The following is a 115343-nucleotide window of genomic DNA, read 5'->3' as shown; positions in this document are numbered from 1 at the left end:
ATTAGAGAAAATTCAGCAATGATTCTACTAATACTATTTTTAGAAAAATAATAAAGTTTCTATTAAATTGATTTTTTTCTCCTATTGATCAAGGATCTACCTAGTTGATTCACAATAGTATGCTAGTGATCAAAAGACCACTTCTTTTATATTAAAGTGGTCTCTTGTTTTAAATACATTAATAAGTTGACTCGTAATTTCTATACGTCTTTCCTTTCCATAAAGTGACTAGAGCAATGATTAATCCAATAATAGAAAAGGACAAAATGACTAATTGGATATCAATTCCTTTAGACACGAGTAAAGTGACAGTGGCATAAGCCAACGGGTCAAAGCCGTTCATCGCTAAGAAAACAATACTCATCACTCTTCCCATAATCCTTGGATCTGTATCTTCTTGTGCTGAAGTGAAGAATGGAATAGAAACAAATGTCATCGTAAATCCAATAAAGAAAGCTAAAGCTGTCAATATATACAAATTGGGAATTTGGCTAAATGCTATCGCAACAATGAGTGTTGCAATTAGACCAACAATAGAAGTGAACCCCCTACGGCGTATTTTAACCATTCCGATAATAGCAGTACTAACTAGCATCCCCACTCCTAATGCTGATTCAATGTAACTAAGATTGATTGGTGAACCTCCGTACGTCTCTACTAAGATGGGAATCGCAATAGAAATCGCACCAAAGGCAAAGAAATTTAACGTGATTAAAATAAGAATGCCTGTAATCAAAAATTTGCTCGCTTTGACATAAGAAAACCCTTCGATCAAATCTTTCAGTGGTGTTTTTTTGACTGTATTGTCTACTGGACCTTCTTTTAAGAATGGTGGAAACATAAAGAAAGCAGACAACAGAACAATAATAGCTGAAACTAAATAACCTGTTGTTACGCCAGCGAACTCCATGATACTCCCAGAAATAATTGGACCAACAATAAAACCAATTTGACCTAACCCCTGAATGATTGCGTTCGCTTGTTTGATCTGTTGTACTTGTACCAACTTGGGAATTAACGAGGTTCCGGCTGGTCCAGAAAAAGCATCTAGTGTTCCAAAAAAGAACCCCAAAATAAGCAAATAAACAAATGTTAATTGACCGGCATTGTTTAGTAAAAAAATGAGTACGAGTAAAACACCTTGAATGGTACTCGTAGTGAACATAATGGTCGTCTTCTTATATTTATCAGCAAGTACTCCACCAAATGCCATCATAACTACTCTAGGTACAGTAATGGCAATGAGAATCATGCCTAGTGAACTAGCAGACCCTAAATCTGAAATTACAAACCAAGTAGTTGTCATGAAAAACATACTAAATCCAATAATCGCCAAAAAGCTACCTATAAATAAGAAAATAAAAGGTGTGTTTCTCATTAAAGAATATCGTTGTTCCATTCATACCCTGCCTCTCTCCTTCTATCTACACCCAATCATAGAAGATAACGTAACGTGAGATGCAAGCTTTTTCTAATAGAAAATACTTTTTTATAGATGATTGTGGTTTAAAAGGGTAAGAAAAGAAGGCAAGAGAGATATTTGTTGCAAACTAATACTTGATAAAGCCTTCTAAGTTGAGTTAGAAGGCTTGTTTTCATTACCAAGAATTTGAGAGGGTACGTTATTGATGAGTAAACTACATCAACCTAATCCTCCTTTCAACCAAGCACGAGGCCGGTGCATGCCAACCGGGATTTGAATTAAGCTCGTTTTCCCTTTAGAAGCGAGTTCATAGAGTTGATCGCATTGACTGACAGAATAACCCAATAGTGGATGCCCTCCCAAATCTAAGGCAGACGCATGCAAGAGTAATCGTTGTGTTAGTAGGCCTGCCTCCATCTGTTGAATACGGTATCCTCGGTAACCCAATGAATCTTTGTAATGGCTTTTATCCCCTATTACATGCATACAAAGCGGCACTTGATATAAATTAACATTAGGCATCACTAAGCCCGAATGTAAAAACGGGCGATAATCACCTTCTTTCAATAGACGAAGCATATGATTTTCATTGTCATAAGCATAAGCCCCGTTCGGTATCCCCTCCACATTGTATAGGCTGCCGTATAAAGTTACACGCGCAGCAACATGGCCGTCGGTATCATCAAGATCGTGATGATAAGTGAAGGAACATGTCTCCTTTAGCAAGGTTGCTAGAGTCGTTTGCCTTATTTCCCCCATCATAAAGTCTACATCTGGAGAAAACCGCTTCTTACAAATCGATGAGAAATCATATGAATAGTTTTGTGTATTTGGCAAGGTTATATCAGTACCAGAAGTGAATGTTTCACCCTGGCACCTTACCTTTCTAAAAGACACTGTTGAATCGAACATGGCAGCTTCATTGAGCTTTCTAAGTAACGGATAGTCCATAGTCTTTGACAGGTTATGAGGTAGGTGACCTAATTGCGCTATTTCGGCGCACAATGTAGGGGAGGACACCATTTCTTTAGTCGTTTGGTCGATGGCTTTAGTTGATATCGGAATGACTGCGTACACACTTTCGTCTTCTTCAGCTAGACCTAGTAAATGATTCATTGCTCCGTCTAAAAACTGATAGCAAACTTTCGTATTGTAATCTAATTGATCTGCTATTTCTAATAATTGTCCAATGAGCACCCCAGTATCTAGTCCCTGTAATCGATAGGAAAAATGATTGTATTTATAAAAATTTTTCCAAAAGAAGGTTGAAATAAAAACAGTGCAAAAACAATCTTCAATCACTGTCCCCAAACTTTTGGAAACGAATGTATCAAAATTTCCCTCCCGTAACAAAATGAGGCGGTGATGAGCAACATCATAATGGTAGATGCCTGTTTTAGCATCTTCAAGTTTCATATATACATATATTTCATTAGGATAAAGCGCCCCACCGGAGGGGACAAATCTCCGCAATGATTGAGTGTCATGAGGGAGCCGGACATATTGAGTTATTCCATAGGTATACCATAGCAAATGCCCAATCTCCTTCAATGTAGGCATTAGATTTTGGTGAAGGGTTGAAGGTACATTAGCGTTTAACGGAATAGCTGGTAACCCACGGTACAATTTATACGGAAGGGGGGCCCCTTCCCAATCGACCTGCCAATCGGGTGGAGCAAGTTTCTCTGTATCAAAGTGGAGATTTTGTATAAATGTATCTAACTCCAATTCTTTCATCCTCCTCTCCTTCCATTACGGAAACGGGTGAGGAAGTGGGTTCAGCTCTTCATACGATAAGTGCTTCTTCCTATACCCTAGCTGCTTTGGCACCTTTAGTACTCTATCTAATCCTTTCACCCGTGTCAGGTGATGACCAAATGTCATTGGCAACATCCCAGGAATAATGACCTTCACACAATACAATCCATTCTCTTGAATAATTGGTGTTGTTTGGTCAACGACAATCACTTCTAGATTATTTTCACGGAACGTCTGAAGAACTTCGTGAAGGTCATCTTTCAAATCGTTGTATACTGGTGGCTTCTTGAATTCTTCAGCAAATGTACGTAATGGCCCTTGATTATTCAAAATAAACGTTAGGTATTCTTCCGCCTCGGGTAGACCGTACAACATGCCATGATCCTCCATTGTTCTTACTTTAAACGGATCTTCAAGCATCTCCTCGTATTTTTGCCTATTTGTTGCTAATTTCTCATCATGAACAAACATCATGCCCGCTAGCTCATAGATGGCACTTTTAACAGCCCTTACTGGGTCCATATGAGCACCTGCAGCACAAATAATATTTATACCTGTTTCTCTTCTATTTTTTGCTACTGCCCACACACTTGGGATACCATGTTCCATCGTTGAATTGTAAAAATGAAGGTCGTACCCTGCCACCTCACGTACCCGATCAACCATCAATTGCAATTCCTTGTCATCTGCAGAACTTAAATCAAGACGTGGCAATGGCATTTTCGCATACCAAGTGAGTAAAAAGGAATCTCGCTCAACGACTTCCATTACTCCATGAAAAATAGCTTCCTCCAGGCTACCTCCGATTGCACATCCGTTTGAAGTCTCATAAACAAAACCTTCCCCACAACCTAAACTGTAATAAGCAAGTAATTCTGGGACAAGAATAGATCTTTCTTGTAAGAATGAATAACCCCAAACCCAATTCATTGGTTTATTAGGTTCGAATGATTGATACGGAAAATGAGGATTCTCATAATACTCAGGTGAGTGTAAACCAACAGTTGAAGGGTTTAAGGCTTGATCCATAACATCTAGATAACTTCCTCGTACAACCCTTCTTTTTCCCCTAGGCTCGATACCGCAATACCGCTCTAAGCCTTCCAAAATAGCTGTTAACTCGCTCATTCGATAAGAGTTAGATCTTCCAGCCACTCCCTCGCTTGCACCAAACAGTGGCATATTCATAAGAACATCAGCAAAAGGAAGTGTCCAATCCTGTATTTTTCCATTGATTACCCCCGTCCGATGATCGTAATAATCTCTTAATAGCACGGTTTCTAATTCTTCAATTGAACGACTGCGATAACCAGCACCTTGAATTTTCGGACTAGATTGCAACTTAATTTCTGCTAATTCCGCTGAATCTTCTGGAATGTCTCCACATATTGGGCACATTGGATCAAAGGAAAAATGATGAGATGAATGCATGAACGTTTTAAGATTTGTAATGAACAGTTGATTTTCTAAATGATTGATCTCTCCTTGAAGAATATAATCCACTTCTGTACATAATAAAGTTGTCATTTGCCAAAGTCCCGTTCGTGATGCCCATGCGTCTTGCGGGCGACTTTCTCCTGATAATTTATAATAAAGCCCCCACATTTCTTTAGAATCTGTACCTCCTATGATGCGCCTTACATCGGCGCAACGTGAACATCCCCGTTTTCCCGGTTGTACAAATGGACCAATAATTCCCTCACCAAAAGAAACAAAGCCACGGAGCCATGGAATATTTTCCTTTCTGAATTTTTCTTCTGCTTGTTGATGAACGGAGGGCTGCCAATTATCATGCAATACGAGCGCCAATGTTGTATCTTCAGGGAAATCCGTTAATAGATCTTGCCGCGCGACTGTATAATTACTAGACAATTGCCTATAGACAAAATCGGCCAGTTTACCATTACCGACGATGACAATCATTAGCGTACCTCCTTACAAATCTGTACACCATAAACTCCAGCTAACTCTTTTCTTAAAAATGGTTCAAAAGAAAGATCGTAAACAACGATCTCTTTATGGCCCTCATTTAATTTGTAAACAGCAGATTGTAATAACTCCTTTTTTGTCAAATGCTCACATGAAGGAATGTTTAGTTTTGCCTCTTTCCCTCTTATACCATAATGAGAGTTTATTTCCCCCTCATGGAACGTTGCCTCATTTTGTACATTCGATACTGCTTTTTGCAAAGCGTGACTTAGTGCCAGTGTGATATTTAAACCAGAACTACTATATTTAAAACCATTTGACTCTATGCATATAACAGGAAAGCCTAATATTTCATTTCCCATACGGATAGTGGGTGGACCATTTAAGGTGGTCAGTGACTGTAAATAATATCTACAACTACGATCCTCTATCCTCTCAAGATTTACTGGTAACAGCGATTGTTGCTGGTCAACTGGAAGACCTCGCCTTTCCTCTTCCAAATACGCTTGTAGTCCACGACAAACCGCTTCTGCAAGGGATTCACCAGCACCAATGCCCATAAATCCACTTATTCTACCTCTCACTATTTGTGAAACATACATCTCCAGTCCAGTAAGCCCTGCTTCCCTTCTTGCTTCTTCATGTGTTAGACCCGAGCATAAAGCCTTCTTCAAAAGAGTAGCCGGTCCTTTTGCCAATGGATTTACTGCTTGAACATAACATTGTGAAAGCGGAAGCTGTGTTAAGTCCTTTTCCTCCCAAATATGAAGAATCCCTGTTTCTTTAGCAGTTAATAAACTAAAATATTCTAACAGTCTGTTTGTGTTGGGCTGTTCCGTATTCTCTCTCAGAAGTCGGGTGTTTAAATCATCAACAAGTTCAGGTTTAAATGTAAGATTTTCAACTAATGGATGTGAATAGTAAGAAATCCATTCACCTTGCAAACTTTCAAGATTTAGCAAATAGAATTGATTGTTTTCTTTCTTATCCATTGCTCCTGTCACCTGCTTAAAAAACTCAAAAACAATAATATTCGCCAATAAAGCACCTGCGGTCGAAGAATAAGGCTGTTGCTTACGTTCTTGTTCCAATATTGCCTCATGCATTCGACGCCATGCAGATTCCCAGCATCCCTCTGTTTCTGAATCAACTACAGGCCCTGCCATTCCCACCTGCTTTAGATATAAAGCAGGAAGGAAGGCTTTCTTTTCTTCTTTACAAACCTGATTAATCTCCTTCACTTCGTCTATATCTCCATTTTGGGAAACATATAATATCCAATCAAATGATTGTACTACTTCTCTCCAATTCTTACTGTAAGGAATTTCCTCCACTTTCACGGTAGGATCATCCTTTTTGGCATGATTCACTATTTCATTAATCCGCTTATGGTCTGTTGGGACTGCTTCTGTCATCATCACATGAAAGGTTGGTAGCCCTGATTCCAACAATGCAGATGTCAGCGAAATGAATAGAGAACCAGATCCCATCACTAATACCTTTGCGTGGCGATACCTTTGAAAACGATACGCACCTGAATCAACAAAACTCTCAATGAATTCAATTTGTGAAGCGTATTTTTCTAGAACACTTGCTGGTAATTGGTGTGATTGATCTTGACTCGTATCTCTAACATAACCTTTCGTCAGTAAAGCCTCACCAATTTCATATACTCTGTTTCGATAGGGAGTGGTCAAACCCGCAGTGAGTTCTTCCAAAGTATGATTTCCATTAAACATAGGGATCAGCTTTTCAATCCATTGATAAATAGTGCCTCCATCCATCCAAAATGAACTGGCGTTATTCCTAAAATAGACGCCTCCCTTTGGGTCTGGTAGATAAAATGTATCATTCTTCACTTTGAGACGTGAGGTTGCTTTCAATTTCGTCATGTAGCCCCTCCTTCGATCTGAGCATTCATTAAATATTCCTTATAATTTATGTATTTGTATTTGTCCATTATGAATAACGAAAAAGAAGCCCCTAACATAGGGACTTCTAGAGTGTTTACACACGCTTCATTATTCATTTTGTGACGAGAGAACGAAGGTAACTTACACTGACACTTGCCTTTAAAAAAGGAATTGTTAAATAAAGAACCCGAAGCAACCAAAACAACCAAAACAGCCTGCACATCTAAAACCGCCACAACCACCACAGCGAAAACCACCACAACCTCCGCAACCACCACAGCCGCCACAGCGACGCATATCATTAAATTGAACTGGTACTGGTGCTTGATATTGAATAGGTGTTAATTCACCCACCTGATATTGATCCATTCCAAGTGATTGAAGTTCATTTTGAAAATTTTGCATTTTTTCTTCCCCTTTTTAGGTTTAGTCCGTAGAAAGAGAGTCTAAAACCGCTCTCTGTAACAAACTATGATGTTTTTAGGTAGTTGTTACTGATGTAAAAGCCCATTTGGCAAAGAACATTAGATTTGTTTTTTTCATACCTTATAGAAATACAAAAGGAGGTGGTTCCCATTTATTTAGATTTCTTATCAAAGTTTGGTGTTGGAGGAGCGCACCCGGGTGGTTTTGAACTAACAAAGGCGCTTCTTATGAATGAAGAATTAGACGCTATGTCGGAAATTTTAGATGTAGGCTGCGGAACTGGCCAAACAGCCGCCTTTTTGGCTGCTCAGTCAGGGGCAAACGTAACTGGGGTTGATATTAATCCTATTATGGTGGAAAAAGCAACCCATAGAATGAAGGAAGCTAAACTTCCAGTACGTATTTTCCAAGGTTCTATCGAGGCACTCCCACTTGAAGATGAGAAATTTGATTTAATTATGTGCGAATCAGTCCTTACTTTTGTCAATCAACCGAAAGCGCTTAAAGAGATTTTTCGTTTATTGAAAAAAGGGGGGCGGTTTATTTCTAATGAGTTTACTGCCAATGTCTCACCCCCTCCATGGATAGCAGATGAAATCAATCGATTCTATGGGATCAACTCTGTCCTCACCGAAGCAGAATGGCAGCGTTTATTTGAAGGGGCAGGATTTACGAACATTCGCGTAAGTGGTCAAAATCAGTCGATGCTCCAATACAATCCCAACCCTGATTTTCTTTATTCAAAGCACATTGAACCAGAGCTTTATACCGTAATGAACGAACATTTTAACCTATTATTGAAATATAATGAGCTATTGGGCTACCGGATATTTGCATGTGGAAAATAAACAATTATTATCTACCCACCCGTGATATACATGATCTCATTGTTAATAGGAGTTCCAACGGGTGGCTACTCCTTTTTTGAATATAGATTGTATATATATAGGTGCTAAAGCATATTACATATGTTAGGATTATTTAAATAAACTAAAGGAATGGGACCAATGAAAAAAGCAGTTCTTATAGCCTCCTAAAATCAGAATATATTTTAGGAGGCATTAAAAGATGAAATTCACTAAAATCGACATAAATAATTGGGAACGTAAAGAGGTTTTCAATCATTTCTTAAACCAACAAACTAGCTTTAGTATCACTAATAACATTGATATTACTGAGCTATACCAATTTACTAAAGAAAAAGGATATCAATTTTATCCTGCTTTTATTTTTTTAATCACACAAGTTGTCAATACCAATAAACATTTTAGAATGAATGTTACTGCTAAAGGTGAGTTAGGGTACTGGAACAGAGTGATTCCTATGTATACGATTTTTGACAAGGAGTCAGCGTTATTTTCCGCTATTTTCACCGATATCGATGAAGGCTTTGAAAGGTTCCACATGGATTATGTGACCGATACTGAGTTATATACTGGTACAGGAAAATTGTTTCCTAAAGCACCCGTACCTGAAAATGTCGTTAATATATCTATGATTCCATGGACTACTTTCACTGGATTTAACTTAAATATAAATACAAATCCAAATTACCTCCTGCCAATAGTTACTGCGGGTAAATTTTTCAATAAGAATGAAAATATTTATTTACCACTTTCACTACAGGTTCATCATGCTGTCTGTGACGGTTATCACACCGCTCTTTTTATGGACACATTTCAGCGCCTTGTTCGAAATCCTAAACAAATGCTTAAGTGAATGAGAAATAACCCACCGACTACATAAATTTAGTCGGTGTTTTTTTAGTAAAGGTCATACCTAAAATTATTCCACAAATAGAGCTAGATTTTCTAATGTTGAATGTAAACCGATATCATGATCTGCCTTGTTTATTCCTTTAGGGACATTTTCACATATAATGGTGACTTTTGTCCCTTTTGCAAGAGGTTCAAATAGCCATGTCTGTTTCATTTCACCAGTGAATTCCGGCGATTCTGAGTCAAATATTACTAGTTGTATTATCTTTTTATCAGGAACTAATTCTAAAAATTTCCCTTGATACACATCACTGTTCTCAGTTGTTTTTCCATATGAGGGTTGGTTTCCTTCATAGAAGAGTGTCATTTTGTAAGTTCCCTCTTCCCGCGGATCAAAATCTTCAACATAACCTGACATTCCTTTAGGTGGGAGCCATGATACTAAAGCTTTCGGATGGAGAAATGCTTCATAAATCGTGTGTGATTCTGCCATGATCACTCTTGAAGCTGTATCTGTTCTATTTTCCATAACAAAACCTCCTTCGGTCTATCATTTCTATGCAATAAATGTTGATATCACAAATAACCTTAAAGTTCTACTATTTCTTCTACGGAAGCATAGATTACTCCTTCCTCAGCTAAGCTGACCTATTTGATAATAATGACGATGTTGATAGATGGATTTCTTCGATTGCTTTCACCTTGGTTGGACCGATTCACGCGGGGTGTACAAGTGCACAGGCAAAATCATTTGTTGTCACTGTCGGAATAATACCTAGTTGCGGGTGGAATTCGTTCCGCTACCTTTAGAGTACTCTCTAAAAATCTTCGAAAAGTATGTTGGGGCACTTAATCCTTGTCTTTTTGTTCAAACCACCTTAATCCCATTGCAAATAAAAAAACGCCGTTTAAAAATAGCGGCGTTTTTTCGTTTTATTGATAAATATGAACAAATGGTTCAGCTTCGTTTGCGTTTCGGACGATTAATGATTCTGGTCCGTTAACTGATGTGACGCTTACTTGGACAGAGATATATTCTGGAAACATACTAACAACTTTGCTTGTTACATATTGGGTGAATCCGATACTTTCTGACTTACCGTAAAATTGTATAGGTATATCTATATTTAGCTGTTGCAATTGATCACCAATATAGAAACCTTTTCCAATGACACCGTTAAAATTAGGGAAATATTTTTCAACATCTTGCTTGAAATTCAAGAAATTCGTATAGTCTTCACGATACTTCTCTTCGGCTGTATTAGATGGGAATAAAATATAGTCTTCCTTTACATCTTCCCAACCACTTAGCTGGTTACTCCCCTCAGCGGCATGCGCATAGGCGAAGAAGTTTCCTGGGACGACAGACGTTCTTTCCGATTGTTCAAATAGGGCAATGGTAATCGGTACGTTCTCAAGCCCTTCTTGTTGTCTTAATCTCTTTATAATTTCCTCAGCCATCTTTTTGCCTTCTGCTTCTACTTTACTATGAGAAATATCTTCTTCATACGTGGCACCGTAGGCTTCTTTTTGATAATAATGGACGGAATTAAGTGCCAAACCAATGACGACACCGCCAAGCTTCACCTTATTATCGCCATCTTTTACAAGATAGTTATGTTCTAAAATATGGGCTAAATAAAGAGGTGCACGGGCGTTTCTTTCTTCTTTAGTCCCTTTCCCATCATCAACAGGGTTTAGACCGAGATTCTCTTCCTCCGTCATATCTTTTTCTTCTAATTGTTCTTTCGTATATTGGCGACTTAACCATGATGAAATCGTGGTTTTATCAAGGTATTGTCCTTCTTGGAAGAAGAACTTTTCCGTATCAAAATGGTTCTGAGCCACTCTCATTAAACCTGTTTCGAATTCATTAATATCATATTTTGTATTCACATTATTAACGACTAAACCGCGTGACTCACTTGGCTTAAAAGGTAGGATTGTCCGATAGTACGAATCGGATATTTTAAAGTTTGGTATGATCGCCTGTTCTTCTTCGCTGCTCTCATTTTCATTTTGCACAACCTCTTCTTGCTGGTTAAAACTAGGTGCACAACCGGCGAGTAAAAGAACGAATGACAGCGACACTGCCATGAGTTTTTTCACGATTTTCACCTCTTACGAATTTAATTCCTCAATCAATTTTTCCTCGTCCCAAATAGTAATGCCTAATTCCTGAGCTTTGGTTAATTTCGAGCCTGCGTCTTCTCCGGCAATGACTAAATCTGTTTTCTTACTTACACTGCCAGAGACCTTGCCTCCTAGAGCTTCAATTTTTTCCTTGGCTTCATTTCTAGCAAGCTGTTCTAATTTACCCGTTAACACAATGGTTTTACCAGCAAAAACAGAATCAGATTCCGCTATATTTACAGGTTTTGGTCCCTTATAAGTCAGATTCACTCCAACATCTTGTAACTCTTGAATGAGAGATGTTACTTCTTCTTGTTCAAAATATGTGACGAGTGCATCAGCCATCTTATCGCCTATTTCATTAATGCTAATAAAATCCTCCATGGTTGCCTGCTGGATTTTGCCCATCTCTCCAAATGTTTGCGCAAGTGTTTTTGCCGCTTTCGCCCCCACATGACGGATCCCTAGTCCGAATAATAATTTTTCTAAAGAATTATCCTTAGAGACTTCAATGGCCTTTAGCAAGTTGTTAACAGATTTTTCGCCCATTCTCTCTAATTGAATAAGCTGTTCATACGTAAGATGATAAATATCTGCCACATCTTCAATTAACTTTTCTGCAAATAATTGGCTAATTACTTTTTCCCCTAGCCCGTCAATATTCATCGCATTTCGTGAGACAAAATGTATAAGCCCCTCTCTTATTTGCGCAGGACATTTCGGATTAATACAACGAAGTGCGACTTCTTCCTCTAAACGCACAAGTTCACTTTCACATGCCGGGCAATGAGTTGGCATATGAAAATCAACTTCTTCTCCCGTTCTTCTTTCAGGTAATACATTGACAACTTCAGGGATGATGTCGCCTGCTTTCTTAATCACAACGTAATCACCTAGCTTAATATCCTTCTCACGAATAAGGTCTTCATTATGAAGGGATGCACGTTGCACGGTAGTACCTGCAACTCTAACAGGTTCAAGTAATGCTGTTGGCGTCACAACACCGGTGCGACCGATACTTAATTCAATATCTCTTAACTGCGTGACTACCTCTTCAGCAGGAAACTTATAAGCAATCGCCCATCTCGGACTCTTTGCTGTTGTCCCGAGTTCATCCTGTTGGTCATATGAATCGACTTTAATAACGATTCCATCAATATCATACGATAAGTCTGGTCGGTTTTCTGTCCATTTCTCGATATATTGAATGACCTCATCTATATTTTTACACTTCTGGCGCTCTTTGTTCGTTTTAAACCCCTGAGAGTCAAGAAAGTCCAGACCTTCACTATGAGAACGAATACCCGTTTTCCCCTCGTCAGCCATAGCATAAACGAATATATCTAAATTTCTTGATGCAGCGATTTTTGGATCTAATTGCCTAAGTGAACCCGCAGCAGCATTTCGAGGGTTCGCAAAGGGTTCCTCACCTCGTTCTTCTTTTCCTTTATTTAAACTTAAGAACGATTTTCTAGGCATGAACGCCTCTCCGCGTACTTCAAAGGTTACCGTTTCCTTTACCCGCAGAGGAATGGAACGAATGGTGCGAAGGTTAACGGTAATGTTTTCACCAATGGAGCCATCTCCACGCGTTGCTCCGATTGCAAACAATCCATCTTCATAGCGAAGAGAGACAGCCAGTCCATCAATTTTTAACTCGCAGACATATGAGATATTCTCACCCACTGCCTGGCGAACACGACGGTCAAAATCCCTTAAGTCTTGCTCATTAAATGCATTGGCTAAACTGAGCATCGGCGTGCGATGTTCAACTTTTTCAAACATATCTAATACTTGCCCACCGACCCGATGCGTTGGGGAATCTTCTGTTTTCAACTCTGGATGTTGCTCTTCAAGTGCAATTAGCTCATGAAGAAGCTGGTCATATTCTGCATCAGGCACAGATGGTTGATCAAGTACATGATATTCATAATTATATTGATTAAGGAGATTTTGCAAATCCTTGACCCTTTGTTCTACCTTCTTTTCCTCCAAGACGTTCAACCCTTTCCTTTAACCTTTCGAAATCGGGGCAAATTTAGCAAGTAATCTTTTAATACCTACTGGCTTTGGAAAAGCAATATCAAGCTCCATTCCATCACCTTCACCTTTGACACTTACAACTGTTCCAGTACCCCATTTACCATGCACAGCTTTATCTCCAACTATCCAATTCATACCGCTACCACCTGTATTTTGTACAGCTGGGCGAACAACCGCTTTACGAGCAGGTTGCATACGATTTCCTGAAGAACTATTAAACGTGGACTGACCTCGATTAAGGGGTTTTGCTTTTGGCTCTAATCCTTCTAATAAATCAGCCGGAATTTCCTGAATAAATCTGGACGGTGGGTTCATGTTTGTACGGCCAAATAGTGTACGCATTTGCGCATTTGTTATAAATAACTGCTCTTCTGCTCTCGTAATCCCTACATAAGCAAGGCGACGTTCCTCTTCCATTTCTGCTTCTTCCATTAATGAACGGCTATGAGGGAATACACCTTCCTCCATACCCATTAAAAAGACAACTGGAAATTCTAATCCCTTTGCAGAGTGAAGCGTCATTAATACAACTGCATCCGCTTTCTCACCGTCATCATCCAATTTATCAATATCGGCAACAAGCGCCAAATCTGTTAAGAAGGCAACAAGTGTTTTATCTTCGGACGCATCTTCAAAATTCTTCGTTACAGATAGAAACTCATCTAAGTTTTCCAAACGACTTTGAGACTCGATCGATTTCTCCGCTTTTAACATGTCACGATAGCCTGACTTGTCCAACAGTTCCTCTACCAATTCTGTCACAGATAAGTATTCTTGCATTTGTGTATAATTCTTTACTAAATCACGAAACTCTATAGCAGATTTTGTGATTTTTGGGCTTAAGCCAATTAATTCGATGGATTCGAGTGCTTCAAACATTGTCATATCATGCATGGTTGCAAAATTAGCAATCTTATCAACTGATCCAGAACCAATCCCTCTTTTAGGCACATTAATCACTCGCTGTAGACTAATATCATCATCAGGGTTGGCAATTAATCGTAAATAAGCCAATACATCTTTAATTTCTTTACGATCATAGAACTTAATTCCGCCAACAATCGCATATTCAATATTCGACTTTAATAGCATTTCCTCCATAACCCTGGATTGGGCATTTGTGCGATATAGAATAGCAAAATCGGCAAGCTTACGATTCTGACTTTGCGCTAATTCTTTTATTTTACTTACGACAAATTGTCCTTCGCCTTGCTCACTATCTGCACGGTAATACTGAATTTTATTTCCTTCAGGATTTTCCGTCCATAAGTTTTTCGCTTTACGATTCATGTTTTTATCAATGACACCGTTAGCTGCGTTTAAAATTCTTTGTGTGGATCGATAGTTTTGTTCTAGCAAAATGACTTGTGCTTGCGCATAATCTTTTTCAAAGGATAAGATATTGGCAATATCTGCCCCGCGCCATCTATAAATAGATTGATCCGAGTCTCCAACCACACATATATTTTGGAAACGATTCGCTAATAATTTTACTAGCATGTATTGCGCTCTATTCGTATCTTGATATTCATCCACATGAATATACTGGAATTTACGTTGATAGTATTCTAATACCTCAGGGACGCGATTAAATAATTGAATCGTCTTCATAATAAGATCATCAAAGTCTAATGCATGATTCTTTCGCAGACGTTTTTGATAATCTGTATACACATCACTTGTCACTTGGGAGAAATAATCACCGGCAGTCTTGGCGAATTCCTCTGGTTCAATTAGTTCATTTTTTGCAGAACTAATCGTCCCTAAAATTGCTCTAGGATCGAACTTTTTCGGATCTAAATTCCGCTCTTTTAAGATATTCTTAATAACAGATTGCTGATCAGTAGAATCTAATATTGTGAAGTTACGATTGAACCCAATCCGATCAATATCACGACGTAATATTCTCACACACATAGAGTGAAAAGTAGAAATCCAGATTTCTTCAGCCACACCGCCCATCATCGCACGAATACGATCTCTCATTTCTCTTGCGGCCTTATTCGTAAACGTGATTGCTAAAATATTATATGGATTCACGCCCTTCTCTACCATTAAATAAGCAATGCGATGGGTAAGTACACGCGTCTTACCACTTCCTGCTCCAGCCATAATAAGCAAAGGTCCATCTGTTGCCTTTACAGCCTGTTGCTGCTCCTTATTCAAACCATTTAATAATTTATTAGATAAATATTGCATTCCTTTTCTTCACCACCATACAAACATTTGTTCTATTTTTAGTCTATCTTGATTAATTTGGTTAATCAAGATTTATTGTTTCACAGCTTCTACTGTTTTTAATGCGATTTTAATATCATCATAAATGACATTTCCAACGACAACTACATCTGCATAAGCGCCCATTTCTCTTGCTTGTTCCACAGAGGTAATCCCGCCACCATAAAATAATATTGTTTCTTCTAATGTTCGACTTACTTCTTTCACTATTTCTACATTGCCGTAAGTACCGCTATATTCCAGATAAAAAATCGGTAAATGAAACATTTTTTCCGCCATCATTGCATAGGCTTTGACGTCTTCAATCGTTAAATTCGTATCCGCACTCGTTAATTGAGCGACTTTACAATCTTCATTTAGCACGCAATATCCTTGCATAAGAATCTCGTCCCAATTCATGATCTCGCCAAATTCCTTAACTGCTTGATGGTGCATTCCATTAATCCATTTGGAATCTTTACTATTTAAAACCGTCGGGATAAAAAACAAATCATACCCAGGTGTAATCGACTCAATTGTGGAAACCTCTAACACACATGGAACTGTATATCTACGAACACGCCCCATAAGATCAAGCACCCGCTCAAGCGTAATGCCATCTGTCCCCCCAATAATAATCGCGTCCGTGCCAGACTCGCACACTTTCTCTAAATCTTCATCAGATATATATTTATTAGGGTCGAGCTTAAACGCATGGTGCCACGCGCGAACATCATACATACATAGTTCCTCCATTCTATCTTTCCATTCAATCATTATATCATTTGAGGAGCATTTCAAAAAGGAAACCGCTAATGAAGTAAGAATGGATTTATTTGGCTAAATTAACATCATTGCAGACATTGCCATTCACCATGTAAATGATTCATTCGGTTTCGGATGCAAACTCTGTTTTGGCTAATCAGATTTTCTCTTGGATTCAGGTTTCTGACGCGGTTCTCATTTATTCCAATCAGATTTCCAGTTGGGACCGGGTTTCTGAGCCGTTTCTCTTCTATTCCAACCAGATTTCTCCTTGGGTTCAGGTTTCTGACTCGCTTCTCACCTAATCTAATCAAATTTCACCATGGTTCCAAGTTTCTGACGCGGTTCTTCTCTAATCCAATCAAATTTCCTCTTGGTGTCCAGTTTCTGACTCGCTTCTCACCTATTCCAACCAAATTTCCTCTTGGTATCCGGTTTCTGACTCGCTTCTCCTCTAATCCAATCAAATTTCCTCATAAAGTCCAGTTTCTGACTCGCTTCTCCTCTAATCCAATCAAATTTCCTCATAAAGTCCAGTTTCTGAGACGCTTCTCCCTTAATCCAATCAAATTTCCTCATGAAGTCCAGTTTCTGACTCACTTTCTCTCTTATTTCAATCGCGCTTTTTCTACTAGTACCTAAATCTCCGTTCCAAAACAAAAAAAACCGTGGGTGCTGATTCCCTCGGTTCGGTCGTTTCCATTGCTGTGGTTTCTATTATTTTTCTGTTGTTTCTTCTTCTTTAATTCTTTCTAATGCCATTTCGTAGGCATCGTTTCCGTAGTTTAGGCAACGTTTCACACGCGAGATTGTTGCAGTACTTGCACCTGTTTCTGTTTCAATCTTATGATAAGTTTTTCCTTCTCTAAGCATACGAGCTACTTCTAGTCTTTGCGCTAATGATTGGATCTCGTTCACAGTACATAAGTCATCAAAAAATCGATAACATTCGTCTAAATCATTTAGTGATAATACCGCCTGAAATAATTGATCTAATTCTTGTCCTCTTAGTTTATTAATTTGCATAATATTTACCCCTTTTTCATTTTTTAGTTAATTGTTACCGACTGATTGATTCCTGGCTCTTGTGGAATGACATTCACCCATGTTTTCCCCGGAGCAAGTGGTTGTTCTTTTCCATCGATTACTGGATAAATTCTTCCTTCTTTATTCACCCAGTTCACTTCAGACATCATACCTCTTTGAATAAGATAACCTTTACCCCCTGAAGTCAAATCAATGTCATGTCGACCTTCTCCATCTATCACTGTATGCTTCGCTTCTATGATTAAAATATTGCTTAATAACACAGGGTCACCTGTGTCATAGTCTGTTGTCCATTCACCATCTGAAGATCTTTTGTATGCTTTCGTTGTTTCATCATAATCATATGTGACATCAAAACGTTCATCTTTTCCATAACTCACTGCAATCTCTCCCGCCACAGAGCCACTCAGTTTATCCGCTTCTTCGTCAGTTAAATGAGCAAAAGCAGCTGGTGCCCCGTCCAGCTCATAATTCTTTTCCTTAGCCCCTTGTTCAATATGCGCAAAAGAAATATATGAATTATGAGGTGCCTGGCGATCGCTCACACGTTCAAAAAGTGTGCCGTCATAGTATAAGCCATTCAAATGATCCACATATTCATCAGCAAGCATCTTCTTTGCCTCTGGACTATTTCCATGAGCAATATAAAGACTATTAAACCCTTTCGCCAGTTCAATATAATATTCTCTGGCACTGCGTACTGGCCCAACTCTATCCGGTTGCTCACTTTGAAAAATAGCAAGGAATCGCGTGACTTCACCTTCAGCCAGTAATTCATAAACAATATCCGCTTGAGTCAATCCTGATTGTGGTCTTGCTTTCGGATGATTGTTAATCATAACTGCTATAGCACGCTGATTCCCATTTCCCTCTTGAGCTATGCCTGTGAGTGGATAAACTGTCTTTTCTTCAGGCGAATCCATACTTTCTTCACCTTGATTATCCACACCATTTAACTCTTCGTTTGCTGGATCCTCAACTGTTTCATTCTTGCTGCATCCTGTCACCAAAAGTATTGCTACGAGAGACGTAGTCACCCATTTGTTCAGCATGATGCACCCCTTATCACTATATGATTACCCTCTTTTACATTTTAACGCATCATAGTTGGAAAGAGTACAGTTTTATTCATGACATCATACATTCCTCGCTGTGTAACCCTGATATAAGGGAGATGAGTGGAGGAAAAAAATAATAATGTATAAATTGGATCGGCAAAACGATAACCTCTTTCCCGCAAATAGGCTAATAAGGTTCTTTCTTCTTCAATCAAATCTTCCACTCTTTTATTCGACATGATTCCCTTTAATTTAAGTGGGATTTCTGTAACAATGTTCCCTTGCTCAGAAATAACAATTCCACCACCTATTTCTTTCATATGATTAAAAGCATTCATCATGTCTTTCTTGCTTTTACCGATTAAGATAATATCACCGGTATTAGAATAAGAACTTGCTAAACCATCTAGCTCCTTAGCAAACCCTTTAATCACCGTATTTACACGCCACTTGCCTTTGCGGTCAATTAACATGAAGAAACACTCGTCATGCTCCCTACTTAGCTCATCGCCGGAAATATCAATGGCTAATGAGTAAGGCTTTGTGATAACAGCGCTCTCCATTTTAATACCGAACGGCATCGAAAATTGCATATCATGAGATGTAAGCTCCCAGTTCATTTCTAGCGGTTCAAATCCATACTCTTCCCATGGCATATTATCTTCAAATGGTGTATTTTCACCATCTTTCCTTATCCACTTACCTTTTGCTAACACACTAACAGGCGTTGGGTTACTTTCATTCTCTAGGAAATTGATATTAGCCACTCTACCTGTAGCGATATTTCCATGCAGATGTTGGATGTTATAATACTTAGCTACGTTAATTGTACCCATATTATACGCATCTATTGTCGGTACCCCTTTTTCAAGGGCAATTCGGATCATCTGATCAATAATCCCTTGATCGGAAAAGGATGAAGAAGAGCCATCTGTCGTAAAAATGAATGATTCATAATGATCAATGCCCAATTCATGCATTTCATCCAATAACTGCGGTAAATCAGGTCGAATTGATGAATAGCGCAACGATACAGTATATCCTTGCATCAAACGATTCATAATCTCTTGTCCGTTAATCGCTTCATGGTCGCAATCAGCCCCGAGCAGCATTAACTTTGCTAAAGTCTTTTCTGACGCCCCAGGAAAATGACCTTCGATTTGCTTTCTCATTCTTTTCGCTTCTTGCATCCAATGGAGCATTAAATCATCACCGTCGAGTAACTTTGGCCAGCCAGTTAACTCTCCACCTTGTAATACTGCATCATGCTCTAACCAAGATTTAATATTACCATGCGAAAATGTTGTCTCTTCATTTTGAATTTCTGTTTGCGCATCAAATCGGCACCACCAATACATCGTTGAAGGAATATTTCTCATTTCCTTCAAAAATGAAAACGCTTTCTTTTTCTCTAATTGTAATGCTAGCACCATATTATCATTAATCAAAGTGGTCGTGCCAAATTGCGCTGCATAACGAGCAAAGGAAAGGGGATTATATAACTGAAATGGATGTGCATGTGGTTCAATATATCCTGGAACAAGCGTCATTCCATTACAATCAACAATTTCACAGCCTTCTAACTTGTCAGGAAGCTTTTCACCGACATAAACAATACGATCACCGAGAATCCAGATATTCGCATGTACCCATTTTTTAATTGCTTGATTTAAGTAACGAGCATTTTTCAGTAACATCGTTGGTGCAATACGCCCATCTAGAACAGATACATGTTCACGTAGATGTTTGTTTTTCCAACGGTATCGCTGTTCTAGCACTCTGTTTCCTCCTTTTATGGTAACTACAATTATCTATTTTTATTTTTCGTTTACGATAATGAAGCAGCATTCATGTTGCCTATTATCATAACATATATAACTTTTTAACGCAGTAAAGAATAACAAATATTTGTTAATTTTTTGTGAAGGAGGTCCTTTTATGAATGTTAAGCCCAATATTGGTATCATTCAGGCATTAATCCGTATTACTTGTGGATTAACCATTATTGCTTGGAGTGCCACAAAGCTCGTTAAAAAACCTTGGAGTGATCGCTTTCTCATTCTTATTTCACTTGGTGCAATGAAGGTTGCAGAAGGTATTGTCCGCTATTGTCCTATCATTGCCTTATTTGAAAAAGGGAAAGAGAATATAAAAGATTCTGACCACCAGTTTAAACCACCTATGGATTTTTTAAAAGAACAAAAGTTATTAAAGGATACTGATTTTGAATGAAAAATATGCCCCCTTATTTTTTTGGGGGGCATTTTCATTTTCCCTATCTATTTTTCTATAGTCGAATGTGCTATCGCCTTATAGCCAATATCCCTGCGGTAAAAGACTTCTTCTGTTGTTAGATACGTTAGCGCATCATACACTTGCTTTTGTGCAGATACTAAGTCATTTGCTTTGCTACCAACAAGTAAGACTCGACCGCCATTTGTTGTGAATGCACCTTGGGCATTTTTCGCCGTTCCTGCATGGAAGACAAATGCTTCTTCTGCTACTTTTTCGATTCCTTTTAGTTCGGCACCACTCTCATATGCTTCCGGATAACCATTGGCTGCGACCACAACCCCAAGCATTGCCTCCTCATCCCATTCAATCACTGGTTTACCTCCAGCAATTACTTCTAACATGACATGGGATAAGTCTGACTTCATTCTAGGTAAAATGACTTGTGTTTCCGGATCACCAAAGCGGGCATTGAATTCAATCACCTTTGGCCCTTGTTCTGTCGCGATAAGTCCCGCATAGAGAACGCCACAAAAACTGCGATTCTCTTTAACTAATGCTTCTGCAGCTGGAATTAAAATCGTTTCAATCGCTGTTTCAACCGTCTCCTTGCTGATATGTGGAACAGGTGAATAAGCACCCATTCCTCCTGTGTTTGGTCCTTTATCTCCATCGAAAGCGCGTTTATGGTCTTGAGCAATTTCTAAGGGGATAACTGTCTCTCCATTAACAAAAGCCATTAATGAAAATTCTTCACCAGCTAAAAATTCTTCAATAACGACTGTAGCAGAAGCTTCTCCAAATTTTTCTCCAACTAACATATCCGCTAACGCTGCTAATGCTTCATCTTCTGTCATCGCAACAACGACGCCTTTTCCAGCAGCTAATCCATCCGCTTTAATAACAATTGGCGCTCCTTGTTCTTTCACATAAGCACTTGCAGCCTCATACTGATCAAACACTTCATAGCTTCCTGTTGGAATGGCATATTTCTTCATGAGCTCTTTTGCAAAGGATTTACTTCCTTCAATTTCAGCCGCTCGACTTTTCGGTCCAAAAACAGTAAGTCCAGCTCCCTCCATCTTATCAGCCAAACCTTCAAGTAAAGGAACTTCAGGTCCAATAACTGTTAATTCAACATGATTATCGAGCGCAAAAGCAATCAGTTCTTCTTGTTCGTTCTCGGAAATATCAATAATCGTTGCTACATCTTCCATTCCTGGATTTCCTGGTGCAACAAACACTGTTTCCACTTGGCTGCTTTCACTTAACTTTCTACTGATGGCATGCTCACGTCCGCCTCTACCGATTACTAATACGTTCATTTCATGTTCTCCCCCAGTTTAATGTTTGAAATGTCTCACACCAGTGAATACCATTGCCAGGCCATACTCATTTGCTTTTTCAATCGATTCCTGATCTTTAATCGAACCACCGGGTTGAATAATAGCCGTAATACCAGCTTTAGCTGCTGCTTCAACTGTATCATTCATTGGGAAAAAGGCATCGGATGCCATTGTTGCTCCTTCAACTGCTTTTCCTGCTTGCTCGATCGCAATTTTCGCAGAGCCGACACGATTCATTTGGCCTGCACCAATACCTAATGTTTGGTCGCTATTATTGACAACAATCGCATTCGACTTCACATGCTTCACTACTTTCCAGCCAAGTTTGAGTGATTGCCACTCTTCCTCCGTTGGTTCTCTTGTTGTCGCCACAGTAATATTCGCTTCTTCAAGACCATAAGTATCGTAATCTTGCGCTAATAAACCGCCTTCAATAGAAGTTAGACGTTTTTCCGTCTTTTTGTTTCCTTCAAAAGGAATAGTTAATAGTCTTAAATTCTTCTTCCCTTGTAAAATCTCAAGTGCTTCCGCTGAAAAAGAAGGCGCTATAATGATTTCTAGAAAGATTTCATGAAGTTTCGTTGCTGTTTGTGCATTTACTTCACGGTTAAGGGCAATAATCCCCCCAAAAATAGACACAGGATCAGCTGCAAAAGCTTTAGAGAAAGCATCATAAATATCTGTGCCAATACCGACACCACATGGGTTCATATGTTTTACTGCAACAGCAGCTGGTCCGTCAAACTCTTTAACAATTTGTAACGCTGCATCAGCATCATTAATATTATTGTAAGACAGCTCTTTGCCATGTAGCTGTGTAGCGTTAGCAATCGAAAAGACCGACCCTAATGGTTTGCGATAAAAGGAAGCTTTTTGATGAGGGTTTTCTCCATAACGTAATGCTTGTTTTAATTCATACGTAACTGTCAACTTTTCTGGCTGCTCTTCTTCTGCTAATTCTGTCATATATTCAGCTATCATTGCATCATAAGCAGCTGTATGACGGAATACTTTTGCTGCTAGCTTGCGTTTGGTTGCAGCATCTACAATGTCATTTTCTTTTAATTGTGTAATGACTGTTTCGTAATCAATGGGATCTACAACAACTGTCACATGTGCGTGGTTTTTAGCAGAGGCACGTAACATCGCAGGACCACCGATATCAATATTTTCAATTGCATCCTCCACTGTCACATCTGGCTTAGCAATGGTCTGTTGGAAAGGATAGAGATTCACACATACCACTTGAATCGGATTAATCTGATGTTTTTCTAACTGTGCTTGATGAGATGAATCATCGAACTTAGCTAGTAATCCACCATGGATAAGCGGATTTAATGTTTTTACTCTTCCTTCTAAAATTTCAGGAAATCCTGTAACATCACTTACACCGATTACCGGAACCCCAGCTTCAGCTATTGCTTTTTTTGTTCCACCTGTTGAAACAATTTCAAACCCTAATTCGTGAAGTTCTTTCGCAAATGCTGCTACACCATTTTTATCTGATACACTAATAAGCGCACGTTTTTTCATCGTCCATTTTCCTCCCTGTAAGATGTTCCTCTTAGGCGTTTTCGTTTAAAAGCTTTTGTAATACTTCTGGATAAAATTGATGCTCTACTTTATGAATTCGATTCTGCAATGCTTCTTTCGTATCACCTGGTAGGATGGCTACCTTTCTTTGATCAATAATAGGACCCGTATCCATCCCTTCGTCTACATAATGAATGGTTACACCTGTTTGTTTCACCTCTGCAGAAAGCGCTTGTCCAATAGCATCTTTACCAGGGAATGCTGGTAAATAAGAAGGATGGATATTTACAATTCTTCCGCCATATTCACGTAAAAGAACATCCCCAATAAGACGCATATAACCTGCAAGAACAATAAAATCTATGTTTGCATTCTCTAATTCTACTAATATTTGTTCTTCATATGCTGTTTTACTCGTAAAATCTTTCGCACGAAAAGCAAAGGTTGGAACCCCTTCATTTACAGCACGTTGAATACAGTAAGACTCTGGCTTATCACTTACCAGTAGTTTAATGTCTACCTGCAATTCATCGTTTTTAAAGGCATCAACAATCGCTTGAAAATTTGTTCCACTGCCAGATGCAAAAATGGCGATATTTTTCATGATAACCTCCGTCTAATTAAAGGATTGAAATCCCCTCTTGCTGTGTAACTTTACCAATCACACTTGCTTTTTCACCAATCTTATTAAAGTGATTGACTACTTTTTCAGCATCCTTAACAGAAACAATTGCCACCATTCCGATGCCCATATTAAATATATTGTACATATCCTTACGCTCAAGCTTACCTACTTCTTCCATCAGCTTGAAAATCGGCTGAATCTCCCAACTACCCTCGATTAATTCAGCTCCTAAGCCTTGAGGTAACACTCTAGGGATATTCTCGATAAATCCGCCACCCGTAATATGAGCGAAGCCTTTTACATCAAATTGCTTTAATGCCGATAACACTGATTTCACATAGATTCGCGTTGGTTTTAGGAGTTCTTCACCTAACGTGCTCCCTAGTTCCTCTCTAAACTCTTGCAATGAGAGTTTCGCATCCTCTAAAAATATCTTCCGTACGAGAGAATAACCATTGCTATGGATTCCGTTCGATGCAAGGCCGATTAAAACATCACCCTCTTGAATATTTGAACCATCGATTAAATCACTCTTTTCACATGCACCGACAGAAAATCCCGCTAAATCATACTCTTCTTCACTGTACATTCCAGGCATTTCCGCTGTTTCTCCACCAACAAGCGCACAACCTGCTTGTTCACAACCGTCAGCTATCCCTTTGACAATGGCTTCTATCTTTTCTGGCTCAGCCTTCCCACAAGCAATATAATCTAAGAAGTAAAGAGGTTCTGCACCTTGAACAACGATATCATTGACACACATAGCAACTGCATCAATCCCAATTGTGTCATGCTGATTCATCATAAAAGCTAGCATCAGCTTTGTTCCGACACCATCTGTCCCTGATACAAGCACAGGTTCTTTTAAGCCAAGTGATGACAAATCAAACATGCCTCCAAAACCGCCAAGACCACCAATTACACCTGGTCTCATCGTTTTCTCCACATGCTTCTTCATACGGTTCACTGCTTCGTAACCCGCTTCAATATCTACGCCAGCTTGTTTATAAGCATTCGCCATTCCTATCCACCTCACCAATTTATTAACAGGTATTCTTTCAATCTAGCATCATACGCCAAGTATTCGCACCAAAACGTATTGTTAATTTCTAAGAATAAAAGTAGCAAACCATGTTGCTACTTTATTATTTATACTTTTTCGTACGGATGTAGCGTGCTTGGATAGATCTCCGTTGGATACTTCCCTGTGAAGCAAGCTAAGCAAAGACCTCTTGTCTCGCCTTCTTCTTCTCTTCCAATGGCATCGATCATCCCTTTTGGACTTAAAAAAGTAAGTGTATCAGCACCAATAATTTCGCGAATATCTTCTACAGAACGATCAGAAGCAATTAATTCTTCTTTTGTTGAAGTATCAATGCCATAGAAGCATGGGTTTTTGATCGGTGGCGAGCTGATGATTACATGTACTTCAGTCGCGCCTGCTTCTTTTAACATCGTCACAATACGGCGGCTCGTTGTTCCACGTACAATGGAGTCATCCACCATGACAACTCGTTTCCCTTCAACAACACCTCTTACAGGTGATAGCTTCATCTTCACTCCTTGTTCCCGCAATGACTGTGATGGTTGGATAAATGTCCGACCAACATACTTATTCTTAATGAGACCCATCTCATAAGGAATCCCTGTTGCTTCAGCATAACCAATGGCTACGGAAATACTTGAATCAGGTACACCAGTTACGACATCTGCCTCAATCGGAACTTCTACTGCAAGCTGCTTCCCTAAATTTTTTCGCGCTGTATGGACATTGATGCCATTAATATTGCTATCTGGTCGGGAGAAATACACATATTCCATCGCACACATAGATATATTTGAAGCCATTGCGAACATTTCAGAACGGAACCCATTATCATCAATGACTAATAACTCTCCAGGTAATACATCACGAACAAACTCAGCTCCGACAATATCGAAAGCACATGTTTCGGAAGCAATTACATAAGCATCCCCAATTTTGCCTAGAGATAGAGGACGGAGACCATTCGGATCAACCGCAACCATCATTTCATTTTCAGTCATAATTAAGAAAGCATAAGCGCCTTTTACCATGGACAAGGCATTCTTCACACGCTCTTTATGAGAAGATACACCGCCTCGTTTAATTAAATGAGCTAATACCTCGGTATCTGAACTCGTTTGAAAAATACTTCCCTGTGCTTCTAGTTGATATTTAAGGGCTGTAGCATTCGTTAAATTTCCATTGTGACATAGAGCTAGACCACCATTTTGTGATTGGAATAAAAGTGGTTGCACATTCTCATAGCCCCCGCCACCTGCAGTAGCGTACCTGACATGACCAATTGCTGAAGTTCCTTTTAGTTCTTGAATAGCATCTTGAGAGAAAACCTCAGTGACGAGGCCCTCTCCTTTTACACCCTTCAACTTATCTCCATCTGTTACAACAATACCTGTACCTTCTTGACCACGATGCTGAAGGCTATGCAATCCGTAATAAGTAATCTGTGCTGCTTCCGGATGACCCCAAATACCAAAGACACCACATTCCTCATTTAAACCTTTTATTTCTGCAAGCATGCTGGTATAGCTCCCTTCCACGCCTTATTTAGCACTTCTGTTTGCTCTTTGATTACAAGTTCGTCGTTTACAGTAATTTCAAGTGCTTGCTCATTTGTTACTTCACCAATGAGTGTAGCATTTGTTAATTGTTCAAATGCTTCTTTGTTCTCCTTCTTCACACTTAGAAGGAATCTAGATTGAGATTCACTGAACAATTGTGTTGTCGCTTCACCAGTTAACTTAAGTTTTGCACCTAATTGATTCGCAAATAAACTCTCAGCTACTGCCACTGCTAACCCACCTTCTGCAAGATCATGTGCAGATGATAGTAACCCTTGGTGAATAGCTATTAAGACTTTTTCTTGATTGGCTGCTTCTACTGTTAAATCGATTGCTGGTGCTTGCCCGAAGATTTTTTTGTAGCTTAGCTTCTGTAGTTCACTGCCACCAAATTCCGCTCTCGTATCACCTAATAAATAAATCAGGTCGCCTGCTTGTTTGAAGTCTTGTGTTGTCACATGCTCAATATCCTCCACTAGACCAACCATCCCGATAACTGGCGTAGGATAAATCGCTGTGCCGTTTGTTTCGTTATATAATGAAACATTACCACCAATGACCGGCGTATTTAATGTACGACAAGCTTCACTGATGCCATCAGCAGATTTTTGAATTTGCCAGAAGATTTCTGGCTTTTCCGGATTACCGAAGTTTAAGTTGTCCGTAATTGCTAACGGCGCGCCACCAGAACAAACGATATTACGTGCTGCTTCAGCTACAGCTATTTTTCCGCCTACTTCAGGATCTAAATACATATAGCGTGAATTACAATCCGTAGTCATCGCTAGTCCTTTTTTCGTTCCACGGATACGGATAACTGCGGCATCAGACCCTGGAGCTACGACTGTATTGGTTCTTACCATATAATCATATTGGTCATATACCCACTCTTTACTAGCGATCGTTGGTTGTTGTAATAATGACAGTAGAGTTCCTCCATGATCATCAACTGCGGGAATATCATTTTCCATCGCCTGGAATTCACGGTAATAAGCTGGTTCTTTGGAAGGCTTATGGTATACAGGTGCTTCTTCTGCTAGTGCATCTGTTGGTACATCTGCCACTACTTCGCCTTTATGAATCAAACGTAGTTGTTTATCATCAGTCACACGGCCGATTGCCACTGCTTCTAAATCATATTTGGAGAAAAGGTCAACAATTTCTTGCTCTCTTCCTTTCGTCACTACAATTAACATTCTTTCTTGTGACTCCGATAACATCATTTCATAAGCAGTCATTCCTGTTTCGCGTTGTGGAACTAAGTCTAGGTTCATTTCTATCCCTGAACCAGCTTTACTTGCCATCTCTGCAGATGAACTCGTTAATCCTGCCGCGCCCATATCTTGAATCCCTACTAATGCGTCAGATTTTACAAGTTCAAGGCATGCTTCTAATAGCAACTTCTCCATAAATGGATCACCTACTTGAACAGCCGGACGATTCTCCTCTGATTGATCCGTTAATTCTTCAGAAGCAAAAGTAGCACCGTGAATGCCATCGCGACCAGTTTTGGCTCCCACATACATGACTGTGTTACCTACCCCATGCGCTTGCCCTTTTTTAATATCTTTATGATCAATTAAGCCGACACACATCGCATTAACAAGTGGATTCCCTTCATAGGAAGCGTCAAATTGCACTTCTCCACCGACTGTTGGAATGCCTATGCAATTACCATATCCAGCAATCCCCGCTACTACTTCTTCAAAAAGGTAGCGAACACGAGGAGTATCCAATTCTCCAAAGCGTAAAGAGTTGAGGAGTGCAACAGGTCTTGCGCCCATCGAGAATACATCGCGGATAATACCGCCCACACCCGTTGCTGCCCCCTGATAAGGTTCGATCGCAGATGGGTGATTATGGCTTTCAATCTTGAATACAACAGCCTGTTCATCTCCTATATCAACAATTCCGGCACCTTCTCCTGGACCTTGCAACACATGCTCGCCTTTTGTAGGGAACTTACTTAATACAGGCTTAGAGTTTTTGTAGCTACAATGTTCTGACCACATAACAGAGAAAAGTCCGATTTCAGTATAGTTAGGTAGGCGACCTAAAATCTTTTCAACCATTGCAAATTCGTCATCTGACAAACCCATTTCCTTATAGACTTGTTGTTCTTTTAGTTGTTCTGGACTTGGTTCAAGCATTAACGACATGTGATTCCCTCCATTGTTTCACAATTGATTGAAAAACTTTTAACCCATCAGCGCCACCTATTAGCTCATCTACCGCTCTCTCAGGGTGGGGCATCATGCCAAGCACATTGCCCGCTTTATTCGTAATACCAGCAATATTACTTAAGCTACCATTCGGGTTGGCATCATGGTAAGTAAAAACAATTTGATTGTTTTCTTTTAAACTAGCAAGTGTCACTTCATCACAATAGTAGTTTCCTTCACCATGAGCTACTGGTATGGTAATCACTTCATCTTGTTCATATCCTTGCGAGAACATTGTTTGATTGTTTTCGACTTTTAATTGAACTGGACGACAAATGAATTTTAAGCTTTCATTTCTTCTCATCGCCCCTGGCAGTAAGCCTGCTTCTAGTAAAATTTGAAAACCGTTGCAGACGCCTAATACCGGTTTCCCTGCCTCAGCCGCTTTAATCACTTCCTTCATCACGTGACTAAATCGTGCAATGGCTCCACTTCGCAAATAATCACCGTATGAAAATCCTCCCGGTAATAGAATGCCATCAAAACCATCTAAGCTTTTTTCATCGTGCCAAACATATTCCACATCACAGCCCAGCTCATCTTTTACTGCATGATACATGTCAATATCACAGTTCGATCCTGGAAAAACAATCACAGCAAACTTCACTGAGCAACAGCCTCCTCGATTTCAAAACGATAATCTTCAATCACGACATTCGCAAGTAATCTTTCACACATTTCTTTTACTACTTCTTCAACAGGACGCTCTGACTTTTCAATCGAAAGCTCCAAGTATTTTCCGATGCGCACATCTGACACTTCGTTGTAATTCATGGAATGCAAGGAGTGCTTAACAGCATTTCCTTGTGGATCTAATACGCTCTCTCTTAATGTGACGAACACCTTTACTTTATACATGAAGTTTTCCTCCCAGTCTGGATAAAATATTTTCATAAGCATCTGTTAAATTGCCAAGGTCGCGACGAAAAACATCTTTGTCGAGCTTTTCATTCGTTTTTAAATCCCAAAAGCGGCATGTATCAGGTGAAATTTCATCTGCTAACAGAATAGCACCTGATGCATCCTTACCGAATTCCAATTTAAAATCGACGAGGCGGATGCCCAACTCTTTAAAAAATTGTGATAATACTTCATTTACTTTCAATGCTTTTTCTTTTAAAAATGCGACTTCTTCTTCGGTTGCTAAATCCATGATTTCTATATGGTCCTCTGTTAATAATGGATCACCTAAATCATCGTCCTTATAATAAAATTCGACAATTGGTCTTGTTAATGGTTTTCCTTCTTCCACGCCAAGCCTTTTTGCAAAGCTGCCTGCTGAAGTATTTCTCACAACAGTTTCTAATGGAATGATGTCCACTTTCTTTACAAGTTGCTCATTCGGAGAAATTTGCTTCACAAAATGAGAATCAATACCAAGCTCCTTTAGTTTTGAAAATAGCAAGCTAGTAATCTCATTATTTAAACGGCCCTTGCCGTCAATACTTGCTTTCTTCTCTCCATTAAAAGCAGTAGCAGCATCTTTGTATTCTAGCCAAACGATAGATGCATCATCTGTGTTGTAAACCCTTTTTGCTTTTCCTTCATAAACAAGTGAACCTTTTTGCATGACTTGCGCCTCCCAATCATGAAAATTAGCAATATTCTTACTAGGTGAAATGAATGGGGAGAGGAGGAAAAACTTCTTCTCCCCATTATTTTTTATAAACCTAAACGATTAAAGATCGTATCTACATGCTTCAAATGGTGATGATAATCGAAGCAATCATCTATCTCTTCTTTTGTTAAAAGGGAAGTGATCTTTTCATCTTGATCAATTAAGCTGCGGAATGGTACTTGTTTTTCCCATGATTCCATTGCTTTTGGTTGAACAGTATCATACGCTTCTTCACGCACAAGGCCTTTATCAATCAATGCGAGCAATACACGTTGAGAATAAATAAGCCCTAACGTACGATCCATATTTCGTTTCATATTCTCAGGATATACCGTTAAGTTCTTCACAATATTGCCAAAGCGGTTAAGCATATAATTCAATGCAATCGTTGCATCTGGTAAAATCACGCGCTCCGCTGAAGAGTGAGAAATATCACGCTCATGCCACAATGACACATTTTCATACGCGGTCATCATATAACCACGAATGACTCTTGCCATCCCTGTCATATTCTCTGATCCAATCGGATTACGCTTATGAGGCATGGCTGAAGAACCTTTTTGTCCTTTTGCAAAGAATTCTTCCACTTCACGTGTTTCACTCTTTTGCAGGCCCCGTATCTCTGTGGCAAACTTCTCGATGGACGTAGCAATTAATGCAATCGTGCTCATATAATGTGCATGACGATCACGTTGTAGTGTTTGTGTAGAAATAGGTGCTGGCTGAATACCAAGCTTTTCACAAACATATTGTTCAACAAATGGATCGATGTTCGCATACGTACCGACAGCGCCGGAAATTTTACCGAACTCAACGCCAGCAGCCGCCTCTTTAAAGCGTGCCAAGTTACGTTTCATCTCTTCATACCATAATGCCATTTTCAAACCAAAAGTAGTCGGCTCCGCATGCACACCATGTGTACGTCCCATCATTACTGTGTTTTTATGCTCTTGTGCTTTTACTTTAAGAATTTCTACAAAACGCTCGAGGTCTTTTAGTAAGATATCATTTGCTTGCTTTACTATATATGAAAGTGCAGTATCGACAACATCTGTAGAAGTAAGGCCATAATGGACCCATTTACGTTCTTCACCGAGTGTTTCGGAAACGGCACGTGTAAAGGCAACGACATCATGTCTTGTTTCTTCTTCTATTTCTTTAATTCGCTCAATGTCAAATGAAGCTTTTTCACGGATTTTAGCTACATCCTCTTTAGGAATATCTCCAAGCTCAGCCCAGGCTTCGCAAGCAAGAATCTCCACTTCCAACCAAGCTTGGAAACGGTTCTGTTCTGTCCAAATAGCTCCCATCTCTGGGCGAGTATAACGATCAATCATGATTTATCCTCCGATCTTTTCTGCAGCAATTTGCCATATGTCACTTTGTTCTACTTCACGTAAAGCTTCCTCTACATTGTCGCGAAGCAATGTCACATGACCCATTTTTCGTTTAAACTTCGCTTCTGCTTTCCCGTATAAATGAACCTTCCAATCCGTTACCGTAGGAATGGACCGAATAAGAGGTTCAACATGCTCTCCTAATATATTGACCATTACAGCTGGTTTTAGTAATTCTGTATTTGCTAATGGCCAATTACAAACTGCACGAATATGCTGTTCGAATTGTGAAGTTTCACATGCTTCAATAGAGTAGTGACCAGAATTATGCGGCCTTGGGGCTAGTTCGTTAATATAGATCTCATCATTTTCTCCAAGGAACATTTCCACCGCAAGTGTACCAACTAGCTCAAAATCATCGGCAATTTTTTTCGCCTCTTCTAAGGCCGTTTGAGAAGCTAATTTGGAAATTCTCGCCGGTACAATCGTTTGATGTAGAATATTATCTTTATGAACATTTTCCCCAACTGGCAAGAAAGCTGTTTCACCATTGGGATTCCTGAAAACAATCACTGAGATTTCTTTTTGAAAAGGAATGAACTTCTCTAAGACGCATGCACCATGATTTAATAATTCTTTCGCCTTTTCTATGTCAGCTTCGTTATGAATTACATATTGTCCCTTGCCATCGTATCCACCTCTTGCTGTTTTTAAAACAGCAGGAAAGCCAAGCGCTTCTATATTAGCATAAATATCTTCCGTTGCGTGAATCTCTGCGTACGGGGCAACAGTCGCACCTGCTTTTGTGATCGCTACCTTCTCTTTTATACGATCCTGTGTCTGTGATAATACATGTGAACCTTGAGGCACATAAGCATTCTCACAAAGCCAATCAAGCGCCTCAGCACTAATATTTTCAAATTCATATGTCACAATATCACTTATAGATGCTAATTGTTTTATTGCATTCATATCATCATAAGCTGAAACAATCTTCACATCAGCCACTTGACCACATGGGGAATCTTCCGTGGGATCCAGTACAGCTATGCGAAAACCATTCGCTTTGGCCGATAATGCCATCATGCGACCTAGCTGCCCTCCACCAATTATGCCGATTGTTTGACCAGGTAGTATGGTTTGTTTAGACAAGATCATCACTACTTTCTAACACTTGTTGTTTTGTTCTTTCTCGCCTATCTTCTAACCGTTTAGCAATTTCCTCATCAAAGGCGCTTAAGATTTGTCCTGCCAGTAACCCTGCATTTGTTGCCCCTGCTTTACCAATAGCAACTGTAGCAACTGGGACACCGCCAGGCATTTGTACAATGGATAATAAGGAATCTATCCCGTTTAACGCTTTAGATTGAACTGGGACACCAATGACTGGTAGCGTTGTTTTAGCGGCTACCATGCCAGGTAAGTGTGCGGCACCCCCTGCTCCTGCAATAATGACTTTGATTCCTTTAGCTCTTGCATTTTCTGCATAATCAAACATCAAATCAGGCGTTCTATGTGCAGATACGACTTTTTTTTCATAACCGACTTCAAGCTCATCTAAAATGTCACAAGTATGTTTCATCGTTTCCCAATCTGATGTACTACCCATGATGACGGCAACTTCGATTTTCATCCTTCTCCTCCATTCCTTTTTGTCCAAAAAATGAAAAAGCCCAGATAGAATCCTCGCTCTAATCTAAGAGAGAAAGATTCTGTCTGAGCCATTCATTCATAAATTGAAATGTTATGAATTTAGAGACACTAGTCCCTTGGACAAACAAGAAGCTTTCCCTCATAGTCCGAGTATTTACGGTTCCCGGGTAGAGACTCATGGGCCATATTCCCATTATTATATGAGGGGTTAAAATGTTGTTAGGTTTTCTTTCAATTTCATCTTAACAACTTCCGAATTGTCCGTCAATGATAATCTCGAACGATTAAAGAAGTCAGAAAATTAATGTTCGTGTTTTGCTACAAAAGTTGTCCTTCAAAGACTATTTTTTGCCCTGCAGGTTCATATTCTGTCTTCCCATTTTTCTTCATTTCTTTAAAGTACGGTTTTTCCATTCTTCTTATTGGAAAATACCCTTCTTGCTTCATGCGATCTAAGCATTGATCAATGGTTTCATTTTCCAACACTTCAAATTTCTTTTTCTTTTGACTCACTTAAATAACTTACCTTTCTTAACAGATTTAACCCAGAAGCCACCATATATCGTTTTTGGTTCATAAGCAATGATGAAGGCCTTCGGATCAAGTGTTTTAATCGTATCATACAGCTTTAATTCATACTTTCTTGGAGTTAAGATTTGCAGTGCCATACGGTCCCCTTCAAGCCCATTCGCAGCCCAAGACGTTACACCATATCCTTTGGCCCGTAAATCCTTTGGCAAATCTTTATCATACTCCTTCGTTATTACATTAACAGTAATATAGCCAAGTGCAAGCTTTTCTTCAATTTTCATCCCAACAATGACGCCTATACCATACCCGACTGCATAGGCGATAATGTTCTGTATCTGGTCTAAATTATCTAACACTAAGCCTAAACCAATGACATAAATAACAATTTCAATCATACTAATAAATGCTGCCTGGTAACGCTGCCCTTTTAATGTTAATATCATACGAATCGTAAAAAAGGACACATACACAATATTAATAACCAAAATAATCGTTACCATTACAAGGCCATTCTCTAACATTTTAACACTCCTATCTCACTTCAAACCTTCTTATTACCTTTATACCCAAACTTTCAAGGTTAAATGACTACTTTCCTGTTCGATTCCCCAAATTTCCTAAATTAAACGCTTGAAACAATGTACCATCTACATAAAAAAGAATACTCTGTTATACAGGATGTATGCCTAATGATCGGAAAAGAGGTGGAGAGAGATGGTCTTTTGGTATCCATTTTACGCACATCATGCAAATTTCCAAACTGAAGGCGAAGGGGTTCGTGAAAGTGAGAGACTGGCATTACTAGGCGGCGCTCTCTCTGCAATTGGGAGCATAATCGTTGTCATTGGTCTTTTTGATCAACTAGAAGAAGATGAAGAAGGCATAACTGAATCGGAAAGTGAAGGAATACTTAGTTTAGAGTCATTTAGGTTAGCCTTACTTGGAAGTATTATTGTAGCTGCCGGAGAAAGTATCGGAACAGCATCCATTATAAAAGGGATTAGAGAAGATGAAATTATCTCTCGCGAAGAAGCAAGGGAAAAGAATATAGCAAAAACCAATATGACAAATATACAAACACAACTCCAATATATGCAAGAAGAGTTGAACCAACTAAAGAACATTACATCAACCCTACAACAAGAAAACTATCTAATGCGGACAGAATTATATCACTTTTATCGGTATTTACAGATTAAATAGAAAAAGCTTGTAATCTTATAGAGACCTAGTAAATAACCACAAAAAAAGAGCACATAAATGATGTGCTCTTTTATCTTGCCCGGCAACGTCCTACTCTCACAAGGGGACAGCCCCTAACTACCATCGGCGCTGAGAAGCTTAACTTCCGTGTTCGGTATGGGAACGGGTGTGACCTTCTCGCTATCGCCACCGGACTATGAAATTGTAAGGGAATCGCTCCCTCAAAACTAGGTAATGTTGAAGAAGATATTTATGAGTAATCGCCTGAATGCGTTGCTGATGCGACTACTTACGTAGTGCTGTCTAGCTGCGGCGGCTAGGAGCTCGAGGTCATAAGCCAAATTTGTCATGAGGTTAAAGGACAACCTCCTGTCAAATTCGTCTTATGCTTGTCGCTCCTGGACGAGCCGCCTTCGCATTTCGTTTTTGGTTAAGTCCTCGATCGATTAGTATTAGTCAGCTACATGTGTCGCCACACTTCCACCTCTAACCTATCAACCTGATCATCTTTCAGGGATCTTACTAGCTTGCGCTATGGGAAATCTCATCTCGAGGGGGGCTTCATGCTTAGATGCTTTCAGCACTTATCCCTTCCGCACATAGCTACCCAGCGATGCCTTTGGCAAGACAACTGGTACACCAGCGGTGCGTCCATCCCGGTCCTCTCGTACTAAGGACAGCTCCTCTCAAATTTCCTGCGCCCACGACGGATAGGGACCGAACTGTCTCACGACGTTCTGAACCCAGCTCGCGTACCGCTTTAATGGGCGAACAGCCCAACCCTTGGGACCGACTACAGCCCCAGGATGCGATGAGCCGACATCGAGGTGCCAAACCTCCCCGTCGATGTGGACTCTTGGGGGAGATAAGCCTGTTATCCCCGGGGTAGCTTTTATCCGTTGAGCGATGGCCCTTCCATGCGGAACCACCGGATCACTAAGCCCGACTTTCGTCCCTGCTCGACTTGTAGGTCTCGCAGTCAAGCTCCCTTGTGCCTTTACACTCTACGAATGATTTCCAACCATTCTGAGGGAACCTTTGGGCGCCTCCGTTACTCTTTAGGAGGCGACCGCCCCAGTCAAACTGCCCACCTGACACTGTCTCCCATCCCGATAAGGGATGTGGGTTAGAATTTCAATACAGCCAGGGTAGTATCCCACCGACGCCTCCACCGAAGCTAGCGCTCCGGCTTCTAAGGCTCCTACCTATCCTGTACAAGCTGTACCAAAATTCAATATCAGGCTACAGTAAAGCTCCACGGGGTCTTTCCGTCCTGTCGCGGGTAACCTGCATCTTCACAGGTACTATAATTTCACCGAGTCTCTCGTTGAGACAGTGCCCAGATCGTTACGCCTTTCGTGCGGGTCGGAACTTACCCGACAAGGAATTTCGCTACCTTAGGACCGTTATAGTTACGGCCGCCGTTTACTGGGGCTTCGATTCAAAGCTTCGCGTGAGCTAACCTCTCCTCTTAACCTTCCAGCACCGGGCAGGCGTCAGCCCCTATACTTCGCCTTGCGGCTTCGCAGAGACCTGTGTTTTTGCTAAACAGTCGCCTGGGCCTATTCACTGCGGCTCATCAAGGCTTTAACACCCTAATGAGCACCCCTTCTCCCGAAGTTACGGGGTCATTTTGCCGAGTTCCTTAACGAGAGTTCTCTCGCTCACCTTAGGATTCTCTCCTCGCCTACCTGTGTCGGTTTGCGGTACGGGCACCTTATTCCTCGCTAGAGGCTTTTCTTGGCAGTGTGGAATCAAGAACTTCGGTACTAAATTTCCCTCGCTATCACAGCTCAAGGTATGTGACCATGGGATTTGCCTCATGGTCCCTCTAACTGCTTAGACGCACATCCAATAGTGCGCTTACCCTATCCTCCTGCGTCCCCCCATCACTCAAACAGAATACGGTGGTACAGGAATATCAACCTGTTGTCCATCGCCTACGCTTTTCAGCCTCGGCTTAGGTCCCGACTAACCCTGAGCGGACGAGCCTTCCTCAGGAAACCTTAGGCATTCGGTGGATGGGATTCTCACCCATCTTTCGCTACTCATACCGGCATTCTCACTTCTAAGCGCTCCACCAGTCCTTACGGTCTAGCTTCAACGCCCTTAGAACGCTCTCCTACCACTGAACATCAACGATGTTCAATCCACAGCTTCGGTGATACGTTTAGCCCCGGTACATTTTCGGCGCGGAGTCACTCGACCAGTGAGCTATTACGCACTCTTTAAATGGTGGCTGCTTCTAAGCCAACATCCTGGTTGTCTAAGCAACTCCACATCCTTTTCCACTTAACGTATACTTTGGGACCTTAGCTGGTGGTCTGGGCTGTTTCCCTCTTGACTACGGATCTTATCACTCGCAGTCTGACTCCCATGGATAAATCTTTGGCATTCGGAGTTTGTCTGAATTCGGTAACCCGATGAGGGCCCCTAGTCCAAACAGTGCTCTACCTCCAAGATTCTTACGCATGAGGCTAGCCCTAAAGCTATTTCGGAGAGAACCAGCTATCTCCAAGTTCGATTGGAATTTCTCCGCTACCCACACCTCATCCCCGCACTTTTCAACGTACGTGGGTTCGGGCCTCCATCCAGTGTTACCTGGACTTCACCCTGGACATGGGTAGATCACCTGGTTTCGGGTCTACGACCACATACTCATTCGCCCTATTCAGACTCGCTTTCGCTACGGCTCCGTCTGTCCAACTTAACCTCGCATGTAATCGTAACTCGCCGGTTCATTCTACAAAAGGCACGCTATCACCCATTAACGGGCTCTAACTACTTGTAGGCACACGGTTTCAGGATCTCTTTCACTCCCCTTCCGGGGTGCTTTTCACCTTTCCCTCACGGTACTGGTTCACTATCGGTCACTAGGGAGTATTTAGCCTTGGGAGATGGTCCTCCCTGCTTCCGACGGGATTTCTCGTGTCCCGCCGTACTCAGGATCCACTCTGGAGGGAACGAAGTTTCAACTACAGGGCTTTTACCTCCTATGGCGGGCCTTTCCAGACCTCTTCGTCTATCTCGTTCCTTTGTAACTCCGTATAGAATGTCCTACAACCCCAAGAGGCAAGCCTCTTGGTTTGGGCTAATCCCGTTTCGCTCGCCGCTACTCAGGGAATCGCGTTTGCTTTCTCTTCCTCCGGGTACTTAGATGTTTCAGTTCCCCGGGTCTGCCTTCCATACCCTATGTATTCAGGTATGGATCCTATCCCATAACGGATAGGGGGTTTCCCCATTCGGAAATCTCCGGATCAAAGCTTACTTACAGCTCCCCGAAGCATATCGGTGTTAGTCCCGTCCTTCATCGGCTCCTAGTGCCAAGGCATTCACCGTGCGCCCTTATTAACTTAACCATATGTTTGGGTTGCTTTCGCTTCCCTCACGGTTGTGTGTTTTAAAAAAGTTTAGTATCTCTACTCTATTATATAGAGAGAAAATAACTAAGGTGGCGATTACTCGGTAATCTTCTTCATTACATTATCTAGTTTTCAAAGAACGATTGATGAATGGTAAGCTTTGGTATTCTCGTCAGCTTACGCTTCCTTGAATCCTTCGCTACTTTCACCTTATTTTGAGAGATTATACTCTCAAAACTGAACGAACAGTCTAACATCAAGTTAATTCCGTATATTCCTTAGAAAGGAGGTGATCCAGCCGCACCTTCCGATACGGCTACCTTGTTACGACTTCACCCCAATCATCTGTCCCACCTTAGGCGGCTGGCTCCAAAAGGTTACCCCACCGACTTCGGGTGTTACAAACTCTCGTGGTGTGACGGGCGGTGTGTACAAGGCCCGGGAACGTATTCACCGCGGCATGCTGATCCGCGATTACTAGCGATTCCGGCTTCATGTAGGCGAGTTGCAGCCTACAATCCGAACTGAGAATGGTTTTATGGGATTGGCTAAACCTCGCGGTCTTGCAGCCCTTTGTACCATCCATTGTAGCACGTGTGTAGCCCAGGTCATAAGGGGCATGATGATTTGACGTCATCCCCACCTTCCTCCGGTTTGTCACCGGCAGTCACCTTAGAGTGCCCAACTAAATGCTGGCAACTAAGATCAAGGGTTGCGCTCGTTGCGGGACTTAACCCAACATCTCACGACACGAGCTGACGACAACCATGCACCACCTGTCACTCTGTCCCCCGAAGGGGAAAGTCCTATCTCTAGGATTGTCAGAGGATGTCAAGACCTGGTAAGGTTCTTCGCGTTGCTTCGAATTAAACCACATGCTCCACCGCTTGTGCGGGCCCCCGTCAATTCCTTTGAGTTTCAACCTTGCGGTCGTACTCCCCAGGCGGAGTGCTTAATGCGTTTGCTGCAGCACTAAAGGGCGGAAACCCTCTAACACTTAGCACTCATCGTTTACGGCGTGGACTACCAGGGTATCTAATCCTGTTTGCTCCCCACGCTTTCGCGCCTCAGCGTCAGTTACAGACCAGAAAGTCGCCTTCGCCACTGGTGTTCCTCCAAATCTCTACGCATTTCACCGCTACACTTGGAATTCCACTTTCCTCTTCTGCACTCAAGTTCCCCAGTTTCCAATGACCCTCCACGGTTGAGCCGTGGGCTTTCACATCAGACTTAAGGAACCGCCTGCGCGCGCTTTACGCCCAATAATTCCGGACAACGCTTGCCACCTACGTATTACCGCGGCTGCTGGCACGTAGTTAGCCGTGGCTTTCTGGTTAGGTACCGTCAAGGTACCGGCAGTTACTCCGATACTTGTTCTTCCCTAACAACAGAGTTTTACGATCCGAAAACCTTCATCACTCACGCGGCGTTGCTCCGTCAGACTTTCGTCCATTGCGGAAGATTCCCTACTGCTGCCTCCCGTAGGAGTCTGGGCCGTGTCTCAGTCCCAGTGTGGCCGATCACCCTCTCAGGTCGGCTACGCATCGTCGCCTTGGTGAGCCGTTACCTCACCAACTAGCTAATGCGCCGCGGGCCCATCTGTAAGTGATAGCAGAACCATCTTTCAATCTAATTATATGTATAAATAGATATTATCCGGTATTAGCCCCGGTTTCCCGGAGTTATCCCAGTCTTACAGGCAGGTTGCCCACGTGTTACTCACCCGTCCGCCGCTAATCTTTGGGAGCAAGCTCCCTCAGATTCGCTCGACTTGCATGTATTAGGCACGCCGCCAGCGTTCGTCCTGAGCCAGGATCAAACTCTCCAATAAAGTGTTTGATTAGCTCGTTTGCACCTATGGTGCTTTGTTGCTGATAAATCAGCTTTTTTTAGAATTACGCTTGACGTTTTACGTTCGTTCAGTTTTCAAAGAACAATCTCATTCGCTTCAGAAGCGACTTTATTAATATAACATTCTCGCAATCTATTGTCAACAACTTTTTAAAGTTCTTTTTTCGAAAGTAATCTTCGAAAGCGTTATCAACGACTGCTTTATAATAATATCACCCTCATCGACATACGTCAACAAAAAATATTATTTTTCTTAATAAAATTATATATATTATACATTCCCTTTTAATAGTTTACTAAACCTGTAATGAAACACAAAATTAAAACACGACTTTCATCCTGCAATAAGGACTAACGATACTCACCTTTCCTTAATATGCACACAACAAACATATTTATATAGAAGAAAGTAATCTTTCACACCAAAAAGAGCACCCTACTAGAGGATGCTCTTTACTTCCACTCAATTAATGGAAAATCAAATACGCAAGGAAGACTAGGAAGAAGAAATACATAATTGGATGAATCTCTTTTCCTTTTCCTTTAAGAAGCATTGTAATTGGGTAGAAGATAAATCCTACTGCAATACCTGTTGCAATACTATAAGAAAGTGGCATTGTCACCATTGTAAAGAATGAAGGTACTGCGATTTCGAATCGTTTCCAGTCAATTTGACCAAGAGACGATACCATCAAGATACCAACAACAATTAAAGCTGGCGCCGTGACTGCGGATGTAACCACTTCTAGTAACGGGAAGAAGAATAACGATAATAAGAAACAAATCGCTGTAATGATGGCTGCAAAACCAGTCCTTGCACCTGCGGCAACACCAGCAGACGATTCAACAAAAGAAGTAACTGTTGAAGTTCCGAAAATAGAACCTGTCATAGATGCAGTTGCATCAGCAAATAACGCCTTACCTGCACGTGGTAACTTATTATTTTTCACAAATCCCGCTTGGTTAGCTACTGCCATTAATGTTCCTGCGTTATCAAAGAAATCAACAAACAAGAAAGTTAAAATAACACCTAACATCGCAGTTGTATAGAATGATGGATCACCAAATGCTGAGAATAATGATCCGAATGTTGGTGCTACACTCGGTACTGCGTCCACAACTTTTTCAGGTGTTTGAATTAATCCAAAAATCATACCGACAATCATTGTAATAACCATTCCGAAGAAAATACCAGCTTTTACGCCTCTTGTCATTAAAATAATTGTTACAATGATTCCAAATACAGCAAGTAATGTATTTGGTTCAGATAAATCTCCTAGAGCTACTAAAGTTGCATCATTATTTACGATAATTCCTGCAGATTGTAAGCCGATAAAGGTAATAAATAAACCAATACCTGCACCTACAGCAATTTTCAATTCAAATGGAATTGCGTTGATTAATTTTTCACGCAAACCTGTTAAAGTTAAAATTAAGAAAAATACACTGGAAATAAATACGGCTGCTAACGCGTGTTGCCAAGGCATACCATTCACTAAGATAACTGTATAAGCAAAAAACGCATTCAACCCTAAACCCGGAGCAAGACCAATAGGATACTTGGCTATGAGTCCCATAATCAAGGAACCGATGGCTGCTGAAATAGCTGTTGCAACGAATACTGCACCATAATCCATTCTCATATGATCTGGTAGATCAGGTACATCGGCTAACGTTAATGTAAGTGGATTGACTGCTAATATATAAGCCATAGCTAAGAATGTTGTAATCCCGCCAATAATCTCACGGCGAAAATTGGTGCCGAGTTCGTCGAATTGGAAGTACTTTTTCATTTTTAATTTTCCCCCTAAAGTTGGCATTAAAAAAACTTCGGAAAGTAACCGAAGTCTTGACAACAGGGATGGTATAAGTAACATGGAATGTAAAAAATAAGATTAGTATAATATCTAAAGCACATTCCTTTGTTACGCACACACATCAAGTAGTCAAGTCATTTACGGTAACTTGGTAGAAACTTTTGGGCCATATTCCCAACATTATACGAAGATGTTTTTAATATTTAATTCTCTATTATATTAGCAATTAAAAAAGTCCTAGTCAATATAAAAAACGAACATTTCTCAGTCCGTTTTTTACCATTGTTCGGAATTAGGTTTATTTTCCACTTTATATACGTAATTTCATTTGGTTTAACTATAAACCAACTAGATTTATGAAGCAATACTTCTTTTATTTAAGCAATATTTGGTAGGCAAATCGATTACCATTTGGAACATCTAGCTCCACATCCCCAATATAGGAAAAACCAGCTTTCTGAATAACCTTTTGCATGACTTCATTTTCGGGATGGGTGTCAATGCGAATATCACGAAATCCATTGAGCCTTGCAGCGGTAATTAAATGTTGAAGCAATATCGTCGAATAACCCTTTCCTTGTATCTCTGGGTCAATCGCTACTCGATGAATCGAAGCATACGGCGTTTCTGCTTTCTCCCAATTCACTAATTGCTCATACGGTTCTTCTGGCGCAGTTAAGATCGTGCCAGTACCGACTTTTCGTTCATCCGCCATCAACACGTAGGCTTCCTTATTCGAAATATCCTGTGTAATGATTTCTCGATTGGGTCCATCTCCATCCTGCCATTGTGGAATACCTCTTTTAACAATCGTTTCCCTTGCTCGGTCAATAATGGACATGATTTCATCCAACTCTTCTAATTGTGCCTGTTTTAAATATAACACCTAACACCCTCCCAAAAAGAATACTTATTAAAAAACCTTAGAATCCAAACTAGGATTCTAAGGTGTATTGTTTTATTCCCACTCAATCGTTGCTGGTGGCTTAGAAGTAATATCATACACTACGCGGTTGATATGGTCCACTTCATTAACGATTCTTGTTGAGATAACTTCAAGCACATCCCAAGGAATACGTGCCCAATCAGATGTCATTCCATCAATTGAAGTAACGGCGCGGATACCAATTGTGTAATCATACGTACGCGCATCACCCATTACACCTACGCTACGAATGTCAGGTAGGACAGTGAAATATTGCCACACATCTCTTTCAAGACCAGCATTTTTGATTTCTTCACGAAGGATCGCGTCTGATTCACGGACAATTTCAAGTTTTTCTTCAGAGATTGCACCAAGAACACGGATACCTAAACCAGGACCTGGGAATGGTTGTCTCCAAACGATATCATCTGGAATACCTAATTCTGTTCCAAGTGCGCGTACTTCATCTTTAAATAAAGTATTAAGCGGCTCAATTAATTGGAATTGCATATCTTCAGGTAGTCCACCTACATTGTGGTGAGATTTGATTGTTTGCGCTGTTGCAGTACCACTTTCGATAATATCTGTATAAAGTGTACCTTGTGCTAAATAATCAATACCTTCTAATTTATGTGCTTCATCATCAAATACGTAAATGAATTCATTACCAATAATTTTACGTTTTTTCTCAGGATCACTGACACCTTCAAGTTTGCTTAAGAAACGCTCCTTAGCATCTACTTTAATGACATTCATATTGAAGCCTTCAGAGAAAGTTTTCATAACGCCTTCTGCTTCATCTTTACGCAATAAACCGTGATCAACAAAAATACATGTTAATTGGTCACCAATCGCTTTATGAATAAGAACAGCAACAACAGAAGAATCTACTCCGCCACTAAGTGCACAAAGGACTTTCTTATCTCCAACTGTTTGGCGAATTTTTTCCAATTCGATTTCAATAAAGTTCTCCATAGACCAATCGCCTTTACAGCCACAAATACCGAAAACAAAGTTTTTCAGCATATCATTACCGTATACAGAATGACGTACTTCTGGGTGGAATTGAACTCCGTATAATCCACGTGCTTCGTCACTAATCGCTGCGACAGGACAAGAAGGGTTAGTGCCATCAATTGCAAAACCTTCTGGTGCTTCAACGACTAAGTCACCATGACTCATCCAAACCACTTGCTCTTCAGGAAGATCGGCAAATAATTTAGATTGATTTTGTAATTTTAATACAGCTTTACCGTACTCACGCTGCTTTGCACCTTCTACTTTTCCTCCGAAATGCATCGTCATTAATTGCATACCGTAGCAAATACCGAAGATTGGTAGACCTAATTCAAAAATTTCTGGATCACAACGAAAAGCATTTTCGCCGTAAACACTGTTTGGACCACCAGAGAAGATGATTCCTTTTGGATTCATTTCTTTGATTTCTTGTGCAGTAATGGTATGCGGATGTAATTCACTATAAACGCCAAACTCCCTAATTCTGCGTGTAATCAACTGATTGTACTGACTACCAAAGTCTAGTACAACGATCATTTCCTGGTCATGCAATTCTACTTTCCCCGTCACGCTGTTCACCTCGTCAACATTGATAGAATGATTCCCTCATTCTTTTATTCCACTTCATATATGAAGAGTGACTCCGAATGTATCATTTGTAGGTTATCCAACACCTACTATTTCATACAAAAAACTAGAGTTCTTCCCCCCGAAAATATAGTCAGAAGGCAGAAATCTAGCTAGGCTAAATATATTCTGCCTTCATAGTCAGACTGTTATAGGCAGTCTGGTAGAGACTCTCGGACCATATTACCAAGGATATATGAAGGTTATTCGTTAAAATTATTGATAGTCATCATGCATATGAATCCATGACTTCTCATTCAACTATTTTAACAACAGGTTATTTTAACGGTCAAGCGATTGTGGCTTTTATTAAATTTTCCCACAATTCCTTATTTCTCTTCCAAATGCCCTTTTCTTGCTTACCGCTATATAGATAAGCCTCGTAACTATCCGTTAGCTGACTCATCTGTTGATGCCCAAGCAAACGATCGACCTCTTTGGCAAAAGAATGTAAGGTTTGTCCTTGTTTCCTTTTCACCCCGAACCGTGAAAATTCATGTAATAAAACAAGGTACGCTTTCTCAAAATCCCGATCATTATTACGATGTTTGTATGTCCAAATATAGAAGTAAGGTAGCCATTTACCCCGCTTGATATACGTTAGGTAACCGATGAAAGCAAGCACAATGATTATTAAAATAATCTTTTTCCAGTGTTGTTGAACCGCTTCCTTTACCGAATCCCATAGCTCCGTCAAACTAAAAGTGCTTGACGCTGTTTCTGTTTGTTCAGTCGTTTCTGCTTCATCTGGTCTCTCTTCTCTTTCCGGTGTTTCCGTTTCCTCCGCGTTATTAGGCGTTGTTTCCTCATCTAAATCAAACTCATATTCTACAGGATTACTAAAACCTGTTGTTGGCTCAAACGGAATCCATCCAACGCCAGGAAAATAAGCCTCCACCCATGAGTGAGCATTGTTATTCGTAATGTCATAAGTACCAACAGTTAATCCATTTGCGTTGGTTCTTTCACCTTCTGTAAACCCTTTAACCCATCTAGTCGGAATACCAGCAGAACGGGCTAGCACGATCATTGCTGTTGAAAAGTTATCGCAATAACCTAACTTCGTATCAAACAAAAATTGGTCGACATAATCCTCATCTGGTCCTGGCACAGCCACATCTCTTTGTGAATAAACAAAACCCGATCGAGCAAAATAGCCTTCAATCTCACGAATTTGGTTAAACCAATTATCATGCCCTGCTACAATTTCTTCTGCCAATTCACGCACACGATCAGGGAGATCTTCTGGTAATTGCGTATACCTTTCATAAAACGCTGAATCTAAACCGTGATTATCATTATTAACTGCCGTTAATGCATTTACACTATAAGTGGGTTCATTAAAGATTACGTCATAAGTTGGCATGAGAGAATCCTCTGCATATCTAATTGAAAATTTCTCAAGCGCTTCATTCAATTCAAATGGGATGTTTTCACTTTGAAAACTTTTTATCCCTAATGGATAGACAATTTGAGGACGTGCTCTGTTCATTTGTACATTACTGACTCTTTCCTCAACAACGACATTTTCATTCTCTGAAAATGATTCCAACGGCACTTCTTCTCCTGATGCAAAAAACTCGCTACCACGATTTTCTTCTGAAAGTTCCCAGCCCTTACCTGTATAGACATCTTTGGTCTCTACTTTCCAATAATGGGGATCTTCCGTTTTCGCAACAAACACGAGAGTATCATCAGGAACAAAAGAGCCACCTAATAAAGAATCATCCTCACCATAGCCAATTTTCCGCACCCCTCCAGCTTCTTCATTTCTACTATCTTCATTAAATGAAGTGATATAAGGAACAGGATCAGGCCAAATTGGATCTGCCTTTGGTGCAGCAAAGGCAATGAGAGAACTCATGAGCACCAATCCACTTAGAGGGATCATCCATTTGCTTAGTTTCGATGTTTTCGCTTCAATATCTTCCTTCTCTAGTTGACGATAGAAGGCGAGAATCCCCATCATTAAAAATCCACAAATTACGGTTCGAATAATTGCCATTTCTGCATTATATGGTGTGAATGTATCAAGGACAGTAATATAGACCAATGTCATGAAAAAGAAAATAAAAATTTGTCTCCGTTGGATGAGCCAATATTGAATAAGGTAAGACATCAACCATAAAAGAATGAAGAATAATAAAGTCCTAAACATGTCTGTTATAGCGGTCCATTGCGCTTGTAACATCGTCAAAAAGTTATCAAATAACTCTTGAATCATCATAGGAATCGAGCCAATCAGTCCATATTGATCAAGAAAATAAATATACATTAAACTGAAGAAAATAATCGCTCCATTAATGACAAAGCGAAGGACCCAATGCCATTTTAAAAAATCCATCGCAAGGGCAATACATAGGAAAAGAAAGAACACCCACACATTCCCTGTATCCGTTAATTGCTCTAACGGCCTAATCCACTCCCAAATGAGGAGAAAACCAAAGAGATAAAGAACCAAAGTAGAAAATCTTTTCATCATCCGCTCCTCACCTCCGAGAATGCGGCAGAAAATTGACCTTCATGCACAATTTGTATACGTATTCCTCTTGAAGTAGCGGTGTCTTTTAAACGAATTTCCTCTTGTACTGCTTGCTCTTCCTTTTTTTTCACAAGAAAAATCGTCACACTTCCTTTTTGAGAATAAAAGCTCGCCTTTTCAAGCAAACGTTTGTTTAGTTTGGCAGTAACAAGCAGTAGTTGATCATTTTGTTGGGCAAGACTTTTTTCTACATCTAACACTTGTTCTAAAGGACGTTTACTATCCGCCTTCACTGTAGCTAGATGATAAAAGATTCGTTGTAGCTGCCCTTCACCACCAAGAATAGGGAACTCCACTCGATTTCTCCCCGCTGAAAGGAACCCTACCTGTGCCCCTTTTCGCAGAATTGCATATACAAGAGAAGCGGTAAAAGAAACGATTGCTTCAAAATGTACATCAGGAAAACGATCGATGAGAAGATATACATCATGCGATTTGCGTTGTTCAAATTCTTTAACCATCATTTCATTACGCTTGGCGGATGTTTTCCAGTTAATCCAAGAAAAACGATCACCTGGTTGATATTCACGGACGCCTGTAGCCATAGACGTATCTCTCTGCACCCTTTCATCTGAAGCCGTCATTCCTTGATCAAATTGGTGACTAAATGGTTGATAAACTATTTCTTCATAAGTTGGATACACAATCATGCGGTCTTCAAGTGACATGTTTACTTCACGTTCGATTAATCCAAGAGGGTCACCTATTTTCAGCCGAACATATCGGAAAACGTGCTCTCCGCGAGGGATTTCCTTAAATGATTGCGAAACAACGAGATTTTTACGAAATCCAGGAAATAACAGATATTTCTTCATCTGTAGCGAAGATGTTATATGGTCTTCGATAACAAGAAAAAATAACGGAAAAATCGTATCCATATGAATAGAAAGACGTATCGATAGTGTATCTCCTGCACTCACCTCTTGACTGGAAAGTTCTCTCTTTACATGGATACGATGCAACGGATACATTGCCAGTGCAAATGCATATAAACCAAACGGTAAAAAGCTATAAAATAAGAACCAGCTGACAAATCCTCCTTGAAACATCGCATATGAAAAAGTAATGAGTAGTAAAAGGAACAATAACATTAACTTCCATACACCCTTTACTGCGAATAACCATCGCCTCATCCTATTTCACAGCCTTTTGCACTGGTACCGGTGTAACATCGATAATCTTCTCAATCACTTGTTCTGCTTTGACCCCTTCAAATTTTGCTTCTGACTTGAGAATTAAGCGATGACTAAAGACCGCACTTGCTAAATATTGCACATCATCAGGACGGACATAATCTCTTCCATGCATAAACGCATAGCTTTGTGATGCTTTCATTAAAGCAATAGACCCCCTAGGGCTAACGCCTAAATACACATGTTTATGGTTTCTTGTTTGCTCAGCCATATGAACAATATAGCTTTTAATGGAATGATCGACATACACCTCTTTTACTTTCGCCTGCATGTCTCTCAGCTGTTCTAACTCCATTACTGGCTGTATTTCTTCTATCGGGAGTGCACTTTGAACACGACTTAATAATTCAATCTCTTCTGTTCCTTCAGGATAACCCATACGCATTTTTAACAGAAAACGGTCAAGCTGCGCTTCTGGGAGCGGGTAAGTTCCTTCATATTCAATCGGATTTTGTGTCGCCATCACAAAAAAAGGGCTACCTAATTGATGAGTCACTCCATCAATTGTTACACTCTTCTCCTCCATCCCTTCTAATAAGGCGGACTGTGTTTTAGGGGATGTCCGGTTGATTTCATCTGCTAATATAATCTGACCCATTATTGGACCCGGGCGGAATTCAAATGCCATTTCTTTCGGATTATAAATTGAAACGCCTGTCACATCCGATGGTAATAAATCAGGGGTAAATTGAATTCTTCTAAAGTTCGCACCTAGCGATTTTGCCAGCGCTCGAACCATCATCGTCTTACCAACACCAGGCACATCTTCAAGTAACACATGACCACCAGATAATAAGGCAACCAAGCTCAATTCTGCCACTTCTCTTTTACCGATCATTACTTTATCTATATTAATGAGCACTTGCTCGACAACCGGATTCATTTTATGATTCATTGACCATCCTCCTGATTTTTTAATAAAGGGCATTCTTCTCCTTACTTATACTTCTATTCGCTAAATCTTGCTAAATTCCTGTGAAATCTACCATTCTTCGCACAAATTCATCTTCTTTCTTCCTATGATTTAGGAAAAAAAAGAATAAAAATGAAGAAACATTTATAATTCTTATTTTATATGATTTAACACTTAAGATAAATCATTCAGACTCGGTTAAGTTGGCTTATAAATGGTTATATAAATGTTCATCCCTTCACAAGTTACGACTAATACAATCCCCTTCCTACATATCATATATCGTTATAAGGATATTAAAGGAAAGGAGAAGTTTATTAATGTGCACAAGCGTAGCGTTACGTACGAAGAATCGTTTGAGTTTCCTTGGTAGGAATATGGACTTTGTGGATCTTCCGGCGGATTATAACATCTATGTGTTCCCTCGAAATTATCAATGGGTAAATCGTGAGGATCAAAAAACCATTACGAACCCATATGCAATAATAGGTATGGGATTAATGGGTCAAAATCAATTCGCCATGATTGACGGCATGAATGAACAAGGTCTGATGGGTGCGGTTCTCTATTTTGAAGGATATGCTTACTATAGCACCCCAAAAAACAACGTGATCAACCTTGCTTGCTATGATGTACTCTTTTGGGCTTTATCACAATTTCAATCAATAGAAGAACTCGCCGAACATATCGCCCAGGTGAATATAGTTGGTGCAAAAATCGAGGTTCTTGACAGCATCCCCCCCATGCATTGGATTTTTAGTGACCGATCTGGTCGTTCTATCGTTGTCGAAAAAACTAAAAAGGGATTAAAGGTTCATGCAAATAAAATTGGTGTGATGACGAACAGTCCTGATTTTGAATGGCAATTAACTCACCTTGGTATCTATTCAACAGTAAGTGCAGATGATCCTGAAGAAGCCACTTGGGGTAGATATCCATTAGAAGGCGGGGATTTATTAAGCGGTACATTCGGCATACCTGGCGACTTCTCCTCCCCCTCCCGTTTCGTGAGAGCCGCATTCATGCGAAATCATATTGAGCCAGTTACTAACGAGGTTGGCGGTGTCCGGAACACATTCAAAACTTTAGAATACTGTGAGGTAGCAAAAGGAGCGGAATTAAGTGATAACCTCTCATGGTACACCATCTACACAAATGCCATGTGTGCCCAATCAGGTACCTATTACTATAATACTTACAATAATCACCAGATTAACGCAATCAATCTATTTAAACATGATCTTAACGCAAAAAAAGTAAAAAAATATCCTTTTCTTAACAAGGAATCCATCCATTTTCAACATAAATGAGCCATAAAAAAACGACATTCGCTCGGGAATGTCGTTTCTATATTAATAAGATATTCCTGTACGATAATGGGTCTCCTCAAAAGAGGCTTGTTCCGGGTCAAAATAATCTTCGTTATAGGCTGCAACAAAGGTATCATTTTCTACATAACCAGAACCCCAAGTAGGATCCATTGTTAGCCATTCACCATCCACCTTCACTTCTACCCAAGCATGGCGGCCACCGAATGCCCCCCTAGTAAAACCAGAACCAGCATTACCTTCAACAAACCTTGCTTCCATGTCACTCGCCCTCAGCAAAGCAATGGCTAAGTAGGCATAGTCTTGACAAACACCTTTTTTCGTTTCCAATGCCTTTATGGCACTGTCATCCCAATGAAAGTCATCTGTATTATACTTCTCCACATCATAAGCGATATGTTCGGCCACATATTCATAAATCGCCTTTGCTTTCTCACGGTCGCCTTCCACCCCTTGAAGCAGTTCTTCTGCTAAACTATTAATCTTCGGATGGTCGGACTGAACTCCACGAGACGGTAACAAATCCCGGCGATCTTCACCGGTATTGTCCACCTGAAATTTAGCTACGCTATAAAAGCGAAAGGTATCACTATTTTCTTTCGTAATCTCAGGTACACTAACCGTAATATCATAAGTACCTGGTCCAAATCTCAAATAAAAGGAATCGTCAAAGCGAAAATCCTGAACTGGAATCACATCTAATGCCGTATCCTCACCCTTTTTACTCGATACATAAAGGTGTGTTGTCTCACTCGCTAATTCAGCTTCAGGTTGAATCATTCCACTGATGGTATAATCTCCACTCGATTCATCTCCACTGTATGCAGGCGTTTCTAAAGTTACCCCTCGTTCATTATAAAGGCTAGAGTACTCGATTGGCTCCATCGTTTGCTGAGATGTATTATTCACCATGAGAGTCGTAGCCGTTTGATAATAATTCTCTCGGTCACCATCCGGTACCATGACTTCCACTTTATGCAAGCCTTCTCCATAAAAGAGGGGCACCTCATAATCGAATTGGTGCTCTTGATTAACGGCGAGTACATGATTCCAATTATCCGTTCCCTTCGACACACGAAGCATTACTGTATCTTCCTCATCCAATCCTTCTGCCACACCTTTTAATGGGAAAACTTCTTCTGCTTCAAAGAAGCTTGTATCCAACCCTAACGAAAGTTCTACTTCTTGACCATATGGTGTATACGTCACATCTCTCTTCACATCCGGATTCACATTATGAACAGTAAACCGTGCTGTATCATAATAATAATTCTCCCGCTCATCATCGGGTAATTGTACCTTTATATGATACGTACCTTCGCCATTAAAAAACTGAATATCCTGCTTGATTTGACCCTCTTTTATAGGCGCATAATATTCATGCTCTCTTCCGGCAACCCCGTCTTCCTCTGCCGTCACACTAATCCAAGCATAACCAGACTTCAATCCTCGATAATCCTCAATGCTCCCCTCAATCGTAACCGTACCATTCGCCGCAAACTCCCGGTACTCCGGCGTATCAAACGTTGCACCAATTTCATCACTATACGTCGTTAATGTCAAAGGCTCTAGCTCTAACTCCTTATTCTTTTCTTCCACTAACTGTTCATACGGATCAACCTGCTTTTTCACTTCTTCGCTACTCACGGCTCCCTTATCATTACAGCCAATCAGCAACATACCTGCCATCACAAGTAATATAGGAAACAACGAAACTCGTTTTAACATGTTAACCTCCTTACGAACCCTAATTATCAAACATATCATTACAAAAATCAGTTCAATCATACTTACGATACAAAAGGTAAAAAGTTTCTCTATCCAATTACCCCTTTTTTCACACTTTTACCACTATATGAATAACAATAAAAGATTTTCCTTTGCTTTACAAAAGGAGAAAGGAGTAAATGATTGAATGATTAATTTCTTCATTACTCCTTTTTTGAAATATTCTATTTGGCTTATCCCGATTAGGGTTTATTTCTGATTGAGAGAGTTTGTTATATATTTGCACAATATACTTGGCAACACATGTATAAAAGCATTTTCCTGAGAAACATAATGAAAAATGATTTTAGAACCTGATTCAGAACAATAAAAATAGGTCGGAGATGTAACAATAGCTAAAATATAGAAGCATTTATTTATTTTTATCTACATGTGCTACCTTCCCCTTTATGATCATACAAGTACTCGTTAAGTGGGCAACCAAACCGCCCTTCTCGTCGTATATATGACACTCTAACAACCCTGTGGTAGAACCTTTTTTTATTAATTTTCCATCAGCTATTAATCTACTATGAAAAACTGGCTTAAGAAAGTTTAACTTGATCTCTACTGTAGAAAACAATTCATCATCATCTAATGTTGTAGCAAAAGCATACCCCATTGCCGCATCTGCAATATCACATAAGATGCCACCGTGAAGGGTTCCCATGGGATTATGTAGCTTTTTTGTAGCTTCTAATTCAATTAATACTCTTCCTAATTCAACTTCTTTAACTTGAAATCCAATAATTTGAGATGCAGGTGATCCAGGGATTTTTCCATCTGCCATCTTTTTTAACTCTTCCAGTTTAGTAGACATAGTTACTACCTCTCTTTAATATTTATAGTATTTTAAAATTGGGCCAAATATTTTTGAACCTAATTTAAACTCAAACAATCTGTATCTTTTTGCTTAACTTATTTTCCCTTATGGTTGTACTTTTTTAACGATTTACCACTCTTCTTCTTTGTATTTGCATTCACTATATGCCTTGACATCCCTTTAGTAGGGAAAGATGATAAAGAGCAAAAACTCTGGACACGATATAGCTTTGGTTGATTTTAAACGGGGTAATTTTGATTTATAGAGAAAATCTTGGAAGAAAACCTCATCGTTTTATTTTCTAATAAAACAAAGGGAAGAAATTCTGTTTTTTTGTAAAAACGAAAGCCTACATTAACCCATTTTTAAAATTAACGTTATTTAACTTTGTATATTTTCTATGTGTTTTAGATTCCATATTAATCACTTGTTATACTTCCTTCAACTAACAATTGGTTTCAAAATCTTCATTCCAACCTTCACCATTTTAATTAAATTATAGACGAAACCTTAGTTACTGCTCTTTTCAATTTTGCACATTTTCATCATATAACTTATCGATTTCATCTAACGTTTTATCTAAATTCTCTTCTGATAATTCCATTAAAATTGTTGAAAGTTCTTCTATAGACTCATTATGTTTGTCGTAATATTCATCTACATTCGCAACCATTTTTTTTGCTTGTTCATTAGATATTTTATCATCATACTGCAAACTGTATACGGATTGTGTAGTTATATTCCTTTCTTTTCGCAAATTATTTTTCCAATCATTTTCCATTGCAATCATATCTATCACTTCATTGCTTTTCTTAACAATCGCATCTAGCGTTTCGCTGCTTTGCCAGCTAATCCACTTCAGAGATTCATTTACTGTTTTATTCAACTCATTGTTAAGTTGATTTTGGTTGTTCACATTTACATAGCTACCATCCGCTGCCTTGGCGATGTCTTTCAGTTGCTGCTCATCTTTACCGGCTAAATCAAACCCAATGACATTAACCACTGGTGAAATTCCCGAAACTTTTAATTCCTTCGCAGCTGCCACCGGATCGCCATCACATGTTTCAATCCCGTCACTGACAATATAGACAACGTTTTTATGCTCTTCACCAGAGTATTTTGATAGGTCCTTCTTCGCTTCCTTAATAGACTGAGCTAAAGGGGTCCATCCTGCTGGTTGAAAGGAATCAAGGGCAGAGGACAGTTCAGACTCGTTATATGTTTGTGACTCATATACTAATTCAATAGCGGCACAGGACATTTTCTTATCTGCATCTGAACCAGACCCTTCATGGCCATACACTCTTAAACTTAAGTTCACATCTTCTGGTAACGTTGAGGCAAACTCCTCAATTGATTCTTTAGCTAGGTCCATCCTTGTTTTAGACCCCATATAATTCGCCATACTTCCACTGGCGTCCAATACAATTTCTACATTATATTGTTCCTTAGAGGCTAATTCTTCGGCCTTCTCGGGCTTATTTAAACTACTTTCCTCAATGGAGACCTTTGGATCTTCATAAGGCATCTTAAATACAGAGTACAAGTAGTTCGTCAAATTCTGTAGTTCCTTATCACTTGCATCCTCTGGTAATGCAGGTATTTCATTTAAAACTTCCTCTACACTTCCATTTCCTAAATTAGTATCCTCAGAGCCTAATACACCAATTGGGAATTGGACAATTTCTTCTAGATTTTCCGGCCGCTCTCTCGCGACTAATTCTTCATCGACTACTTCTTCTACTGGATCGGTTCCTTCCTCCGCTTTTTGTTGTTCCTCTACTACTTCCTCTTTCTTTTGATCTTCTTCCTTTTGATTGCTTTCTTCTTTTTCTGCTGAACAGGCGCCCAAGAGCAGAAGAAGAACCAAGAGGTAAAGCGTGGATCGTTTTTTCATTATGGAATCCTCCAAATTTAAATAGTTAGATACAGCATTCGGTTGATTTTTTGAGATTCCTGACTCATCTATCCTTACGAATACCGCTGTTAATAGTTTCATTCTGTCATTTTCTTCGCAAAAAAGGCCATATCTCTTTAGACATAGCCTTTATTTCTATACGCTTTCTGATTCTTGCTTTCTGATTGTGTTTAAGTGATTTTTACGCATAAACGGCAAAGCAATGGCCACTACTGCTGCGGCAAGCGGAAAACGATCACCTGATAATAACCATTCAAAAAGTGAAATGGGTACAAAAAGGATGTAAACAAATAGCATAATAAATAAATAGATTCTTCTCCATTTACGTTCTTTCTTTGACATTATATCCCTCCTTGTTCTGATTCTCGCCAACTATTAAAAATATTCGTCAATATGATGACTTGAAGTGGTAATAAAAACATAAGTAGTACAATTTTCAAAGCTAATGTGGTGAAATACACATCAGTATACAAGGATAATAAATATATCATCATATTTTCGAATACCAATTGAATCATACTTAATAGAACAATAACGAAGATTGCTTTGAAAAAATGGGCTTTAATGAATCCAACTGATTTTTTCAAAGCGGTTCTTAATTTTCCATTCTCCGCTAAGAAAAAAGGAACAAAATAAAATAATACAAGGACAACTAGACCTGGAATCACGTATAATAAGCCACCGATAAAAATGCATATAGAGTACAAGCAAGCAAACAAATAAATAGGTAATGCTTTTTCTATCGCGAACGAAATCGCTTGCTTGAGGGGATGATCAGCATCCTCACTCTCTAAAAGCGTATACTTAATGAATGGCAACTGAGCAATCGTAAGAAAAACAATCATGAAAATCCCATTAGCCACATCCCCAATCAAACCGGGATATTCAGCAAACCTTGTCTCGGCATAAATATAATTAACAATTATCGCATGCAAAAATAACAAGGGGACATATGTCAAAACTGACAACAACATTAACTTTAAAAAGTCTTGTATATATAAAGAGAAGGAGCTTGATAGAATACTTTTCATAGAGTCCTCCTGGTTATTTTGGGTTTCTTAAGACGGGGACTATTTTGTTTTCGAAATCCCTTTTACCTATGTCTTCTCTGTTTTTTGATAAAGACTGCTTTATATTTCTTTCATCTATTTGTAGCTTATTTCCTCTCTCGTCTAATTCGAATGTAGCAATCGATTTCCTTAATATATCATTTGTTTTTAACCAGTCATTTAAAAGTGCTTGCAATGTTTTTTTATCTTTCTTTGAAGAAAAGATAGTTTCATTAGACATTACTTTTTTTAACTCTTCATAATCCCTTTCTAATGAAATTTCATTTTTAGCTATGGTATACATCATCGCACTATATTTCCCATATTCATCTTCAAAACTGTCCATAAATGGGATATCAAAATAACCGATATTTCTTGTTACTTCTCTTTGCATATAGCCTAAATTGTAAATAATTTCTTTTATTCTCTTAGGTCGTTCAATTACTTTTTCATTATGTTCTACAATTCTATTAATCACTTGTACCATATGAGGATATTCAGACAATAATTTTTCTTGATTATCTAATAATATACGGTTCATTTCCTTATAGGTTAGGGGTTCTTTCTTTGCTTGAATGGCCATCCCTCTACCAGCATTGTTCGCCATCGTATTAAAAAGCAACAAATAATAAGCAGGTAGTTTTGCTTCTTCTAAGGACAATACTTCCCCGGCTTTATCCATAATTAGATAACCACTAACTTTATTATTTAATTTTGCATAATCCACTATAAAATAATGTTGACCTTTATAAAAGAAAGCAAATTTCCACATATCCCATTTCTCAAATAGCCTTTTGTGCCTTTTTATATTCTTTATTTGTTCAGGTGTTGGATTAACATTTATCATACATATACCTCATTTAACTAAATACAGATTTAAAGAACCCTGTAACAGATTCTTTAGCTTTATTGAACTTATCTTTAACATTTGAGATAATTTCTTTTCTATTCCTATATAATTTTTGACCTAAACTAGCAATTGATAATACCCCACCAACCACTACCATCCCAGCAGCTATTGGTTGAGCACCGGGTATCATAGCAACTGCTGGCGCAAGTCCAGTAATGATTTCTCCTGTATTACCAACAAGGTCCCATGCAGCATTTGTTTTCTCTTCTGAAGTACTTGCTGAGTTTAACTTCCCAACATTATCAACTGTATCTTTAATAGCAAAAGGTAATGTAACTGCGGACACAACAGCATTTGCAGGTGTGAAAGTTTTTGTAGCATTATATAAATCATCAACGCTGGCAATATCAATTATGTCACTAGAGGCTCTTATCATTTCGATATTTCTAAATTCATTAACTGTTTTTAAATTATCATAAACTTCCTTCCCCTTCAGCCCAACATCCGCTACATCATAAGCAGCATCAATTGTCGCGTCACCTTTGGCGAAAGTTTTGAATCCTGCTAGGACAAGATTGGAACGACTGGATGCATAATTGCTAAAGCCAGCTGTATCTCCAGCACGAACCATTTCATCAGCAAAGTTAACTGTATTACCGATGACGTCATTTGTAACAAACTTTATACCGTCATAAGCCTTTGGATCTTCAAACTCAAAAAACGACTGATTATCAGATACTGTATTATTATACCTATCTAATGTATCCAGTGTCGGATTTTGATAGTCTGGGCTATATGGTGGTTGTGGATTGCCTGCAATGGGTCCTCCGGGTAAGTTTGAAGGATCATTGGGATTGTTTGGGTTATTTGGATTGTTTGGGTTGTTTGGATCATTAGAAGTGTTATTATTGCTATTATCGGAATTTAAATTTTGTTCCCATGGTGCATGTTCCCAAACAGGTGAGGTATTCCAATACGGCGTTACCCATTCAGATTGATTTTGCCATAATTGTTCATTCCACTCTGGTGAAGTTTCCCATCGAGATTGTTCCCACTCGGGCGGTGTCTCCCATTCGGGAGGGGTTTCCCATTCTGGTGGTGTCTCCCATTGAGGTCCACTCCAAGTTGGCGCATTATTCCAAGTCCCCCATGCATGTGCAACACTGGCATAACTACCTATATTCATAAACATGATAACAAATATGGATAATAGTGCAATGAGGACACGGTATGACCTTCTCATTGACAACACCTCCTAATCTTTTTATTAATAACTAATATTCAGTCCCCATGCGAACGAATCGAATAATTCGAAAGATGGCCCCTGTCCTGTTTGTCTCACATGCCGTTGATTATCAGAAAAGTATTCATCATACTTAAAGGCTTCGTACTTAGTAGCTGTCTTCACTTCAATTCTTTGGTTTTCGTTTAACCAGATTTCTGTTTCTGATACTTGGCCACCATTTCTTTGAATATTCGTACTTACTTCACTATAAATCTCACTTTCCGCATTACTTAATGATGAAGCAATGAACATTCTTAAAACATGGCTATCTGGTTTATTTAACTCACGCTTAATTATTTTATTGATTGCTTGATGTTTCTTTTCAGATTCTTTTAAGTAGTTGGGAAGTGTAGGAAGGAGCTCTTCTATTTGCTTTGATAATAATTCAGGTTCCTCTAGCTCTGGAGGTTCATAGTCTTCATTATCTTCGTTTTCCTCTGCTTCCTCTTTTGCTTCCTCTTCCGCTTCTTTAAATTGATCTTCTAAATACTCATCATAATCTTCTATCGATAAAGCAAGATGCTTCGTTATAATACCTGAAGCAACAATGCTTGCCTGCTCAGCATTATTGGACGCATGTTCTTTTTCAATAAACACATTGGCAAAGCTTAGGATTAAAAGAAACATTAAAAAGAACACACTAAACAATCCAATGATAAATAGCATGGTGTTTCCTTTTTCATTCTTTAAATATTTCATTTACTCCATCACCCTGCCACTTATTTCTCTCGTAAACGAAACCTTCGGAATATATCCCGCTATGCTATCTGGGATAAAAACCAAATCTAGGTTCACATGCATCCTTAAAGTGAAATGATTGTTACCGTTATTCATCGGATCGAGATCCATTATCTGTATGTTACCTCCGGCTTTATTAACAAGATCTCTTGCAGAACTGGTTGCATCAGTTATATCCTCAGTGACTGCATATGTCTTTGCTGCTTCATTCAATGCGGATTGAGCAACAATCACTGCATAACCCGCAACCAAAAACTGCCACAAAATCATCATAATTAAGAAAACAAGGGGCACCATTGCTAAGAACTCAATTGTCGCTGAACCATCTTCATTATTGATTCTTTTCTTCATTTGATGCCCCTCCTTTTTAGTTTGGTACATTTTTCTCATAAAGATTTTCTATTTCTTTTATTTTTTCATCAAGGTTTTCCTTTGATAGATCTGTTAATGTATTATTTAATTCTTTAACAGAAGCATAGTGTTTTTCATAGAACTCTTTAATATTTGATTGCATCTGGTCAGCTTGGTTTTTGGTAAGCTTTTTTTGATTTTCTAATTCACTTATTGATTGAGTAATCATTTTCTCTTCATTAGCCATACTAAAAAACCATTCACTCTGAACTTTCATAAGTTCCATTCTCTCTTGACTTGACTGAACAAGCGCATCAAATTTTTCGCTACTGCTCCACTCTAGCCATTTTTGTGATTCTTTTACAGTTTTATTAAACTCATTGTCTAGCTGATTTTGATTTTTTACATTTAAATAATTCCCCTCTGCTGCAGAAGCGATATCCTTTAATTGCTGCTCATCATCTTTAGCTAAATCAAAACCTATTACATTTACCACTGGTGATATCCCTGAATCTTTCAACTCTTTAGCAGCTGCAACAGGATCACCATCACATGTTTCAATCCCGTCACTTACGATATATACAACGTTTATATTATTTTCCGCAGACAGATTTGATAAATCGTCCTTCGCCTCTAAAATTGATGCCGCTAAAGGTGTCCATCCTGCAGGTTCAAATGAGTTCAATGCATTCGATAATTCAGATTCATTATAAGATTGAGATTCATATACTAATTCATTTGCAGCACAAGACATTTTTTTATCTGCATCAGATCCAGTTCCTTCGTGCCCATATACTCTTAAACTAAGATTTACTTCATCTGGTAATGTAGATGCAAATGCTTGAATAGACTCTTTCGCTAGCTCCATTCTCGTTTTGGCTCCCATATAATTAGCCATACTTCCACTAGCATCCAATACTATTTCAACATTATATTGCTCCTTAGTTGCTACCTCTTCTGCTGCACCAGGGCTTTTTAATACACTATTTTCAATTAACTCTTTCGGATCTTGATAGGGCATTTTATAAAGTGAATATAGGTAATTTAAGACCTCGTCAATAGCCTCCTCATTTTCTGATAAATCTGGCATATCTGCTAAAGTCTTCTTGACATTTTCATCGTTAATTGAGATAACTGAATTACCATATTCACCAATTGGATACTCAATTAATTCTTCAATAGTCTGTGGGCGATTGGCTACCTCTATTGATAATTGGTCATCTTTTTCCTCTTCTTCAACTATTTCATCTTGTGGATTCTTTTCCTTTCCTTGCACTTCTTGAGTATTTTCATCATTGTTATCTGCAGGTTCCTTGGACTGATCACTTTGATCTTGAGTCGAACAACCTGCTAATAATAAGAAAAGAAAAAGGAGGAAGTAGATTTTAATAATTTTATTCAAAGTAAAAGCCTCCAAGCGTTGTTGTTAAATGTTAGCTTCCGATACTTTGTAGCATTTCACCTATCTTGTTAACTATAATGCTAGCTAATCCCTCACCCTGGCTTCCCATAGCCGAAGCAACCGCAAACATCAAAGCAACGATTACTGCCGCTAATCCTACCCATTCAATTGTTGATACTCCGTCTTCGTTATTAACTGCCTTTTGTGTTCTCGCATACAGAGCGTGCATTTTCCCGTTTACTTTTTCGATAAAATTTTTCATTTGTTTTTCCTCCTAAATAATTGGTTTTATTACTTCTAATTTTTTTGATGGCGTGAGCTAACCTTCAGTTAGAAATAATCACCCCTTTCAAAGATTTATATCTTATTAACTAAATATATTCATAATACTGTTCTCACCATAGATCATGTTGAGGATCACTAATCCAATAATCAGCAACATAATGAGTGGAGCGATAATGAATGATGTGATTAAAGTGACTTTTGGAGATGCTTTAGCTGCTTTTTCTTTTACCTGTTCTAAGCTTATTTTCCTAATATCCTCAGCTTGTGCTTTAAAAGTCGAAGCCATCGGAACACCTAATCTCGTTGCTTGAATAAGTGATTTAATTAAAGATTGAAAGTCTTCATTTTCATTTCTATCTAATAATCCAGCATAAGCTTTTTCACGAGGGACACCCAGATCGATTTCTTGAAGGAATTGGGCAAATTCTTCTCTTATTGGACCATCAAAATATTTAATTACCTCTTTGATGGCACTATCTAAATTCGATCCAGCTTGTAAGCTAATACTTACCGTATCTAAAAAGTCTGGTAAGTCCTTTCTTAATAGATCCTGTCTTTTTTTACCTAATGACCTCACCCAAATAATGGGTATGAAAAAACCTAAAATTGGTAAAGTAACAAAAGCAATATTTGCTAGGGGGAACCCCATAATCACCATAAAGAAACCAAGTAAAAGTCCCAATAAAATAAACACGATTTTAAATCCTTGAAATCTCTTCACACTTAATTCATAAGGGTTACCTGATCTTTTTAATAGCTTATCTATCTCTTCAGATTCACTATAAAAATTAATCCTCTCTCCTAATGTGGAGAAGTCATCAGCATATCTGGCGAGAAATTGAATGATTTTTTCCAATCTGCCCTTCTTGCCAGCTACAAGTACGGAAGAGGTAACTGCTATTTCTTGTAAATGAGCTTTCAAGTATTGCTTTTGTTTAGAATACTGATATAAACTAGCTAATCCGAGAGCGAGAGATAGCCAACATAATATAACGGCGAATAATATGAAAGAATCCATAACGCTACACCTTTATGTTGGTAACAGCTCTTACAAGTAATAGCGCGATTACCATCCCTATAATAAAAATAATCATTAATATAGCTCCTGGAACAGTGAATAACAATTCCATAAATCCATCCATAATATTGTTTAACATGAACAACAAGAATATGGGCAGAGCAGGTAAGATATACGAAACAAACCTTTGTTCAGCGGTAGCTGTTGAAATTGTTTGTCTGAGTACCTTCCTCTCCTCAAGCGTGTGAGCCATTTCATATAAAACTTGTGTTAAGTTACCCCCTGCTCTTTTTTGAATTAATAGAGCAGAGATAAATAGTTTATACTCTCTCGTAGGTACTCGAACTTCTAATTCTTTTAACGCTCGCTCGAAATCGACACCTAATCTCATATTTTGGGTCAATGATTTAAATTCGTCTTTAGCAGGAGAACTCACTTCACTCGCTACGATTTCAAGCCCTTGGACAATTGTCATGCCAGATTTCGTTGCGTTCCCGAGAATTCGGCATACCTCAGACAATTGATTGTTTAACTTCTCTATGTATTTATTCTTCCTTATTAAGAATAAAATCCAATAAGCCCCTGCACAGAGCACAACCGCAATGATTAAGCTTAAGATAAGCGGTACACTAAAGAAGCCGAATAACATGATGGTGACAGTAAAGGCGATAAATAATAGAATGGCAAAAAATTCAGAAGGTAGAATAGATATATTGGATTTTACTAACTTTTGCTTAAAGTTATCGGCAAAATCAGTTTTATCAAACCTATCACCCAATTTTGCAATAAAGCTGTTACGTTCTTCTTTTTCTTGAAATTCCTTTGCTTGCTTTTTAATAATTTCTTTCTTATCACTACGATAACCTAAGTAATTATAAACACCCCATATAAAGAGCAATGTTGCTAATCCAAAAAGTATGGCTGCCTCCATAGTTACTCCACCTCCTATCCTTTAAAAATTTCTTCATCTAGCTCTATTCCATACATCTTAATTTTTTCTAAACATTTAGGTATTTTTCCTGTCGGTTCAAACGAACCTTCAACCTGACCATTTTCCTTTAGCCCTTTACGTCTATAGGTGAATATTTCATCAATATTGATTTCACCCGATTCACTACGATAAACTTCACAAATAGAAACGATTTTTCTTGTTCCATCTGTTAATCGTGTACTTTGAACGATAATATCTAATGCGCCCACAATATACTCTCTAACAATATGTGATGGTAAATCCATACCCGCCATGACAACCATTCCCTCGACCCTTCTCAGTGCATCAAATGGGGTATTGGCGTGTACTGTTGTAATCGACCCTTCGTGACCCGTGTTCATCGCTTGCAGCATATCAAATGCTTCAGAGCCACGAACCTCACCGACGATGATGCGATCAGGCCTCATCCGTAATGAGTTTTTCACCAAATGTCTAATAGAGATTTCGCCCTCGCCCTCCATATTTTCAGGGCGGGCCTCCAATCCCACGACATTTGGTTTATCTAAGCGAAGCTCAGCGGAGTCTTCAATCGTAATTATTCGTTCACCTACAGGAATAGAATCGCCAAGAACATTTAATAATGTTGTCTTACCGCTACCTGTTCCTCCGGAAATAAGCACGTTCATTTTTGCCCTTACAATCGCATCTAAAAAACGAGACATATTTTCATTTAGTGATTCAAAGTTTAATAGATCTTGAATGCGGAATGGTTCTTTGCGAAACTTTCGAATGGAAACGACAGATCCTCCTAAACTGATTGGAGGTATTACTGCATTCACCCTACTTCCATCGGGTAACCTGGCATCAACCATTGGCGAACTGTCGTCAATTCTTCTGCCAAGTGGAGCTACAATACGGTCAATGACATGTCTAACATGGCTTTCATCTCTGAATGAGATGGGCGAAAGTTGCAACTTTCCATATTGCTCAATATAGATTTCATTAAAGTTATTGATAAGAATCTCCGTAATACTTGGATCATTTAATAATGGTTCTAGGGGACCATAGCCAATGGACTCATCTATAATCCTTGTAATCAGTAATTCTTTATCATGCCTCGGAAGAATGATTTTTTCCTCACTCATAAATTGACTGATAAGTTGTTCAATTCTGAGTCTCATTTCCCCTTGTGGCAAGCTGGTTAACAGTTCAAGATTCGTTTCTTTTAATATGCGCGTTTTGTAATGCTCTACAAGCTCTGAAATGTATTGATTTTGAACTGACGACCTTTTTATCGTTCGATTTCGATTATTATTTTCTGTTTTTTTATCAAACAAAGACATCAATCATCAATCCTTAAATTATATTATTCTAACATTTGGTTAACCCATTTCTTCACGCTCTTAGTAAATGGTATCAACTTCTTTTCGACAGCTTCTTTTCTAAATGGTTCACCTTTATTGATATGTGCTTGAACCCCTTTAATGTCTCTTGGTATCTTAAATGCTATAGGGTAAGAAATAATATCTTTTAAATCATTCGGCTTTATTTCATTTTCTCTCCCGACTTCATTTAATAACAATTCCATACGATCCTGTGTTTCGATACCAAGCCTTACAAAAAGATTTTCAACTTGTTTTAACATATTGATAGATGGTGCATCCAAATTCATCACATAATAGATTTTATCTGACTCTTCCAATGCAATATATGTCTGTTCATTCACATATGTAGGAAGATCGACAATGACAAAATCATAGCTTCTTCTACAGGTCCTCAATAATTTAGAAATAAAATCAGAAGGAAGACTTTCACTTACCTCAGCATCTTTAGGGCTTAATAACACTTCAAGCTTTGAGTATTTTTCCTTTTCTGATACGTTTCTAATATGGGTTTCCGCTAATTCGCTAATAACTGGTTGAAGATCTGCAAGCGACCTGTTCGATTCAATCGAAAGATAAGTTTCCGTACCACCGTACTGCAAATTTAAATCGATTAAAATCACTTGTGCAGTGGATTCTAATTTTAATGTTTGTGCAAAAGAACTCGATAGTATCGTGCGGCCACTTCCACCTTTACCACTATAAAACGAGAGAATCTTTCCTCTTCCCCGTTTAAAAGATTGATTAGCTGAAGCTGTTTCTTCCAACTGCTCTCTTTTTTGAATAGCCAGTTGTATAATGCTGTCCATTCTGCCATAAAGCATGGTATTTTCATCCGGTAAAACAAAATAATCAGTAATTCCTGCTCTTGTTATATCCCTTAATGTGTCAAAGTCTCTTGAGAAGGAGATATAAACAATTGGGAGTATATGATTATAAGTGTGGATATATTCAATCGTATCCACTGTTGATTCTGAAGAGGATTCGATTAGAAAGATTAAATCTGGAGATAATCGATCCAATTCTGACCTTATATCAGAATAATTAAGTGTATCTATTTTGTTATATTCATTAAATAACCCCATAATATTAGTAAGCGATTCATCACTATCACTCACTATCAGGATATTGATTTGTTCAGCCATCATGACCACCTCATTTTTGACATACCTTATAATCAGTCTTTTTTATCTGACTTTTCTTCTTTCTTCTCTTCTTTTTCTTTAGGTTCTTCTTTCTTCTCTTCTTTAGCAGGAGCTTCGTCTACCTTCTCCTCTTTCTCTACAGAAGCCGCTTCTTTTGCCTCACCATCGACTTCTTGCACTTCCTCTTCTAAACCAACATTTGCCTTTAGTACTCTCATACTATCAGCGTAATTTTGCATATGTATAATTTCTGGTGCAGCTTCAAAAGGGACTTCCACGACAATTCCTGAAAACTTTTTATCACTTTGTAAGATACGAGCAACCTTTACATCCTTCTTAAAGCTTTCAGTAACTGGATTACCATCAAACTTGTGTGAAACAATAATGTCCACTCGATCAAGTGCCTCTAACTGTGTATCAAAGCTTACATTTTCAGTCTGCGTTATCATCACGAGACGACTATTCTCATCAGTAGCTGTTGATACAGGTTTAATCATTGGTTGTGTAATCACTTCATCTTCCTTTAATGGTACGACTAAAACTTTGTTAATTAGATCTTCAACATTTAATACATACGATTCATTTACATACCTATTAGGTATTTCAATGGCTTTCACTTGTTCTGGTTTAATAACTGTTCTAGAAGGAATATCATCTGCTGCTACATAAACTTCCGTCATCCCACCAAGATCAGCATTAAGTTCGCTTACTTTTTGAAGGACAAAAAAACCAGCTGCCACTGCTAATAATAATGAAATAGATATAAAGATTATGGCTCTTCTCTTCGATTCCAACATTCTGCTTCTTCTCTCCCACATCATTCATATTTTTCTATATTTAAGTAAAATTTGGTAAATAATTTACTACTTTTTACCTCGTTTAAAAAATTTTAAACCTGATAATTTGAAGTTTTTTCTTTTTTCCTGCTATATATTTACTAACATCTGTAGAAATTTCCGTCAAATCCACTTTTGTCCATGTCGAAATTTGTCTGTGAATTTCGTACTATTTTTCTCTCAATTTCGAGATTTTTTATGTGATTTTAGAAGTATGTCTGTACAGGAGCAGAGAAACAATTCTAATTACTTTATTGCAATTAATTGAGGAATATATATTTTTATAGTCTTTTAGACTCAATTTGTAAGCAAAGTTGGTTTCTACCTAAAATATACTCATATAAGTGTTGAGAATTTCCCTGAAAAATTTCCCTCGGGGTATCGAGAGTAATTTTTCACTCCATGTGATTTATTTTCTTTAAATGTATAATAAAAAGTTAAATAACAATTGTTTATTAGGCAAAATTTTATATTTATTTCCTTTTTATACCTTTTAGTCATTTTATCAATATAATATCATTCCATTTCAAACGACATAGCTACAAAAAATGCTAACCTAGGACAAAGTAATTAAACACAAGATAAATAGTTGACAAGAATCGACAGTTTTTCCATACAAAAAGAGATGTAGTTAATTACTACACCTCTCTTAACCGAATAAAATTATTCACCTATGACCTTTGCCCCTTCTAATAGTTTATCTGTTAATTCAACACCTTGTTTCTCAGCTGCATCCTTGTTAACGATTAATTCTAGATTATCAGGGAAACCAACTGGGATGTCACTTGGTTTTTTGCCATTTAATATTTCTATAGCCATTTCACCTGTTTTATAACCAAGGTCATGGTATTCAAAGCCATAGGAAGAGAACGTGCCTCTTTCAACTGAATCACTTTCACCAACAAATGTAGGAATTTTTTCTTTATTAGCCACTGTGATGACTGATTCTAAAGCTGAAACGACGGTGTTGTCTTTTGGAATATAAAAGACATCGGACCGATCAACAAGTGACTCTGCTGCTTGCTTCACTTCTGAGCTAGTTGAAATTGCCGTCAACGCATATTCAAGTCCATTCTCTTCTAATGCCTTCTTCGCATTTTCTACATTAACAATTGAGTTAGCTTCCCCGTCGTTATAAATGATTCCGACCGTCTTTGCTTCTGGGACAAACTTTTTAATAGAAGCAATCGTATTTTTAATCGCATCTGGATGGGTATCAGAAGTACCAGTCACGTTTGCACCCGGCTTGTCCAAGTCTTTTACAAGATCTGCGCTAATCGGATCGGTAATAGCTGTAAAAAGAACGGGTATATCCTTGGTTGATTGAACAACAGATTGAGCACTCGCTGTTGCTATTGCAAGAATTAGGTCATTGTCAGCAGTAACCAAGTTTTGAGCAATAGACATATTATTATTAGCGTCCCCTTGAGCATTCTGATAATCTAACTCTAAATTCTTTCCTTCCTCATAGCCTGCATCTTTTAAAGCAGCCATAAAACCTTCTCTTGCAGCATCTAATGAAGGGTGCTCAACAATTTGTGTAATACCAATCTTAACAACCTTTTGCTCCTTTTCATTGTCCCCACTGCCACTTGCCTCATCAGCACCTGAAGAACCACAGGCACTAAGAAGCAGCATTGAACTACCAATCAAACCTGCTAATAATTTTCTCATGACCTAACTCCCCACTTATAAAATTTTTAATATTTCGATAATAACACGCTTTGTTGATTTAAAGCAATGAATTTTTTTGCATGCGTTTTCATTATAGTAATGATACTCCACACATATTGATTCCCCTTCTTTTTCATAGAAAAATCGTGGTGAATTTTTACAATTATGTGTGCTATTCTTATATCAGATACTTACATAAAGGAGTTTTTGAATGACTGAGGGCATGTTTAACTTAAAAAAGCTGAAAAAAGCTAAAATGACCTATTATGCAGTCTCCTGCTACACGGATAAGACTTCAAGTCAAGAAACATACGATACCCAATTTGCCTTTCCTGTCGGAGACCTCGATAACGTAGAAGTGACAACAGAAATACTCGATGGTGAGTGGAACGAGGGGCAACGTGTAAAACTTCACGAGATCATGAATGAAAAACAGCTGCAGTTCCCTTTTTATATCATCAATGAAATTAATGCGGAAGATATAAGTAAAGAGATCAAGCTTCTTAAAAAAGACCACCCCTTTAAGACTTTGCTTGGGACAATTTCTTTTGAGGAAATAGTTGCAGCTGAAGATCGTGCGATTTATCAGCTTCACAAGGCTGTTGCGTATAAACAGACTGTTGCTGAAACGATTGAATTTTTGAATGGGAAGCTATCTGGACAGAAAAGCTCATAAAAATAGCCGAGACCTTTTAGTTAAAGTCGCTCGGCTTTTTTATTAGAAGTTAATAAAATCTACCTGCTAACGTGATTTGACTAGTAATAAAAAAGCTGTCAGAAAAAACAAGAAAGTGCTAACCATCCAGGTACTCTGCTATTTTTATTAGTTACATTTGGATTGGATGCTTGGTTCTGTAGAGTAAGGTAGCCGGAGCTTGACGTCGGCCTAGGTGCAACGGTACCGATACTCTCCGATCCCCAAATTATGTCTACTACTCGTTTTGCAGGGAGAATCTTGTGTGAATTAAGATGCACAAAAGCTCTTTGCGCAGCTTTTGTTACCGAATTTCTTTTTGAGTGACTCGCTAACATCATTTGCTACGCCTTCGTTTCTACTTTTCCCTTTGAGTGACTCACAAACATCATTTGCTGCGCTCTCGTTTCTGCTCTTCCTTTTGAGTGACTCACAAACACCATTTGCTGCGCTCTCGTTTCTACTATTCCTTTTGAGTGACTCACAAACATCATTTGCTGCGCTCTCGTTTCTACTTTTCCCTTTGAGTGACTCGCTATCTCAATTTGCTGCGCTCTCGTTTCTGCTCTTCCTTTTGAGTGACTCACAAACACCATTTGCTTCGCTCTCGTTTCTACTATTCTCTTTGAGTGACTCGCTATCTCGATTTGCTACGCTCTCGTTTCTACTATTCTCTTTGAGTGACTCGCTATCTCGATTTGCTGCGCTCTCGTTTCTGCTCTTCCTTTTGAGTGACTAGCGAACTCGAATTTTCTCGGGATTTCTTTTGAAAATGGTTTTAAAGCCTAACAAATATACTTTGTTAGACTTTCATTTGTTACTTCTTAATAAAATTCGGTAAGCCTCTCATTACCTGACTATCAACGATTCCATCTTTATATCCTCTTCCTTGTAGATGGCATTACTAAACTTTACTGCACAATATCATCATAAATATAGCGAGACCATAGTAAGAGCATTTAAACAATCAATTCTTAAAGACTTCTCCCCCACCCGCCATATTTTCCTCACGCTTACGAATCATATGCACAACTAAATAAACAAGCGGTGTGATGCAAATTGAGGCAATAAATTTAAATAAATATTGCGAGAGAATCAATCCCAATAATGCGGTAGTTGGAATCGTTCCGTAAAAGGCGATCGTAATAAATATCGATGTGTCGACGATTTGACTAATCATTACAGACATATTATTTCTGAACCATAACTTCTTCTTACCATGACGCATTTTTAGTTTATGAAAAACATACACAACAATATGCTGGCTAATAAAATAAGACACAAGACTCGCAACTATTACACGAAAGCTACCACCTAAAATCGCTTGAAATGATGCCTGTTCGCCGAATACGGGAGCAGCAGGTAATTGGATGGTGATCATAATAAAGATAATCGCCAATATTTGTGTGATAAGACCAGCTTTCACCGTTTGTTTACCAGCTTCTTTCCCATATAATTCGACGATAATATCAATGATTGGGTACGTAAAAATAAAAACGACCACTGCTGCTGGAAGAATCGCTAAATCGCCAAGGCTGAATAATTTCACAGCAACTATATTAGCTAATATAAGCAAGCCCACATAGATGCCGTTTAAATATAGAATCATCGATTATCCACTTTTTCTGGATAGAGGTCATGGTTCATTAATCGATGCTCTGCCATCTTTTCGTATTTCGTTTCCGGTCGGCCATAATTGCACCATGGATCAATGCTAATACCACCACGAGGCGTAAATTTCCCCCAAACTTCAATATATCGGGGGTTCAATAAATCAATGAGGTCATTCATAATAATATTGACACAGTCCTCGTGAAAATCGCCATGATTTCTAAAGCTAAAGAGATACAGTTTCAATGATTTACTTTCTACAATTTTTTCATCAGGGATGTAAGAGATATACATCGTAGCAAAATCCGGTTGGCCTGTGATGGGGCAAAGACTTGTGAATTCTGGACAATTAAATTTGACAAAATAATCTCTGCCGCTATGTAAGCTGTCCACAGCCTCAAGTACTTCTGGTGCGTAATCTGATGGGTATTGGGTCTGTTGATTACCTAATAAAGTTAAATCCGTTAATCCTTGTTCTTCTTTTCTTCCTGACATAAAAAAGCCTCCTTGAATCAATTTCGTTCAGGGAGCTAAAACCATCTGTCAACTAAGAAACAAAAAACCACGCCCGAATATGGACATGGTTTTTTTCATGCATCCATAGTTTTTTATAGAGGGTTTAAAGCTATGAACCTCTTCTGGATATCTTCCAGTCTATTCATTTACTTTTCTCAGTTTATATAAGCTTGTGATCACTGTCAATCTTTTCTGTTAGGCGTACACTTCATTGCCATCCGATTCATCTTTAATTTCACCAACAATTTCAGAAAGAATATCCTCCATTGTTACTAACCCGACGGTTTTGCCTTGATTATTTGTTACAAGGGCCATATGTGTACGTGTTTGCTGCATTTTCAAGAAAACCTCTTTAATGGAGATAGTTTCTTTATAGCTTGGAATCTCATGCATAAATTCTTTAAAATCTTCCTTACGTCCTGCAGCTAAACTCGTTAACATTTCCTTCGTATTAATGAAGCCGATATATTCCTTCGTCTTAGATGTAACAGGGTATCTTGTATATTCATGTTCATCGATGACCTTTAACATGCTGTCCAATGACTGATTCTTCTGCAGTGTAATCATTTCTTCTTTCGGAATCATAATATCTTTTAATTGACGACCATCAAAGGCAAAGATGTTCTCCAAATAAGCAAGTTCTGTTTGGTTGATTTCTCCACCTTCATAACTTTGTGTGACAATCAACTTCAACTCTTCTTCCGAGTGCACAGTATCATGACCAGCTGGCTCAACACCGAATCGTCTTAAAATAAACGTTGCGGAACCATTTAATAAACTAATAACTGGCTTCATAATGCGACCAAACCAATATAAAGCTGGCGCCAGTAGAAGTGTCATTTTTTCTGCATATTGTATCGCTAATGTTTTTGGTGCAAGTTCCCCAATAACGACGTGTAAGAACGAGACAATAGTCAGTGAGATAATATAAGAAAGTATTGTCGCTACAGCGGCAGATACTTCAAATTCAATAAACAAAGGTTCTAAAATCTTCTGTACAGTTGGTTCACCTAAAGCACCTAAAACAAGCGCTGTAATGGTAATACCTAGCTGGCAGGCAGATAAATAATAGTCAAGATTATGAGCTACTTTTTTAGCAAGTACTGCTTTTTTATTTCCTTCTGCGATCAATTGATCGAGTCTAGACATACGCACTTTCAATATAGCAAACTCGGCACCTACGAAAAATGCCGTAAACAAAATAAATAATGCAACTAAAAACAAGTTTAATATGATTATACTGTCCAATTATTTCCCTCTTCCTGAGGGATTCACCTCCAAGATGATTACGATGATTGAGGGGTTTCCTCTGCTATTTGATCTTCTAAATATTGATGGAACATGACTTGTTTAATTTGATAATTATCCATTTCAGCCACTTCCCACACATGATTATCGTGATGAACCTCGTCACCCTGCTCTACTACTTCAAGGTTTTTATATTGTATCCAACCAGCAATTGTGTCGATATCTTCACTATCTTCAAATGTTAGGCCAAACCGGTCTTCCAAATCAGTCAATAACACACGTCCATTGATGATATACTTTTGTTCACCCGCTGGACGGATATCCGCTACTTCATCCTCATCAAATTCATCGCGAATTTCGCCAACTAGCTCTTCAAGTACATCCTCCATCGTTAAAACACCAGAAGTTCCGCCGTACTCATCCATAACAACAGTCATATGGACTTGTTCTTGCTGCATTTTCACCAGCGCATCTTGTATACTTGTTACTTCTACAACAAATGGAACATCACGCATATATTGCTCTAACTTTACTTCCCTGCCACTCACAATGTGACTGAGCATTTTCTTCGCATTGACAACACCAATAATACGGTCTTTATCCCCATTTTCGACAACGGGATAACGCGTATAATTATGTTCATCTAAAATGGCGATCAGTTCATCTGGAGTCATATCCTTATCAATTGTCACAAGATCTGTTCTTGGAACCATGATATCTTTTGCTACTCTTTCATCAAAAGAAAAGACGTTCTCTAAATACTTCAGTTCTGTTTGATCAATTTCTCCACCTTGGAAACTTTGTGCCATAACGATTTTTAATTCTTCCTCAGTGTATGCCTTTTCTTGCGGAGCTGGCGCGACACCAAACATACGCAATAAAAGACGAGAAGCACCATTTAAAGCAAAAATAAACGGCGACATAATCTTACCGAACCAGTAAAGTGAAGGAGCAAGCATTAACGTCACTTTTTCCGAAAATTGAATAGCTAAAGTTTTCGGTGCCATCTCTCCGACTACCACGTGTAAATAAGTTACTAATGCAAAAGCAATTGCATAAGAAGCAACATCAGCAATAGTAGCAGAAATGTTTAACCAACTAAAAACAGGATACAACACAGCACTTACAGCCGGTTTACCTAATGCACCTAAACCAAGGGCTGTTACCGTAATACCAAGTTGACAAGCTGATAAATAATAATCCAGGTCCGCTGCTACTTTCTTAGCAAGAACCGCTTTTTTATTTCCTTCAGCAATTAACTGGTCAATTCTCGACATACGGAGTTTGACTACTGCGAACTCAGACGCAACGAAAAACGCCGTCAGAGCAAGTAAAATTACAAGCATTATTAAATTCGTAATGGTTATTATGTCCAATTATTTCCCTCTTAACTGAGGGATTCACCTCCAAAATAGTTAACACTCATTCAATCGTTTGAAACAATCTGATAATTCTTTTTCAAGTAAGCGAAACACACGCTTTTTTTCGATTTCGGAACATTGTTGATATCGTTGTTCTACGATTTCAAGCTTCCCTTTTAAACGATTGATTTCCTCTTGGACCTCTATTACCATGGGGTCTACTCCTTGGTTATCCTGTGTATGAAGTACTCTCTGAATCTCTAGAATTGATAATCTCTCTTTCTTCAAAGCTTTAATCCTTTCTAACGTATTCAGGACATCCTCAGGATAAAGACGGTAGTTTGAAGAGGAACGTTCGACACTCAATAAATTCTTTTTTGTGTAATAATCAATCGTCCGTGATGTTAAACCGCTCAATTTCGCCACCTGACCAATTCGCAATAACGCCTTCCCAATGAAGTAACCCCCTTTCTATATTAAGTATTACGTTTCAGTTTTATCTAAAACCTATGTTTATAGGTTGAAACTTTTTAAGAAAAAACACAAACTATTACGTTATAGTTTATGAGAAAATTATATAATGGACTGTAACTGAAATCAAGTGGTAGCTTTTTCAGTCTACAACTCCCCATTCTCAATTATATTTTACCTGATAACAGGATAGATCACAAAAAAAGAAACTTCATATTATATAATAATTTATATTATTTTTTCGGAGGATGATATAGCATATATAAACGAACTGATGAGATTACGATGGTAAAATTGAACTCAGCCGGAAATATTGGTTTGTTCTAGTGAACTCGAATTAGAATATGCGAGCGATCTTGGAAACGCGGCAATCATTTGAACCAACTACTTATTTGACTCGCTTAACTGACAAACGCTTCGTTCTTGCTGGAAACGTATCAAATAAAAGGGAGTTTCTCTATATTTGACTCGTTTAAGAAGTAAACGATCCAAAAATTTGGGCTTTCTGCAAATCTTGACGCGTTTTAGAAAGGAACGAATCAAACATTTGAACCAACTACTATTTTTGACGCGTTTAACTGACAAACGCTTCAAATTTTTCACTGCTCTCAGAATCCTGACTCGTTCTTGCTGGAAACGTATCAAATAAAATGGGGTTTCTCTATATTTGATTCGTTTAAAGAGTAAACGCTCCAAAATTTTGGACTTTCTGCAAATCTTGACTCGTTTTGGAAAGGAACGAATCAAACATTTGAACCAACTACTATATTTGACGCGTTTAACTGACAAACGCTTCAATTTCTTCACCAATCTCAAAATCCTGACTCGTTCTTGCCGGAAACGTATCAAATAAAATGGGGTTTCTCTATATTTGATTCGTTTAAAGAGTAAACGCTCTAAAATTTTGGACTTTCTGCAAATCTTGACTCGTTTTGGAAAGGAACGAATCAAACATTTGAACCAACTACTATATTTGACGCGTTTAACTGACAAACGCTTCAATTTCTTCACCAATCTCAGAATCCTGACTCGTTCTTGCCGGAAACGTATCAAATATAAGGGAGTTTATCTATATTTGACTCGTTTAAAGAGTTAATGCTCCAGAAATTTGGACATTCTGCAAATCTTGACTCATTTAAGGAATAAACGCTCCAAAAATCGGTACTCTCAACAAATCCTGGCTCGTTGCGAATTTACTGTCACACGCCAAGAATGATACAAAGTTATCTTTCCCCGATTTCCTAATTATCTTTCTCCGCTTGCTTTGTATTGTATTTTCCCCATAAAAAAACACCTCCATTCTTAAATGGAAGTGTTGGTTCTTTCATATAATTTTGTCCATCATGGTCGTTGCAATAGAGAAATAAATCAGTAGGCTAAGAATATCATTTAATGTAGTAATAAAAGGGCCGGATGCGATGGCTGGATCAATTTTTAAGCGGTTGATAATGAGCGGAACAACTGCTCCAATCACTGCGGCCATACTTAATGCCAAAAATAGTGACGCACCAACGATAAAAGCAAGCAGCCAATTTCCTTGGTAGAATAGACCAATAATACCTGTTAATACGATCATACATACGACACCGAGCATCAAACCAGTACCCAATTCCCTTTTCACTATTTGCCATACACCGTTTTTCTCTACTGATCCAGTGGCTAATCCACGGACTGCAACAGCTAATGATTGTGTCCCTGTGTTACCTGCCGTTCCCATAATCAATGGCATAAATGCAGCGAGGATGACAATTTGCTGTAATGTTTCTTCAAAGCGACCGATGATGTTAGCGGTAATCATACCGAAAAACATCAATAAAACAATCCAAGGTGCACGCTTTTTTGCGGCACTAAAAGCCGTTAAGTTTAAATCTGTCGCCCCTTTAGAAGCAGCAAATTCTCCAAAATCATCATCTGTCTCTTCTTCTAGTACATCGATAACATCATCGACTGTAATAATACCGACAAGCTTTCCTTCTTTCCCAATGACAGGAACCGCTAGAAAATCATATTCTTTAATCAAACGTGCCACTTTTTCTTGATCTTCATTGACCGGTACAGAAACCACTTGTGTGCTCATAATATCATCAATGATTTGATCAGGCTGTGCAATAATTAAATCTCTTAATGAAACAACCCCAGCAAGACGCTCCTCTATATCGACGACGTATAAATAGTAAATCGTCTCAGCAGCCATTGCCGTTTCTCTTAGTTCTTCAATGACTTGGGCGGCAGTGGACTCAACTGAAATGCGAATGAATTCTTTCGTCATAATGGCACCGGCCGTTCTCGGTGCATAAGTCATCAGCTCGATGACTTTATTGGCTTCTTCTTGATCCATGGATTGAAGGATATCATCTGCATTTTCTACTTCCATTTCAAGCAAGAAATCGGCAACGTCATCAGCGGACATATAATTAAACATCGCGACAGCATATTGAAAGCCTATATGAGTGAAAACCTCAGATTGATCCTCTAAGTCTAGCCCTTGGAAAATATCAGAGAACTCTTCGGGTGTCAGAAAAAGTAGCAATTGTTTTTGTAATGGCAGTTCCATTTCTTTAAACACTTCTACTTGGTCCGTCGGATGCAATTCAAGGAATGTCTCACGAAACATTTTTAAGTTGCGTTCAGTGATATATTTTAATACTTGTTTTTGGTAATCTTTTTTTTGTTTTAATTTTAATAATTGGTTCATTTCGACTCCTCCATTTCTGAAGAAGAGCCTATTTATTCTGTATAAGATGAGTGGTGCAGAACAAATACCCTCCTCTTTTCTCCCTATTGATCAATTCCTGTTTACTCGACCTCGGATTGGGAATACTATCCATCCCGCACCACCTCCTTGTTTTTTTAAAATGAAAAAGCACCTCCAACTAACCGTGGAGGTGCATAAAATGCATAGAAAATACAACATGTACGTGTATTGTACAAGCAGTAATTACCCCTCCATTCGTAGAGCTTTAGCACTGTACAGCATAGGTAAATACCAGCTACATTAAAAACCACCTTATGTCGATGGTTCCTGTTGACCCATTGGCGTCTTTGGACATTTTTGGGCAGTAGCATATCTCTATACAGGAGCCTCACCTAACGAGGATTCATATGGATTGCCATGTTCACTTTACATCTAGTGTTACATTCTGTCAACACCTTTAGAAAAATTAATAAAGGTCCCCGGTACAAGGGAACCTATTAGATTTAAGCATAGTAGCCGATGATGGATTTAGGTTCTAAAAATTCTTCGATACCAAAGTCTCCCCATTCACGTCCAATGCCTGATTGTTTAAAGCCGCCAAACGGTGCTGAGAAATCAGTTTTTGAATTATTGACTTGGATTTGTCCAGCGCGAATGCCTTTGGCCACTTTTTGTAATGTGTTACGATCGCCACCGTAAACGTATCCAGCTAATCCATAAATGGTATCATTAGCGATTTCGATTGCTTCATCCAAGTTATCGTATGTGAGGATACTCATTACTGGTCCAAAGATTTCTTCTTGGGCAATCGTCATATCGTTTTTCACATTTGTAAAAGCAGTGATTTTCGTATAATAACCTTTCTCCAGTCCTTCTGGTTTTCCAGGACCACCGGCAATTAATTCTGCTCCTTCTTCTGATCCTTTTTTAATATACGATTGTACCCTTTCCCATTGATCTGCATCGACAAGAGGACCCACTTGAACATCTTGACTTGTTGGATCACCGACTGGGAAGTTTTCAATCACTTCTTTTACAGCCTCAACGAATTCATCATGCATTCCTTTTGGAATGAGTGTTCTTGTTGCCGCTGTACAAACTTGACCTGTATTTCCTGCGACGAGCGCAACGGCTGTTTTTGCCGCTCCTTTAATGTCTGCATCATCTAACACGATAAGTGGTGATTTTCCACCTAACTCAAGAGAAACTTTCTTGATAGTTGAAGCTGCGTTTTCCATAATTTTTTGTCCGACTTCACCAGATCCTGTAAAGGATACGAAGTCAATATCAGGATGTGAACTAATGCCATTACCGATTGTTGAACCTGAACCTGTTACTAGGTTAAAGACACCTTTTGGCAAACCTGCCGCTTCAAAGATTTCCGCTAAAATCATCGCTGCAAATGGTGTATTAGATGCTGGTTTAAGCACTACGGTACTACCAGCAGCAAACGCACTTGCCAGTTTAGTAGAGGTTTGATTCGTAGGGAAGTTCCATGGTGTTATGAGTCCTGCTACACCAATCGCTTCCTTGCGAACTAATGTGTTGCCTCGTTCTTCTTCAAATTTGAACGTCTTTAATTCCTCTACCGCTTGTCTAAAGTGTTGTAAACCCATTTGATAATGGACTTTATTGCTTCGCTTAACAGGAGAGCCTAGTTCTTCTGTAATCACTTCTATAATATCGTCTTTACGTTTTTCATATTCTTGACAAATTCGCTCAAGTAACTCAATTCTTTCTTCTACTGATGTTTGAGAGAATGATGGAAATGCAGCTTTGGCCGCTGCCACTGCTTTATCTAAATCTTCTTCTGTTCCTGAACTAATTTTTCCCATTACTTCTTCTGTTGCTGGATTAATGACATCAATGGTTTTAGATCCCGTTGATGTGACCCATTCGCCATTAATATAGTGCTTAGTATAATTTCGCATAAGTATAATCAAGCTCCTTTAGGGATATTATTGATTCTACTTAACCCATTCCCTTTCTCCCCTTTATTAAACATGTCACATTCGTCATTTATTACCAACTTTTCATCTGTATAACATTTATTCTTTAGGAAAAGATAGGGCTACGTGCTCGTCACGTAATATCGGTGTGGAGGGATGGACGTTGGAATTTATTGCTCATTTGATTCATCTAATCCAAAGATGGTTAGTGAAATTAAACTACTCTATCTACAAGAGATCTAATCGCCTCCTAAGAATAAATAGAGCTAGGTCAATGGCGTAAAGTAGACGTTCTACCAATCACGGATAGTAAAAAGGTAAGCATCTTCACGATGCTTACCTTACTAATGTTTTTCTTTATTTTTGGCTAATGTTTCTTTATCTAATGTTCCAGGTGGTTGTTCAAGATAACCCAATTCCACCATTAAATTCCCTATATCCTTTGCATACTGACCCACTTCCATAGCTAAACGTTCATAATTGATGATCAGGTCATGCCTTTGACTTGCTGCAGCACCCGTCGCATAGTTTCCACTCCCGGCAGCTGTTAACATCCCTAATTGAAAAAGGATTAATTTATCCGAGAATACTTCGGCAGTTGAATTGGTAATACTAACATCTCCATCAATTGGTGCTTGAAGACCATTGTTAATCAAAGTAACAGCAAATAATTCCACATGTTTTTCTGAAATATCTTTGCCTTGTATACATATCTTTTGTACTTCTTTTCTTGGTGACATTTGGGCAAAGCTTGTAGCTAATTTTAGCCCAACAACATTATTGAAAAAATTAAGATGAAGATGAGAGATTTCCACAGCATTCAACGCCCTTTTGTCTGCAAACGGATTTAATCCTTTGAAATAACTTTTATCATCCACCATATCAATTTCTTTTGGATAAGGAATAACAGGCGATCGTACAAATACACCTTTATTGATTTGGATTTCTGAACTTTGCTCAAATAAATCAGCTGTCGCAAAAAGTGTCTTATTAAAAAGCTTCCTTATATCTTTTCTTGCACTTAAGGCAAGAAAGCCACTATAACTAAGCATGCCAGCTTTAGCCATATGATGAATGTAGGTTAACATAAAAATATCTGTATACACTTTCGGGGCATGAATATTTACATCCTCAGCAGTAAACCCTTTTGGAATGGGTATTTTCTCTTGTTGAAAGATACTTTTCAATTTTGCTATATGGTCTTCTGAAATCTGACAAGCAGTTTGTACTAGTTGAGATATCATCTTATCCTCAACGGTTTCTCGCAAATAACTTAAAAACTGAACGGACATCGTATTCTGCATATAAGATGTCCATAAAGACGCTAACTCCGAAGAAGAAAGGTTAATCTTTTCTTCTGTCATGCGTGCACTTCCCTTCACAATATTCTGACCTTACTATTTGTTATTGAAAGGAGAATTATACCAAATAGGAAAATAAAAAAGCAGCTCACATAAATTTTAAGTGAGCTGCTTTTAAACTTAGATTAAGTTTTTCACTACTTCTTCTAATTTCATCTCCCTGGAGCCCTTAAATAGAATGAGGGCTTCTTTCTTCACGATTTTATTAATAAATTGGACGATTTCCGATTTTGTATAAGGAGACACCACTTTGTCTTCCCCCATCATTTGTTTCGCTTCTTTAGCAATTGCAGAGGCTAATATTCCATATGTGACGACAAAATCAATTTCATTCGGGTCAATTGCCTTTGCCATTTGTTTATGGAGAGTTTCAGCACTATCACCTAGCTCTAGCATATCTCCTAGTACTAATATTTTCTGATGATAGCCCTCCATTTCCTGTACTGTTTCAATCGCAGCTTGTACAGAGTTAGGACTCGCATTCCAAGCATCATTAATAATGGTGTATCCTTTTTTTGTTTGAATTGTTTCCATTCGCATGGCAGTCAAATCTAAGTTCTTCAATCCAGCGATAATGTTTTCAGGTGTCACTCCCAATTCAAGAGCGACAGCTACCGCTGCTAACGTATTTTTCACATTATGTTTACCAATGATCGATACTTTTAGATCTTTAAATAACTGCTCTCCTGCGATATCAAACTCAAGATATTTTTTATATTCTTTTACTTTTTCATAGTAGTAATTATTCGTTACCTCATGACCGAATGTTTTAACACGCATGGGTAAATCAACATTGGCTAACGCCTGCTTTAAGTGAGCATCATCGCCATAGTATATAAATAAGCCGCCATCTCTTAAACCATCAATAATTTCCAGTTTAGCATTAGCGATATTTTCTTCTGAACCTAGTGTCGCAATATGTGCCAAACCAACCATCGTAATAACTACAACATCAGGCTGAGCAATGGTTGACAGACGATGAATTTGTCCCTTTTCACTCATACCCATTTCTAGAACAAGGACCTCTGTCTCTTCTTCGACATCAAGAATGGTAAGAGGCAACCCGATTTGGCTGTTTAAATTCCCTTTTGTCTTATGGACTTTATATGTCGTCTGTAAGATGGACTTAACCATATCCTTTGTTGTTGTTTTTCCATTACTCCCCGTTACACCGACAACCTTCATATTTAATTGCTCACGATAAGCAGTTGCCAATTCTTGTAATGCTAGAAGTGGATCATCAACGTAAATCACAGGTACGCCTTCGGGTGGATGCTTATGCCCCTTCTTCCAAAGGGTTGCAGTAGCCCCCCGATCGAAAGCCGTATTTACATAGTTATGACCATCATCAATTCTCATAATAGGAATAAATAAATTCCCCTTATGTAATGTTCTTGTATCTATCGAAACCCCGTCAATACGGATATCAGCGTACTCTTCTTGCAGACCTGAACCATTTAACATATCTTGAATTTCAACTAAACTTCGCTTTATCATCCTAAATCCTCCACAATGATTACTTACATCAAATTGTAGACCTTTTTGCAGAAAAAGAAAACTCTTTAGTAAGGTAAAGCTGAAATGTTTTAATAGATTTAACTTTTAGAAAAAAACTCATCCATTCATGATAATATGGAATAAATTATCTAAAAAATACAAGGGGAGATTTTATGGCTACACCTAAACATATTGTCTCAGCAGCAACGATTGTTTTAAACGATCATAATGAAATCCTACTCATAAAAGGGCCACTAAGAGGTTGGGAAATGCCTGGTGGACAAGTAGAAGAAGGTGAATCCATCACAGAGGCAGCCATCCGCGAAACAAAAGAAGAATCTGGAATCGACGTAGAGATCCTACGCTTCTGTGGCATCTTCCAGAACGTAGAAAAATCCATCTGTAACACCTTATTCCTTGCCAAACCTACCGGCGGAGAACTAACCACAAGCTCAGAAAGCTTAGCAGTTGGCTACTTCCCTATTGACCAGGCATTACAAATGATTGAATGGCAAAACTACAGGCAACGGGTCGAGTATTGTTTGGATGAAGGTAGGCACCCTTTTTTTGTCGATTTTTAAACATATTGCTTTTTAACCTAACCTACTATCTAGAGACTGATTTTAGGTTAGTTATATTTGTTTCTTCTTGTTCCTTTGCTATGCTTACTAACCGCGCAAACAAAATAAAACTCACCCCGCCCATTAGACCAATTGCACCAGTAATAACAAGAGGCGGAACCCATTCACTTACAATGACAACGACACCTGCAGCACTGACACCTAAGAAAATGGCAACACCATACAGCGACATGTAAGTACTTCTCGCATGATCAGGCACACTATTAGCGAGCAAGGCCTGCTGCATCGGGATATACATCATCTCACCAATAGATGCAAGAAACATAGCAACAATAAGCAGCATGGGAATGGTTGTAAAGCTAAGTACCGTATAACCGGTGAAAAATAGCAAAAGTCCAACCAAAAATGTCACACGTTCCTTCCACTTTTTTATGACTGTGATAACAACGAACGTAAGCGCAACAACAAGTAAAGTATTTTCTGCCTTCAAAAATCCTAGTAGATTCACACCATCTACTTCCATAGGAATGGCGGTAATGATCTGTACTGGATTTGGGAGCTGTTCTTTTAAACGAATACCAATATAATTCGTTAATTGTTCCTCCACAGCTACAATTAATATACTAGCAAGAATAAATATGATAAAAAATTTATGATTTAATATATTTAAATACTCTTTATACACTTGAATCGTTTGACTACTTTTTTGCCGCTGCACGTTAGGTTGATAGGTTTCTTTAATAAACACCTTTGTCATCAAAATAGAAAGGAAGGACACAAGAGCTGCACTAAGGAGTAATAAGACAAGGTGGGAAAAAAAGAAGAAAGCGCCGACCATACTACCAATAGCAATCCCTAAATTTCGAACCCAATAGGCATAAGTGTAAATGATTTTTCTTTCTTCAGGGGAACTCACATCAATGATTAATGCTTGATAGGCTGGATTGACGACACCTGTGCTAAATTGAATGATTATAAAAAATAGAAAAGTGATGTAAGGATAGGCACCAACGGATGTATTGGCAACTGCAGCACCTATATACCCTATAAATACAAACAGTTCTGCAAGCAATATTACCTTCCTTCTCCCTACTCTGTCTGAAGTAAATCCACCTAATAAGGAGCCTAAAACACTTGCCAACATCACACATAGAAATAGAACACCTGTCACGGCCTTCCCAACTTCCTCAGCAAAATAAATAATGATATAAGGTAAAATCGCCATTGTTGAAATAGATGAAATGAATTGTAACAGTAATCTAATACGGATGGCTGGGTGCAGATTTTTCATACATATTCCTCCTCTTTTTAATGATTGATTAATCAATCATTGTTGAAACGAATGAGAAGACTTCCCTAAACTAAGAAAGTCCTTTATCTGTTACTTTTTCAGTTGGTGCAAAAAGATTTAGTGCAGTGACAGCATATTGTTCCCACACATCACTATAGCGATTATCAGTCGAATTTAAACGAACGCCTATTAAGAGACTCGTATACAATGTGGCAACAATAAGCGGATCTTGTTTTTTAAACACCCCTATTTGCTGCCCGTTTTGTACCAATTGTCCGACCTTCACACGAAATACATCATGGAACTCATCTAATTCCTTAAACACATCAGCATACCGTTCATGCTGTCCCACAACTTGTACAACCAATTGCAAATAACGGTTCATTTCTGCAAATGCTCTAAAATGCTCTCTTAACATCTGTTTTGTTTCCAATAAAGGATCAGCAGACGTCTCATCAAAAAATAAAACGCGCTCCTTCAATTCCGCTAATGGTTCAACAACAACGGTATAAAACAATGCTTCCTTATCTTTAAAATAAGTAAACACACTACCAAAACTAACATTGGCAGCAACAGAAACCTTCTTAATTGTCGTACCCTCATACCCTTCAGTCGCAAATAACCCCATAGCCGCTTCTAAAATCTTCTTTTTCCGGAGCTCCATATTTTGAATTTGTTTTTCCGATAATGGCATTTGAACACCTTCTTGAAATGATTGATTAATCAATCATCAATTATTTTATAATTATATTATACCAATTACCAACTTATGTGAAGTAATTATTCTCCTTTTGAAAATATCCCTTTAAGTAATGGCTCTTTCTGTTTCGATTTCACAGGAGTATAAAAGCGATTTTTAGGAGTATTTTCTAAGTAAGGCAATAAGATATTTACTTTCTCATCACAGTTAGCAGCATCAATTAATTGCTTTTCAATAACCTTCATAGGTTCCTTTATACTTCCATCTTCGCTATAAATGAACCGATCATCGGCAAATTGCTCTGCGGCTTCCGTTTCATTTTCTGTATACGCATGTACAGATGGGCGAGCCCAAAACACATCATTGCGCACAATTCGAGCCGGACTTCCCGCTGCTGACACATTGGATGGTAATGATTTTGTCACAAGTGATTTTGCTCCAAGAATAGAACCAGACCCAATATTAACACCTTTTAATATCATCACATCTTGTCCAATCCAAATATGATCACCTAAATAAACGCTTTTAGTTGGATTGATGCGCTTTTTCGTTGCTGCATCATAAATCAAATGTGGATCTGCTAACCTTACAACCACACCTGTGGAAAACATATTATCATGACCAATGAAAAGATTCTTTTGCTCTGAAAGAATAAATCTAGCACTCCCATTAAAAGAATAATTGCGCCCAATAAAGAAGGCACTATTATTCCATACTGAAACATTAAATGTCGCACGTCGATTGGATTTACCAATAATGACAACTGAATGATTGCCATTAAAATGAATATTCGTATTTTTAAATTTGGCGCCACGTTCAACAATTAATGTATTGCCCTCTCCGACAAACTTCACCTTCGAATGATCAAATGCAATTTCCTCTTCTTTCATCCCTATTAATTGGATTTCATTATTTGAAGTTGGTTTTTTAAATATATCTGTGATGGTTTCCATTATTTACACACCTACTTTTATTAGCATTAAAACGCATTTATTATACAAAAGAATCTATTCATCATACGCATTTTAATCCTAACTTAACGACTTTGTATTTAAGATACTTTAATTTTTACATCACCTGTAATAATCACGTATAAAACGTAACCTAAAATGGTTATTTATTCCTTTATTATGAACAAAAGAACCATATCCATTCTATTAAAGTGCAAAAAACCCTTATGGAGTAATCAGACTGATACTTCATAAGGGTGCATAATAGATTATTTGTATGTACCTTTAACGAAAAACAATTTCCACCTTTCCTAGCTTACTGAATTCCGCAGTAAACACATCTCCTTTTTGCGCAACGACTGCTGCGGATAAGGCACCTGATAAAATTACTTCTCCCGCTTTTAAAACAACATCATATTCAAATAACTTATTCGCTAACCATGCTACACATGCAGCTGGATGGCCTAAGACATCTGCACCTGTTCCCTTATTCGATAATTCACCATTTTTATAAAGGCTCATTTCGATTTTATTTAGCTCCAAACCACTAACATTAAATTTCTCATCTCCTAATACATAAAGCCCACAAGATGCATTATCAGAAACAGTGTCTTCTAATTTGATTTCCCAATTGTGAATACGGCTATCTACAATTTCTAATGAAGGAATAATATATTCAGTTGCGGATAAAACTTCCTCGGCTGTCACATGTGGGCCTTTTAAATCCTTATTAAGTACAAATGCAATTTCCCCTTCAACTTTTGGTTCGAAAAGTGAATCGATATCGATTGATCCCTTGTTGGGTATGCTCATACTATCTAATAAGTGACCGTAATCAGGTTGATCGACTCCTAAAAGTTCTTGCATCGCAAAGGATGTTAAACCAATCTTTTTACCAACAACTTTATGACCGTCTTTCACTTTCTGTTCAATTGCTCTTAGTTGGACTTGATATGCATCGTGAATAGTTAGGTTAGGATATTGATTAGTTAGTGGCTTAATCGCTGTTTTCGTTTGTTCAGCATGAAGTAAATGCTCGTATATTTGCTGTATACTAATCGTCTTTTGATTACTCAAATGATTAAACTCCCTTTCTTGTGAATATCAAAAAAACTTTGATAGTACATTTTTACACTTGTACTATCAAAGTCAGGTAAGACAATACAAACTTACTTCACAGGTATTTTGCTAAAAAAGTCAATAATGACCTTATTGAACGCATCAACCTTTTCCCATTGCGGCCAATGGCCCGCGTCGTTAATAACGATTAATTCACTTCCGGGTATCATCTCTTGAATCGGCATAGCTTCCTCAACAGTTGAAGTTGGGTCATGGTCGGTCCATGCTAATAAGGTTGGCACATCAATCTTTCCACACCAAGAGGGGTCCCAGCTATATTTTTGTCTAAATTCTATTTCTTGTAAGGCGACAATATGATCAACTGCCTTTTGATAGGATGGTTGGGTATAGATGTTGTATCGTGCCTCTATCAGCTCATCCGTCACTTGACTCTTATCATACATTAGCCATTCAAGCCGCGTTTTCACATTTTCATAGTTTGCTTCTAGCACCGCCTTAACGGTAGATTCCTTCAGTTTTTTCATCACTTCAGCTTTGTTATTCACATTTCCAGGCGTATTTAATACTAAAGCTTTAGCAATGCCAGGGTGATGGGCTGCAAACCAGGCTGCAACCCATCCGCCTAGGGATTCACCAGATAAATAGACTTCCCTCAAATCTAAAGCTTGAATCACTCCTAATAGATGATCACTATAGCTATCAATTCCATATGGGTGGTTAGGCTTCTCCGTGTATCCATGCCCAAGCATATCAATACAAATGACGCGGAAGTGCTCACTTAATCCTCTAATATTCCGAGCATAGGCTTCTATATGACCACCTGTACCATGAAGCAAAATAAGTGGTTCACCAGTTCCTGCTTCTAGCACTCTCGTTCTTATTCCATTAGCATCGACATAATAATTTTTAAAAGCTAAATCGGCTAAATCATTCCAAATTGTCATCTGAACATCCTCCTTTATACTTTATGGAACTTAACAACACCCATTCCTGTCACCCACTCAGGGATGGGTTCATAACAGGCAACCTCTGGTTCAAACTCTTGCAAAATTCCAAGCAGCACAAGCCAATTATGTATCTCCTGGCCGCCATTTCCCCCATTTTCTTCTATATAATCTGGAGACCATTGTCTAAGTGCCTGATAATCTTTCTCTCTAATGTTTCGTAAAAATTTACGATCCCACTCTTCATTGACCGGTCCAGATTTCAAGCTTGTCACACGTGTTTTACGCGTATTTAAATATTCATCCAGCTCTTCAATCTGCTGACGACCATTTGTCAGAACTTTAATTAGCTCTTGATCCTCAGGTTTTTCACTATCAATCTTCGGAATCGGCACCCAATGAGAAATGCCGCCTGATGCCACAATCGCTACTTTTTTATCACTTTCCCATGTTTCAATTGCCTCACGAACCACTTCTCCGACTTGGAAGCACCGATCCATTGTCGGAAGTGGAGGGGCAGCTGTATTCACCGCAATCGGCACAACTGGAATATTTAAATCATCGTTTAAAAAGTGGACTGCTTGCGTATGACCATGATCCACTTTCATTCTCATGGAAAAAGCAAAGTCTACATTATTACCCAATCCTGTATCAAGTACATGCTTCGCTAACTCTTTCTCGACTGGAATTTGATATTCAGGAATTTCCCAATCTCCCCATCCTTCACAGCGATCAACTCCAATCGTGAAGGAGGGCATGTGATCATAAAAGTAACTATTAAAGTGATCATCAGATATAAGCACAATCACATCTGTCCCCATATCCTTAAGCCATTGTTTCATCTCAGTAACGGTATTTAGAAAGCGTTGTCCTTTTTCACCACCGCCAGCTTCATTTGTCATGATCATTGGGCTATGTGACATTGCTACTCCTGCTACTATTTCAGCCATAACTCCCACCTCTTATGTTTTACTGTTCATATCACGGCAGGCACATATCAACCCGCCAATGATTATTCAAAATGTAGATCTCCTAAAATAATGCTTGCCTGCAATGCTAAGAAAAGCTGACTACTTGTTTGGAGATCATTAATATCTGCTTCTAAAATTTTTCCGATTTTTTGTATACGATAACGTAAACCACCTAGTGATAAATTCATGATTTTTGCTGTTTTACACATATTTTGTCCATTTTTAATATAGATGTATAATGTTTTGGTAAGTTCTGATTCTTTCCCGCGATCGTACTCAACTAACTTTGACAACATCTTGTTACAGAAATGTCGGATATCTTCATTTTTGCCTGTACGAAATAATATCCCTACAGCACCCAAATCATCGAAGTACATGATGTCTTTTTGTTGATTATTCACATTCAATGAAATGAGTGCTTCATTGTATAGAATAGGAATATCTTCAAGCGATGTTGCTTTTGAACTTATGCCTATTTTAAAAGGATTTTGAGGATATTTCTCTTTAAGAAAATGAAGTAATTTCCGTATAAATTCATCGACGTTTATAAAATGCTTCGAGAACATATCTATAGGTAACAAAGCGGCAATGTTTTGTGCACCCTCCGATATGAGAATATTCAGATTACGTTCCATAAAATATCTTGAGAAAACTTCAATCAGATTCATTGCACCAATTGGTTCCTTTTCACTCGGATAAAAATCTGCATCCACTTTTAAAACGAGAAATTGATACTCTTTCCCTAAATCTACGCCAATATGTCTTGCCCTTTTGAACAACACGACAGGATTTAGACGATTATGAATCATGTCTTCTAACAGTCCACCTTTAATGTTTAACCTAAGCTCTGTATCTAAAATGGACTCCTTATTGTAGTTACTTACTGACCCAACCAAATGCATTTGTTTCATTTTCAACCAATCGAGTTCAGTAAAAGAAGGCTTAATAAAGGAGCAATATCCTACCACCTTCCCCTTTGAAATCATCGGTGCTATTAATCTCTTATGTTGATTAGATTGCTCCATTTCGACTACTTGCTGATTGTCTATCAGTTCATTCAATTTCGTCTGCATAGCTTTATTCTGATTGTTTTTCACAATGGTCTTTAATTGATTACTATATTGTTTAGCCAGTTCTGCATCTAACCCGACTGAATATAGGTAATTAAATCCTAAATCTTCAAGAATAATAGGATTATTGGTAAGTTGATAACATACATCAGCCAATCGTGCTTCGCCAACACCATTTAGGAAGTGTCCAATGGCTTCATTATTAAAATCTACAGCAGCTTGTAAATGATTTTTTTCTGTTAACACTCTATCTAAGCAATTCAAAAGCATTTGTGGCAATCCTGATTCGAATTCCTTCTCCGTGTAGTTAAAGTTGCCAAAATTTGAAGACATTTGTACAAATGCCTCTAAAGCTTCAGGATAATGAACCTTATTTTGCAATATACTCACCCACTTAAGAAAGTTACTAGTTGAATTAGTTACCCGAAAAATTAGTATTTTACAATTATTCTACTTCTTTTGGAAGTATCTGTCGATTAATGACTAGTGAGCCTAAGCAAAACAGGTAAAACACTATAGTCAAATAACTTAGCTAAGTTGGGGTTTCTATTGCTCTGAGCCCACCAATGATCCGCTTACTCGAACGTTCATTTATAATCCTTCAAAAGCTTTAACCTTTAATTTCTCCAACAGACCCTCACTACCTGTTTTTCTACGAATCCCGCGTATTCCCCAACCCCCATCAAAATTCAATACAGTGCCTGTAGCGGGAATATTGTCATCTCGAGAGGCAAAAAACACATAAGAACCTGCATAATCTTCTCCTTGCAAAATACGGCCGACTGGAGATGCTGCTGCGATATTCTCTTTACCTGCTTCCAAATCTTCGTCCTCATACCATTCCTTATACATGCTTGTGACAGAGCGGCTATCCATTTCTAATGAAGCAGGTCCTCTTAAATCTGTCATGGCACCGCCAATCGCAATTCCATTCACACGAACATAAGGAGCCAACTCAAAGGCCAACTGGCGGATTAACCCAACCACCGCATGTTTTGTGGAAGTGTAAAGCGGTCCTCCACCATTTGTATAAAACCCAGCATTGGAAACAGTAAAGATCATATTCCCTCTAGTTTCAGCCAGTTGTGGAAGACAGGCTTTAGCTGCTAATAAATATCCCTTCACATTGACATGAAATAATTCATCAAATGCTTGATCTAATTTATCTTCTGGAAGATCGACAAGTGCCATATTGTAATCCCAAATGCCTACATTTGCAATGAGGGTGTCAATTTTGCCAAAATGTTCGCTACACTGATTGACCGCTGACTTCAAATCACTCAGCTGTCGAACATCTCCAACAATGCCCATGACATCATTCCCAAATGTCTGCTCAAGCTCTTTTAGACGATCCACTGACTTATCAAATATTGCTACCTTCGCACCTTCAGACACAAAACGTTCTACAATCGCCCGGCCAACACCGGACGCTCCGCCTGTGATAAAGGCCACTTCATTTGTCAATTTCATCATTGTAGCTCCCCACTCGTGAAAATAAGTCAACCATCCATTACTTTGCTCTTACTTTGTTCTGCTTCAAAGTAACCATCCTCAAATGCCACAAATACATCCTCCCCCTCAACCTTTACCGGATATTTCTTCAAAGGTTTCCAAGGTGGAGCCATCTTTACTGCCCCCGTATGAGCGCAAAACTTCCCCATATGCAGTGAACAAACGATGACATCTCCATCTAAATAACCGCCCTCGGACAGTGACCATTTGGCATGAGAACAGCGATCCTGTGTGGCAAGTACTTTACCATTCACATTAAACACTGCTACAGCCGTATCCCCTTCCACTACTTTTAATCCCTCATCATCTGGTAAATCAGACAAGGTGCAAACCTTTGTATATTTCATTCCATACATCCCCTTTCCTTGTTAATCATGTTTTTAGAAAAGCGCAAGGCGCCCGTAATCGCCGACAAGCATAAGATGAGCCGGCGGAAAGGTTGTTCCTTAACCTTTCCTGCGGATTGGCTTAGGCCATAGAGCCGATGGCGCCTGGAGCTAGATCTGAAAACCCACTAAAAAATTTTATACTTTCTTATATGTCAAAAAAAGACAGATAAGTTATTTGACAAAAGTGTACTCTGATCGATTAAAATCGTGCGGCGGGCTATTTTAAAACCTAATCCTCCCTCTGAACGTCTCAGCACATCCCTGCGCTCTCCTGGAAATATATCTGCCTGGTTTTCAGAACGATTACGATACACGATAAAGGATGACACGACTTCATACGTGTTCGGCTCCTCCGTCTCATTAATCATCACATTCGAAATGAGATGCCTTGTGCGCGATACTGGATTCTCTGCCCAGTTCACCCCAGATACTCTTGCCCGAATACGTCCGCGCATCGTTTCATAAGTATCGTCGTAATGCCCACCTTGTCCTATAGCCGTATACTCCTGAGCCATTTCTCTACCTAAACGGTTCATGCGAATCGGCATCCAATAATGAATATCTTTATCCATTAACCCTAACCACGCCTCAAACTCCGAATGGTCTAGTAGCTGTGCTTCCTTGTAATAAAACTGTTCAATTTCATGCTGCAGTTCCAAACTTGGGCTACTGTCTGCCCATTTAAACGGCTTAACCAGCTCTTTTACTTCCATCCTCTTTCACCCTCCTTTGTTTGACTAAACACTACTCACTTAACAGTTGCGGTTGTGGCCGGCTGCGGTCTCAATGTATCCCAACTTGACTCAGACATCATACGGACCCAATGAGAATAAAACCCTCTCGCCACATCTTCTGAAAATACATAGGATGTTTGACCAGGAAATTCCGGATTATTTTTCCCTTGTACATTTAACCCCATTTGCATAGCTAGTGGAGCTGTTTTTGACTTATAGCCACGAAGAGCGTTTTGAATCTCCACCCAGTTCTCTCCATCATCTTGCTCATATACACCACCGGCACTGAATGTGCGGACATTTTGTCTAGCCAGTTCATCCTTAATTTCCTGCGGTGCATCTTTATCAACAATGACAAATGCCCAGACTTCAATTTGATTCGGACCTTTTGGATGCCATGTGCGGACAGTATTCATTCCATAAGGAAGGAATGAACAGTTCGGGAAGATTGTCATATGACTTGCACCCATTCTGTGATAAGGCATTTTAGATTCTAATCGCTCTTTTGCCTTTTCAAATGCCGGACCTTCACTATAATACTTATCTACTAATGGACCGACACGCACCGAACCTCTTGCTGTATCAAGATAGAATCCACAACCATGACCGCCCCATTCAGAAAGAAACTGGTGACCTTTCATATGTGGTTGAAAAACAGACAAATCTTGATCTTCCGGCAACCCTGCTACTACTGCTGCCAAATGAGAAGTTGTAGCCGCATGGTACATATCACCTGCAAATTGCTCTGCCGCAAACTTCCAATTACAAGGAATCACCCACTTTTGCATCGTACCAATAACCTCTGTACCTGCCTCAGAGCGGTCCAGCATCGTATCCATATATGGTGTGGCATCACTTAAATATGTCAACAAATCCGGTGCCTCTGGGTCCCAATTGGCAAATACTAATCCTTTATATATCTCCACACGCGCCTGCAACGGCCCCCAATCTTCTTTCTTAAAATCAGAAGGAAACGCCTCTTCTTCAAATGGCACATTCACTAATTTGCCAGCTGTGTCATATGCCCAACCATGATACGTACAAGTGAACGCCTTCGCATTCCCACAATCAGCCCGGCAAATCCTCATCCCCCGATGTCGACACTGATTATGAAACACCTTAATACTGCCATCCCTCTGACGTACCATCACAACAGGATCTTCTCCCATATAAGTAGTTAAATAATCTCCCTTCTTAGGCACATGACTCTCATGACCAAGAAGCAACCACGAGCGACCAAAAACCCGCTCCAATTCCAACTCATATAACTCCTGATCCGTATAAATACGTGGATCGATTTTCCCCTGCTCTGCATCCACTAGTGAATGAATCGATTCTGATGTCCAATTTCCATTATTAAAACTCATAAACTAGAACCACCCTTTCCATTAAACTCCTAAATGAAATCGCTTTCTTAAACTAAGTTTAAAATCTTTTCCAACGAAAAAATACAACAATAATTGCTTTTTATGACTGTGTTTTCTGAATGTTTTGTATGTAATTTTATACAGAAAATCCCATTTGAAGATATATAACGAAGGATTGATGTAGGATAATAAAGGGTTATTATTAAAAGCACCATTTTTTTATGTATGTGATAAGAGAAGTTCATCTCAAATATTGATGTGGAAGCTTATCGAAATATCAAACATAATCTCGAGGGTAAAAGAAAATCCTAGGAATATCAAAACCATTAAAAAAGGAGCAATATATTGCTTTAAGGAGGGAATAAAATTAAAAAGATTGAAAGACTACAAAATACTCACATATAAACTATTATAAGTACAGTAAATTAAGTTCTACATATTATAAAAACTTTTAATTTGGAATAATATTCAAATATTTATTGACAGATCCATAGTTGGAATATATAGTTCTATATGTAATTAAATACCAAAAGAGGGATTTCTATGAAATTAATATTACCTAAATTCTTATTTTTATCCGCTTTAATTCTTTTCCTTTCAACCGTTTCAGAACCACTTCTATCTTACGCCGATACCAACCCATCAAGAAATTTTGAAGATGATTTTTTCTCTAATAAGGGAACGCTTGAAAATATAACATTTGAAGATTTAGATAAGTTAAGTGATAATGAACTTGAAGATTTAGGACTGTATACAGGAGAAGGTTCAGAAGAATTTAATGAAGAGATTTTAAATGATGATTTTGATTTTGAAGCAGCTGTTGATGAATTAGATATATCCAAAATGGACGCGAATGAAAAAGACAAATTCTTAGTACTCGCTAAAGAAACAGCAGCCATTTCTGGAACAGAAGAAGTAGAACTATTAGAAGAGGCACTAATAGGTCTCTTTGATGGAAATTCTGAAACATTTAATGATTTAGAAGCGACTCAAATCCAGTTAGAAGAGAATTATGCAGAAGTATTAGAAGGTGAAGAAATTGCTTTTGTCTCTACAGTGAAAAATGTCCTTTTTGGTGCAGATACTGTTTATGCAGCAAAAAAGAAAAAAGGAAAAGTTGCTGTTGGTATATATGTTGCAGGGGCAGCCTTTAACTTAGCAATAGCTGGGGTAGTTGGCGGAGGTATATCAGCACTTAAAAATTACATTAAAAAGAAGGGTATGAAGAAAGCTAAAGAAGGGCTTTCTAGAGTTGCTACAGCCCAGGCTAAAAAACTTAAGATTAAATCAATAAGAGGAGTTGCTATTGCAACAGTAATCGGTTCTGCTATTGGATTTGCATTAAACTATGGCGATCCTGGGACAGCAATAGCTAGATTTATCGATGGAAGAGATTGGTATAAAAATAACGGATGGATTGATATAACAAAATGAGATATTTAGGGTATTTAATTTACTTTATTATTGCAACCATAGTATTTTACTATCTAAGTAGATTTGTAGAAAACCAAGACAGTGGTTCAATAGGACTTATTTTAGGTAATTTCCTGCGAGGTATTATTATTGTCGTAACAGGATATTTAGTTGTAATTGGATTACAAAGAAAACAAAAATAAATATTACTACTTCAGAAGCCTCCTAGAGATTAAAAAGGATGCTTCTGTGTTTTAACAAAGACGATTTAATTTAAATTTAAAACTGCCCCCTAAAACCTTATCTTCCACATTAACAAAAGCCCTTCTCAATAGCACCGAATATATTTAATCCTAGTTTACCTGTGGAAATAAATTATACCTTGTAAAATAAAAAGAGGTCTCCAAGCTGTTTGTACAACGCCCGATAACCTCTAATTATTTATTCAATTTTCCCTACTTTAAGTTACTGTAAATTAAAGAAAACCTGTCCGCCTAACATTTCTTCATAGCGAAGTTGCGCATTTTCTCCTGTTTTCACTAAACCAGATATATAACCTTCTTTTTCGTTCCCCACATACATCTCGAAGCTAAAATCCGGTTCCGTTGTTCCATAAACATCCCCACTATAAATATCTCCGCTCTCACTTACCATTTCAAAGTTCATGATCCCATCAATATAGAAGGATAAGTCTTCTGTTTCAGATTCAACAAATTTCACTTTGGTTTCGGCTAATACCCATTCATATCCTTCTGGAGCCGCTTCATTGTACTCATTCATAGATTTTAATTTTTGGTAGGCTTCATCCCCGCGAATAACACCTTTTACTGTTAAATCAAATTTAATTGCGTACGTATTACCTTCATCATCATACAACTCATCATCTACTGTAGCCGTTTTCTGGAAAGGTACAGGATTTGTTCGTGAACCAAGTTTTGATTTTGGCTCTTCTTCTTTCTCTACTTCTTCTGGTTGTGCAGTTTCACCTTGTTGATTCTCTTCGTTCACTTCTGTACCTTTTGTATCCTGCCCACAGGCCGCGAGAAAAACGACCATTATTAATCCTAAAATAAGTAGTCTGAAACTGTTGTTCAAATTTCTTCCTCCTCTTGAATGAAAAACACCCTATTCCATAAAACATAAAAAACGAAACTGACTTAAGGCCAGGGTTCTACTCTGTTCCTTCTTCTGTTTCTCCCATTTCTTCTAAAGCATCAGGATAAATAACTTCATCGAAAACCTCTTCTGTTACTTCATCTTTCACAGATACCGTTACCTTATAATCTTCTGGATTCGCTCCATTAAACATTTGATACATAGAACCTTGTAAACCTAAACCAAATATAGCAAATCCATCCATGCTATTTTCATAAGATTCTTTATCTACCAATAAAGTAAACTCTGTGAATGATTTATTATGAGTAACATCCTTGATTGAGACATAATCTTCGCTACTTTTCATTTCTTCTATTGAATCTGTGATAGATGTTCCCATTTCTGTCATCATTTTTTTATGTTCAGATTTAGGCATTTTATAAGTGAGAGATCCATCTTCATTTTTTGTGACTTCACTTACTCCTTCTTTTTTAGCTTCAGCAATAACTGTGTCTATATCTTCTCCTTCAAAAAAAGAAGCTGGTAGTGTTAATTCCACATTTAAGAGACCTTTATCGACGTTTACTGCTCCTTCTTTTTCTTCTTGCTTTTGATCTGTTGATTTTTCACCTTCTGCTGATTCATTCGAACAGGCAACAAGGAAAATCACCAATAGTACAAGTAAACAGCTTAATTTTTTCATAAATGTTTCCCCCTATCTCTCTCTAATAACTAATGCAATAATGCTTTTCTATTATACTAATATCCACTTTTAGAACATCCATGTATTTATTGGCATTTTTGCACTCAATTTATTATTTTGTACATATTAAGCCGCATATTCAGAAGCCTTTATATTACTTATCGGCATATCATTAATAAAATTTACAGTTTTTACATTATTCTATAAAAACAACTCTTATGATAAAGACACTCACTCATCTTTTTAGGTATATGTATTGCTCAATTCATGTCGAGATTATTTTTTTGCACTTTAACCAATTGGACGATTATAAAAAAAATCCGATTTCACCTTACCGGATTGCTGAAGAAAAATGTTGGAGTAAAAAGAAGAACTTGTTCTGATGCTACAAAAATGCTTAATAAACTTAGGAGGATTATTGAGGCTATAAGAAATACTGACAAGTTGATCAACAAGAAATGAAAAAGAGCCTCCTAAAAGCCCAGTGAACCTTTGAAGAGCCTTAATCCTTATTGTTAGCATGCAATCGTATCATACTTACGAAACCTTATTTATCAAGTTTGAGGGCAGATTAAATCATTTCACCTGTGCGTTATCGTTTAATAAAATATTATATTTCACTGCATTTGATTTTTAATACAATTTAAACTTTATATTTACTTCCTTTGATATGTTAAAAGTAGTAAAAAATGGTCATTTATTTAAATCTCGCTTCCAACCTCCGTTCATACCTTAAACAGTACAACATTTTAAGTACAGTCTATTCTACTTTTACCTAACGAGAATGATATGAAAACTTTGTACCTATATCGTGATATTAGCACAAACAGATTATCTTTTTGATTATATCTTATAGTATTAACCTATATAGTAAGGGGTGATCTCAATATTATCTAAAAAAAGGAGATGTCACCAGCAAAATAAAAGATATAAACCATGTCAAAAAACATGTTGTCAACCAATTATAATCAAAGGAACGACCGGCGCTACTGGGCCAACTGGTGTAACTGGTTCTACCGGACTTGGGATTACTGGTCCTACCGGAGTTACTGGCGTTACTGGTATCACTGGATCTACTGGACTTGGCATTACGGGCGCTACTGGCGTTACGGGAACTACTGGTATCACTGGGGCTACTGGACTTGGCATTACGGGCGCTACCGGAGTCACAGGAACTACTGGTATCACTGGGGCTACTGGACTTGGCATTACGGGCGCTACCGGAGTCACGGGAATTACTGGTATCACTGGGGCTACTGGACTTGGCATTACGGGCGCTACCGGAGTCACGGGAATTACTGGTATCACTGGGGCTACTGGACTTGGCATTACGGGCGCTACCGGAGTCACGGGAATTACTGGTATCACTGGGCCTACTGGACTTGGCATTACGGGCGCTACCGGAGTCACGGGAATTACTGGTATCACTGGGGCTACTGGACTTGGCATTACGGGCGCTACCGGAGTCACGGGAATTACTGGTATCACTGGGGCTACTGGACTTGGCATTACGGGTGCTACCGGAGTCACGGGAATTACTGGTATCACTGGGGCTACTGGACTTGGCATTACGGGTGCTACCGGAGTCACGGGAATTACTGGTATCACTGGGGCTACTGGACTTGGCATTACGGGCGCTACCGGAGTTACTGGCACTACTGGTTTAGGGGCTACTGGTACCACTGGAGCCACTGGGCCTGAAGGACCACCAGGACCAATTGATCCTGGGCTAGTTTTTCAATTTGTATATGAAGCGCTTAGACAGACAATCGCATACGGTACATTATATGGTACTTCACCATTGTCTCTATCAAATATTGATCAACTAGTTACTTTTGATACAACACGAGCTCAGTATAATACTGGTAGTAGTACTGATACGATATTCGCTAATGTGTTTGGTGCTTATGAAGCAACAGCAAATGTAGTCTCGCAAGGAACCGGATCAGCAACTTTACAATTATCTGTTAACGGTAGTATTGTACCAGGCTCCACAATAGTCTTAGGTCCAGACAGTCCAACAGGAAGTACTACAATACAAATTGAGCCGTTAGACAATATATCTTTGGTTGTTACTGAGTTAACAGGTGATATTAGTATAACTGATCGCAACTTGAACATTGTTCGCCTTGGTCCTCCTTTCTTTTAATATAGTTGACTTAGATAATAATAAATTAAGACCACCTTTTTAAAAGTTGGTCTTAATTACTTTTAATAACTTGCTTAGGACAAATAACTAACTTGTACTACCAATCAGTTAATGTGGAGTGTTTTTTCAAGACATAATAAAGCACTTAAACCCTTTTTTCCAATGTTAAGTGCTTCAATCAATTATTTCAATACTTTTCACTTCTGTTTCATCAAAATTGATGTAGTTACCTTTTAAATCTCCTTGGATTGGAACAATCGTTAATTCTTCCACGTTCTTTTCACTATCTCCAGGAGAAGTCCAATGGTCAACAATACCTATCAAGATACTATCATCATCAAAAATAACTTTAACTTTTACCTTTGAATCTAATAAAGGGATATTCGCAAACATATTACCCACCCTTCTATATTGGTGTTTTATGGTGTGTTTTTATAAAATTCGCCTGTCTTTCTCCTAAAATTAAAGGAAAGCATGCAATTATTTTTTTGATACTTTCTTCATATCCATTTCTTCTTTTCGTTTTAGTACATCTTGTTTTAGAAACAATCGATCTCTCTCCAGTTCTTTAATTGGAACCAACTTTCCATTATCAACGATTCTTTTAATATTTTGTCTTGAACAATCAAGAATTTCTGCTGCTTCGATGGTGCTAATTACTTCTTTATTTAAGAAATCTTTTAACTCTTCAACAGACTTAATACTAATCATTTGTTCACCTCTTATTGTTCTTCGAAGTAAGAACTAATGTATATAGAGAAATACCTAGAGCAACTAATGAAATAATCAACGCGGTGGTTAACATGTTTTGTTCCTCCGTCCAATAATATTTTTAGCATTTGTGTTTTTACTTATTTATATTTGAGGTAGGAGCTCAAGGAGTCGGATACTACTCCTTAGGAGTGGTATTTAACCTCTCTATTCTCATTATATTTCAAAGACTTGTTTCTTTTACTGGTATTACGACAAAGCAAACGTTACAACTCGTCATCTTATTTAATTAACTATCTGTATATCTTCTGTTTACTTGAAACCTTTTTATAAATACAATCGTAACTATTTATAAAGAGGTGATAAAAAATGAATCCACCAGACAAAAAATGTGCTCAATGTGAAGGAACATCATTTGCCCAAGGAAATGACTACATAAATATCCGACCATTAGATAAAAAGTATACAATTGGTTCTGAAAAAATTTATACTTTCTGCTTAGATTGCGGGGAGGTACTATCAATTAAGATTTCGAATCCAAGTAAATTTAAAGCAAGGGTTTTTTAGCACCTTAAATGGTGCTTTTTATACGACGTTTCCTACTTTACTGTATCAGACTATCAATAGCGATTTCATACATCCTCTTCCCCCTTCTAATCAACTTATTTACCTTACGTCAGCTTGATAGTAAAAGATAATTATTTTTCAAAATAAACAAAAATTATTTAAACAACGCAAGTTTTTTCTGTTAATATATTTACAGATTAATAGAAATGGAGGTGGTACAATGAAATATGGTTTGTGAGAGCTGGGTTAGTTTCCATACTTGCCTTATCAATTGTTTCTCCTGCTTCTGCTGCGGGTGAAGTAAAACCACAAGAATGCACTAAATGGTATTGTCATATTCCATGGTAATTCTGTACCTCATTTGACTGAATAAGGCTAGAAAGTCCGTTGTTAAATGCAGCTCCTGTGCCTTATTCTCCTAATCTTCCACTTTCTTCTTCAGGTAACACTCCTATCATTTATAACGTGCTAAGAGTTCAATTACTTCCTATAACTAATTACCTTTTTTATACTTAAAGAAAGTATCTTAAGCAGTTGCATAAGTACTTAAGGTTAATAATTTAAAAATAATGAAACTGAAATTCATGAAAATTATTATCAAGAAATACTTAAACATGTCAAAGAAGATTCTTATGCTAAATCACTAGGGATAGAATTGGTAACATTCAAAGAGAAGCGCAATTTTTAGTAGAAGAACATATGATTAATGCTTATAAAACTGTACATGGTGCCATTATTTATGCACTAGCTGACCATGCCTTTTCAGTTGCATGTAATTCACCTGGTAGAACTTCTATGGGAGTTTCTACCACAATTCAATTTATGAAGTCTGCATTACCAGGTGATAAACTTATAGCGAAAGCAACTGAACTTAACAAAAGTTTTAGACAGGGATTCTATCGTGTGGAACTCTTCCATAACGAAAAGCTTATAGCTTCAATGGGAGCAGTCTCTCATAGAACTAGTAAATATTTTATTGAACTATAATAGATTACATAAAACTGGCTTTACTTCAAACTATTATAGTAAGGTTCTTTTTACTAAATATTAGGTAATGAAAATAAGTACGAAACATTTTTCTTATCGATCGGGAAATTGACAAATTGTCTTATAACTATTATACGAAAAGGGTCATAACAAAAAAACAACATTGAAATTAAACACATATTTGAAAAGAAATGTAAATGAGAAGATAAGCAACTACTTTAGTGTGGTTTTAAATAACTTATAAATGCAATAAGTGTGACTGAAAAGTGATTTTATAAAAAAAGAAGGCTGAATAAACAGCCTCCTTCCTTTGATATATAAGGGTCTATATGATGTTTATTACATCATGCCGCCCATTCCACCCATACCGCCCATGTCAGGCATTGCAGGTGCGTTTTCTTCTGGTTTGTCAGCTACGACTGCTTCTGTTGTTAGGAACATGGCAGCAACTGAACCAGCGTTTTGTAGAGCTGAACGTGTTACTTTGGCAGGGTCAACGATACCAGCGTCGATCATGTTTACCCATTCGCCTGTTGCAGCGTTGAAGCCAGTGCCTACTTCTTCGCGTTTTAGGCGATCTACGATGATAGATCCTTCTAAACCTGCGTTGTGAGCGATTGTGCGTACTGGCTCTTCCATTGCACGTAGAACGATGTTGATACCTGTTTGAACATCGCCTTCTTCTTCTAATGCAGCAACTTTGTTGTATACGTTAAGAAGGGCAACACCACCACCAGATACCATACCTTCTTCTACAGCTGCGCGTGTAGAGTTTAGGGCATCTTCAATGCGTAGTTTACGTTCTTTAAGTTCTGTTTCTGTAGCCGCTCCAACTTTTACGACTGCTACGCCACCAGCTAGTTTAGCAAGGCGTTCTTGTAATTTTTCACGGTCGAATTCAGAAGTTGTTTCGTCCATTTGTTTACGGATTTGGTTTACGCGGCCTGCGATTTGGTCGCTTGCACCAGCACCTTCAACGATTGTTGTGTTTTCTTTTGTTACAACGACTTTAGAAGCGCGTCCTAGAGAGTCGATTGTAGCAGATTTAAGGTCACGACCTAGCTCTTCAGTGATTACTTCACCGCCAGTTAGGATAGCGATATCTTCAAGCATTGCTTTACGACGGTCACCGAATCCAGGCGCTTTAACAGCTACTGCATTGAATGTTCCACGTAATTTGTTCACTACTAATGTAGATAATGCTTCGCCTTCTACATCTTCAGCGATAAGAAGTAATGGTTTACCTTGTTGTACTACTTGCTCAAGTACTGGTAATACTTCTTGAATGCTTGCGATTTTTTTGTCAGTGATTAAGATGTAAGGATCATCTAATACTGCTTCCATTTTATCTGTATCTGTTACCATGTAAGCTGAGCTGTATCCACGGTCGAATTGCATACCTTCAACGATATCCATTTCTGTTGTGAATCCTTTAGATTCTTCGATTGTGATAACACCGTCGTTACCTACACGTTCCATAGCTTCAGCGATTAATTGTCCAACTTCTTCGTCAGCAGCAGAGATGGATGCTACTTGCGCAATAGACTCTTTGCCTTCGATTGGTTTAGAGATCGCTTGTAGCTCTTCAACTGCTGTAGCAACCGCTTTTTCGATCCCTTTACGGATACCCATTGGGTTTGCACCAGCTGTTACGTTTTTCAAACCTTCGCGGATCATTGCTTGCGCTAGAACCGTTGCAGTTGTTGTACCGTCACCAGCTACGTCGTTTGTTTTACTTGCTACTTCAGCAACTAGTTTCGCACCCATGTTTTCGAATGCATCTTCTAGTTCGATTTCTTTAGCAATTGTTACACCATCATTTGTAATTAATGGAGAACCGAATTTCTTCTCAAGAACCACGTTACGTCCTTTAGGTCCAAGAGTTACTTTTACTGCATCTGCAAGTGTATCCACACCACGAAGCATCGCGCGGCGAGCGTCTTCACTAAATTTAATATCTTTAGCCATTATTAAGTACCTCCTCTAATAGTTAAAAATCTTTATAATAAGTATATAGCTGTTTTTTTATTAACCGATCACAGCAAGAATGTCATTTTCACGTAAAATTAAGTATTCTGTACCTTCGTATTTCACTTCTGTTCCTGCATATTTTGAGAAGATAATAAGGTCGCCTTCTGCAACTTCTAATGCTACACGTTCACCATTTTCTAGTACACGTCCAGTACCAACTGCTACGACTTTACCTTCTTGAGGCTTTTCTTTCGCGCTATCTGGTAGTACGATACCGCTTGCAGTTTTTTCTTCCGTTTCAACAAGCTCGATAATAATTCGATCACCTAGTGGCTTCAACAAGTGAAACAACCTCCTCAATTCATTCAAAAATTATTTTATTAGCACTCGTTAGTCTTGAGTGCTAACACAATTATTATATTAATCAAAACTACTCTTTTTTGCAAGTAAGAACCTTGCAATTTTGCAAAAAAAAATGCGAACCTCTCCATTCTATACAACTTCTATTTGTTTTATGCACTTCATAAGGATGTACTATTTGAAACTAATAGTGTTTAACAGGTAAAATAAATATTAGTGTAACTTCTTTATGAATAGGAGACTAGCCATTGAAAAAAGAGTATTGGTTTATCATTATGATTTATATAGCCATGCAATTATCAGCCATCGTTGGCGTTCCTGCCATTCTTTTTCTAGGTAATATGTTAGGATACAGCTTTGATGAGGTTGCAAAAATTGCACCGCCACTCTGGATTGTCATTAGTTTTACAATTACCCTTCTCTTAACTTTGTGGTTTTTACGGAAAGAAAGCAAAGAGATGTCAATGAGGAATCAAGCACCATTATCGACTTCTTTCGGGTGGGCGATTGCAGGTATTCCGCTAGCATTTATTGCTCAGACCGTTGCAGCGAATATTGAATTAATGCTCGGCATTGATATGGGGTCAGATAATACGCAGCAAATTATGTCATTAATTGAAACGTCTGCTCTTGTGATTATCGTTGTTTCCATTATTGGGCCGATTTTAGAAGAGATCATTTTCAGGAAAATCATTTTTGGTTCCTTGCATAAACGATTGAACTTCTTTTTATCAGCACTGATTAGTTCATTAATTTTCTCCCTCGCCCATGGGGAAATTGAGCACTTAATTCTTTATGCAGCGATGGGCTTTACGTTCGCGTTTTTATATGTAAAAACCAATCGTATTCTCGTACCGATCATTGCTCATGTAGCGATGAATACCTTTGTCGTTGTGATTCAATTGAATATGGATAAGCTAGAAAAATATATGACAGACTTAGAAACGGTACAAATGATTTTTAGCAGATTAGGATGATGTTAGATGAGAACACCTTTGTTCACAGGGATTATCTCCCTTCTTTTTGGATTTGTATTTATTTATTTTGCAATTATTAACCTTCAAAACGGTGGAGGTTGGGGATTTTTAACGATCTTCATTTTGATTTTTGCCACTTTTGATATTGGTGGCGGGATTAAATTAATCGCTATGCATTATCGTATGAAAAAGAAAGAGGATAAAAAATAGAGCTGACTCCATGCGGGTCAGCTCCCTTTTTATGATGGATAGTGTTTTAAGAAGTATACTAATGATTGCAATTCGACCGCCAAATCAATATGATGGATGCGAATATGGGAAGGAACCGTTAACCGCGCTGGCGTAAAGTTCAAGATTCCCTTTACATGACTTTTAACGATTCGATCCGTAATTGGTTGTGCCGCATGAGACGGTACAGTCAAAATGACAACTTGAATATGGTGCTCATCAATCAACTTTTCTAGGTCATCTAAATGACGGACAGGTACCTCGCCTACAGACGTGCCAACCCTACTTTCTGAAACATCAAATGCCACTTCAATCTTTGTATTATTATTTTTTAAAAAATTATAATTTAAAAACGCTGTACCTAGATTCCCTACACCAATTAACGCTACCTTTGTCACTTCATCTTGATCGAGTGTCTTACGGAAAAATCCTAATAAGTAATTTACGTTATATCCGTAACCTTTTTTCCCTAAAGCACCGAAATAGGAGAAATCTCGTCGAATTGTTGCAGAATCTACTTTCACCGCTTCACTTAATTCTGCTGAAGAAACTCGCTGCTTTCCTGATGCGTGTAAATTTTTCAAAAAACGATAATACAAAGGCAATCGCTTAGCCGTTGCTTGAGGGATTTTCGTTGATTCATTGGACATAGGCTCCACTCCATTCCATTTACTTAAGCCCTTCTAAAATCACCGTTTTTACCACCGGTTTTCTCTACTAAATATGTTGGTCCTATTACCATGCCTTTATCTACTGCTTTGCACATATCATATACCGTTAAAGCGGTAGCTGTAGCAGCTGTCAACGCTTCCATTTCTACTCCGGTATGCCCATTTGTTTTCACTGTACAATCAATATGTAACACATACTGATCCTCTACCTCTTCCCAATTGAAAGATATATCAATACCGGTTAAGGCAAGTGGATGACACATCGGGATGATATCAGATGTCTTTTTCGCAGCCATAATACCTGCCACTTGAGCAACAGCCAGCACATCTCCCTTTTTCATTGTGCCATCAGTAATCTTCTGATAGATTTCTTGATTTAGCTCAATACTACTATGAGCAATTGCTGTACGGGCAGTTTGTGGTTTTTCACTCACATCCACCATCTTCGCTCTGCCTTCTTCATTAAAATGTGTAAATTCAGCCATTCATAACACCTCACATGAAAATGATACACTATTTTGATTCATCTGTGTAATGTAGTTTTTTATATATTCTATCCAAATAGTGACTTTATTGCCGAACCTCACCTGATTAAGGTACACTATCACTATAACAGAGGTGAAATATAATGATATTATTACAGGTTAATCAGCTTTCGAAAAGTTTTGTGGCTGATCCTATATTAATGAATATAAAGCTTGAAGTACAAACGAGAGACCGCATTGCATTAGTTGGACGTAATGGTGCGGGAAAATCAACTCTTTTAAAAATTATTGCTGGACATATGTCCTATGATTCCGGTGAAATTATTCAATCGAAAGAAACCAAAATCGGTTATCTTGCACAAAATACAGGACTAGAATCTGAGCTATCTATTTGGGACGAAATGCTTACCGTGTTTGATTATTTGCGCAAACAAGAGAAGGAACTGCGCTTACTAGAAACACAGATGGGCGATGCAACACTCATCGAAAACGGTGAAGCTTACGATAAAATTTTAAAAACCTATGATCAAATGCAAGTCAACTTTAAAGAACAAGGTGGCTATCAATACGAGGCAGACATTCGTTCTGTACTACATGGCCTTAATTTTCAATCGTTTAGCTATGATACAAAAATTTCTGCATTAAGCGGGGGGCAAAGGACGCGACTTGCACTTGCGAAATTATTGTTAACCAAACCTGATTTACTGATTTTAGATGAGCCGACCAACCATTTAGATATTGAAACATTGTCATGGCTAGAGCAGTATCTTAGTGGTTATGATGGTGCTATTTTAATTGTCTCACATGACCGCTATTTCTTAGATAAAGTCGTCAACCAGGTATATGAACTATCACGTAACCATATTAAAAAATACGTTGGTAACTACAGCAAATATCTTGACCAAAAAGCAGCGAATTATGAACGTGACTTGAAAATGTATGAAAAACAACAAGAAGAAATTGCGAAACTAGAAGACTTTGTTCAACGCAACCTTGCCCGTGCTTCGACAACAAAGCGTGCACAAAGCCGGCGCAAGCAGCTTGAGAAGATGGAGCGAATTGATCGTCCCCAAGGGGATGAGAAATCAGCGACATTCGGCTTTCAAATTGATCGTCAATCAGGCAATGATGTGCTAACCGCTGACTCTTTAGCAATTGGCTATCAAGAAGAAAAGATCAGTGATCACATTTCATTTCGCATGTCTCGAGGCGATTCCATTGCTTTAGTAGGTCCCAATGGTATTGGAAAGTCGACTTTATTGAAGACCCTTGTAGACAAGCTACCTGCTTTAGGTGGCACGTTTCAATATGGCTCAAATATCCGCATTGGCTATTACGACCAACAGCAAGCTGATTTGAGTTCAAATAAAACCGTATTAAACGAGCTCTGGGATGATTACCCCCTCATGCCTGAAAAAGATGTCCGTACCGTGTTAGGTAACTTCCTCTTCTCTGGAGATGATGTCTTGAAAATTGTCTCTACATTGAGTGGTGGAGAAAAAGCACGATTAGCACTCGCTAAGTTGATGTTGCAAAGAGCAAATGTCCTCATACTTGATGAGCCGACCAACCATTTAGACCTTGATAGTAAAGAAATTCTTGAAAATGCACTTATTGATTTTCCAGGTACGCTCCTCTTTGTCTCTCATGACCGCTATTTTATTAATAGGATCGCAACAAAGGTGATTGAGTTATCAACAAGTGGAGCAACGGAATTTTTAGGGGATTATGATTACTATGTGGATAAAAAGGCGGAAATTGAAGAAATAGAGCTTTTTGAATCAGCAGACCTGCCACAAGAAAGTATCACTAAACCAGAAAAGCAAAGTTATCAACAAGATAAAGAAGCGAAGAAACTAGAAAGACAACGAAAAAGAAGGCTAACAGAAATTGAACAATTAATCGAAGAGTTAGAAGCGCAAATTGAAACTTACGATGAACAACTCTGTGACCCTGAAATCTTCCAGGACCACGAGAAAGTCCTCGAGATTACAACTAAAAATGAGGCTATAAAAGCACAACTCGAGCGGTTACTTGAAGAATGGAGCGATTTGGGAGATTTAATGTAATTAAACGTAGCTGGGGATAATTTAATTATCCCCAGCTTTTCTTTCTACAAGTAAATTGTCCACATTTTTATTCACAGCACAAACGGATTAACAATAGGTGAAACAACACTTTTCCACATTATCCACAATTATTATGATACTTATCAACAAAAACTCTGAAAATTTTAATATTATCCACAATATGATATGCCACCAATACTATACTTGATATTGTGAATAACTTTGTGTCATCACTAAAAATAAAAAGACTAGTGAATAGATGATCATGATTCACTAGTCTTCATTATTATTGTTGAAACTGTATATCTAACCCTGGGTTTGCATTCATACTCATATCTGAGAACATCCCTTTTTCGAACATAATTGCCCCCACTGCAGCAATCATCGCTGCATTATCTGTGCATAAATGTAAAGGTGGAATGACTAAGTCTATCTCTTCCTTATTCTTAAAGGTCTCTGTTAATGCTTCACGAAGTCCTTTATTTGCTGCAACGCCACCTGCTAATAGTAGTTGTTTCACATCATATGCCTCTACTGCTTTTAAGGTCTTGGTCACTAATACCTCAATGACGCTTTCTTGAAAGCTCGCTGCTAAATCCTCTGGTAAGATGGTCTCTCCACGTTGTTCAGCATTATGCACTGTGTTGATAACGGCAGACTTCAATCCACTGAAACTAAAATCAAAGGAGCCTTCTTCTAGCCACGCACGAGGAAGCTTAATTGTCGCTTCTCCTTCATGGGCAAGGCGATCAATATGTGGCCCACCTGGATATGGCATATTTAGAACTCGCGCTACTTTATCATATGCTTCTCCAGCAGCATCATCACGTGTTTCACCAATAACTTCAAAATCACCATGTGCTTTCATATAAACGAGCTCTGTATGGCCCCCGGAAACGACTAATGCAAGCGCCGGGAAAGTCATTTCTTTAATTAAGCGATTGGCATAAATATGCCCTGCTATATGGTGCACCCCAATAAGTGGCTTTTGATGAGCAAAGGCAATCGCCTTCGCTGCATTTACACCGACAAGTAGGGCACCCACTAACCCTGGACCTTCTGTCACAGCAACTGCATCGATATCGTTCATCGTCATACTTGCTTTATTTAACGCTTCTTCTAACACAATGGTCATTTGTTCTACATGATGCCTTGAAGCGATTTCTGGTACAACCCCGCCAAACCTTTTATGACTTTCAATTTGAGAAGCGACAACATTAGCGATGATCTCTCTACCATTTTTAATGATGGCTACTGCTGTTTCATCACAGCTTGTTTCTATCCCTAATATATATTGATCTTTTTTCATTTTATATTCACCCACATTACTAAAGCATCTTCATGATTATCCGAATAATAATTTTTTCTAATTCCGCCTTCTTGAAAACCTAGCTTGCTATACAACCGTCTTGCTATCATGTTACTCACCCTTACTTCTAGGGTCATTTTAAGGGCACCCATTTCTTTTACAACATCCATCAGCTGGACCATTAACGCCTCGCCAAGTTTCTTCCCTCTATATCTGGGTAGTATCGCTACATTTGTTACATGGGCCTCGTCTGTAACCACCCATGCCCCACCGTATCCTATCAATTCTTCTCCGTCTTCTAATACAACGTAGACCGAGAATTGGTTCAATGTCATTTCATTATAAAAGGCCTCTCTACTCCAAGGTGAAGAAAAAGATGCCTGTTCTACTTTTAATACTTCATCAATATCATCTTCGTTCATTAACCGAAACGTTAATTTACTGGTCATTGGAGCTTGCTCCCTTTCGTAGCTTCAATCCATTTTGCCTCTGCCTCAGCAAGACGGATATAATTAGGGACAAAATTATGGATATCAACAGCTTCCTTATCTCTACCTAAAATGGCCAATTCAGAAGGACGAGGATTTTGTTCAGTTACACGTGCAAAATATGCCCGATCCCCTAAGTCTGCTTTAATTTGTTCCTTGTGTATGGATAAATCATTACCGACAAATAAAACCGGTTCTTCTCTATTTAATAAACGTTGCGTCCAATTAACGGTCAACGTTAGATGATCCGATGCTAGATCTAATAACCGACTCTCTTGAAATTGATATAAACCAGTATAAATCTGACCTCTTCTCGCATCAAATAACGGTGAAATGACACCGTTAAAATAACTACCTGCACTTGCTGCCAAAACAGCTAGACTCGATACGCCTGAAAGAGGTATATTCAACGTCCAAGCTAATGTTTTAGCTATGGTTACACCAATTCTTACCCCCGTATATGAACCGGGTCCTTCTGCGACAACAATCTTTTCTATATCTTGTGGCAACGTATCGCAATCCTTTAAAAGCATTTCTATCGCGGGCATTACACGAACTGAGTGATTCTTTTTGATATTCGTGATATATTCCCCTATAATTTTGTCGTCATCTACTAGAGCGATCCCTAGTGTATAATTTGACGTGTCTATAGCTAATATTTTCATTTTACTAACTCCTCACACAGCTTCACATAGCGTTTTCCTTTTGGATGGAGCGCTATTCTTCGTTCTTCATTTCCGGTATAATGGATTACAATTTTTAACCTTTCTTCTGGCAGTTGGTCTTCTATTAGATGAGCCCATTCCACGACGGTCACACCTTGCCCATGAAAATACTCATCAAACCCAAGATCTTCATCGCCATCCTCCACCCGGTAAACATCCATATGGTACAAAGGTAGACGACCATTATATTCCTTTATAATAGTGAATGTAGGACTATTCACATTTCGTTCAATACCAAGACCTAACGCAAGCCCTTTCGTAAATGTTGTTTTACCTGCCCCTAAATCACCTTCTAATAAAATGACATCACCTGCAGCTGCTTTTTCTCCTAGCCTCTTTGCAAATGCCATTGTTTCTTCCGTATTTTTTGTATTCCACTGGAATTGATCCATTTTATCACCTACATTTGGTCTTTCATTTATTTACAATAATAATGACACATATACATGTAGTTTACATGATTTTTTCATAGACATCAAAGAACACTTTGATTTGTCGGGCCAGTAACCTTTTGCGCGCATTCCTTGCTCTTTTTCTCTTTGTCTTGCGTGTATCTTCCTTATGCACGCAATTCCCGGCTCTTTTTCTCTTTCTTTTGCGCGTATCTTCCTGTTGCGCGCAATTCCGGGCTCTTTTTCTCTTTCTCTTGCGCGTATCTTCCTTTTACGCGCAATTCCCGGCTCTTTTTCTCTTTCTTTTGCGCGTATCTTCCTTTTACGCGCAATTCCTGGCTCTTTTTCTCTTTCTTTTGCGCGTATCTTCCTTTTACGCGCAATTCCTTGCTCTCTTTCTTTTTCTTTTGCGCATATCTTCCTTTTACGCGCAATTCCCAGCTCTCTTTCTTTTTCTTTTGCGCGTATCTTCCTTTTACGCGCAATTCCTTGCTCTTTTTCTCTTTCTCTTGCGCGTATCTCCCTTTTACGCGCAATTCCTTGCTCTCTTTCTTTTTCTTTTGCGCGTTTCTTCCTTTTGCGCGCAATTCCTTGCTCTCTTTCTTTTTCTTTTGCGCGTTTCTTCCGTTCCCGCCTAAAACTTTTCAACACTATCTTTTGCCTGTATCTACTATTTAACGGTTATTTCCGTAGAGGCAACTAAAAATAGTTGTTTTTAGAAATTACTTAACATATTTTTGGTTTACGCATCCTAATTTGCATTTGTTTTTTGACAAAAAGAAAACCCGCCTAATGGCGAGCTAAAGTGATAGTTTCTCTAGTAATATACAATATGATGGATAAACTGATCATTACAGCTATTGGGATAGATTAAACGTAAGGATTTTTGTAAATAATAATGCGTTATATCTCTATCAAGGACTTACAAATTAGTCATGATGTACTTTTTTACGAGGCACAAATCAATTCTACTTGAACCTATAGAACCTAAGTTTTCTACACAAAAAAAACGAAACAAGTTCCCTGTTTCGATACGTTTCACATATAAAATTAAACTGGCGGTCCGGACGGGACTCGAACCCGCGACCTCCTGCGTGACAGGCAGGCATTCTAACCAACTGAACTACCGGACCAGATTGCGGGGGCAGGATTTGAACCTGCGACCTTCGGGTTATGAGCCCGACGAGCTACCGAACTGCTCCACCCCGCGATAATATTATTTTATAAAAATCATATGCCCGGCAACGTCCTACTCTCACAAGGGGACAGCCCCTAACTACCATCGGCGCTGAGAAGCTTAACTTCCGTGTTCGGTATGGGAACGGGTGTGACCTTCTCGCTATCGCCACCGGACTATGAAATTGTAAGGGAATCGTTCCCTCAAAACTAGGTAATGTTGAAGAAGATATTTATTGAGTAATCGCCTATGCGTTGCTGATGCGACTACTTACGTAGTGCTGTCTAGCTGCGGCGCCTAGGTGCTCGAGGTCATAAGCCAAATTTGTCATGAGGTTAAAGAACAACCTCCTGTCAAATTCGTCTTATGCTTGTCGCACCTGGGCAAGGCGCCTCCGCATTTCGAATTGGTTAAGTCCTCGATCGATTAGTATTAGTCAGCTGCATGTGTCGCCACACTTCCACCTCTAACCTATCAACCTGATCATCTTTCAGGGATCTTACTAGCTTGCGCTATGGGAAATCTCATCTCGAGGGGGGCTTCATGCTTAGATGCTTTCAGCACTTATCCCTTCCGCACATAGCTACCCAGCGATGCCTTTGGCAAGACAACTGGTACACCAGCGGTGCGTCCATCCCGGTCCTCTCGTACTAAGGACAGCTCCTCTCAAATTTCCTGCGCCCACGACGGATAGGGACCGAACTGTCTCACGACGTTCTGAACCCAGCTCGCGTACCGCTTTAATGGGCGAACAGCCCAACCCTTGGGACCGACTACAGCCCCAGGATGCGATGAGCCGACATCGAGGTGCCAAACCTCCCCGTCGATGTGGACTCTTGGGGGAGATAAGCCTGTTATCCCCGGGGTAGCTTTTATCCGTTGAGCGATGGCCCTTCCATGCGGAACCACCGGATCACTAAGCCCGACTTTCGTCCCTGCTCGACTTGTAGGTCTCGCAGTCAAGCTCCCTTGTGCCTTTACACTCTACGAATGATTTCCAACCATTCTGAGGGAACCTTTGGGCGCCTCCGTTACTCTTTAGGAGGCGACCGCCCCAGTCAAACTGCCCACCTGACACTGTCTCCCATCCCGATAAGGGATGTGGGTTAGAATTTCAATACAGCCAGGGTAGTATCCCACCGACGCCTCCACCGAAGCTAGCGCTCCGGCTTCTAAGGCTCCTACCTATCCTGTACAAGCTGTACCAAAATTCAATATCAGGCTACAGTAAAGCTCCACGGGGTCTTTCCGTCCTGTCGCGGGTAACCTGCATCTTCACAGGTACTATAATTTCACCGAGTCTCTCGTTGAGACAGTGCCCAGATCGTTACGCCTTTCGTGCGGGTCGGAACTTACCCGACAAGGAATTTCGCTACCTTAGGACCGTTATAGTTACGGCCGCCGTTTACTGGGGCTTCGATTCAAAGCTTCGCGTGAGCTAACCTCTCCTCTTAACCTTCCAGCACCGGGCAGGCGTCAGCCCCTATACTTCGCCTTGCGGCTTCGCAGAGACCTGTGTTTTTGCTAAACAGTCGCCTGGGCCTATTCACTGCGGCTCATCAAGGCTTTAACACCCTAATGAGCACCCCTTCTCCCGAAGTTACGGGGTCATTTTGCCGAGTTCCTTAACGAGAGTTCTCTCGCTCACCTTAGGATTCTCTCCTCGCCTACCTGTGTCGGTTTGCGGTACGGGCACCTTATTCCTCGCTAGAGGCTTTTCTTGGCAGTGTGGAATCAAGAACTTCGGTACTAAATTTCCCTCGCTATCACAGCTCAAGGTATGTGACCATGGGATTTGCCTCATGGTCCCTCTAACTGCTTAGACGCACATCCAATAGTGCGCTTACCCTATCCTCCTGCGTCCCCCCATCACTCAAACAGAATACGGTGGTACAGGAATATCAACCTGTTGTCCATCGCCTACGCTTTTCAGCCTCGGCTTAGGTCCCGACTAACCCTGAGCGGACGAGCCTTCCTCAGGAAACCTTAGGCATTCGGTGGATGGGATTCTCACCCATCTTTCGCTACTCATACCGGCATTCTCACTTCTAAGCGCTCCACCAGTCCTTACGGTCTAGCTTCAACGCCCTTAGAACGCTCTCCTACCACTGAACATCAACGATGTTCAATCCACAGCTTCGGTGATACGTTTAGCCCCGGTACATTTTCGGCGCGGAGTCACTCGACCAGTGAGCTATTACGCACTCTTTAAATGGTGGCTGCTTCTAAGCCAACATCCTGGTTGTCTAAGCAACTCCACATCCTTTTCCACTTAACGTATACTTTGGGACCTTAGCTGGTGGTCTGGGCTGTTTCCCTCTTGACTACGGATCTTATCACTCGCAGTCTGACTCCCATGGATAAATCTTTGGCATTCGGAGTTTGTCTGAATTCGGTAACCCGATGAGGGCCCCTAGTCCAAACAGTGCTCTACCTCCAAGATTCTTACGCATGAGGCTAGCCCTAAAGCTATTTCGGAGAGAACCAGCTATCTCCAAGTTCGATTGGAATTTCTCCGCTACCCACACCTCATCCCCGCACTTTTCAACGTACGTGGGTTCGGGCCTCCATCCAGTGTTACCTGGACTTCACCCTGGACATGGGTAGATCACCTGGTTTCGGGTCTACGACCACATACTCATTCGCCCTATTCAGACTCGCTTTCGCTACGGCTCCGTCTGTCCAACTTAACCTCGCATGTAATCGTAACTCGCCGGTTCATTCTACAAAAGGCACGCTATCACCCATTAACGGGCTCTAACTACTTGTAGGCACACGGTTTCAGGATCTCTTTCACTCCCCTTCCGGGGTGCTTTTCACCTTTCCCTCACGGTACTGGTTCACTATCGGTCACTAGGGAGTATTTAGCCTTGGGAGATGGTCCTCCCTGCTTCCGACGGGATTTCTCGTGTCCCGCCGTACTCAGGATCCACTCTGGAGGGAACGAAGTTTCAACTACAGGGCTTTTACCTCCTATGGCGGGCCTTTCCAGACCTCTTCGTCTATCTCGTTCCTTTGTAACTCCGTATAGAATGTCCTACAACCCCAAGAGGCAAGCCTCTTGGTTTGGGCTAATCCCGTTTCGCTCGCCGCTACTCAGGGAATCGCGTTTGCTTTCTCTTCCTCCGGGTACTTAGATGTTTCAGTTCCCCGGGTCTGCCTTCCATACCCTATGTATTCAGGTATGGATCCTATCCCATAACGGATAGGGGGTTTCCCCATTCGGAAATCTCCGGATCAAAGCTTACTTACAGCTCCCCGAAGCATATCGGTGTTAGTCCCGTCCTTCATCGGCTCCTAGTGCCAAGGCATTCACCGTGCGCCCTTATTAACTTAACCATATGTTTGGGTTGCTTTCGCTTCCCTCACGGTTGTTTGTTTTAAAAAAAGTTTAGTATCTCTACTCTATTATATAGAGAGAAAAATAACTAAGGTGGCGATTACTCGGTAATCTTCTTCATTACATTATCTAGTTTTCAAAGAACGATTGAATTGAGAGATTATACTC

General features: G+C 38.9%; 97 protein-coding genes, 2 tRNA genes, 5 rRNA genes and 5 riboswitches. Of the genes, 13 read left to right on the top strand and 91 right to left on the bottom strand.

What is annotated here, in order from left to right:
* Nucleotides 1-178: 178 nt before the first annotated feature.
* The 5 genes from MKX78_RS03015 to MKX78_RS02995 form a co-directional block, all read right to left on the bottom strand.
* On the bottom strand, nucleotides 179-1399 hold the full coding sequence (locus tag MKX78_RS03015; protein ID WP_341049710.1) for an MFS transporter: 1221 nt from the start codon (nucleotides 1397-1399) through the stop codon (nucleotides 179-181).
* Between the two features lie 243 nt (nucleotides 1400-1642).
* The gene (locus MKX78_RS03010) at nucleotides 1643-3151 is read right to left on the bottom strand and encodes a SagB family peptide dehydrogenase (protein ID WP_341052696.1); all 1509 of its coding nucleotides are present in this window, start codon (nucleotides 3149-3151) and stop codon (nucleotides 1643-1645) included.
* 24 nt (nucleotides 3152-3175) lie between these two features.
* Entirely contained in the window at nucleotides 3176-5104 is a 1929-nt protein-coding gene (locus tag MKX78_RS03005) for a TOMM precursor leader peptide-binding protein (protein WP_341049708.1), read from the bottom strand.
* Complete coding sequence (locus MKX78_RS03000; RefSeq protein ID WP_322910208.1) at nucleotides 5104-7002, bottom strand: putative thiazole-containing bacteriocin maturation protein; 1899 nt, start codon at nucleotides 7000-7002, stop codon at nucleotides 5104-5106. Before MKX78_RS03000 ends, MKX78_RS03005 begins: the two co-directional genes overlap by 1 nt.
* Before the next feature lie 195 nt (nucleotides 7003-7197).
* Nucleotides 7198-7428 carry a heterocycloanthracin/sonorensin family bacteriocin gene (locus MKX78_RS02995; RefSeq protein WP_095370703.1) on the bottom strand — a complete coding sequence of 77 codons (231 nt, stop codon included), beginning with the start codon at nucleotides 7426-7428 and terminating at the stop codon, nucleotides 7198-7200.
* 161 nt (nucleotides 7429-7589) lie between these two features.
* Here MKX78_RS02995 and MKX78_RS02990 point away from each other — a divergent pair, with 161 nt between their 5' ends.
* Nucleotides 7590-8297, top strand: coding sequence for a class I SAM-dependent methyltransferase (locus tag MKX78_RS02990; protein WP_341049705.1), 708 nt, complete (start codon nucleotides 7590-7592; stop codon nucleotides 8295-8297).
* Nucleotides 8298-8517: 220 nt separating this feature from the next.
* On the top strand, nucleotides 8518-9168 hold the full coding sequence (catA, locus tag MKX78_RS02985; RefSeq protein ID WP_307315322.1) for a type A chloramphenicol O-acetyltransferase: 651 nt from the start codon (nucleotides 8518-8520) through the stop codon (nucleotides 9166-9168).
* 66 nt (nucleotides 9169-9234) lie between these two features.
* Here the strand turns inward: catA and MKX78_RS02980 are convergent, their stop codons facing one another.
* The 8 genes from MKX78_RS02980 to MKX78_RS02945 form a co-directional block, all read right to left on the bottom strand.
* On the bottom strand, nucleotides 9235-9696 hold the full coding sequence (locus MKX78_RS02980; RefSeq protein ID WP_095370705.1) for an SRPBCC domain-containing protein: 462 nt from the start codon (nucleotides 9694-9696) through the stop codon (nucleotides 9235-9237).
* Nucleotides 9697-10100: 404 nt separating this feature from the next.
* Entirely contained in the window at nucleotides 10101-11276 is a 1176-nt protein-coding gene (locus MKX78_RS02975) for a CamS family sex pheromone protein (RefSeq protein WP_322910210.1), read from the bottom strand.
* A gap of 12 nt (nucleotides 11277-11288) precedes the next feature.
* Nucleotides 11289-13295 carry an NAD-dependent DNA ligase LigA gene (ligA, locus tag MKX78_RS02970; protein ID WP_095370707.1) on the bottom strand — a complete coding sequence of 669 codons (2007 nt, stop codon included), beginning with the start codon at nucleotides 13293-13295 and terminating at the stop codon, nucleotides 11289-11291.
* Between the two features lie 18 nt (nucleotides 13296-13313).
* Nucleotides 13314-15542: a DNA helicase PcrA gene (gene pcrA / locus MKX78_RS02965; protein ID WP_095370708.1), complete on the bottom strand. Its 2229-nt coding sequence runs from the start codon at nucleotides 15540-15542 to the stop codon at nucleotides 13314-13316.
* Between the two features lie 72 nt (nucleotides 15543-15614).
* Entirely contained in the window at nucleotides 15615-16301 is a 687-nt protein-coding gene (locus tag MKX78_RS02960) for a heptaprenylglyceryl phosphate synthase (RefSeq protein WP_322910211.1), read from the bottom strand.
* Between the two features lie 741 nt (nucleotides 16302-17042).
* Complete coding sequence (locus tag MKX78_RS02955) at nucleotides 17043-17351, bottom strand: YerC/YecD family TrpR-related protein (protein WP_095370712.1); 309 nt, start codon at nucleotides 17349-17351, stop codon at nucleotides 17043-17045.
* Nucleotides 17352-17374: 23 nt separating this feature from the next.
* Nucleotides 17375-18424 (bottom strand): DUF3048 domain-containing protein, encoded by a 1050-nt coding sequence (locus tag MKX78_RS02950; protein ID WP_322910213.1) that lies wholly within the window; start codon nucleotides 18422-18424, stop codon nucleotides 17375-17377.
* Nucleotides 18425-18465: 41 nt separating this feature from the next.
* On the bottom strand, nucleotides 18466-20208 hold the full coding sequence (locus MKX78_RS02945; RefSeq protein WP_180317018.1) for an adenine deaminase C-terminal domain-containing protein: 1743 nt from the start codon (nucleotides 20206-20208) through the stop codon (nucleotides 18466-18468).
* Nucleotides 20209-20368: 160 nt separating this feature from the next.
* Here MKX78_RS02945 and MKX78_RS02940 point away from each other — a divergent pair, with 160 nt between their 5' ends.
* Nucleotides 20369-20662, top strand: a complete 294-nt coding sequence (locus MKX78_RS02940; RefSeq protein WP_095370714.1) for a YgaP family membrane protein — start codon at nucleotides 20369-20371, stop codon at nucleotides 20660-20662.
* 47 nt (nucleotides 20663-20709) lie between these two features.
* On the opposite strand, the gene purD is transcribed toward MKX78_RS02940, so the two are convergent.
* The 14 genes from purD to MKX78_RS02870 form a co-directional block, all read right to left on the bottom strand.
* Nucleotides 20710-21987: a phosphoribosylamine--glycine ligase gene (gene purD / locus MKX78_RS02935; RefSeq protein WP_322910214.1), complete on the bottom strand. Its 1278-nt coding sequence runs from the start codon at nucleotides 21985-21987 to the stop codon at nucleotides 20710-20712.
* Nucleotides 21988-22005: 18 nt separating this feature from the next.
* Entirely contained in the window at nucleotides 22006-23541 is a 1536-nt protein-coding gene (gene purH, locus MKX78_RS02930; RefSeq protein ID WP_307315343.1) for a bifunctional phosphoribosylaminoimidazolecarboxamide formyltransferase/IMP cyclohydrolase, read from the bottom strand.
* Between the two features lie 31 nt (nucleotides 23542-23572).
* Nucleotides 23573-24145, bottom strand: coding sequence for a phosphoribosylglycinamide formyltransferase (gene purN, locus MKX78_RS02925; protein ID WP_307315346.1), 573 nt, complete (start codon nucleotides 24143-24145; stop codon nucleotides 23573-23575).
* 16 nt (nucleotides 24146-24161) lie between these two features.
* Complete coding sequence (gene purM, locus MKX78_RS02920) at nucleotides 24162-25187, bottom strand: phosphoribosylformylglycinamidine cyclo-ligase (RefSeq protein ID WP_095370718.1); 1026 nt, start codon at nucleotides 25185-25187, stop codon at nucleotides 24162-24164.
* Between the two features lie 128 nt (nucleotides 25188-25315).
* Complete coding sequence (gene purF / locus MKX78_RS02915; protein ID WP_095370719.1) at nucleotides 25316-26728, bottom strand: amidophosphoribosyltransferase; 1413 nt, start codon at nucleotides 26726-26728, stop codon at nucleotides 25316-25318.
* Entirely contained in the window at nucleotides 26713-28929 is a 2217-nt protein-coding gene (gene purL / locus MKX78_RS02910) for a phosphoribosylformylglycinamidine synthase subunit PurL (protein ID WP_341049697.1), read from the bottom strand. Before purL ends, purF begins: the two co-directional genes overlap by 16 nt.
* Nucleotides 28913-29599, bottom strand: a complete 687-nt coding sequence (gene purQ, locus MKX78_RS02905) for a phosphoribosylformylglycinamidine synthase subunit PurQ (RefSeq protein ID WP_341049695.1) — start codon at nucleotides 29597-29599, stop codon at nucleotides 28913-28915. The genes purL and purQ overlap by 17 nt, the downstream gene beginning before the upstream one ends.
* Entirely contained in the window at nucleotides 29596-29850 is a 255-nt protein-coding gene (purS, locus tag MKX78_RS02900) for a phosphoribosylformylglycinamidine synthase subunit PurS (protein ID WP_095370721.1), read from the bottom strand. The genes purQ and purS overlap by 4 nt, the downstream gene beginning before the upstream one ends.
* Nucleotides 29843-30562: a phosphoribosylaminoimidazolesuccinocarboxamide synthase gene (gene purC, locus MKX78_RS02895; protein ID WP_322910218.1), complete on the bottom strand. Its 720-nt coding sequence runs from the start codon at nucleotides 30560-30562 to the stop codon at nucleotides 29843-29845. The genes purS and purC overlap by 8 nt, the downstream gene beginning before the upstream one ends.
* A gap of 92 nt (nucleotides 30563-30654) precedes the next feature.
* A complete protein-coding gene (gene purB, locus MKX78_RS02890; protein ID WP_095370723.1) occupies nucleotides 30655-31947 on the bottom strand; it encodes an adenylosuccinate lyase in 1293 nt (430 codons plus the stop codon).
* A gap of 3 nt (nucleotides 31948-31950) precedes the next feature.
* Entirely contained in the window at nucleotides 31951-33105 is a 1155-nt protein-coding gene (gene purK, locus MKX78_RS02885; RefSeq protein WP_180317049.1) for a 5-(carboxyamino)imidazole ribonucleotide synthase, read from the bottom strand.
* A complete protein-coding gene (gene purE / locus MKX78_RS02880; protein WP_341049693.1) occupies nucleotides 33092-33580 on the bottom strand; it encodes a 5-(carboxyamino)imidazole ribonucleotide mutase in 489 nt (162 codons plus the stop codon). The genes purK and purE overlap by 14 nt, the downstream gene beginning before the upstream one ends.
* Nucleotides 33581-33722: 142 nt before the next feature.
* A riboswitch (purine riboswitch) is annotated at nucleotides 33723-33824 on the bottom strand.
* Nucleotides 33825-33918: 94 nt separating this feature from the next.
* Complete coding sequence (locus tag MKX78_RS02875) at nucleotides 33919-34113, bottom strand: NETI motif-containing protein (RefSeq protein WP_251163305.1); 195 nt, start codon at nucleotides 34111-34113, stop codon at nucleotides 33919-33921.
* Complete coding sequence (locus tag MKX78_RS02870) at nucleotides 34110-34652, bottom strand: DUF2179 domain-containing protein (RefSeq protein WP_095370725.1); 543 nt, start codon at nucleotides 34650-34652, stop codon at nucleotides 34110-34112. Before MKX78_RS02870 ends, MKX78_RS02875 begins: the two co-directional genes overlap by 4 nt.
* 193 nt (nucleotides 34653-34845) lie before the next feature.
* On the opposite strand from MKX78_RS02870, the gene MKX78_RS02865 reads away from it, so the two are divergent.
* Nucleotides 34846-35334 carry a hypothetical protein gene (locus tag MKX78_RS02865; protein WP_095370726.1) on the top strand — a complete coding sequence of 163 codons (489 nt, stop codon included), beginning with the start codon at nucleotides 34846-34848 and terminating at the stop codon, nucleotides 35332-35334.
* A 77-nt stretch (nucleotides 35335-35411) separates the two neighbouring features.
* On the opposite strand, the gene rrf (MKX78_RS02860) is transcribed toward MKX78_RS02865, so the two are convergent.
* The 9 genes from rrf (MKX78_RS02860) to MKX78_RS02820 all read right to left on the bottom strand — a co-directional run bounded on the left by rrf (MKX78_RS02860) (nucleotide 35412) and on the right by MKX78_RS02820 (nucleotide 49563).
* Nucleotides 35412-35528: ribosomal RNA gene (rrf, locus tag MKX78_RS02860) — 5S ribosomal RNA — on the bottom strand.
* A gap of 232 nt (nucleotides 35529-35760) precedes the next feature.
* Nucleotides 35761-38693 (bottom strand): 23S ribosomal RNA (locus MKX78_RS02855).
* Nucleotides 38694-38978: 285 nt separating this feature from the next.
* Nucleotides 38979-40527, bottom strand: a 16S ribosomal RNA gene (locus MKX78_RS02850).
* Together the 16S, 23S and 5S rRNA genes form the textbook arrangement of a ribosomal RNA operon.
* Before the next feature lie 487 nt (nucleotides 40528-41014).
* Nucleotides 41015-42340, bottom strand: coding sequence for an NCS2 family permease (locus MKX78_RS02845; protein ID WP_307319143.1), 1326 nt, complete (start codon nucleotides 42338-42340; stop codon nucleotides 41015-41017).
* Between the two features lie 128 nt (nucleotides 42341-42468).
* Nucleotides 42469-42572: riboswitch (purine riboswitch) on the bottom strand.
* Nucleotides 42573-42737: 165 nt separating this feature from the next.
* On the bottom strand, nucleotides 42738-43250 hold the full coding sequence (locus MKX78_RS02840; protein WP_307319146.1) for a GNAT family N-acetyltransferase: 513 nt from the start codon (nucleotides 43248-43250) through the stop codon (nucleotides 42738-42740).
* A 72-nt stretch (nucleotides 43251-43322) separates the two neighbouring features.
* Entirely contained in the window at nucleotides 43323-44843 is a 1521-nt protein-coding gene (guaA, locus tag MKX78_RS02835; protein ID WP_412728639.1) for a glutamine-hydrolyzing GMP synthase, read from the bottom strand.
* Between the two features lie 208 nt (nucleotides 44844-45051).
* A riboswitch (purine riboswitch) is annotated at nucleotides 45052-45153 on the bottom strand.
* A 69-nt stretch (nucleotides 45154-45222) separates the two neighbouring features.
* Nucleotides 45223-47415: a transglutaminase TgpA family protein gene (locus tag MKX78_RS02830; RefSeq protein WP_341049689.1), complete on the bottom strand. Its 2193-nt coding sequence runs from the start codon at nucleotides 47413-47415 to the stop codon at nucleotides 45223-45225.
* Nucleotides 47412-48608: a DUF58 domain-containing protein gene (locus MKX78_RS02825; protein WP_340977692.1), complete on the bottom strand. Its 1197-nt coding sequence runs from the start codon at nucleotides 48606-48608 to the stop codon at nucleotides 47412-47414. The genes MKX78_RS02830 and MKX78_RS02825 overlap by 4 nt, the downstream gene beginning before the upstream one ends.
* A 1-nt stretch (nucleotide 48609) precedes the next feature.
* On the bottom strand, nucleotides 48610-49563 hold the full coding sequence (locus MKX78_RS02820) for an AAA family ATPase (RefSeq protein WP_224939194.1): 954 nt from the start codon (nucleotides 49561-49563) through the stop codon (nucleotides 48610-48612).
* A gap of 338 nt (nucleotides 49564-49901) precedes the next feature.
* Between MKX78_RS02820 and MKX78_RS02815 the strand changes: the two genes are divergently transcribed.
* Nucleotides 49902-50891: a choloylglycine hydrolase family protein gene (locus tag MKX78_RS02815; protein WP_307319157.1), complete on the top strand. Its 990-nt coding sequence runs from the start codon at nucleotides 49902-49904 to the stop codon at nucleotides 50889-50891.
* A gap of 42 nt (nucleotides 50892-50933) precedes the next feature.
* Here MKX78_RS02815 and MKX78_RS02810 read toward each other — a convergent pair whose 3' ends face one another.
* From MKX78_RS02810 to MKX78_RS02730, 17 genes are all read right to left on the bottom strand, one after another.
* A complete protein-coding gene (locus MKX78_RS02810; protein ID WP_341049688.1) occupies nucleotides 50934-52637 on the bottom strand; it encodes a transglutaminase domain-containing protein in 1704 nt (567 codons plus the stop codon).
* Between the two features lie 412 nt (nucleotides 52638-53049).
* Entirely contained in the window at nucleotides 53050-53496 is a 447-nt protein-coding gene (locus MKX78_RS02805; RefSeq protein WP_341049685.1) for a PaaI family thioesterase, read from the bottom strand.
* 529 nt (nucleotides 53497-54025) lie between these two features.
* On the bottom strand, nucleotides 54026-55399 hold the full coding sequence (locus MKX78_RS02800; protein ID WP_341049682.1) for a VWA domain-containing protein: 1374 nt from the start codon (nucleotides 55397-55399) through the stop codon (nucleotides 54026-54028).
* Nucleotides 55400-55555: 156 nt separating this feature from the next.
* The gene (locus tag MKX78_RS02795) at nucleotides 55556-55762 is read right to left on the bottom strand and encodes a hypothetical protein (protein ID WP_341049680.1); all 207 of its coding nucleotides are present in this window, start codon (nucleotides 55760-55762) and stop codon (nucleotides 55556-55558) included.
* The gene (locus MKX78_RS02790; RefSeq protein ID WP_341049678.1) at nucleotides 55762-56451 is read right to left on the bottom strand and encodes a hypothetical protein; all 690 of its coding nucleotides are present in this window, start codon (nucleotides 56449-56451) and stop codon (nucleotides 55762-55764) included. The genes MKX78_RS02795 and MKX78_RS02790 overlap by 1 nt, the downstream gene beginning before the upstream one ends.
* A 13-nt stretch (nucleotides 56452-56464) precedes the next feature.
* Nucleotides 56465-57316 (bottom strand): hypothetical protein, encoded by an 852-nt coding sequence (locus tag MKX78_RS02785; RefSeq protein WP_341049676.1) that lies wholly within the window; start codon nucleotides 57314-57316, stop codon nucleotides 56465-56467.
* Nucleotides 57317-57329: 13 nt separating this feature from the next.
* Complete coding sequence (locus MKX78_RS02780) at nucleotides 57330-58562, bottom strand: hypothetical protein (protein ID WP_341049674.1); 1233 nt, start codon at nucleotides 58560-58562, stop codon at nucleotides 57330-57332.
* A 24-nt stretch (nucleotides 58563-58586) separates the two neighbouring features.
* On the bottom strand, nucleotides 58587-59303 hold the full coding sequence (locus MKX78_RS02775; RefSeq protein WP_251163551.1) for a hypothetical protein: 717 nt from the start codon (nucleotides 59301-59303) through the stop codon (nucleotides 58587-58589).
* Complete coding sequence (locus tag MKX78_RS02770) at nucleotides 59304-59693, bottom strand: TadE/TadG family type IV pilus assembly protein (RefSeq protein ID WP_341049670.1); 390 nt, start codon at nucleotides 59691-59693, stop codon at nucleotides 59304-59306.
* Nucleotides 59694-59709: 16 nt separating this feature from the next.
* The gene (locus MKX78_RS02765; protein WP_341049668.1) at nucleotides 59710-61095 is read right to left on the bottom strand and encodes a VWA domain-containing protein; all 1386 of its coding nucleotides are present in this window, start codon (nucleotides 61093-61095) and stop codon (nucleotides 59710-59712) included.
* Nucleotides 61096-61126: 31 nt separating this feature from the next.
* Complete coding sequence (locus tag MKX78_RS02760) at nucleotides 61127-61357, bottom strand: hypothetical protein (protein ID WP_341049666.1); 231 nt, start codon at nucleotides 61355-61357, stop codon at nucleotides 61127-61129.
* A gap of 105 nt (nucleotides 61358-61462) precedes the next feature.
* On the bottom strand, nucleotides 61463-62398 hold the full coding sequence (locus MKX78_RS02755; RefSeq protein ID WP_341049664.1) for a type II secretion system F family protein: 936 nt from the start codon (nucleotides 62396-62398) through the stop codon (nucleotides 61463-61465).
* 4 nt (nucleotides 62399-62402) lie between these two features.
* Nucleotides 62403-63329: a type II secretion system F family protein gene (locus MKX78_RS02750; protein WP_251163546.1), complete on the bottom strand. Its 927-nt coding sequence runs from the start codon at nucleotides 63327-63329 to the stop codon at nucleotides 62403-62405.
* A 14-nt stretch (nucleotides 63330-63343) separates the two neighbouring features.
* Nucleotides 63344-64672, bottom strand: coding sequence for a CpaF family protein (locus tag MKX78_RS02745; protein WP_251163545.1), 1329 nt, complete (start codon nucleotides 64670-64672; stop codon nucleotides 63344-63346).
* Nucleotides 64673-64695: 23 nt separating this feature from the next.
* Nucleotides 64696-65856: an AAA family ATPase gene (locus MKX78_RS02740; protein ID WP_341049660.1), complete on the bottom strand. Its 1161-nt coding sequence runs from the start codon at nucleotides 65854-65856 to the stop codon at nucleotides 64696-64698.
* Between the two features lie 32 nt (nucleotides 65857-65888).
* Nucleotides 65889-66653, bottom strand: coding sequence for a Flp pilus assembly protein CpaB (gene cpaB, locus MKX78_RS02735; RefSeq protein ID WP_251163543.1), 765 nt, complete (start codon nucleotides 66651-66653; stop codon nucleotides 65889-65891).
* A gap of 702 nt (nucleotides 66654-67355) precedes the next feature.
* Nucleotides 67356-68366, bottom strand: coding sequence for an ABC transporter substrate-binding protein (locus MKX78_RS02730; protein ID WP_251163542.1), 1011 nt, complete (start codon nucleotides 68364-68366; stop codon nucleotides 67356-67358).
* A gap of 211 nt (nucleotides 68367-68577) precedes the next feature.
* Here MKX78_RS02730 and MKX78_RS02725 point away from each other — a divergent pair, with 211 nt between their 5' ends.
* Nucleotides 68578-69042 carry a hypothetical protein gene (locus tag MKX78_RS02725; protein ID WP_341049654.1) on the top strand — a complete coding sequence of 155 codons (465 nt, stop codon included), beginning with the start codon at nucleotides 68578-68580 and terminating at the stop codon, nucleotides 69040-69042.
* A gap of 362 nt (nucleotides 69043-69404) precedes the next feature.
* Here the strand turns inward: MKX78_RS02725 and MKX78_RS02720 are convergent, their stop codons facing one another.
* The 10 genes from MKX78_RS02720 to MKX78_RS02675 all read right to left on the bottom strand — a co-directional run bounded on the left by MKX78_RS02720 (nucleotide 69405) and on the right by MKX78_RS02675 (nucleotide 81769).
* Complete coding sequence (locus tag MKX78_RS02720; RefSeq protein WP_341049651.1) at nucleotides 69405-69656, bottom strand: hypothetical protein; 252 nt, start codon at nucleotides 69654-69656, stop codon at nucleotides 69405-69407.
* Between the two features lie 371 nt (nucleotides 69657-70027).
* Entirely contained in the window at nucleotides 70028-70669 is a 642-nt protein-coding gene (locus tag MKX78_RS02715) for a queuosine precursor transporter (RefSeq protein WP_341049648.1), read from the bottom strand.
* Nucleotides 70666-71166, bottom strand: a complete 501-nt coding sequence (queF, locus tag MKX78_RS02710) for a preQ(1) synthase (protein ID WP_095370762.1) — start codon at nucleotides 71164-71166, stop codon at nucleotides 70666-70668. The genes MKX78_RS02715 and queF overlap by 4 nt, the downstream gene beginning before the upstream one ends.
* A 99-nt stretch (nucleotides 71167-71265) precedes the next feature.
* A riboswitch (PreQ1 riboswitch) is annotated at nucleotides 71266-71313 on the bottom strand.
* Nucleotides 71314-71382: 69 nt separating this feature from the next.
* Nucleotides 71383-72435: a hemolysin family protein gene (locus MKX78_RS02705; RefSeq protein WP_095370763.1), complete on the bottom strand. Its 1053-nt coding sequence runs from the start codon at nucleotides 72433-72435 to the stop codon at nucleotides 71383-71385.
* 38 nt (nucleotides 72436-72473) lie between these two features.
* On the bottom strand, nucleotides 72474-73811 hold the full coding sequence (locus tag MKX78_RS02700) for a hemolysin family protein (protein ID WP_095370764.1): 1338 nt from the start codon (nucleotides 73809-73811) through the stop codon (nucleotides 72474-72476).
* A 39-nt stretch (nucleotides 73812-73850) separates the two neighbouring features.
* A complete protein-coding gene (locus MKX78_RS02695) occupies nucleotides 73851-74222 on the bottom strand; it encodes a MerR family transcriptional regulator (protein WP_224939188.1) in 372 nt (123 codons plus the stop codon).
* A 1369-nt stretch (nucleotides 74223-75591) separates the two neighbouring features.
* On the bottom strand, nucleotides 75592-76962 hold the full coding sequence (gene mgtE / locus MKX78_RS02690) for a magnesium transporter (RefSeq protein ID WP_095370766.1): 1371 nt from the start codon (nucleotides 76960-76962) through the stop codon (nucleotides 75592-75594).
* A 242-nt stretch (nucleotides 76963-77204) separates the two neighbouring features.
* Nucleotides 77205-77369: riboswitch (M-box (ykoK) riboswitch) on the bottom strand.
* A gap of 96 nt (nucleotides 77370-77465) precedes the next feature.
* The gene (locus tag MKX78_RS02685; protein WP_341049646.1) at nucleotides 77466-78893 is read right to left on the bottom strand and encodes an aldehyde dehydrogenase family protein; all 1428 of its coding nucleotides are present in this window, start codon (nucleotides 78891-78893) and stop codon (nucleotides 77466-77468) included.
* A 362-nt stretch (nucleotides 78894-79255) separates the two neighbouring features.
* On the bottom strand, nucleotides 79256-80275 hold the full coding sequence (locus MKX78_RS02680) for a DUF3231 family protein (protein ID WP_307318764.1): 1020 nt from the start codon (nucleotides 80273-80275) through the stop codon (nucleotides 79256-79258).
* Nucleotides 80276-80392: 117 nt separating this feature from the next.
* Nucleotides 80393-81769, bottom strand: coding sequence for a UDP-N-acetylmuramoyl-tripeptide--D-alanyl-D-alanine ligase (locus MKX78_RS02675; protein ID WP_341049643.1), 1377 nt, complete (start codon nucleotides 81767-81769; stop codon nucleotides 80393-80395).
* A gap of 173 nt (nucleotides 81770-81942) precedes the next feature.
* Between MKX78_RS02675 and MKX78_RS02670 the strand changes: the two genes are divergently transcribed.
* Nucleotides 81943-82350, top strand: coding sequence for an NUDIX hydrolase (locus tag MKX78_RS02670; RefSeq protein ID WP_095370770.1), 408 nt, complete (start codon nucleotides 81943-81945; stop codon nucleotides 82348-82350).
* A 25-nt stretch (nucleotides 82351-82375) separates the two neighbouring features.
* Here the strand turns inward: MKX78_RS02670 and MKX78_RS02665 are convergent, their stop codons facing one another.
* The 11 genes from MKX78_RS02665 to MKX78_RS02615 all read right to left on the bottom strand — a co-directional run bounded on the left by MKX78_RS02665 (nucleotide 82376) and on the right by MKX78_RS02615 (nucleotide 93358).
* Nucleotides 82376-83641: an MFS transporter gene (locus tag MKX78_RS02665; RefSeq protein ID WP_340977647.1), complete on the bottom strand. Its 1266-nt coding sequence runs from the start codon at nucleotides 83639-83641 to the stop codon at nucleotides 82376-82378.
* Between the two features lie 70 nt (nucleotides 83642-83711).
* Nucleotides 83712-84335, bottom strand: a complete 624-nt coding sequence (locus MKX78_RS02660) for a TetR/AcrR family transcriptional regulator (protein WP_340977645.1) — start codon at nucleotides 84333-84335, stop codon at nucleotides 83712-83714.
* 86 nt (nucleotides 84336-84421) lie between these two features.
* The gene (locus MKX78_RS02655) at nucleotides 84422-85294 is read right to left on the bottom strand and encodes an acyltransferase (RefSeq protein WP_095370772.1); all 873 of its coding nucleotides are present in this window, start codon (nucleotides 85292-85294) and stop codon (nucleotides 84422-84424) included.
* A 282-nt stretch (nucleotides 85295-85576) separates the two neighbouring features.
* A complete protein-coding gene (locus tag MKX78_RS02650) occupies nucleotides 85577-86368 on the bottom strand; it encodes a 2-keto-4-pentenoate hydratase (RefSeq protein ID WP_340977643.1) in 792 nt (263 codons plus the stop codon).
* A 92-nt stretch (nucleotides 86369-86460) separates the two neighbouring features.
* Nucleotides 86461-87315, bottom strand: a complete 855-nt coding sequence (locus MKX78_RS02645; RefSeq protein ID WP_095370773.1) for an alpha/beta fold hydrolase — start codon at nucleotides 87313-87315, stop codon at nucleotides 86461-86463.
* A 14-nt stretch (nucleotides 87316-87329) separates the two neighbouring features.
* Complete coding sequence (locus tag MKX78_RS02640; RefSeq protein ID WP_322910512.1) at nucleotides 87330-88265, bottom strand: DODA-type extradiol aromatic ring-opening family dioxygenase; 936 nt, start codon at nucleotides 88263-88265, stop codon at nucleotides 87330-87332.
* A gap of 62 nt (nucleotides 88266-88327) precedes the next feature.
* Nucleotides 88328-89737 (bottom strand): PucR family transcriptional regulator, encoded by a 1410-nt coding sequence (locus MKX78_RS02635; RefSeq protein WP_340977639.1) that lies wholly within the window; start codon nucleotides 89735-89737, stop codon nucleotides 88328-88330.
* A gap of 210 nt (nucleotides 89738-89947) precedes the next feature.
* Complete coding sequence (gene hcaB, locus MKX78_RS02630; protein WP_341049641.1) at nucleotides 89948-90826, bottom strand: 3-(cis-5,6-dihydroxycyclohexa-1,3-dien-1-yl)propanoate dehydrogenase; 879 nt, start codon at nucleotides 90824-90826, stop codon at nucleotides 89948-89950.
* 29 nt (nucleotides 90827-90855) lie between these two features.
* A complete protein-coding gene (locus tag MKX78_RS02625) occupies nucleotides 90856-91215 on the bottom strand; it encodes a non-heme iron oxygenase ferredoxin subunit (protein ID WP_095370776.1) in 360 nt (119 codons plus the stop codon).
* Nucleotides 91216-91409: 194 nt separating this feature from the next.
* Nucleotides 91410-91970 carry an aromatic-ring-hydroxylating dioxygenase subunit beta gene (locus MKX78_RS02620; RefSeq protein ID WP_263624426.1) on the bottom strand — a complete coding sequence of 187 codons (561 nt, stop codon included), beginning with the start codon at nucleotides 91968-91970 and terminating at the stop codon, nucleotides 91410-91412.
* Nucleotides 91971-92005: 35 nt separating this feature from the next.
* Nucleotides 92006-93358 (bottom strand): aromatic ring-hydroxylating dioxygenase subunit alpha, encoded by a 1353-nt coding sequence (locus MKX78_RS02615; RefSeq protein ID WP_289432755.1) that lies wholly within the window; start codon nucleotides 93356-93358, stop codon nucleotides 92006-92008.
* Nucleotides 93359-93901: 543 nt separating this feature from the next.
* Here MKX78_RS02615 and MKX78_RS02610 point away from each other — a divergent pair.
* Entirely contained in the window at nucleotides 93902-94792 is an 891-nt protein-coding gene (locus MKX78_RS02610) for a hypothetical protein (protein ID WP_341049639.1), read from the top strand.
* 444 nt (nucleotides 94793-95236) lie between these two features.
* Here the strand turns inward: MKX78_RS02610 and MKX78_RS02605 are convergent, their stop codons facing one another.
* Nucleotides 95237-95866 carry a hypothetical protein gene (locus MKX78_RS02605; RefSeq protein WP_341049637.1) on the bottom strand — a complete coding sequence of 210 codons (630 nt, stop codon included), beginning with the start codon at nucleotides 95864-95866 and terminating at the stop codon, nucleotides 95237-95239.
* A 76-nt stretch (nucleotides 95867-95942) separates the two neighbouring features.
* Nucleotides 95943-96569 (bottom strand): hypothetical protein, encoded by a 627-nt coding sequence (locus tag MKX78_RS02600; protein WP_322910517.1) that lies wholly within the window; start codon nucleotides 96567-96569, stop codon nucleotides 95943-95945.
* An 877-nt stretch (nucleotides 96570-97446) separates the two neighbouring features.
* On the opposite strand from MKX78_RS02600, the gene MKX78_RS02595 reads away from it, so the two are divergent.
* A complete protein-coding gene (locus MKX78_RS02595) occupies nucleotides 97447-98718 on the top strand; it encodes a hypothetical protein (protein ID WP_341049635.1) in 1272 nt (423 codons plus the stop codon).
* 174 nt (nucleotides 98719-98892) lie between these two features.
* Here the strand turns inward: MKX78_RS02595 and MKX78_RS02590 are convergent, their stop codons facing one another.
* Together MKX78_RS02590 and MKX78_RS02585 are read right to left on the bottom strand one after the other, a co-directional pair.
* Complete coding sequence (locus MKX78_RS02590; protein WP_341049633.1) at nucleotides 98893-99111, bottom strand: hypothetical protein; 219 nt, start codon at nucleotides 99109-99111, stop codon at nucleotides 98893-98895.
* A gap of 87 nt (nucleotides 99112-99198) precedes the next feature.
* Nucleotides 99199-99429, bottom strand: coding sequence for a helix-turn-helix domain-containing protein (locus tag MKX78_RS02585; protein WP_341049631.1), 231 nt, complete (start codon nucleotides 99427-99429; stop codon nucleotides 99199-99201).
* A 1266-nt stretch (nucleotides 99430-100695) separates the two neighbouring features.
* Here MKX78_RS02585 and MKX78_RS02580 point away from each other — a divergent pair.
* Entirely contained in the window at nucleotides 100696-100983 is a 288-nt protein-coding gene (locus tag MKX78_RS02580) for a hotdog domain-containing protein (RefSeq protein ID WP_341049629.1), read from the top strand.
* 339 nt (nucleotides 100984-101322) lie between these two features.
* Here the strand turns inward: MKX78_RS02580 and groL are convergent, their stop codons facing one another.
* On the bottom strand, nucleotides 101323-102951 hold the full coding sequence (groL, locus tag MKX78_RS02575) for a chaperonin GroEL (RefSeq protein WP_095370803.1): 1629 nt from the start codon (nucleotides 102949-102951) through the stop codon (nucleotides 101323-101325).
* Between the two features lie 60 nt (nucleotides 102952-103011).
* Nucleotides 103012-103296, bottom strand: coding sequence for a co-chaperone GroES (groES, locus tag MKX78_RS02570; RefSeq protein WP_095370804.1), 285 nt, complete (start codon nucleotides 103294-103296; stop codon nucleotides 103012-103014).
* 266 nt (nucleotides 103297-103562) lie between these two features.
* On the opposite strand from groES, the gene MKX78_RS02565 reads away from it, so the two are divergent.
* Entirely contained in the window at nucleotides 103563-104291 is a 729-nt protein-coding gene (locus MKX78_RS02565) for a CPBP family intramembrane glutamic endopeptidase (protein ID WP_341049627.1), read from the top strand.
* Nucleotides 104292-104297: 6 nt separating this feature from the next.
* A complete protein-coding gene (locus MKX78_RS02560; RefSeq protein ID WP_095370806.1) occupies nucleotides 104298-104501 on the top strand; it encodes a DUF4305 domain-containing protein in 204 nt (67 codons plus the stop codon).
* A 29-nt stretch (nucleotides 104502-104530) separates the two neighbouring features.
* On the opposite strand, the gene MKX78_RS02555 is transcribed toward MKX78_RS02560, so the two are convergent.
* Both MKX78_RS02555 and moaC read right to left on the bottom strand, forming a co-directional pair.
* A complete protein-coding gene (locus MKX78_RS02555; RefSeq protein WP_095370807.1) occupies nucleotides 104531-105169 on the bottom strand; it encodes a redox-sensing transcriptional repressor Rex in 639 nt (212 codons plus the stop codon).
* Between the two features lie 23 nt (nucleotides 105170-105192).
* Complete coding sequence (gene moaC / locus MKX78_RS02550) at nucleotides 105193-105675, bottom strand: cyclic pyranopterin monophosphate synthase MoaC (RefSeq protein ID WP_095370808.1); 483 nt, start codon at nucleotides 105673-105675, stop codon at nucleotides 105193-105195.
* A gap of 143 nt (nucleotides 105676-105818) precedes the next feature.
* On the opposite strand from moaC, the gene MKX78_RS02545 reads away from it, so the two are divergent.
* Complete coding sequence (locus MKX78_RS02545) at nucleotides 105819-107744, top strand: ABC-F family ATP-binding cassette domain-containing protein (RefSeq protein ID WP_341049625.1); 1926 nt, start codon at nucleotides 105819-105821, stop codon at nucleotides 107742-107744.
* Between the two features lie 286 nt (nucleotides 107745-108030).
* On the opposite strand, the gene tsaD is transcribed toward MKX78_RS02545, so the two are convergent.
* The 9 genes from tsaD to MKX78_RS02500 all read right to left on the bottom strand — a co-directional run bounded on the left by tsaD (nucleotide 108031) and on the right by MKX78_RS02500 (nucleotide 115174).
* Entirely contained in the window at nucleotides 108031-109053 is a 1023-nt protein-coding gene (tsaD, locus tag MKX78_RS02540) for a tRNA (adenosine(37)-N6)-threonylcarbamoyltransferase complex transferase subunit TsaD (RefSeq protein WP_095370810.1), read from the bottom strand.
* Nucleotides 109050-109502 (bottom strand): ribosomal protein S18-alanine N-acetyltransferase, encoded by a 453-nt coding sequence (gene rimI / locus MKX78_RS02535; protein WP_095370811.1) that lies wholly within the window; start codon nucleotides 109500-109502, stop codon nucleotides 109050-109052. Before rimI ends, tsaD begins: the two co-directional genes overlap by 4 nt.
* Nucleotides 109499-110206, bottom strand: coding sequence for a tRNA (adenosine(37)-N6)-threonylcarbamoyltransferase complex dimerization subunit type 1 TsaB (gene tsaB / locus MKX78_RS02530; protein WP_341049622.1), 708 nt, complete (start codon nucleotides 110204-110206; stop codon nucleotides 109499-109501). Before tsaB ends, rimI begins: the two co-directional genes overlap by 4 nt.
* Nucleotides 110203-110658, bottom strand: a complete 456-nt coding sequence (gene tsaE, locus MKX78_RS02525; RefSeq protein WP_322910582.1) for a tRNA (adenosine(37)-N6)-threonylcarbamoyltransferase complex ATPase subunit type 1 TsaE — start codon at nucleotides 110656-110658, stop codon at nucleotides 110203-110205. The genes tsaB and tsaE overlap by 4 nt, the downstream gene beginning before the upstream one ends.
* 30 nt (nucleotides 110659-110688) lie before the next feature.
* Complete coding sequence (locus tag MKX78_RS02520) at nucleotides 110689-111309, bottom strand: hypothetical protein (protein ID WP_341049620.1); 621 nt, start codon at nucleotides 111307-111309, stop codon at nucleotides 110689-110691.
* Between the two features lie 405 nt (nucleotides 111310-111714).
* A tRNA-Asp gene (locus tag MKX78_RS02515) sits at nucleotides 111715-111791 on the bottom strand.
* Between the two features lie 3 nt (nucleotides 111792-111794).
* Nucleotides 111795-111868 (bottom strand) — tRNA-Met (locus MKX78_RS02510).
* Nucleotides 111869-111894: 26 nt separating this feature from the next.
* Nucleotides 111895-112011 (bottom strand): 5S ribosomal RNA (gene rrf, locus MKX78_RS02505).
* A 230-nt stretch (nucleotides 112012-112241) separates the two neighbouring features.
* A 23S ribosomal RNA gene (locus MKX78_RS02500) occupies nucleotides 112242-115174 on the bottom strand.
* Nucleotides 115175-115343 lie beyond the last annotated feature (169 nt).

The organism is Cytobacillus sp. FSL R5-0569 (assembly GCF_038007265.1).
Classification (GTDB): Bacteria; Bacillota; Bacilli; order Bacillales; family Cytobacillaceae; genus Cytobacillus; species Cytobacillus kochii.
The sequence above is the reverse complement of the archived record's forward strand: the minus strand, read 5'-3'. Positions and strand labels throughout refer to the sequence as shown.

What these genes read in the sequence shown, in the direction of transcription:
- MKX78_RS03015 (WP_341049710.1), bottom strand. Translation starts at nt 1,399, where the DNA reads ATGGAACAACGATATTCTTTAATGAGAAACACACCTTTTATTTTCTTA.
- MKX78_RS03005 (WP_341049708.1), bottom strand. Translation starts at nt 5,104, where the DNA reads ATGATTGTCATCGTCGGTAATGGTAAACTGGCCGATTTTGTCTATAGG.
- MKX78_RS03000 (WP_322910208.1), bottom strand. Translation starts at nt 7,002, where the DNA reads ATGACGAAATTGAAAGCAACCTCACGTCTCAAAGTGAAGAATGATACA.
- MKX78_RS02995 (WP_095370703.1), bottom strand. Translation starts at nt 7,428, where the DNA reads ATGCAAAATTTTCAAAATGAACTTCAATCACTTGGAATGGATCAATAT.
- catA (WP_307315322.1), top strand. Translation starts at nt 8,518, where the DNA reads ATGAAATTCACTAAAATCGACATAAATAATTGGGAACGTAAAGAGGTT.
- MKX78_RS02980 (WP_095370705.1), bottom strand. Translation starts at nt 9,696, where the DNA reads ATGGAAAATAGAACAGATACAGCTTCAAGAGTGATCATGGCAGAATCA.
- pcrA (WP_095370708.1), bottom strand. Translation starts at nt 15,542, where the DNA reads ATGCAATATTTATCTAATAAATTATTAAATGGTTTGAATAAGGAGCAG.
- MKX78_RS02960 (WP_322910211.1), bottom strand. Translation starts at nt 16,301, where the DNA reads ATGTATGATGTTCGCGCGTGGCACCATGCGTTTAAGCTCGACCCTAAT.
- MKX78_RS02955 (WP_095370712.1), bottom strand. Translation starts at nt 17,351, where the DNA reads ATGCAAATTAATAAACTAAGAGGACAAGAATTAGATCAATTATTTCAG.
- MKX78_RS02950 (WP_322910213.1), bottom strand. Translation starts at nt 18,424, where the DNA reads ATGCTGAACAAATGGGTGACTACGTCTCTCGTAGCAATACTTTTGGTG.
- MKX78_RS02940 (WP_095370714.1), top strand. Translation starts at nt 20,369, where the DNA reads ATGAATGTTAAGCCCAATATTGGTATCATTCAGGCATTAATCCGTATT.
- purD (WP_322910214.1), bottom strand. Translation starts at nt 21,987, where the DNA reads ATGAACGTATTAGTAATCGGTAGAGGCGGACGTGAGCATGCCATCAGT.
- purH (WP_307315343.1), bottom strand. Translation starts at nt 23,541, where the DNA reads ATGAAAAAACGTGCGCTTATTAGTGTATCAGATAAAAATGGTGTAGCA.
- purN (WP_307315346.1), bottom strand. Translation starts at nt 24,145, where the DNA reads ATGAAAAATATCGCCATTTTTGCATCTGGCAGTGGAACAAATTTTCAA.
- purM (WP_095370718.1), bottom strand. Translation starts at nt 25,187, where the DNA reads ATGGCGAATGCTTATAAACAAGCTGGCGTAGATATTGAAGCGGGTTAC.
- purF (WP_095370719.1), bottom strand. Translation starts at nt 26,728, where the DNA reads ATGCTTGCAGAAATAAAAGGTTTAAATGAGGAATGTGGTGTCTTTGGT.
- purL (WP_341049697.1), bottom strand. Translation starts at nt 28,929, where the DNA reads ATGTCGTTAATGCTTGAACCAAGTCCAGAACAACTAAAAGAACAACAA.
- purS (WP_095370721.1), bottom strand. Translation starts at nt 29,850, where the DNA reads ATGTATAAAGTAAAGGTGTTCGTCACATTAAGAGAGAGCGTATTAGAT.
- purC (WP_322910218.1), bottom strand. Translation starts at nt 30,562, where the DNA reads ATGCAAAAAGGTTCACTTGTTTATGAAGGAAAAGCAAAAAGGGTTTAC.
- purB (WP_095370723.1), bottom strand. Translation starts at nt 31,947, where the DNA reads ATGATTGATCGTTATACTCGCCCAGAGATGGGAGCTATTTGGACAGAA.
- purK (WP_180317049.1), bottom strand. Translation starts at nt 33,105, where the DNA reads ATGATCTTGTCTAAACAAACCATACTACCTGGTCAAACAATCGGCATA.
- purE (WP_341049693.1), bottom strand. Translation starts at nt 33,580, where the DNA reads ATGAAAATCGAAGTTGCCGTCATCATGGGTAGTACATCAGATTGGGAA.
- MKX78_RS02870 (WP_095370725.1), bottom strand. Translation starts at nt 34,652, where the DNA reads ATGTTAGAGAATGGCCTTGTAATGGTAACGATTATTTTGGTTATTAAT.
- MKX78_RS02865 (WP_095370726.1), top strand. Translation starts at nt 34,846, where the DNA reads ATGGTCTTTTGGTATCCATTTTACGCACATCATGCAAATTTCCAAACT.
- MKX78_RS02845 (WP_307319143.1), bottom strand. Translation starts at nt 42,340, where the DNA reads ATGAAAAAGTACTTCCAATTCGACGAACTCGGCACCAATTTTCGCCGT.
- guaA (WP_412728639.1), bottom strand. Translation starts at nt 44,843, where the DNA reads ATGATCGTTGTACTAGACTTTGGTAGTCAGTACAATCAGTTGATTACA.
- MKX78_RS02830 (WP_341049689.1), bottom strand. Translation starts at nt 47,415, where the DNA reads ATGATGAAAAGATTTTCTACTTTGGTTCTTTATCTCTTTGGTTTTCTC.
- MKX78_RS02825 (WP_340977692.1), bottom strand. Translation starts at nt 48,608, where the DNA reads ATGAGGCGATGGTTATTCGCAGTAAAGGGTGTATGGAAGTTAATGTTA.
- MKX78_RS02820 (WP_224939194.1), bottom strand. Translation starts at nt 49,563, where the DNA reads ATGAATCATAAAATGAATCCGGTTGTCGAGCAAGTGCTCATTAATATA.
- MKX78_RS02815 (WP_307319157.1), top strand. Translation starts at nt 49,902, where the DNA reads ATGTGCACAAGCGTAGCGTTACGTACGAAGAATCGTTTGAGTTTCCTT.
- MKX78_RS02810 (WP_341049688.1), bottom strand. Translation starts at nt 52,637, where the DNA reads ATGTTAAAACGAGTTTCGTTGTTTCCTATATTACTTGTGATGGCAGGT.
- MKX78_RS02805 (WP_341049685.1), bottom strand. Translation starts at nt 53,496, where the DNA reads ATGTCTACTAAACTGGAAGAGTTAAAAAAGATGGCAGATGGAAAAATC.
- MKX78_RS02800 (WP_341049682.1), bottom strand. Translation starts at nt 55,399, where the DNA reads ATGAAAAAACGATCCACGCTTTACCTCTTGGTTCTTCTTCTGCTCTTG.
- MKX78_RS02795 (WP_341049680.1), bottom strand. Translation starts at nt 55,762, where the DNA reads ATGTCAAAGAAAGAACGTAAATGGAGAAGAATCTATTTATTTATTATG.
- MKX78_RS02790 (WP_341049678.1), bottom strand. Translation starts at nt 56,451, where the DNA reads ATGAAAAGTATTCTATCAAGCTCCTTCTCTTTATATATACAAGACTTT.
- MKX78_RS02785 (WP_341049676.1), bottom strand. Translation starts at nt 57,316, where the DNA reads ATGATAAATGTTAATCCAACACCTGAACAAATAAAGAATATAAAAAGG.
- MKX78_RS02780 (WP_341049674.1), bottom strand. Translation starts at nt 58,562, where the DNA reads ATGAGAAGGTCATACCGTGTCCTCATTGCACTATTATCCATATTTGTT.
- MKX78_RS02775 (WP_251163551.1), bottom strand. Translation starts at nt 59,303, where the DNA reads ATGAAATATTTAAAGAATGAAAAAGGAAACACCATGCTATTTATCATT.
- MKX78_RS02770 (WP_341049670.1), bottom strand. Translation starts at nt 59,693, where the DNA reads ATGAAGAAAAGAATCAATAATGAAGATGGTTCAGCGACAATTGAGTTC.
- MKX78_RS02760 (WP_341049666.1), bottom strand. Translation starts at nt 61,357, where the DNA reads ATGAAAAATTTTATCGAAAAAGTAAACGGGAAAATGCACGCTCTGTAT.
- MKX78_RS02755 (WP_341049664.1), bottom strand. Translation starts at nt 62,398, where the DNA reads ATGGATTCTTTCATATTATTCGCCGTTATATTATGTTGGCTATCTCTC.
- MKX78_RS02750 (WP_251163546.1), bottom strand. Translation starts at nt 63,329, where the DNA reads ATGGAGGCAGCCATACTTTTTGGATTAGCAACATTGCTCTTTATATGG.
- MKX78_RS02745 (WP_251163545.1), bottom strand. Translation starts at nt 64,672, where the DNA reads ATGTCTTTGTTTGATAAAAAAACAGAAAATAATAATCGAAATCGAACG.
- MKX78_RS02740 (WP_341049660.1), bottom strand. Translation starts at nt 65,856, where the DNA reads ATGGCTGAACAAATCAATATCCTGATAGTGAGTGATAGTGATGAATCG.
- cpaB (WP_251163543.1), bottom strand. Translation starts at nt 66,653, where the DNA reads ATGTTGGAATCGAAGAGAAGAGCCATAATCTTTATATCTATTTCATTA.
- MKX78_RS02730 (WP_251163542.1), bottom strand. Translation starts at nt 68,366, where the DNA reads ATGAGAAAATTATTAGCAGGTTTGATTGGTAGTTCAATGCTGCTTCTT.
- MKX78_RS02725 (WP_341049654.1), top strand. Translation starts at nt 68,578, where the DNA reads ATGACTGAGGGCATGTTTAACTTAAAAAAGCTGAAAAAAGCTAAAATG.
- MKX78_RS02720 (WP_341049651.1), bottom strand. Translation starts at nt 69,656, where the DNA reads ATGGTGTTTGTGAGTCACTCAAAAGGAAGAGCAGAAACGAGAGCGCAG.
- MKX78_RS02715 (WP_341049648.1), bottom strand. Translation starts at nt 70,669, where the DNA reads ATGATTCTATATTTAAACGGCATCTATGTGGGCTTGCTTATATTAGCT.
- queF (WP_095370762.1), bottom strand. Translation starts at nt 71,166, where the DNA reads ATGTCAGGAAGAAAAGAAGAACAAGGATTAACGGATTTAACTTTATTA.
- mgtE (WP_095370766.1), bottom strand. Translation starts at nt 76,962, where the DNA reads ATGAACCAATTATTAAAATTAAAACAAAAAAAAGATTACCAAAAACAA.
- MKX78_RS02685 (WP_341049646.1), bottom strand. Translation starts at nt 78,893, where the DNA reads ATGCGAAATTATACTAAGCACTATATTAATGGCGAATGGGTCACATCA.
- MKX78_RS02680 (WP_307318764.1), bottom strand. Translation starts at nt 80,275, where the DNA reads ATGACAGAAGAAAAGATTAACCTTTCTTCTTCGGAGTTAGCGTCTTTA.
- MKX78_RS02675 (WP_341049643.1), bottom strand. Translation starts at nt 81,769, where the DNA reads ATGATAAAGCGAAGTTTAGTTGAAATTCAAGATATGTTAAATGGTTCA.
- MKX78_RS02670 (WP_095370770.1), top strand. Translation starts at nt 81,943, where the DNA reads ATGGCTACACCTAAACATATTGTCTCAGCAGCAACGATTGTTTTAAAC.
- MKX78_RS02665 (WP_340977647.1), bottom strand. Translation starts at nt 83,641, where the DNA reads ATGAAAAATCTGCACCCAGCCATCCGTATTAGATTACTGTTACAATTC.
- MKX78_RS02660 (WP_340977645.1), bottom strand. Translation starts at nt 84,335, where the DNA reads ATGCCATTATCGGAAAAACAAATTCAAAATATGGAGCTCCGGAAAAAG.
- MKX78_RS02655 (WP_095370772.1), bottom strand. Translation starts at nt 85,294, where the DNA reads ATGGAAACCATCACAGATATATTTAAAAAACCAACTTCAAATAATGAA.
- MKX78_RS02645 (WP_095370773.1), bottom strand. Translation starts at nt 87,315, where the DNA reads ATGACAATTTGGAATGATTTAGCCGATTTAGCTTTTAAAAATTATTAT.
- MKX78_RS02640 (WP_322910512.1), bottom strand. Translation starts at nt 88,265, where the DNA reads ATGGCTGAAATAGTAGCAGGAGTAGCAATGTCACATAGCCCAATGATC.
- hcaB (WP_341049641.1), bottom strand. Translation starts at nt 90,826, where the DNA reads ATGAAATTGACAAATGAAGTGGCCTTTATCACAGGCGGAGCGTCCGGT.
- MKX78_RS02625 (WP_095370776.1), bottom strand. Translation starts at nt 91,215, where the DNA reads ATGAAATATACAAAGGTTTGCACCTTGTCTGATTTACCAGATGATGAG.
- MKX78_RS02620 (WP_263624426.1), bottom strand. Translation starts at nt 91,970, where the DNA reads ATGGAAGTAAAAGAGCTGGTTAAGCCGTTTAAATGGGCAGACAGTAGC.
- MKX78_RS02615 (WP_289432755.1), bottom strand. Translation starts at nt 93,358, where the DNA reads ATGAGTTTTAATAATGGAAATTGGACATCAGAATCGATTCATTCACTA.
- MKX78_RS02610 (WP_341049639.1), top strand. Translation starts at nt 93,902, where the DNA reads ATGAAATTAATATTACCTAAATTCTTATTTTTATCCGCTTTAATTCTT.
- MKX78_RS02600 (WP_322910517.1), bottom strand. Translation starts at nt 96,569, where the DNA reads ATGAAAAAATTAAGCTGTTTACTTGTACTATTGGTGATTTTCCTTGTT.
- MKX78_RS02590 (WP_341049633.1), bottom strand. Translation starts at nt 99,111, where the DNA reads ATGTTTGCGAATATCCCTTTATTAGATTCAAAGGTAAAAGTTAAAGTT.
- MKX78_RS02585 (WP_341049631.1), bottom strand. Translation starts at nt 99,429, where the DNA reads ATGATTAGTATTAAGTCTGTTGAAGAGTTAAAAGATTTCTTAAATAAA.
- MKX78_RS02580 (WP_341049629.1), top strand. Translation starts at nt 100,696, where the DNA reads ATGATTAATGCTTATAAAACTGTACATGGTGCCATTATTTATGCACTA.
- groL (WP_095370803.1), bottom strand. Translation starts at nt 102,951, where the DNA reads ATGGCTAAAGATATTAAATTTAGTGAAGACGCTCGCCGCGCGATGCTT.
- MKX78_RS02560 (WP_095370806.1), top strand. Translation starts at nt 104,298, where the DNA reads ATGAGAACACCTTTGTTCACAGGGATTATCTCCCTTCTTTTTGGATTT.
- MKX78_RS02555 (WP_095370807.1), bottom strand. Translation starts at nt 105,169, where the DNA reads ATGTCCAATGAATCAACGAAAATCCCTCAAGCAACGGCTAAGCGATTG.
- moaC (WP_095370808.1), bottom strand. Translation starts at nt 105,675, where the DNA reads ATGGCTGAATTTACACATTTTAATGAAGAAGGCAGAGCGAAGATGGTG.
- MKX78_RS02545 (WP_341049625.1), top strand. Translation starts at nt 105,819, where the DNA reads ATGATATTATTACAGGTTAATCAGCTTTCGAAAAGTTTTGTGGCTGAT.
- tsaD (WP_095370810.1), bottom strand. Translation starts at nt 109,053, where the DNA reads ATGAAAAAAGATCAATATATATTAGGGATAGAAACAAGCTGTGATGAA.
- rimI (WP_095370811.1), bottom strand. Translation starts at nt 109,502, where the DNA reads ATGACCAGTAAATTAACGTTTCGGTTAATGAACGAAGATGATATTGAT.
- tsaB (WP_341049622.1), bottom strand. Translation starts at nt 110,206, where the DNA reads ATGAAAATATTAGCTATAGACACGTCAAATTATACACTAGGGATCGCT.
- tsaE (WP_322910582.1), bottom strand. Translation starts at nt 110,658, where the DNA reads ATGGATCAATTCCAGTGGAATACAAAAAATACGGAAGAAACAATGGCA.